The following is a 98,039-nucleotide window of genomic DNA, read 5'->3' on the forward strand; positions in this document are numbered from 1 at the left end:
TGAGGTAATCAGTGTGAGTATATTTGAGTATAATGAGGAGCGGCATCTGCAGCAGGAGAGAGAGGAGGCATGGATGAAGGGGAGAGAAGAAGGTAGAGAGGAAGGAAGAGAAGAGGGCAGAGAGGAAGGTAGAGAAGAAGAAAAAAAGCGAGTGAATACTCTGAATGGCTTCCTTGTGGCAGATAATCGTATGGAGGATTTGAAGCGTGCGATTACGGATGTGGAATATCAGGAGGAACTGATGAAGGAGTATGGGATAGAGTAAGTCGGGTATATAAATAATAAACTATAGATGATTTATTATTTTGGTTTATAGGGTATAAGAAGACCAGATATTAACAGTGTGAATCTATTAATATCTGGTCCTTTTATATTATTATATACATATGCTGATATTTCGTTTAACTTTCTATTTTATGTCACAAATATCATAGCACAGTCACTTTTTGATGTCAACGCTTAAGAACAAACGGTACAATCAAATTCCAAAAAAAGATTAAATTATTTATTTGGCGGAGGTGTTTTTCAATGGAAAAGAACTATGAATCAATGTATGTTAGGGAAAGTAACTGTCAACTATGGGAAGATCCTTGTCTGGAGGATTACCTTGCTTACTGGTTCTATCAGGTAGAGAAGAATTCGGTGAAGCCTTCAACGGCAGCAACTTTTTATGACCTGATATACAGGCACATTATCCCGGAATTGGGAAAATGTCGACTATCAGATCTGAACTTATTTCTTCTGCAGACATTTTTTAACCAACAATATGAGAATGGGCGGATTGACAAGACTGGAGGACTGGCATATCAGACAATCAGCAGTATGTATACGATACTGAATTCAGCCTTAACCTATGCGGAGAATAATGGGCTTCTTCAGAAGAATTGCTGCAGGGATGTCAGACTCCCTAAGAGAGAGTGGAAGAAAGTGCGGGTATTTACCAAGGAGGAACAGAAGAAGATTGAGTATGCGGCTGTACACTCCAAGAATCCAAATGGAATCGGAATTATTCTTTGTCTCTATACGGGGATTAGGATTGGCGAATTATGTGCCCTGCATATTGAAGATGTGGATATTGGCAATCGTGTACTCCATGTTCAGAGAACTTTGGAACGAATTAAGTGCCTGGAAAATACAGAGCGGAAGACAATGATCTATGAAGGGCGACCGAAATCACACTCCTCAATAAGGGATATTCCGCTTCCAAGATTTCTTGTATTGTCGCTCCAGCAATATATGGCTCAATATAAGTCAGAAGCAACATGCGAAGACTCCTTTATCAGCGGGAAATCCGGAAACCCCATTGAACCTAGAGTTTATCAGAAATATTTTCAGACGATTCTGAATAGCGCTGAGGTTGGGAATGCTAATTTCCATTGCCTCAGACATACATTTGCAACGCGTGCGCTGGAGGAAGGGGTAGATCCGAAGACGTTAAGTGAATTATTGGGGCATTCGAATGCTTCTATTACTATGAATATCTATGCACATTCGTTGTATGAGCATAAGTATGAGGCGATGGAACGGCTGGCGGCTGTGTACAAGGCGTAAAACAGAATAACCTTTATGTAAAATATATCGTTTAATAGAAAGTTAAACGATATATTTACTATTTACAAGGATGTGCAATTGTGGGTGAAAATATACCGACAATTTATTTTTGTCTGATCAGAAAATGAGGAAAAGCAGATGCATGTAATAAGTTCAAGGCAGTTAGAAGAGATAAAATTACAGGAAAAACAGGCTTTGAAGGTCATGCGGAGACAACTGCAGGAAACTCTGCCAGCGCTATTTCGTAGCAAAGACATTCAATTCTTGATATGTACAGAAAATTGGATAACAAACAATAGCAGAAGTACAAGAATAAGAAGTGAATATCCAGCCGATTTGCTGTTATATGAATTATTGGTGGCAATTTATCCTACAAGGCAAGGTCTGGTTTTGCGGCATAAAGAATTCGAGGAGATTTTGTGTGCTGCTGTTATATTTCAGAAATGGAAAATATCTTATAATGAGACTATTTGTGAACAGGACTGCCACTATAAAGAGAAATTGATGAGGCAGCTGGAAGAGTTGGCAGTAGAGCTGGAAAGTTCTGAATATATAGAAGATGAGGAGGAAAGCAAAAAAATAAAACAAAATATGCAATTTATTATCGAAAGAAGGCAATACGTATGAAAAAAAACAGGGCTCTTTGGGGGTGCGTCGGCATAGCTGTGGTGGTCCTGATTACAGGAATGCTTGTGGCAGGGGTAAGAAACAGTAAAAAAAGTGGTAAAGAGGAAAATGAGGCGCCGGTGCAGAATAGAATAGAAGATTTAGAAACAACAGAAGAGACCAACATGGATATCTTTAGTATTCCGGGTTATATAAATGGAGCCGATGCAGATGATGAGCAGATAATATGCGGTATTTCACTACCGTATAATATACAGGATACACCGATTGTTATAGAAGGAATTGGGCAATACAGTGGACCGTTTGTTGAGGATGGAAGTGATAAGCCGGTGGCAAATGCGCTGGCGGCAGTGATAAAGAATGATTCTGATACAGTGATAGAATTTGCAGAAATCAGATTTGCAGTAAATGACTCGGAAGAGGCGGTCTTTCAGATATCAACAATTCCTGCCGGGAAGGAAGTGGTTGTGTTAGAAGAAAATGGCAGAGAATATCATGAAGAAGACAGACTGGATTTAACAGATAAACTTTACGCCAAACAGGATTTCCTGTCCTTGATGGAGGATGAGGTTGAGATCACATCGGAGGATGGGAAATTGACTGTTAAGAACCTTACGCAGGAGCCGTTGGGTACAGTTTATGTGAGATATAAAGGGAAGATTAACAATCAGTATTACCTGGGTGGGATTACATATAGCTGCAAAGTGGAAAATGTAGATGCCGATGCATGTGTTGAGGCAGAGACAAAACATTTTACCGCGGAAGGCAGTCAGATTCTTATGGTAGAAGCAGTTCAGGAATAGAAGGAGGAAAAGTGATGAAACAGGTTAAGAAAATATTAGCGCTGACACTTGCTGTAATGATGCTCTTTGGTGCGGCGCCAATATCGCGGCAGGAGGTTCATGCGGCAGACATGGATGATAACGTGGAAACAGATATCACGGAAGATGCCGGAAATGAAACGGACGCTGCGGCGGGGAACAATGATGACGTAAATGGAATAATGAATGATGATGCCCGGGCGGCAGCACTGAGTGAGGAACAGAATGTGCCGATGCCGACATCAGTCGTGCAGAACAGTTATGACAAGGTTACTAGTGTAAGCGCAGACAGTGATTACGTTATTGTGTATAACGCAAGTAATAAATACTATGCGTTAGCCTGGAATGGCAGCAATTTTTATGCGATAGAAGGTAGTGTTAGTAATAATGCATTTACACCAAATGAGGTAATAGAGGAAGACAATATCTTATGGGATTATAGTACTAGAACAGGTTTTGCATTGGCAAGTAATTCCGATGTGAAAGTTGCAACGTCAAACGGTAGTTCTTTAACTGAAAGTGGAACGTATCCTTTTATGATAAATTTTGGCAAGTGGTTGGGGACTTATGTAAATGGTGAGATGTATTATTTGTCTTATAATGTTGATACTGGCTGGAAAGTAGGCACAAGTGGTTGGGGTGTTGGCAATTTTACCTTCTACCAGAAAGTAACGAAAGTAAATCTTACATTAAACTGGTACGTAGATGGAATTTTAGTATCTGGTCCAACTACAAGTTCAGTAACCGCAGGAAAACAGACAAGTATCAGCAAGCCTTCGGAAGTCTCTGGCATGAATTTCATCAAATATGAAATGAATGGTCAGGATTATACTTCGGAAAGCAGTAATATTACGATTAGCGAAGATACAATAATTAACTTTTACTACACAAATCCAAATCAGCCAGACGAGATCCTCTACCCGGATGATGTGACGTCAGGTGACGAGAAACCGCAGTATCCTGATCAGGGTGCAGTTAAGGTAAATAAGACAGCAACGAGTGATGATTTCAATGGAACAGGTGTTGCAAAGGTGGAGCTTGGTACAACAGGTGTGCCGATGAAGAAGGGCGTAGATGTTGTAATTGTTTTTGATGTATCAACCAGTATGGAGGATAGTGGGAAACTGGCAGATGCTCAAAAGGCAGCGTGTGATTTTGTAGACAAGGTGTTGGGTGATAACGCCGATGGAACACAGTCCAATAACCGTGTGGGTCTGGTAACATTTGCCGGATGGGAAGACGAGGACGAAGATGGAGTTAAAGATGGAAATAAAATAGAATATCCATTAAAAAATGCAAATGCAAAAGAAAGCATTAAGACCACGATTAACGGACTGACTACCTATAGTGGAACGGATTATGATTATGCTTTTTCTGGAGCGAGTACAGTATTAAGTCAGGCTGCTGAGGGAAGAGATACTTTTGTTGTATTTATGACAGATGGTGCTCCGTCAAACTATAATGGGGTAGAATGGACTAGCAATAATCCGGGCACGAACCTGACAAATGAGGCAAACAATAAGCTGTTGAACAACGCAGAAGCTGTAAAGGCTGCCGGCGCTGTAGTATATTCTATCGGATTTGATATGAATTCCTCGGGAGACAACAATGGATTCAGTGCAAGTCAGGCGCAGGCAATTTTGAAGAAAATCGCAACTGATGAAGACCATTATGTTCTGGCAGATGATAGCGTAGAATTGAATAAAGCATTTTCAGATATTGCAACTTCTATCAAAAAAGCCGGAACCAATGCGGTAGTAACCGATCAAATTGGCAACTTATTCGAATTACAGACGACACAGACACTACCAAACGATAAGCTAGATCTTACCTTTGCTCCGACTATTCAAGTTACATTGTATGATGTATACACAAGAGCAGAAGTTGGACAGACAATTAATGGCAAAGAGATTACATTAAATGATGTTGGTACAAGAAAAGGGACAAGTACTGTTGTAGAGACCGTTACCTTTAGCGCAGATGGAAAGAGTGCTACCTCTAACCTGAAATCAGGAAATATCATGGATGGAAGTGGGAATATCACAGCGGAAAAATTCACTTACAATGCTGCAACCAGGACATTTACATGGACGGTAGGTGATATTACAGAACAGGAAGCGACCATCAGCTATTACGTATATCTGAAAGGCTCAATGGAAGGCAGCCGCGGAGATGGACTCTATGATACAAACGAATATGCGAAACTGAACTATACAAACTACAAAGATAATCAGACAGAGCAGGAATTTACAAAGCCGAAGATGCCATGGGGCGCAGCGGTTGTTAATTATGAGTTCTATCTTGTAAATGAGGCAGGACAGCCGGTAAACAGCCGGGGAGATGTAATCCCATTCGAGAATCGTGTAAAGATCAGTGATGTAAAACAAGAGAAGTTTAACTGGAATAATGCAGCCAATGTAGAGGCAAAAGTAGAAGCGGCGAAATTCGTTCCGAGAGGCTACACTTTGCATATCGAAAATGCGTCTTATACGGCAAATGCAGTAAGTTCAGGGAATGGTTCACATACAATTACCGGTACAGTACCGGAAGGCGCTCAGCAGTCTACCATTATGTATCAGGCAGATGCGCAGTATACGAATTCTTATGTAGCTTTTGGTGTGTTGAACCGTACGACATTGATTCCGGATTCTGTTGTCCTGGATTATGGCAAGCCGGTTACTATTGATGTTATGGCAAATGACATGGTAATGGATGCGGTGCTGAATTCTGTAGCTGCCGGCAGTAAGAATATTGGTGTTGCTTTGGGCGATGGAAGTACAGAGACATTGGCTGAAGGATTTGGCAACAGTGTAGAATTAACGAACGGTACAGCACAGTTGGATGGAAATGGAAAAGTAAAATATACTCCATCAAAATATATGGACAGTATCGATAGATTCCTTTATGCAGCAAAGGTTACTACAGGATCTACTGTAGAAGGCGGTGCGGATATTAATTACTATCGGTATCAGACGGTAAGTGTGATTCCGGCAACAACCGTTTACTATGAAGATAATTTTGGGAATACAGAAGATAGTGATCAAACAAACGGTATTGTATTCAGTGGAAAGTGGACAACAGAAGGGACAGCATCTGCAACGGAACAGGACAATGGAACTGTAAGTTCAGACGGACATCCGTATGGAAATGACAGCAGTTATCAGAACGATAACCGGCTGAGTGCTGGTTCGGCCCATGTGATATCAGTGGGTAATGGGGAAACGGCTACCGCTTCCTTTACCTTCAAGGGAACAGGGTTTGATCTGATTAGCCGTACCGACACAAATTCCACGAAAATTGCAATAAAAACAGTGAATTCAAAGGGTATGACCGTACAGAATAAAGTTCTTGATCTGGAATATCAATCCGGAATACTTTATCAGATTCCGGTACACGAAGCACGTTTTGAAAAATATGATACTTATACAGTTACAATTACTGTAGCTCAGGCAACGACAGAAGCAGAAAAGAGTGCAACATTCTATTTGGATGCGATTCGTATTTACAATCCGATTGATCCGAGTGGAGAGGAGGCAAATGAGCATTATACAGCAGATAAGGAAGCGAATGCGGTGGTTACAGAGCTGAGAAAGCTGCTTCTTGATCAGTATAGTGAAGGTACATTAAGCGGTGCAATTTATGTAGATGGCCAGGATACAGCGAGTGTGGCGACTTACGAGAATATTGGACCGAATAATGAGATTTATCTTAAGAGAGGGCAGTCTATAGGGCTTGCAATTCAGACAAGTGGAGATCCGGCTTCTGTACAGTTGGGTGCAAAAGCAGTAGACGGTGAAGTGAAATTCAAAGTGGGAAGTGATACGAGTTCAGAGAGAGAACTGGTACTGAATACAGCTACGGATATGTATTATGATATTACCAATACATTGAATTTCGTTGTGGATAATGAAACAAATGCCAAAACAGCAAATCTTGCCATTACGAATACAAGCGGGGCAGATACTATTGTTTCGCTGACCAATTTGAAAGTTACTTATGCATCTGATGGTATTACTACAGCAATTATTACAGATGAGCAGGTTGTTGCGAACACATTTGCAGTTGCAAGATCAAGAATGGCAGTATTAGAAGATGATGATGAGCCAGAGACACCTCCGGCAGAAGATCCTGTGACTCCGACGGAAAAGCCGATTGAAAGATTTATTAAGAATTTACAGTCAGTAATTAAGAATATTTTTGGAAGATGGTTTTAAGCCGGAGGGGAAAGAAGGTGAATGAAGTGAAGAAAACTTATACCAAACCGCAGATAGTAATGGAAAGTTTCCTGGTATCTGAATTTGTTGCAGGCAATTGTGCGATTGACGTCGGATTCGGGGATACAGGTTCAAGCACAGCATGTGCTATAGATGATCCGCATTTTCCGGGTGAGAGACTGTTTAATGATTATGAGACCTGTTCACTTTTGTGGAATGATGGAGATGATAAGGGGTGTTATGACATACCAGATGGTGGAGTAGGATATTTTGGTTCATAAAAACAATAAGAATTAAGGGTAAAGCAAATGACCATATCGATTAGGTATGGTCATTCTTTATAGGTGAAAGAATGAAAATCATAGAGTTGGCAGGAATAAAAATTGGATTCAGAGCAGAATTTGGAATTTCCTGTGATGAGAAGATGAATATGTTTTCGGTTGAAAGCAAAGAAGAAGAATGTGACTTTGTTTTTGATGTAAAATGTGGTGATTTTCCGCAGGCTACAGATAAGAAGTTGGTTTACCAGGATCCAAAAGTGTGCGTTTATGAGGGGAAAAATGTTCGGTTAAGTTACTATCGTCATCCGGCACGGGAATGGGAATTTTGTGTAATGGAGAAAGAAAGACGTGTATGGATTTATGTGCTGCCAAGATACAAGAAATACGCAGAGAATATGTGGAATTTGATAAGTAAGATTGAGTTGTCTTCTCGGCTTTTGGAAAAACAGACATTGATACTTCATGCATCATTTATTATATATGAAGAAAGGGCGATTCTATTCACAGGACCATCGGGTATAGGAAAATCAACGCAGGCAGAATTGTGGGAAAAGAATATGAACAGCGAAATTATTAATGGCGACCGGGTACTTATGAGGAAAAAAGGAGAATATTTATATGCATTTGGTCTTCCTTTTTCAGGTTCTTCCGGAATATGTGCCAATAAAGAGGCTCCGATACGTGCAATTGTAATCCTGGGGCAGGGAGATACAAATTGTGTGTGCAGAATTGCAGTGGCGGAGGCAGTAAAATTCTTGTATAGTCAGGTGGCTGTGATTCGATGGAAGGAACGAGATGTTATGAAAACACTTGGATTATTGGAGGAATTAGTGATTCGGGTCCCTGTGCTAAAGTTTACGTGCAGGCCTGAAAAGGAAGCGGTGTATGCATTGAATGATTACTTTGAAAAGGAGGAAGAAAGAAGATGCGAATATTAGAACCTCGAATGCTTCAGTATCTACATCGTAAGGCTGGACGGGATAAGATTCCCCTGAGCGGAACGTTTGAATTATCACCCTGTTGTAATATGGATTGCAGAATGTGTTATGTGAGAAAGACCAGAGAAGAGGTAGAAGCGCAGGGTGGCGAAATACCGATGGAGTCCTGGCTTGAAATAGCGGAAGAATGCAGGAAGGCCGGAATGTTATTTTTGCTTTTGACTGGTGGAGAGCCTTTTCTATATAAGGGATTCCGGGAACTATATATGGAACTGAGTAAGATGGGGTTTTTAATCAGCATTAATACGAATGGAACAATGATTACAGAAGAAACAGTGAACTGGCTCAGACAAGTCCCACCGATAAGGGTTAATATGACACTTTATGGAGCGGAAAATGAAACATATCGTAGATTGTGCCGCAATCCTAACGGTTTCGATCAGACAGTGCATGCAGCAAAACTTCTAAAAGAGGCAGGGATATCAGTTAAATTTAATGCCAGCATGACGCCGTACAATATTGAGGATCTGGAAGGAATATATGAGATTGCGGAAGATTTGAATATATATGTGCAGGCAGCAGCTTATATGTTTCCGCCGATGAGGCGGGATGAAAGTTTGTCAGGGCAGGGGGACCGTTTCAGTCCTGAAGAGGCGGCCAGATATCAAGTTAAAATAGATAAATTACGTCTGACGATGGATGAGTTCAAGAAGCGGGCCGAAACTATGAAAGCAAATCATCTGGAGGATTTGGCAGAAGAAGAGGAATGGGAGCGGGATATGAGAGAACCGCTTGGATGCAGAGCGGGAAAGAGTGCCTTCTGGATTAACTGGAAAGGAGAAATGTCTGCCTGCGGTATTATGCCATATCCCATTACATATCCTTTTCGTGATGGATTTGTGGATGCATGGCAGATGTTGGTCGAAAAAACCAGAGAACTTTATATGCCGCCGGCATGTGTGAAGTGCAGAAGAAGAAAGGTATGTCATGTGTGTGGAGCATCCGCTTATACAGAAACGGGAACCTTTGGTAAAGTACCGCAATACGTGTGTGAAATGACTGAGCATTTAATACGTTTTACAGAAGAAGAACTTGCGGTGCAGATTCAGAGCAGTAGTGAGGGATTACAATTACAATAAATGTTATATTTGATAATGCCTGATTCTTGTATCTTACTTGTTTTTTTGCTATAGTAAAAAGGGTTATTCCGTAAACGTATCAATATTTTCAAAGGATAGAGTAAAAGAGGTACCATAGATGAAGAAGTTAAAAGTATTCAGTATACTACTATTGTTCCTGTCGACAGGCGCATTTATAGCATACCAGGCGTACACGCGCGTTGTCCAGGATAAGACACCGCCCGTTGTCACGTGTGACAGCGAGGAACTTACCGTCAGCGTAGGGGCAACGGATGAAGATCTGCTGAAAGGTGTGACGGCGAAGGACAAGCGTTCCGGGGATGTGAGTGATACGCTGGTGATCGAGAGCATGTCCGCATTCACGGATGAGGGAACGAGGGTCATTACATATGCAGCGGTTGATAAGAGCATGAATGTGGGAAGATGCGAACGGACGCTGGTGTATGAAGATTATCAGAAGCCGGTGTTCCATATGAGTGCGCCGCTCTGCTATAAAGTGGGTTCTGATATTAATATTATGGCAGGGATAACGGCAGACAGCGTGCTGGATGGTTCGCTTACATCTAATATTAAGTATTCGCTGGAGAATACGGTGAATACGATGACTGCCGGCAGTTATCCGGTAGAGTTCCGCGTGATGGACAGCGGCGGCAGCACCGTATATTTGAATACGCAGATTGAGATATATGACAGAACTTACGCGGGAATAGAAGTAACGTTGAGTGATTATCTGGTCTACGTGGCGAAGGGGCAGGGATTCGATCCGGCGGCATATTATGCAGGAGCAGACAGAGAAGGGGAACTTAGTATCGAATCCAATGTGAATACAGAAGAGGCAGGTACATATTATGTGGATTACATCGTGAATGGAATGGGAGCCAGCGGAAAGAGCCGTCTGGTTGTTGTGGTACAATAGGCGGTGTAAGAGGGATTAGAAAGGTTAGAGAGCATGGAGAAGGAATTGCAGAAAAAGCAGATGGAGGATGTCTATAATATTATCCACGATGTACTGAAGAACTGGTGGGTGATTCTGTGCATTGCGATATCGGCAGCATTTTTGACTTATATTGGTTCTTCCATCTTATATCATCCGACATATACTTCCAGTACTACGTTTGTAGTGTCCGCAAAAGGAAGCAGTACCGGAGCATATGCGAATCAGAGTAAGACGCAGAAACTGACGGATACATTCCAGTCGGTGATGGATAGTCAGATCCTGAAGAAGAAGGTGGCAGAGTCTCTGGAGATGGAGACATTCCCGGGTACGGTGGAGATCGCTGTTGTACCGGAGACGAATCTTCTGACGGTATCAGTGACCAGCGATTCTTCGGATATCTCGTTCAAATTGCTGGACAGTATGCTGGAGAATTATCAGGAAGTATCGAAGAACGTATTAGGAGAAGTGGTATTGGAAGTGTTCGAAGAGCCGAACTTCCCTTCTGCTCCGAATGAATCTTTTCATGGGAAAGACATGATGAAGAAGGGATTCCTGGCAGGTGCGCTGGTGATGGTGGTTCTGCTTGGCGTGATGTCTTATCTGAAAGATAGTGTAAAGAGCGAGGACGATGTGGAGGAGAAGTTGGATACGACGCTGTTCGGCGTACTGAGCCATGAGCCAACCTATCGGAATCTTAAGGCACGTATTAAGAGGCAGAAGAAGCGGATGCTGATTACAGAACTGGCGGTTAGTTTCGGATTCGTGGAGACGGTGAAGAAGATGCGTACGAAGCTTCTCTATAAGAGCGGCAAGGATGGATGCAAAGTACTTCTTGTTACCAGTACTGCTAAGAATGAAGGCAAGACAACCGTTGCGGCGAACCTTGCTCTGGCGATGGCGCAGAGAGGGAAGAATATCCTGCTGATCGAAGGAGACTTAAGGAAGACCGGGCTGGCAGAGTTCCTGGGAGTTGCGGTTCCTAAGGGCGCAGGGCTTGGAGAGAATCTCGCTTCGCAGGGTGATCTGGAGAACATGGTATTCCAGATGGAGGGAACAACATTGCACTTGCTGGTTAATAGCGTTGCACACCCGAGGTCTACGGAATTCCTGGCATCTAAGAAGTTCGAGGATTTCCTGAAAGCCATGAAGTCAAAGATGGACTTTGTTATTATAGATGGTCCGGCGGCAAAAGGACGCGCGGATGCGGAGGTGCTGGCACGCAAGGCAGATTGCTCGTTGCTGGTAGTGAAGCAGAATTTCTCCAAAGTTCCATATATTAATGACATGATTGATATGCTGAATAGTTATGGAAATGGCGTGGCAGGATGTGTCTTCAATGATGTATTCACTGGCGGTTCTGTAATAAGTTCAGGTTATGGCTATGGTTATGGCTACGGTTATGGTTACGGAAGATACCGGTATGGTAAATATTATGGCTACGGAAAGTATCAGTCTTACTATTATAACCGCAGGGATCGTGCAGAGAAGACAGAGAAGGCGGCAGCGGACAAGGCGGTAGCAGGCAAGACAGACAGGACTACTGTAGGTAAGGCGGTAGCAGAGAATAAAGAGGAGTAAAGCATGAGTGATCAGGAGAAAGTTGTCAAGGAAAAGGACCAGGAACAGGGTCTGATAGACATTACTGAATTAGTGGTCGATTACTTCAGGATATTTCGCAGGATGTGGGCATGGATTCTGATTCTGACGATATTGGGCGCGGCAGCCTTCTATGTCAGGGCCAGAATACAGTATACGCCGAGGTATACGGCTTCAGCAACATTTACCATTAATATCCAGAGAGAACAGCAGAACCTGGGGGAGACAGGGACGTCAACCTACTTCGATAATGCGACTGCGGAACAGATGGCGAAGACATTTCCCTATATATTGACAAGTGGCGTGCTGAAGCGGAAAGTTGCCAAAGATATGGGGGTAAATGCAGTTACAGGCAGTATTGAAGCGAAGGTTGCGGAGAATACCAACCTGCTCACGATCTCGGTAACGGATCGTGATGCCGGAATGGCATATGCGACACTTCAGGCGGTCGTAGAGAATTATCCTGAGATATCGGAAGTGATCGTAGGTAAGACGAATATGGAGATGCTGGATGAGACAGGGATTCCGCCTGAACCGGATAATCCGAAGGCATTCGCTCGCAACGCCGAGAAGGGGGCAGTGCTTGGATTCCTTCTGGGAGCCCTGTGGTCAGGAATACTGGTGATTACCCGAAGGACCATTCGCAAGGAGGAAGATGTTCATAGATGGATGCATACTAGATGTCTGGGTACCTTGCCTGAGATCAAGAAAAAGAGAAGGTCGAAGAATAATCGCTCTGAACAGACCAGGCTGGTACTGACAGAGCCTAAGATAGAAGAGGCGTTACAGGAGCCGCTTAGAATTATTCGAAATAAGATCGAGTATCACGCACATGAATATAACAGGAAGACATTCTTAGTCTCTAGTGCCCTTGCCGGAGAAGGCAAGAGTACCGTTGCGGTGAATCTGGCGCTGTCACTTGCACAGACGGGGCAGAAGGTAGTGCTGATTGACTGCGACTTAAGGCATCCTTCAGATCGGCAGATATTAGGGCTTGAATCCGGTGTGGGACTTGGAGAAGTCTTGGAACGCAAGGCGAAACTTCAGGATTGCCTGATGTGGTCGAAGACACTGGGGCTTGATAAGAACATGCAGTTCATGTTCCTTCCGGGAGGCGAATCCATGGATGATGGTTCTGAACTTCTTGGTTCAGAGCGTATGAAGGGAATTATACGGAAGATGGAAGAGTGGGCAGATTATGTCATTCTTGACAGTGCCCCTGCAGGACTGCTTACCGATGCGGTGGTACTTGCCCAGTATGCGGACGGAGCAATCTTTGTAGTGAGGAAGGATTTCGCCAGGGTGGATCATATCATGGATGGAATGGAGCACTTGGCGGAGAGCCGGATACAGATTGTGGGCGGAATATTGAATGGGGTGTAAGAACGATGAAGATAGTCAAGGAATTTATATTAAGAGAGATTGCCGGAGAGTATGTGCTGGTGCCGACAGGGGCGACCACGCAGGAGTTCAATGGATTGATTACATTAAGCGAGACTGCGAAGTTCATATGGGAGCATATGGAAGAGGCAGACAGTCTTGAGGAGATGATTCAGTTGCTGCTGGACAATTACGAGATCGATGAAGAGACGGCGAAGCGAGATGCAATTGAGTTCATCAGCCAACTTCTGAATGCCGGATTCGTAGAGTGCAGCAGGGAAGATCGGACGTGGTAAGGAAGATGGAGTCGAATGTGTATAGATTCGGTCATGTAGATATCAGACTTGTAATGCCTGAGGGCATGCCTAGACCGGAGAACCTGGCAAAGTTTCTTGCGGATGATACTGTGAACTTGTTTTGTGAAGGGAAAGAGGTTGGCGGCAGTCAGAAAGATAATATTACCGATGAGAAAGTTGAATTACAAGAAAGAAAACCGATGGTCTATACTTTGGAATATGCAGATCACATGACCGATATTATGGCGGAAGTCACTGGAAAACAGGTGGGAAATGGAATCATTGTCAGAGAGAATCTGCGTGTATTCCAGACAGAAGCCGGAGAATGCAGATGCATCTATTTCTTCGGAGCCGATATGCCATATGCGGTAAGCATGCAGAAAGGCGGAGCAGATTACCATGTATGGGTTGACAAGGGTGTGGAAGAGATGCTGGCATATGATACGGTATTTATAGCCATGCTTAGCCTGGAAAAGCATATGATACAGAATGGTGCCATGATTCTGCATTCTGCTTATATGTGTTATAAGGATTCTGCGGTTTTGTTCTCTGCGCCATCAGAGGTTGGAAAGTCCACCCAGGCATCTCTGTGGGAGAAGTACCGAGGAACCCGCACAATTAATGGAGACCGCTCATTACTGATCCGTGGGGAGAATGGCTGGTATGCGTATGGCTGGCCCGTGTGTGGGAGTTCGGAAGTTTGCAATAATGAGGCGTACCCGATCCGGGCAATCGTAATGCTGAAACAGGCGAAGATAAATCGTGCGTATCCAATCAAAGGATTTCAGGCTGTACGGGAGATTATGGAGCAGATTACGATCAATTCCTGGGACGGCGCTTTCCAGATGCGAGTTATGGATAATCTGGAACAATTAATTCAGGAAGTGCCAATCTATAGATTAGAGTGTGATATATCAGAACAGGCAGTAGAATGTCTGGAACAGTTGCTGACGGTGGGAGAGGAATAGAGAGGGATAGAGAGAATGAAAGTAGTAGATACCCGAGAATATGTATCGATGTTAAGGGAACTGACGGAGGAAGGAAAAGAAGTCAGTATGATAATTGCAGGTAACAGTATGTCTCCGTTCCTGATTCATGAGCGGGATTCCATCTGCTTCAAGAAACCAGACCGGAAACTTAAGAAAGGCGATATGGTATTCTATCAGCGCCCGAATGGTCAGTACATTATGCACCGTATATGCAGAGTTAAGCCGGAAGGGTATTATATTGTTGGTGATGCACAGCAGGAGATAGAGGGGCCTGTGTCGGAGGAACAGATATTCGCAGTGATAACCCGGGTCAACCGTAAAGGAAAATGGATCGGGCCTGGGGATTTCTGGTGGGAGTTCTTCGAGCATGTGTGGGTGAATATTGTGCCGATTCGCCGATTCGCAGTGCGATTGTATGGGTATGTGTATAGAAATAGAAAAAATGTGTAACAGTTCAGCCCGCGCCATTCGCAAAACGCATCTACGATGCTTCTCCGCTGCTACGCAGCTATTTTTGCTCATAAAATGGCGCTCCGCTCATAAGTCGGATCGTGTGTTCATTCATGCAAGCATGATTCACCCACAATCCGGCTTATGGCTGAACTGTTACAAAAATGTTGATAAAAATGTATAAAAGACTTGACTTTAGAAGAAAAAGAGGCTATTCTTAAACAGTAACCGATTGTGGATAACTTTTTGGAATTGTTCAAAAAGTGTGGATAGAATAAGGGAGTGAAAGGGCAATGAAAAGAGAGTATGTAAAGCCGGTAATGCAAGGAGAGGCATTTGTGGCGAATGAGTATGTAGCGGCTTGTTGGAAAATTAATTGTAATGTTGAGACAGGAATTGGTTTTATAGACCAAAATAATAATAATAAATATGACCGGTCAGATAAGAAAATTTGCCGAAGTAATCCGAGAAGTGGTTGTGGAGAATGGCATACAGGTGTGGCAGGTGTACCAGATGATGGACCGGAGCCGAATGCGATGTGGCAACCGACAGACGGGTGGGGAATTCCTATAGGATCAGCATATAAGGTATATTGGTGGTCTACGGGTTCAAGTGATCATGATCAGCATTTTTCAAAAGTTAGCGCTGCCCAATGGGAAACTAATCCAAATGCATCATAGATAACAATTATTTGAATAGGGATATTATAGAGCTGCGGTAACCTGGCGGCTCTATTTTATTATGTATCAACGGAGATAAGGAGCAACATATGGATTCAGAATATGGCTTTACAAGCCTGGAAGAAAGATTATGCATGAAAGCATCATATAAGGGAATATTGTTGACAGCAGCATTCGAATTAACGCCCGTCTGTAATATGAATTGCGAGATGTGTTATATACGTCTTAGCAAAAAAGAGCAGGAACAGGAACACAGATTACGGACTGTTGAAGAATGGCTGGAATTGGCTGAACAACTTAAAGCAGCAGGAACATTATTTATTCTGCTGACAGGTGGTGAGCCATTGCTGTATCCAGGATTCCCTGAGTTGTATCGTCAGCTTAAGAAGATGGGATTCATTCTGACAATTAACACGAATGGAACATTATGTACGGAAGAAATTGCCGATATGTTTGCAGCGGAACTGCCGCGAAGAATTAATGTCACTTTGTATGGTGCAAGCAATGAGACTTATGCGAAGGTAACCGGGAACTCACGCGGATATGAGCAGGTAATGCATGGATTGGAATTGTTAAAGAGCAGGAACATTCCAGTGAAGTTGAATTGTAGTATGATTCGGGAAAATATGGAAGATACTCCGGCGATTTTGGATATTTCAGAAGAATTAGAACTTCCGCTGGAGTATAACACTTATATGTTCCCTTGCTCGAGACGTCGTGGTCATGCGTTTTGTAAAGAGACAAGAGTAACGCCGGAAGATGCTGCTGCCTGGGAAGTGTACATTAAGAAAAGACAAAAAGGAGAGGGATTTGTAAAGGTTAGAGAGCATGTGATTGATTCTTATACCTTTGCAGATGATAAGGAACCGATAGGGAGAAGTATGAGATGCAGAGCAGGTAAGAGTTCATGCTGGATTGATTGGAAAGGACGGATGACTCCTTGTGTATTCTTAGAAGAACCTGCGGTAGATGTATTTACACATACGATTAAAGAAGCTTGGGAAACGGTGAAAAGCAATTGTGGACGAATATTGCTGCCTGAAGAATGTAATAACTGCAAGCATAGATTCAATTGTAATATTTGCGCGGCGTGTGCAAGATGGGAAAGTGGCGGTACGGACGTTAAGCCGGAGTATCTGTGTCAATATATGGATGAGGTTGTCCGGAATTTAAAAGAGGAATGTTTCTAAGAGATGAGTCAGTGATTATTCTGGCGTAGAATTGTTGCCATTGTGTAATATGAATTGTAAGATGTGTTATATTCGTTTAGACAAATCAGAGATGGAGAGGCAGGGGAGGATGAGAACGGCAGATGAATGGCTAAAAGTTGCCAAAGAGGCAGCGGACATGGGCTGTCTGTTCTTGCTCCTGACTGGCGGCGAGCCTTTGCTTCACCCGGAGTTCAAGCAGATATATAGAGGTCTGCAGGAACTGGGCATCTATCTGACGGTGAATACGAATGGTACGCTGATAGATGAAGAGATGGCGGACTTCTTCGCAAGCAATCTTCCACGGCGGCTTAACATTACGCTCTATGGTGCCGGGCGGGAAACATATCAGAGATTATGCCAGAATGGAGCGGCCTATGATCAGGTAATGAATGGTATACGGCTTTTAAAAGAGCGGAATGTGCCAATAAAGTTAAATGCCACCCTAACGCAATTCAGCATTGGTGATTTTCAGGCGATTATGGATGTTGCGGACGGGCTGGAACTGCCTATTGAGATTCCGTACTATTTATTCCCTCAGGCACGAAAGGCTAATCAGGCAGAACCTTTGGAATATCGGCTGATGCCGGAAGAAGCGGCGAGGCTTAGGCTGGATATTGTGAAGCATGGCTTTCGTGGGAGTCAGGAAGAGTATATCCGGGATTTGAAAGAGACAGTGACATCCATTGATTCTTTCGAGGAGCAGAATCTGCCGGAGCAGCCGAAGGGATTCTGGTGTGCTTCGGGGCGAAGCAGTTTCTGGGTGAACTGGAAGGGACAGATGACCAACTGTGGCATGCTGGAGATCCCGTATGTGGATGTTTTTGAATTGCCTTTTAAAGAGAACTGGGAGTGTCTTCTTGCTGAGACGGGATCAGTGCGTTTGTCGGAAGTATGCTATCGATGTAAATATCGAATCATCTGTTCGCCTTGTGCGGCATCAATGCTGTCAGAGACCGGTTCGTTTGGAGATGTACCTGTATATAAGTGTGAAGTGATGCATGCTTATGATGCGCTGCTTCGTGAAGAACTGAGACGATTGGAAACGGGAGAAGCCTAAAGATGAGAGGTCTGCCTTTGCAGGTATGTGTCCGTATAGTGGAAGGTTAATTTTTCTTTTTGTTGTGTCTTGACTTAATCCATAAAAAAGTTTATATTGAACAAGGAAACTCGTTGGCCAGGCATAATGTCTGGCTCTTTTTTCGATCAGATACTGTGAAAGGATTCATTAATGGAAGAAAATAAGAATAATGGAAAGAACCTGTCTTTCGAGTCCCTGGATATTCTCATATCTCGCTGGAAGGACGGAACATTCTCGGAGATTATAGATGATTGGAAATGGATATTCACGTATAGTGCCAGATACAAGGGGGCGATTGCGTTCTATGTGATTCTCGGTATTGTTAGTACTTCGCTGGGGCTGGTGAGCAGTGTTGCAAGTAAGTACCTGATTGATATTATTACCGGATATAAGACTTCGAAATTGGCAATCATGCTTATTATAATGGTAGGAAGTTCGTTGTTCAGCCTGCTGTTTAGCAGTATGATCAGCCGGATATCGACGAAACTTAGTATCTACATTAATAATGATATCCAGGCGGATATATTTGATAAGATTGTGGATGCGGACTGGATGGCGATTAACAAGTATTCGAATGGAGATGTCCTGAATCGGTTCAATGGGGATATTGGAACGGTTAGTGGGAATGCGATCAGCTGGCTGCCTACGATTATTATTGCTGTGTATAATTTTATCGCAACATTCCTTGTGATCCTGCACTATGACTGGATCATGGCTGTGATCGCGCTTGGCAGTGCGCCTTTTATGCTGCTGATGTCGCGGTTCATGATTAAGAAGCAGAGGGATTACAGTAAGAAGGTCCGGGAGATGAGTAGTAATCTTATGACCTTTGAGGTGGAGGCTTTCTATAATTTTGACACGATTAAGTCTTTTGGAATTGCGCCTTATTATAGTAAGAAGATGCGCTGGTGGCAGGGAAAGTTCAAGGATGTTAGCCTGAAATACAATATGTTCACGATTAAGACGAATATTCTGCTGTCAGTTATGGGGAATCTGGTGCAGTTTATTGCATTTGGCTATTGCCTGTTTCGGCTGTGGACCCATGATATTACTTATGGTACGATGACGCTATTCTTACAGCAGAGGAGCAATCTGTCGGGGGCATTTAATAACGTAGTGTCGATTATTCCGTCCTTCCTGAACAGTTCGGTATCAGCGCACCGTATCAGGGAACTGGTAGAACTTCCGAAGGAGGTTCATATTCCTGAGAGTAAAGAGTTGGATGCGCTGGCGGCAGATGGCTTCGAAGTCCGAATGAGAGATGTGGAATTCTCTTATGTTGAGGGGACGAAGGTGATTACGGGTTCTGCATTCAAAGCGTGTCCGGGTGAGATCGTGGCGTTGGTGGGACCGTCCGGAGAGGGCAAGACGACGATGATACGTCTGATCCTGGGGTTAATCCGTCCGGAAGAGGGACAGGCTGTTATGATCGGTTCCAATGGATATGAGGTTGCTATGAATGCAGAGACCAGGCATCTGTTCGCATATGTGCCACAGGGTAATACGATTCTGTCGGGGACGATTGCGGAGAATATGCGTATGGTGAAGGAAGATGCGACGGATGAGGAGATTGTAGAGGCGCTGAAGATATCTTGTGCATGGGATTTTGTGGAGAAATTGCCGGATACATTCAACAGCAATGTAGGAGAACGTGGACGAGGATTGTCGGAAGGGCAGGCGCAGCGTATTGCGATTGCCAGGGCAGTGCTTCGGGACGCGCCGGTTCTGCTTCTGGATGAGGCGACTTCGGCCCTGGATGTGACGACAGAACGGAGAGTGTTGAGAAATATTATCAGTCAGAAACCTAATAAGACATGTATTGTAACTACTCACCGGCCGAGTGTATTGAATATGTGCCAGAGAGTCTACCGGGTAATGGATACACGGATTACGGAACTGGATGAGGAAGAGGCTGGCAAGATGGCGATGGATTTCTAGCAGAACTGTGGGCGGCGTATTTGGCTATGCTTTTGGAAGTACTTATGGGAATTCCTGGCGGAGCGTGTACAGGTTGAGTGAAATATGATATAATAATATAATATTGTGTTGGCAGAGGATGATGAGATGATAGATATACATACCCATATACTTCCGGGTATTGATGATGGAGCAGAAGATATATATGATACGTTGGAGATGGCGAGTATGGCAGCGGATATCGGGGTGACGGCGATAGTTGCGACTCCCCACTGCAATCTTCCGGGTATATTTGACAATTATTTCGGGGATGCCTATATTAAGACATTCCAGACTGCGGTCCGTGCGATTCAGGAGGAAGGGATTCCCATCAGGCTGTGCCCGGGGGCGGAAGCCTTCGGGACTTATGATCTCCCGGAGTTGATTGTGGATGGGAAGATTATGCCACTGAATCAGAGCAGGTATATTCTGATGGAGTTCTCTTTTGATGAAGATCCGGACTTTGCAACAGACTTGTTAAGAAGAGTAAGGGCGGTGGGAGCGAAGCCGGTGGTAGCGCATGTCGAGAGATATGAGTTCGTTCAGGACAACCCTCAGATTGTATACCAGTGGAGGAAGAGAGGGTATGTCATTCAGGTGAATAAGGGTAGTTTCCTGGGAAGATTCGGTCGGAATGCACAGGAGACGGCGTATCGTCTGCTAAGACATAATCTGGTATCGGTAGTAGCCAGTGATGCGCACAGTCCGTTTCGCAGAACTCCGTATCTACTGGATGCTTATGAGGAATTGTGTGCGGAATATACGAAGAAGAATTGTGATGTGCTATTCCAGTATAATCCGGCCAGAATCTGCTGTAATAAACCAATATTGAAACTGGAGCCGATTCCGTTTTCCAGTTATGAGTAAAGGAGAAGTTTCATGAGAAGGCTTAGAAGAATCATATGTATTATATTCGTGCTGGCATGTGCCGGGTGTATCGGGTATGTTGTGAAGTCCAAGATGGTGGAGGATCATACGCCTCCGGTTATTACTTGCAAGGAGGACACGGTATCTGTCAGTGTAGAAGATGAAGAATCCGTACTGCTGGAAGGAGTGAAGGCAAAGGACAACCGGGATGGAGACATTACCAAGTCGATCCGTATTGCGTCGATGTCACATTTTATTAATGGCAAGCGTACAGTTACATATGTGGTGTTCGACAAGGCGAACCAGGTGGGAACGCTGGAACGTACGGTAGAGTATACGGATTATACGTCGCCGAAGATCCATATGACCCAGCCACTTAGGGTTGCTCTGACGGAGTTGGATGAGGCGGATCTGTCAGCGTCCTTAACCGCAGAGGATTGCCTGGATGGAGACTTGACGAGTCAGATCAGAACGATTATGGACAACAGTTTCTATGGTGTGCAGACGGGGACTTATCCTGTGACGCTGCAGGTCAGCAATAGTGCGGGTGATGTCCGTACGGTACCGGTGGAGATGACGATTGTAGATTCCTCAGATCGGCAGGAGCGTTATAAGGAGTATCCGCTGCTGTCGGAATATATTGTATATACATCTGTGAACCAGGCGATTGATCCGATGGCGTATCTCAAGGGGATTGAGAAGAATGGAACAGAGTATACTTATGAGAATGACGGAGAGATGCTGGCTGGCACGCAGGAAGCGATTGGAGTTGCTTCGAATGTGGATTATGCTACGCCGGGAGTCTATTCTGTAGAGTATACCTATACGGCAGAAGGTGCGCCTACGGCAGTTACGAAGTTATTTGTTGTAGTGGAGGGGGAGCAAGATGAGCAGGACGGAGAGTAACAGAAATGACGTGCCAGAGATGGTGAATACGGAGATCGAACTATTTACCCTGATTCATGATATCTTGATTAATTGGTGGTGTATACTTCTGGGAGCGATTGCTGCGGCTATGATTGCTTATGTAGTGGTGAATGTGCAGTATGTTCCGGAGTATACGACTATGACGACCTTTGTAGTTGGCTCGAAGGGAAGTAATAATACTTACAGTAACTTAAGTTCTGCCAATACCATGGCGCAGACATTCGAGAAGATATTGAAGAGCAGTGTCATGGAGAAGACGATCTGTGACAAACTGAAGGTAGATGAGATAGATGCGGATATTAGTACGGAGGTGCTGGAAGGCACGAATATGCTGGTCTTAAGTGTGACGGCAGATACGCCGAAGGAATCCATCGATATCATCCGTACCATCATGGACCATTATACGGAAGTATCACTGTATACGGTTGGAAATGCGGTGATGGATGTCCTGGAGGAGCCGAAGATTCCGTATGCGGCGGAGAATCCGTTGAATGTAAGGGAGTCTGTGAAGAAGGGTTTCCTGGGAGGTGCGGCAGTGTGCATAATCCTGTTCGGACTGTTATCCTATATGCGTAATTCAGTGAAGCAGGAGAAGGAGATTGAAAGGAAACTGGATGCCAGAAGTCTGGGGGCAATCAGTTATGAGTATAAATATAAGACGATCCGGCAATTGATCAGCCATAAGAAGTCGGCGATCCTTGTAGATAATCCGATTGCAAGTTTCCCGTTCGTAGAGAGTTATAAGAAACTGGCTGCGAAGGTGGAATATCAGATGGCGAAAGATGAGCGTAAGATATTGGTTATTACCAGTGTATCTGAGAATGAGGGAAAGTCTACGGTTGCGGCGAACCTGGCCATCAGCCTGTCGGAGCAAGGCAAGAGAGTTATCTTGATAGATGGTGATATCCGAAGACCTTCTCAGTTTCTGATCTTTGGTCTTGAATTGGAAGAGAAGAATGAGTTGGGAGAGTTCTTGAAGGGATCAGGAGTCTTGACGGATGTATTGGTGAAGGGGGAGCGGCAGCATCTGTTCTTCCTTGGCGGAAGGAATTGCTATTCTTCGTCCACGGAGATGCTTCAGACGGATAAACTGCCGAGGCTGATGAAAGCTTGCAGGAAATATTCGGATTATGTGATCATCGATACGCCCCCGGCAGGATTGCTGGGAGATGCGCAGGTATTTGCACAGAGCGCGGATGCAGTTCTTATGGTTGTAAGGCAGAATTATATGCTGGCTGAGGATATTAACGATATTATGGATGATTTCCGTGATAATCATGCGAAGATACTGGGAGTTGTATTGAACGGTGTTCAGACATTTTCCAATGTAGCAGACAGTTCGGTTGGCGGATATTATGGGAAATACGGGAAATATGGACGTTATGGCAATTATAGTAAGAATAAAGGAAGATAGGGCTTATGGACGATTATAAAGAGACATCTGGAAGAGAATCACAGGCAGAACCGGAATTAATCGATATTACGGAATTTTTGCTGGATTTTTATCATGGCGTGATAAAATTATGGTGGCTTGTTGTAGGCTTGGCGCTGATATTCGCGGTGAAGTCTTATTTCTCGGTTACAACGAATTATGTGGCGAATTATGTGGCATCGGCTACGGTATCAGTAACATCGGCTACGGGAAGTTCGGCCCAGGATATGGCACAGGTATTCCCGTATATTCTGACCAGCGGAGTGCTCGGTGATGTCGTGGCCGAGGATCTGGGGCTGGAGTCTGTGCCGGGCAGTATTGATGCTGAGGCGGATGAAGGGACGAACCTTCTGACGATATCTGTATCGGGGAATGATCCGCAGATGGCATATAATGTACTGACATCGGTGCTTGAGAATTACCCTAAGGTTGCTGAGTTCGTAGTAGGAGAGACGAAACTTACGGTTTTGGATGAGACGGGCATTCCATCGGATACGAAGCGCGTGGAAGTGATCCGGGGCTCCTATAAGAGGGGGGCATTAAAGGGAGCGGTCATAGGGTTCGCGATTATGATGGTCTATGCGCTGACTCGAAGGACTGTCAAGTCGAAGAAGGAGTTAAAGAAGCAGTTGAATCTGATGGATTGCGGAAGTGTTCCTTATATCCGTACGAAGAAGAGGAAGAAGGCGACTTTCAATAATTCGCTTAGTCTGCTGAATGACAGGATCTCCCAGGGATATGTGGAGGCAATCCGCAAGATCCGAATTAAAGTAATGAAGGAGATGGCTGAGAAGAAGTATAAGACGCTTCTGGTCACCAGTTCGATTCCGGGAGAAGGAAAGACGACCCTGGCAGCGAATCTCGCGATCTCGATCGCAAAGCAGGGCAAGAAAGTGATCCTGGTGGATTGCGATATGAGGAATCCTTCGGTTGCAGGTGTTATGAATGAACAGGAGAAGCATCCTGGATTAGGAGCAGTTCTTAAGAAGCAGGCAACTCTTAAGGATGCTTTGGTTCCGATTGAATTGTCATCGGGAGAACTTCAGGTTCTCTATGGCGGAGAGGATGATGGTGAGAATACGAAACTTCTCGGGACGAAGAGTATGCAGGCACTGATTCAGGTGCTGAAGAAGCAGGCGGATCTCGTGGTACTGGATACTGCGCCGTCCGGCCTTCTGGCGGATGCTCCTGTCCTGGCGAAATACGTGGATGCGGCAGTCTATGTGATTCGGTATGATTACACGAAGATGCGGCAGATACGTGAGGGAGTGCAGGCGCTTGCTATGAGTGGAATCCATATCATTGGATATGTATTTAACGGAGATAATTCGAGCCGCAGCAGAGGCTATGGATATGGCTACGGTTATGGTTATGGATATAAGCGTTATAGTAGTTATGGCAGTTATGGGCGTTATGGATCTTATGGGCATTATAAGAATGCCGAGAAAGGTTCTCAGGATAAGGATGGCAGAGTGATTAAAGATTAAGGAGGTACGGGCGATGAAGTTTTTTCGAAAGCACAAGAAGCGGAAAATTGTAGGAATTATCATATTGGCAATTATATTGTTGATTGTGGGCATCTATGGATCAATCATATGGAAACTTTATAGCAATAAAGTTGGCGTTGTGCCGGCGGATGAGGTGGATCCGAAGGCGAAGTCGGTTAAGATTGCAAAGGAGGATCCGAAGGATGACCAGGTGTTCAATGTCTTGCTGGTTGGTACGGATTCCAGGGATCCGAATTCAGATATGGGACGTTCTGACAGTATGATGATGGTCTCGTTTAATGAAAAAGACGGCAAATCTACGGCACTCTCATTTCTACGTGATTCACTGGTAGATATTGACGGGTATGGAAAGAGCAGGCTGGGACATACTTATGCTTATGGTGGTGTAGGGCTTACGATTAATACATTGAATAAGACATATGATCTGGATATTCAGAATTATGTTACGATTGACTTCGAGAATCTGGTTAGTATTATCGATGAGATCGGCGGAGTGAAGGTTTATATCAGCGAAGAGGAAGCGGAGTATTATCGCGAACATGGTATGCCGGATATTCAGTCGGGAGATGTAACGCTTACTGGTTCTCAGGCGCTTGCACATGCGAGAAACCGAACGCTTGGTAATGATTTCGAGAGAACGAGAAGACAGAGAAGTGTTATGTATGGCATCTATCGTAAAGTAATGGAAGAGAAGGATCCGACAACGATACTTCCGTTGATTAATTTCTGCCTAAATCACGTAAGCACAAATATGAGTGTGACAGAGATCTATGATATAGCGAAGAAAGTGTTGGCGGTGGATAACCTTAAGATGCAGCAGGCTGGTGTCCCTCAGGATGGAACGTATACAGATGTTAATTATGAAGGAATGGCGGTGCTGGAGATTGATTTTGAGGCGAACAAAAAGTATATTCAGGAATTATTGTATTAATGTGGGAACTGAAATGAGACGAAGGCTGGCAGTTCTTTTATTACTGGCATGCATAGGTGCTAGTATGGATATGACCGTATTCGCCGCTGAAGTGGAGAATACGAATGAGGAACTGACTGAGGAGGAGAAGGCACAGAAGGAACTGGATACGGTCTATCAGATGCCGGTTCAGTCTAATGAGATCGAAGGATGGCCTCAGGGACCGGGGACTTATGGCGAGGCGGCGATTGTGATGGATGTGGGATCGGGAGCGATTCTCTATGCGAAGAATATTGACGACCACCATTATCCGGCAAGTATTACGAAGGTTCTGACGGCGCTGGTGGCATTTGAGAATGGAAGCCTTACGGATCCGGTTACATTCTCCCATGATTGTGTGGCATTTATGCAGCCGGGAGATTCTTCTGTGGGCTTGAAAGAGGGGAATCAGATCACGCTGGAACAGGCTTTGTATGCGACGCTTCTTGCTTCGGCGAATGAGGCTGCGTATGCGGTTGGAGAGAATGTGGGCGTGAATGCAGGGCATGATTATAACTGGTTTATCGAGCGGATGAATACCCGGTGTAAGGAACTGGGTGGTGAGAATTCGAACTTCGTGAATACGAATGGACTGCATGATCCGGAGCATTATACCTGTGCCAGAGATATGGCGCTGATTGGGTGTGAGTTGTTCAAGCATCCGGAGTTCTTCCAGATTGTGCAGACGCTTGAGTATAAGATTCCGGCATCGGAGACTACGGAAGAGCATGTATTTCAGCAGAAGCACAAGATGCTGATTCCGGGGAATTCGAACTATTATGAGTATGCGATTGGCGGAAAGACGGGCTATACTTCTGATGCGCTGTCTACGCTGATTACTATGGCGGATAATGGCAGTATGCAGTTGGTATGTGTGGTGCTTCGTACCCACGGAGTGAATATCTATCCGGACACTAGGAATCTGCTGGAGTATGCGTTCGCTAATTTTAGCAGGGTGTCTGTGGCGGAGAATGAGAAGTCTGAGGATGTGGCGGAGATTCTTGGCGCAGGGATTGACACAGAGGCGGGTAGTAATAATGTGAACGAGGGATATGTTGTACTGCCTAATGGTGTGGCGTTCGAGGATCTGAAGATGGAACTTGTTCCTGATGGGGGAACAAGCAGTGGAGCAACACTTGAGTATCGCTATAAAGGAAACCTCGTGGGGACTGCGAGGGCGGTGCTGAGTCAGTCGTATATAGAGGAGCATTCGGCGCAGTTGAAGTCTGTTGTTGGTAAGGATGATGGCAAGTCGGAAGGTGCCGGAGGTAATGGCGAGGCTGAGGCGACAGGCTTGTTTGGCGGAAAGACGAAGGTGGAGAAAATTGTGATTGGCGTTGCGGGGCTTATACTCGTGGTGCTGGTGCTCATGTTTGTGAGAGCGATAATTGTAAGGAAACGGAAAAGGCGGAGATAAATAGGCAATCCGCCGAAAAATAAAAAGAATCATTGTGAAAAAAGTCCTTGACTACTCAGGGGCTTTTTTACTATAATAGAACCGCATATGAAAAAGATGCTGACGAAGACAGTAGAGTATATCAGAAAGGCGCAGCGAGCCGGGGATGGTGCAAGCCTGGTGCGAGTAAGGTACACTTGAATATCACTTCCGAGTTGCAGTTGTCGAAAGATGGAGTATAAGATCGAGTAGATGCTGACGGAGTTCCCCCGTTACAGGGAAGACATATGATAGTATGTTTAGGTGGTTTATAAACGTAAGCGTAGCTTTCGTCCTATTCTGGACGGAAGTTTTTTTTGTCCTAAAATGCACTGGGGACAGGGCAAATTCAAAAAGGGACAGGGCAAATTTAGTTTGGGACGGGGGAAATTGCAATTTCCCCCATCCCCAAAAACCGACGAAGGAGGTTTTCGTATGTATAAGAAGGTTTCCACAGATCTTAATTTTGTGGACAGAGAAAAAGCAACTGAGAAGTTCTGGGATGAGAACCATATCTTTGAGAAGAGTATGAAGGATCGCGAGGGCAGCGAGATGTATATGTTCTACGACGGACCGCCGACTGCCAATGGCAAGCCGCACATCGGTCACGTGCTGACTCGTGTTATCAAGGATATGATCCCAAGATACCGTACAATGAAGGGTTACGAAGTTCCAAGAAAGGCCGGATGGGATACCCACGGTCTGCCGGTTGAGTTGGAAGTTGAGAAGGCACTTGGATTAGATGGCAAGGATCAGATTGAGGAATATGGTCTGGAGCCTTTCATTGACAAATGTAAAGAGAGTGTATGGAAGTACAAAGGAATGTGGGAGGATTTCTCCGGCACAGTTGGATTCTGGGCTGATATGGAGAACCCATATGTAACCTATCACAATGACTTTATCGAGTCTGAGTGGTGGGCGCTTAAGAAGATCTGGGACAAGGGTCTTCTGTACAAGGGATTCAAGATTGTTCCTTACTGCCCGCGTTGTGGAACTCCGCTTTCCGCACAGGAAGTGGCACAGGGCTACAAGGATGTTAAGGAGCGTTCTGCAATCGTACGTTTCAAGGTGATTGGCGAGGATGCATATTTCCTGGCATGGACAACCACGCCTTGGACATTGCCGTCTAATATCGGTCTTTGCGTGAACCCGAAAGAGGAATATGCAAAGGTAAAGGCAGCAGACGGATATACCTATTATATGGCAACTGCGCTTCTGGATACCGTACTTGGCAAATTGGCTGATGCGGAAGCAGGAAAGCCGGCTTATGAGATCCTTGAGACTTATAAAGGACAGGATCTGGAATACAAAGAATATGAGCCATTATACCAGTGTGCAGCTGACTGCGCAGCGAAGCAGAATAAGAAAGCATTCTTCATCACATGCGATTCTTATGTAACACTGACAGATGGTACTGGTGTTGTTCATATTGCACCTGCATTTGGTGAGGATGATGCCAAGGTAGGCCGCAAATACGACATGCCGTTCGTTCAGTTGGTAGATGAGAAGGGGAACATGGGCGAGACAACGCCATTTGCCGGACTATTCGTTAAGAAGGCAGACCCGGAAGTACTGAAGGATCTGGAAGCGAGAGGACTCCTTTTCGAGGCTCCGAACTTCGAGCATAGTTATCCGCACTGTTGGCGATGCGACACACCGCTGATCTACTATGCACGCGAGTCATGGTTCATCAAGATGACCGATGTGAAAGATGATTTGATTGCAAATAATAATACGATCAACTGGATTCCTGAGAGTATCGGTAAGGGACGTTTCGGTGACTGGCTTGAGAATGTTCAGGACTGGGGCATCAGCCGTAACCGTTACTGGGGAACTCCGCTGAATATCTGGGAGTGTGAATGCGGACACCAGCATTCCATCGGAAGTATCGCAGAGTTGAAGGAGATGTCCGACAACTGTCCGGATGATATCGAACTGCACCGTCCGTATATTGACGAAGTGACGATTAAGTGTCCGATCTGCGGCAAGGAAATGCACCGTGTGCCAGAGGTTATCGACTGCTGGTTTGACAGCGGTTCTATGCCATTTGCACAGCACCACTATCCATTTGAGAATCAGGAATTATTCGAGAAGCAGTTCCCGGCAGATTTCATCTCCGAAGCTGTTGACCAGACCCGTGGATGGTTCTATTCACTGCTGGCGATCTCAACACTGATCTTCAACAAGGCGCCATATAAGAACGTTATCGTTCTTGGCCACGTTCAGGATGAGAATGGTCAGAAGATGAGTAAGTCTAAGGGAAATGCGGTCGACCCGTTTGATGCACTGGAGAAATACGGCGCTGATGCGATCAGATGGTATTTCTATGTGAATAGCGCACCATGGCTTCCGAATCGTTTCCATGGCAAGGCAGTTACCGAGGGACAGCGTAAATTCATGGGAACCCTGTGGAATACCTATGCATTCTTCGTACTGTATGCGAACATTGACGAATTCGATGCGACCAAGTATGCATTAGAATATGATAAATTATCCGTTATGGACAAATGGCTTCTGTCCAAACTGAATACTGTCATCAAAGCGGTAGATGATAACCTGGCAAACTATAGAATCCCAGAGGCGGCAAGGGCGCTTCAGGATTTCGTGGATGATATGAGTAACTGGTATGTAAGAAGAAGCCGTGAACGTTTCTGGGCAAAGGGAATGGAGCAGGATAAGATCAATGCTTACATGACACTTTACACAGCACTTGTAGAGATCAGCAAGACTGCAGCGCCTATGATTCCGTTTATGACAGAAGACATCTACCAGAATCTGGTAAGAAGCATCAATGCAGATGCTCCGGAGAGTATCCACTTATGCGACTTCCCAGTTGCAAATGATGCTTATATCGACGCGGAACTGGAGTCTAATATGGACAAAGTCCTGAAACTGGTTGTGATGGGACGTGCCTGCAGAAACACAGCAAACATCAAGAACCGTCAGCCAATCGGACAGATGTATGTAAAGGCTGATTTTGAATTGCCAGAGTTCTATCAGGAGATTGTAGAAGACGAATTGAACGTAAAAACTATGACATTTACACAAGAAGTTTGCGATTTTACGTCATATTCTTTCAAACCTCAACTAAAGACAGTCGGACCAAAATATGGTAAAATGTTAGGAGGCATTAAAGCAGCGCTTAGTGACATCGATGGAAATGCAGCAATGGATGAGTTAAATGCTACGGATGCCCTGAAGTTAGATATAAATGGACAGGAGATTACTCTGTTCCGTGAGGATCTGCTGATTGAAAGCGCACAGATGGAAGGCTATGTATCTGAGAATGATAACGGTATCACGGTTGTTCTGGATACGAACCTGTCAGAAGAACTTCTGGAGGAAGGTTTTGTACGTGAGATCATCAGCAAGGTACAGACCATGCGTAAGGAAGCAGGCTTCGAAGTGATGGATAAGATTGAGATCACTTATGAAGGAACGGAGAAAGCCGAGACAATATTTGCAGCAAATGCAGATACCATCGGAGATGAGACACTCGCACTTAAGGTTACCAAGACCGCACCGGCAGGATATGTGAAAGAGTGGAAGATCAACGGTGAGAAGGTAACACTAGGAGTAGAGAGAAAGTAGCCACGTTCAAGAATAAGGAGAGAAGGGAATTATGTATAATCCGAGATTTGCGAAAGAAGCATTTAAAAAAGAAGTAAAGCAGAATGTAAAGCATCTGTTCCGTAAGGAGATTGAAGAAGCATCACAGCAGGAACTGTATCAGGCAGTATCCTACGCTGTAAAAGAAGCAATCATTGATGACTGGATTGCAACACAGAAGCAGTATGAGAAGGATGATCCGAAGATCGTCTACTATATGTCCATGGAGTTCTTGATGGGTAGAGCACTTGGAAACAACCTGATCAACATGACTGCTTACACAGAAGTGAAAGAAGCACTGGACGAGATGGGAATCAACCTGAACTTGATCGAGGATCAGGAACCGGATCCGGCACTTGGTAATGGTGGTCTTGGTCGTCTGGCAGCTTGTTTCCTGGATTCACTGGCATCACTGGGATATGCTGCATACGGATGTGGTATCCGTTACCGCTACGGTATGTTCAAGCAGAAGATCCAGGATGGCTATCAGGTAGAGAAGCCGGATAACTGGCTGAAACATGGCAATCCATTCGAACTTAGAAGACCGGAATATGCAAAAGAAGTACGTTTTGGCGGTAATATTCGTGTTGAGTATGATAATGAGACAGGAGATATCCGTTTCAAACAGGAGAACTACGAATCCGTTATGGCAATTCCGTATGATTACCCGATCGTAGGATACAATAACCATGTGGTTAATACCTTGCGTATCTGGGATGCTGAGCCAATCGTAGACTTCCAGTTAGAGTCATTTGACCGTGGTGATTACCACAAAGCGGTTGAGCAGCAGAACCTTGCGAAGAATATCGTAGAAGTACTGTATCCTAATGATAACCACTACGCAGGAAAAGAATTAAGACTGAAACAGCAGTATTTCTTCGTATCTGCAAGTCTTCAGGCAGCAGTTGCAAAATATAAGAGAAAACATGACGATATCCATAAATTATATGAGAAGATGACTGTTCAGATGAACGATACGCATCCGACTGTAGCCGTAGCAGAGTTAATGCGTATTCTCTTAGACGAAGAAGGTCTTGGATGGGATGAAGCATGGGAGATCACAACAAAAGTATGTGCATACACCAACCATACCATCATGGCAGAGGCGCTTGAAAAATGGCCAATCGACCTGTTCTCAAGACTGCTTCCTCGTGTATACCAGATCATCCAGGAGATCGACCGCAGATTCATCGAGCAGGTACGTAAGATTTATCCGGGAGATGAGAACAAAGTTAAGAAGATGGCAATCTTAAGAGATGGACAGGTGAAGATGGCACATCTTGCAATCATAGCAGGCTACTCTGTAAATGGTGTTGCAAGGCTTCACACAGAGATTCTGAAGAATCAGGAATTAAGAGACTTCTATCAGATGATGCCTCAGAAGTTCAACAACAAGACCAATGGTATCACACAGAGACGTTTCCTGATGCACGGCAATCCGCTGCTAGCTGACTGGGTAACAGACAAACTTGGTACAAAAGACTGGATTACAGATCTGTCTCTGATGTCCGGACTTAAGAAATATGCTGATGATAAAGAAGCACAGAAAGAATTCATGGATATTAAGTTCCGGAACAAAGAGCGTCTGGCAAAATACATCCTTGAGCATAATGGAATCGAAGTTGACCCAAGATCTATCTTCGACGTACAGGTGAAGCGTCTGCATGAGTACAAGCGTCAGTTACTGAACATCCTGCATGTAATGTATCTGTACAACCAGATCAAAGAGCATCCGGAGAAGAACTTCTTCCCAAGAACATTTATCTTCGGTGCTAAGGCATCCGCAGGTTACATCCGTGCAAAAGAGATCATCAAACTGATTAACTCTGTTGCAGATGTAATTAACAATGACCGCAGCATCAATGGCAAACTGAAAGTTGTATTTATCGAAGATTACCGTGTATCTAATGCAGAGTGGATCTTTGCGGCAGCAGATGTCAGCGAGCAGATCTCTACCGCTTCTAAGGAAGCATCCGGTACAGGTAACATGAAGTTCATGCTGAACGGTGCGCCGACACTTGGTACTATGGACGGAGCGAACGTTGAGATCGTAGAAGAAGTGGGTATTGAGAATGCATTTATCTTCGGATTAAGTTCTGACGAAGTTATTAACTACGAGCAGAATGGAGGATACAATCCATGGGAGATCTACAACAACGATCAGGATGTACGCAGAGTCGTAGATCAGTTGGTAGACGGTACTTATGCAAATGGCAACACAGAGATGTACCGTGATCTGTACGATTCCTTATTGAATGCAAAGGGTGGCAACCGTGCAGATGTGTACTTTATTCTGAAAGATTTCCGCGCTTACGCAGACGCACAGGAGAAGGTAGAAGAGGCTTATCATGATAAAGACAGATGGGCGAAGATGGCACTTCTTAATACTGCTTGCTGCGGCAAGTTCTCTTCAGACAGAACGATCGAGGAATATGTAGAGGATATCTGGAAACTGGAGAAGATTAACGTTGAGGTAAAGGCAGAATAAGACGCAGAAGTATTGTGGAAATATTTTGCGAAAAGAAAATATTTTGCAGAGAGAAGAATAAAAAATACAACCCTTCCATACAGTGTATGGGAGGGTATTTTTATGCGGCAGAAGTTGAAGAAATTAGGATGTTATCTCATTATTATCATATTATTGCCTTATGTGGTTACCGTATTTTTAAATGGTCCAAGCATTACGACGTATTCTCATGTGGACGGGACGTATATGAAAGTGCGGATTGATGGTGGAAATGGTGGAAACACAGATGGAGATGGGACGCAAGACAGTGGCGGGGATGGTGGAAATGCGGACACAGACGCAGGAACCATCGTCGAGATGCCGATTGAGGAATACTGTATCGGGCTTCTGGCGAAAGAAATCCCGGCTTCTTATGAGAAGGAAACGCTGAAGGCGCAGGCGGTGCTGGTGCGTACAGATATCTATAAAAAGATTAAGGAGACGGGGAGCGATACCGTACTGGAAGGGGATTTCTGGACCAAGAAGCAGATGGAAGATGCCTGGGGGAGCAAATATTCAAAATATTATCATAAGTTGGAAGATGTCTGGAGTGAGACGGAGGGGCAGGTGCTTCTGTATGGAGAAGAACTGGCGATGACGCCATTCTTCCGGTTGAGCAATGGCTGTACGAGGGATGGAAAAGAAGTTCTTGGAAGTGAGGATTATCCTTATCTTAAGATTGTAGATTGTCCTCAGGATATTGAAGCCAAGAAACAGATCCAGACGATGACGGTTGATGATATGGATGCTGAAGTTACGGCGACGGATACGGCGGGATATGTCTTGAACGTCAGAATAGGGCAGGAGAATATCAGTGGTGAAGAGTTTCGTGATACATATGGACTTGCATCAAGTTGCTTTACATTGCAGCGTTATAATGGGAAGATGAGGATTACGACATGTGGAATCGGACATGGGTTGGGGATGAGCCAGTATACTGCTAATCAGATGGCAAAAGACGGCAAAACGTATGAGGATATCCTGCAATATTTCTTTGAGGGAACTGAGATGAAAGAAGTCGCAGAAATATTAGTTGACACGGAATAAGTCTATCACTATCTGGCAAAAATATAGTCAGAGGTGGTGATAAGATGAATCAAAGGCAAAAACCTTCACAAAAAAAGAAGGGCGCTACCGTTGCAGCAGTATTGTGCTTTGTGGCAGCAATCGCAATAGTTGGAACATATACATTCAATGACTACAAAAAGACACAACAGAAAGAACAGCTTGCGCGGGCCGAAGAGACGAATGAAACAGAAGATAAGAAGGTAGAGGAACCGGCAGAAGAGGCGAATAACCTGGTGGTAAGTAACCAGAATGAGTCCCCGGCAGAAGATGAGCAGAATCAGACGGACAACCAGACGGATGGGACGGCAGGTACAGCTGGCGCAGCCGGAGCCCAGAGCACAGCAGGAAACAGTGCTTCTATTAATTTTAGCGAAGACAGCAAACTGTTATGGCCGGTGAATGGCACGATTCTTATGAGTTATAGTATGGACAAGACCGTATATTTCTCAACTCTGGATCAGTATAAGTACAATCCGGCAGTAATTATTTCCGGAGCCGAAGGTGACCAGGTAATCTGTGGAACAACCGGAATTGTGAAGTCTATTGATGTAACTGCGGAGACCGGGACAACGGTCAATGTGGATATCGGAAATGGCTATGAGTTGTTCTATGGACAGTTAAAGGAAGTGCCTGTAAAGGTTGGAGATTATGTAGAGGCTAAGACCGTGCTCGGCTATGTGAGCCAGCCGACGAAGTACTATAGCGTTGAAGGATGCAATGTGTATTTTGAGATGCGTAAGGATGGACAGCCGGTAAATCCGGTGGAGTATCTCGAAGAGTAGTGGGGACGGGGAAAATTGCATTTTCCCCCGTCCCTGATTCATTTTGCCGTGTCCCTTTTTGGATTTGCCGTGTCCCCATTTGATAATTGTGGAAAAAATCCTATAATTAGTCTATAATTGAAATGATTATAGATGAGGTAAAGAGAGAGAATATGAACTATACATATATTGTAAAATGTAGAGACGGAAGTCTGTATACAGGATGGACGAATGATATAGAGAAACGTATAGAAGCCCATAATGCGGGGAAAGGTGCGAAGTATACCAAGTCGAGGCGACCAGTAACTTTGGTCTATTATGAGGAATTTGCAACGAAGCAGGAAGCCATGAAGCGTGAGTATGCGATCAAGCATATGAAGAGGAAAGAGAAGGAAAAGGTCATTGGGGACAGGGCAAATCCAAAAAGGGACACGGCAAATTAAATTGGGGACGGGGGAAAATTGCAATTTCCCCCGTCCCCAATGCGTAGTATTAAAGTATGAAAGCATACATCACTATAAAGTGGCAAGCGCTTCCGCCCATTACAAATAGGTGGAAAATCTCATGGCTGCCGAAGTATTTGTGTCTGCTGTTGAATAGTGGAAGTTTCAAAGCGTATATCACCCCACCCACTGTATAGATAATTCCACCTGCAAGAAGCCAGCCAAAGGCTGCCGGAGACATGGAATTAAGGATTTGGGTGAATGCAAGCACGCAGGTCCAGCCCATGCCGATGTAAAGTACGGATGATACCCATTTCGGACAATACACCCAGAACGCTTTGATCAGGATGCCGACAAGGGCGATTCCCCATACAATGCTTAAGAGAATGATTCCTGTCTTGCCGCCCAATACTAATAAGCAGATCGGAGTATAACTTCCGGCTATAAGTACACTGATCATCATATGATCGATTTTCTTTAATATTGTATTGATCTTATCAGATTTATCGAACGTGTGATAAGTGGTGCTGGCTGCGTATAATAATATTAAACTTGCTGTGTAGATTGCGATGGATATCACATATATATGGCTGGGTTCATGTGCTGCCTTTATTAGCAATGGAACCGCTGCAAATATCGCCATTAGCATTCCGATGAAATGTGTGATTGCACTTCCGGGGTCTTTAATGTGTTCTTCTATTGTTCGTGCCATATGAATACCTCCTAAAAATATATTGAAATTACAACATGTAGTTTTGAAAACTATGTTATCTATATGTGTATATTATACCCTATATTCCAAAAAAGCAAGCATTATATTAAAAATTAATAATTTAGAGAACTGGATTGGTCAAATATAAAATAACTGGCTGTTTCTGCGTAACCACTCTGGTGGTATTATATTTGACAGTTATATGATTGATCATTATAAATTATAGGTCAAGAATGAGTATAGAGGAAAGGTTAGGGTATAATAGGATGGGAATCAGTATGGCAAGAGCAGATGTAACAGGAACAGACAGAGTAAAGGCGATGGTTATCACCGCATTTTTTGCAGCGATTACATTTCTCGGAATTCAGTCATTTAGAATACCGCTTCCGGCAGCAGTTGGAACGCCGTTTGTACATTTTGGACACATATTTGTAGTAATGGGAGTGTTGATTCAGGGTGGAAAAAGAGGTGCTGTATCAGGAACTGTCGGATTGGTAATTTTTGATATTTTGAATGGATATATGCAGGATATTCCACAGGTATTTATTGAGACGATTGTCAAATGTCTGATTGTAGGCGCGATATTTGTCATTATGAAAAAGCGGGCGGATGGCAATAAGACGAAAGAATATACAAGTGCTGTCATCTGTGCAGTGATCTATGGGTGCCTGAATATTTTGATTGAACTGGTTATGGGGACGATTAAGATGATGATACTTGGAAGTGGTTTTGCGGCAGCCTTTATGGGATCAGTGGTATCCATTCCTGCAACAGCGATTAATGCGGTGTTCATGATTATTGCAATTGCGGTTTTATATAAGCCGGTGGAAAGCATTTATAAGAGAATATAAAGTTAAGAATGAAATGAAGAAAAGCCTCTGGAGTGGAAATACGACTTTCTACTTCGGAGGCTTTTAGAACGTTCTAGTCCCGATCCATTATTTTGCAATATATTATAGCGGCAAGTGTGCTGATTGCCGTTGCTATAATGCCGGCTCCCACAATTGCCGCAGGATTTACGCTGCCATACTGACTCCGATATGCAATGACATTGACAGGGATTATCTGCAAAGACGAGATGTTGATGATCAAAAAAGTACACATCTCATTACTTGCAATTCCTTTTTTACTTACTGGTCCTGGCATACGCCCCTTTCTTCTGTCATCTTCCAGCCGTCCAAGTTCTTCCATTGCTTTTAAACCTGCCGGAGTCGCCGCCCACCCAAGACCAAGAACATTAGCAATCATATTGGTCGTGATGTGTTGTTCCGCTGGATGACCAACTGGAAGGCTAGGAAATAAGAAACGAATCATTGGCTGGATCTTTTTAGAGGCGGCACTTATAATTCCTGCTTTTGTTGCGATTTCCATCAATCCGACCCATAACGACATGACTCCCATCATGGTGATACAGAGCGTAATGGCCTCTTTGGAGGAGTCGATGGCAGCGTTCGTAATATCCGGCATTCGTCCGGTAAAGGCAGCGAAGATGATGCCGAGCAATATCATGCCCGCCCACAGATAATTTAACATATGAGGAACCTCCATTTGGGATATTCGTATTCTATCTCCTATAATAAATATGTAGGTGAAGGGATAATTAGGACGCAAATAGAAAAAAGGGACAGGGAAAAGTTGCTATTGTGTATCTTCTAGTTTCCTCCACACGGTCATCATCATTGTAACAAAACATGCTATGCCACCCAGGAAATTTGAAATGGGCTCTGCTAAGAATACGCCATTTGTTCCGAGTCCGGCGATGGTCGGGAGCCACAGGGTCAGTGGAATGACGATAATAGCCTTGCGGAACAGGGAGAAGAAGACAGCGTGCCGGTATTTGCCAAGGGCAGTGAAGGTAGACTGTCCGGCGAATTGGAGTGCCATCATGAATATACCGAAGAAATATAGTCTCATGGCAGGTACACCTGCTTCCAGAAGTTCCGGATCACTGTTGAACAGGTGGATGAAGAAGCGTGGGAAGAAGAACAGGAGCGCCCACGCGGCTAAGGTAAATATGATAGAAAATATGGTGGTAAAACTGATCGCGGATTTGACCCGTTTATATTCTTTTGCGCCATAGTTGAAACTCATCACAGGTTGGGCACCGCTGGACATGCCGCTTACGGGCATGGTTATGATCTCGCGGACGGAATTAATTACAGTCATGATGCCGACGTACAGATCGCCTCCATAGCGCTGCAGCGTAGCATTGCAGATAATCTGTACGGAGCCATTGGTAATGGACATGATGAATCCTGCAAGACCTAAAGCAGTGATTTCTTTAATTAGAGATATTTGTAATCTCATACATTTCTTAGTTAACTTAATAATTGCTTTATCGCCGACTAAGAAGTGTAATACCCAGATAGAGGAGATGCACTGGGAGATAATTGTTGCCAGCGCAGCACCCTGGACTCCCATATGAAAGACGAAGATGAACAGTGGGTCCAGCAGGAGATTCAAGATCGCACCGATGGAGACTGTCAGCATTCCGGTAATGCCAAATCCCTGGGCATTGATGAAGTTATTCATGCCAAGGCTCGTCATGACGAATAATGTCCCCAGCAGGTAGATGCGAAGGTATGCATTGGCATAGGGATAAGTAATATCACTGGCGCCAAAGAGATAGAGCAGCGGATGCTTAAAGATATAACATATAACAGCCAGAACTGTGCCGGATAGTAAGAGCATGGCGAAGGAATTGCCCATGATTTTCTGAGCACGTTTTGTTTCCCCAGCACCTCGTGACATTGAGAAAAGCGGTGCCCCTCCCATTCCGAATAGATTAGCGAATGCGGTGATGATCGTAATGATCGGAAGTGCCAGCCCGATTCCGGTTAATGCCTGTGTTGAAGTGTGTGGAATATGACCGATATAAATGCGGTCTACCACGTTATATAAGACATTAATTAGTTGTGCTAATGTCATGGGGATAGCGAGCCGCAGTATGTTAGAGGATATGCTGCCCTGACTGAAATCCTGCGCTTCTTTGGCAGCATGGCTGGAAATAAGATTTTTAAAATGTTTTGATACCATTGTCATATAATCACCATTTCTTTTGCTTTTTATATATTTATTAGGGAATTTTGTCATATACATCTTAGAGGGTTATGATTCCTGCAACAATAAAATCATACAGACTATATAATGTAGTATATGCGTTCTGTGATTTATTTTCAATGAGACAAATGTATGGCAAATATATTTTTTTGCAGAAACGTGAGAGAGATTAATGTAAAAGAATAAAGTAAAATGTGTTTGCCAGTACAGAGACAGTATAAAGTATGATATACTGAAACTAAAATATATCGAAAGAAACATACAGAAAAGATATGACAGTAAAGGAGAGATAATATGAATCACAAACAGAATTATCAGTGGCAGAAAATGACGATGGGAACTTGCTATTATCCGGAGCATTGGAATAAAGAATTATGGCCGCAGGATCTGGATCGGATGCTGGAAGCAGGAATCACGGTGATTCGAATTGCAGAATTCGCGTGGAATAAAGTAGAACCGGAAGAAGGAGTATTTACTTTTGATTTCTTTGATGAGTTCCTGGATCTGTGCAGCAAGAAGGAGATGAAGGTTATATTCGGAACACCGACGGCAACGCCTCCTGCGTGGCTGACTGAGAAGTACCCAGAAGTGTTGAATGCAAGAAAGGACGGGGTGCTTTATCGGCATGGCGGAAGAAGGCACTACAACTATAATTCTCCGATTTATCAGAAGTTGAGTGCACGGATCGTGGAGAAGGAAGCAGAGCATTATGGCAAACATCCGGCAATCGTTGGATGGCAGATTGATAATGAACTGAACTGTGAGACTTGTGAATTCTATTCAGAGTCAGATTCGGAAGCATTCCGCGTATTTCTTCAGAAAAAATACGGGACACTTGAGAAATTGAATGAGGCATGGGGAACTATTTTCTGGAACCAGACTTATACAGACTGGGAGCAGATCTATGTGCCGCGGACGGTTCTGAATGAGGGAATTAATCCGCATCAGCACCTGGATTATTACAGATTCATTTCGGACAGCATGCTGAGATATTGCAAAATGCAGGCAGAGATTATTCGGAAATACAAAAAGCCGGAGGATTTCGTTACTACGAACGGAATGTTCTGGAATGTGGACAATCACCGTATGGAAAAAGACTGCCTGGATGTGTATACCTATGATTCTTATCCAAGTTTCGCATTCGGACTGGATAGGAATCTGGAGACGGCAGACGATCTGAATGACCGCAAATGGACCATGCACCTGAACGAAGTGCGCTCTATCTGTCCGCATTTCGGAATTATGGAGCAGCAGTCAGGAGCAAATGGATGGACAACCCGGATGGAGGGACCGGCGCCAAGACCGGGACAGTTAACGCTCTGGGCAATGCAGAGTGTGGCACAGGGAGCCGATTATATCTCATTCTTCCGCTGGAGAACCTGTACGGTAGGAACGGAGATCTACTGGCATGGAATTCTGGATTATGATAACAGGGATAACCGGAAGATTGCAGAGGTGCGAGATTTCTATAAGAAGTTGAAAACATTAGATCCAGTATGTGGTGCTAAGAATGTGGCGGCATTTGCACTGGTGAAAGACTATGATAATGAATGGGATATAGAGGTGGATGCATGGCATCAGAGAGTTTGGAAAGCAAGTGAAAAGGAGATCTTTGTTGCGTCCGAACTGAATCATACCCCTTATGATGTGATTTACCTGCAAGAAGACAGTGAGGTAGAAGACCTTGCCGCATATCCGGTGATATTCTATCCGCATCCGACTTTGATGAGCGAAGAACGGGCTGCTCTTCTAAAATCCTATGTGGATCGGGGAGGTGCTTTGATTATTGGATGCCGTGCCGGGTATAAAGATATGAATGGCAGATGTGTCATGCTGCCACAGCCGGGGCTTCTTCAGGAACTTACGGGATCGGATGTCAGAGATTTCACATTCACAAGTCCGGCAGAGGAGCCGGTTCTGGCTGATTTTGGAGGAGAACGGATAGAGATGCCTCTATTCAATGATATCATGGATACGTTGGAAGATACGAAAGTGCTGGCAGTATATGAGAATAGCTATTATGCCGGAAAGGCTGCGGTGACAGAGAAACAGACAGGAAAAGGACGGACAATCCATTTCGGCAGTACATTCTCCAGAGAGAATGTGAAGAAGTTATTGGAATATACGGGAATTCTTGAACCGTTCGGAGAATTCATAGAAGCCCCGGAGACGGTACAGGTGGTAATGAGAGAAAATGGCGGGAAGAGGTATCTGTTCGTGCTGAACTTCCAGGCAGAAGAGGTGGAATGTGTATTGAAGAAACCGGGGAAACTGATGTATACAGGGGAGACAGTAGAAGGAACATTGAGGCTTCCGGCATTTGGAACTGCGGTGTATGAGATGGTAGAAGAGTAGAATCATCAAAAAGGGACAGGGCAAATCCAAAAGGGGACACGGCAAATCGCATTGGGGACGGGGGAAATTGCAATTTCCTCCGTCCCCAATGCATATACATAGATAGGGGGTGTACTGTATGAATTTATTATTATATGTGACAGATTTTATCGTGCCTCTTGTGATCTTTGGAATTGTCAGTTACGGTATCCTAATGAAGGTCAACGTCTATGACACATTCATCAAAGGTGCGAAGAGTGGTTTCTTTACCGTAATCAAGATTATGCCAACCCTGGTTGGGCTGATGGTGGCGGTGGGAATACTGCGTGCATCGGGATTCCTGGATTTCCTGTCGGAGGTCATAGGGATGTTCACAGAATATATTGGCTTCCCGGGGGAACTGGTGCCGCTTACGGTGGTGAAGATGTTTTCATCGTCTGCTGCAACCGGGCTTTTATTGGACGTATTCAAGGAATATGGCACGGATTCTTACATAGGGCTGATTGCATCGATCAGCATGTCTTGTACGGAAACGATATTCTATACTATGAGCGTATATTATATGACGGCGAAGGTAACGAAGACGAGATATACGCTGGGAGGCGCGTTATTCGCTACATTTGCGGGCTTGGTGGCGAGCGTGATTCTGGCGGGGATGATGGTGTGATAAGATAAATTAATCCCAATGGGATAAAATAGAAGAACCGGTATAATACGTATTACACCGGTTCTGTTAAAAGTAAGATATTGATGTTATATTTATTTCTTCCCTTTGCTCTTATCGCGAGGATTCTTCCAGATATTAAGCGCAGCAATAATTCCGACAATATACAAGATGCTTATGAGAATGGTCGGATTATCCTTAAGCAGATAAGTAACCGCCACAATTGCTGCCAATGAGATTGTTAACTGGAATGCAGTCAGAAGTCTTTTTTCTTTCACTTCTTTTGCCTGCTGCAAGAATTCCAGTCTCTCTTGTTCTAATTTGAGATAGTCCATAAGATCCTCGTCTTTGATGCGGGACAGGATTAGCTGATCTCTGGAGTAACTGTTATCCTTAGAGCGGAAATGGAAGAAATGCCTCTTCGGTCCCTCATCTTCGTCAAAATCAAAGTCGTCACTGGAATCCTTGGTATAGGATGATCTTATGAAACTGGCAGACTTCTGTGTGCCAGAGGAGTTGTTCTGTGAAGTGTTACCGCCAAATCCGTTGTTATTGGACTGGCTTGCAGCGGACTGGTGTGTGTCGGATGACCCAGGAGCAGCGGCTGTATTCGGGGCGGGACTCTCAGTCACAGGTTCTGCTGTCGCGGGTTCTGCTGCCATAATCGGTGCGGCAGACTGGACTGGGGTATTAACTTCAGATGTTTCGGAAGCAGTCTTGGCTTGGTTTGCTTTATCAGCAACGTTATCTTCAACTTTATTTTCAGCCTCATCAGAGGCAGTTTTGTTCACGAGTGGGACGATTTTATTTTCGGTATTTTCTTCTTTTACAACGCTTAATTCTTCAGACACGAGTAATCCCTCCATAATCAATTTCTTCTATCATAGCAATTTTCGACATAAAATTCAAGAAATCCGACAAATTGTAATTCTTAATTTTATAGAAATACCCTTATAAAAGTGTTAAAATGAATCAGAATGACAAAAGAAAGGTTTTGATATGATGAATACGACTTCTGCAATGGAATCTGCTGATAAAAAATCTATATACAAGTTGCTAAGTAAACAGCTAAAGGGAGTAATCGGGCAAGTGCCTTACTTAATTTCTAATTTAGCCAATGCATCCGCACTTTTGAATGAAACTTTGACGGATATTAACTGGGTGGGATTCTATCTTATGGAAGATGGAAAACTTGTCCTTGGGCCATTTCAAGGGAAACTTGCATGCACTTGATGAGGATGACAGGGAAGGACTGGCTGAATTTGTGAAAATATTGGAGAAGCACATGGCAATCTGTTGATTAGAGATAGTGATGTTGCAAGAATAAGGGTAAACAAATATAAGGGCAAACAAATAGAGGAGAGTACATATGCAGCTACGCCAAGAGATCCCGGACACCTTCTGGAGCCTGTTCCGCTCCGTGAACCGGGAGATATACATAGAAGCACTTCTGTGCATTAACGAAGAATACCAATACAGTAATTATTTTCTCACCCGTGAAGTGTGCATCCAGGTTTTAAGCGACATGAATGCGAAGAAACGTTTTGAATTACAGTGGGAAGAGGGTGAGACCAGGATTGATATGCTGGAAACACCATCTTCACGCATCTTGAATTGGCTTCTGAAGACGGGGTGGCTGAAAAGAATCGAAGATTATAATACGCTGGTGACGAATATCGTCATCCCGGATTATGCGGCGGTATTCATCGAGGCATTCGAGAGGATCAATTCCGAAGACCTGGAAGAGACGGATATCTATATCCAGAATGTCTATGCAACGCTCTTCTCATTCCAGAATGACCCTCGGGCGAACCTAAGTATGCTGCGGACGGCGCTGGTGAATACGAGGCGGCTGAACAAAGCATTGCAGGACATGCTTCACAACATGGACAAGTTCTTCGGCAGGCTTCTGGATCAGGAGTTCTATGGGGATCTGCTAAAAGAGCATTTGGACGGATACGTAGAAGAGATTGTCCGCAAGAAGTACCATATACTGAAGACTTCGGATAATTTCTACATCTATAAGATGGATATTAAGAAATGCATCCGGGAAATGCGTGAGAACGAGGAGTGGATAGAGAAGGTAAGAAAGCGTTCGAAGATGATGGGAGATACGAAGGATGACGTACTGGATCTTCTGGACCTGATCGAGCGGGGATTCGATGACATTGAGCACCGCATTTCCAATATGGATAAGGAACATACCAAGTATGTACGGGCGACGGTGACAAGGCTTAACTATCTTCTTAGCGGTGAGACGGATACGAAAGGTCTGGTGGTACAGCTTTTGAACCGGATGTCTGCTGCGCCTTCCGGCGAAGAGCGGGAAGAGATTATCCGAGAAACCGGGGCGAAGATGAACCTCTCTTTATTGGAAATGTTATCGGAGAAATCATTATATAAAAGAAGAAAAGGGCGAAAGGATTTTATCAGTCAGATGGCAGCAGATGAGGCGATGGAGGATCTGGATAAGGAAGATGTGCTGCGCCTGAACCGGATTCAGATGCGGTACAGTAAGGAGCAGATCGAAGAGTTTATCGAGAACCGTATGGAAGATGAGATTATGGATGCGGCGAAGGTTGACATTACGGAGGAAGAGGATTTTGAGAAATTGATCCTGGCGTATGATTATAGTACGAGGAAGAATAGTAAATATATGGTGCTGGAGGAAGAGACGGAGATGGTTGAGAGAGCTGGATATAAGTATCCGGCGCTTAAGTTTGTGCGCAGGAGGGTATAAAATGGCAATGATAGATTATTTTGAACAACTAACCCAGGAGGAGCAGGAGGATGTCACAGAAGTAATTCAGACCTTATATCGTCAGACCTACCTCCTGGAACGCAGATTCGACAGACGTTCAGGGCGTATGCAGTATGTACCGGAGTATCGGACATGCAGCAAGCATATAGAATTCCTGCGGGCGTATTTTGCCGTGGCGGGGATTGCATTGAAGGAGAATGCCCACATGGGTGTGATCTATATCCAGGAGGAGATGTTGTGGGGTGAGAAACTGCCACGGCTTGCAACCATATATCTGCTCGTGTTGAAACTCATTTACGATGAGCAGATGGCGAATGTATCGTCGAGCAGCCATATTGTGACGACATTAGGAGCGGTGAATGGGAAGGCGGGGGAGTTCCGCGTGCTTACGAGTCTACCGTCACCGACGGAGATGCGGCGTACTATTGCGCTTCTTAAGAAATATCAGATGATTGAGCCGCTGGATGTATTGGAAGAATTGAATGAGCATACAAGGCTTGTCATCTATCCGTGTATTCATGCGGTATTGATGGGCGATGATATTAAGGAACTGTTAGAGACGTTCGGGGAGGAGGATCACATTGGAGATGAAGCAGCCATTCAAAGCACTCTCGAAGATATGCCTGAATAACTGGCATTATATAGATAGGAAGATATTGACACTGAATGAGGGGATTAATTTCTTCACAGGGCATTCCGGAAGCGGGAAGTCTACGGTGATTGATGCCATCCAGATCGTGCTGTATGCCAATACGGATGGGCGTGGCTTCTTTAATAAAGCGGCAGCAGATGATTCGGACCGGACGCTGATCGAGTATCTCCGTGGCATGGTGAATATCAGTGAGAATAATGAGTCTCAGTATCTGCGGAATCAGAATTTCTCCAGTACGATCGTGCTGGAATTGGAGCAGACGAACACGAAGGAGAAGCAATGCGTGGGCGTTGTGTTTGACGTGGAGACGGCGACCAATGAGATCAGCAGGCTGTTCTTCTGGCATACGGGCGGGTTATTGGAGAATTCTTATCGTACGAAAAGCAGGTGTCTGACTACCATGGAGATGCGCGAGTATCTGCAGAGGACGTTTTCGCCGGAGAGGTTCTACTGTGGACCGAGCAATGAGAGATTCCGCCGGCAGTTGTATGACATTTACCTGGGCGGGCTGGATATGGAGAAATTCCCGAGATTGTTCAAAAGAGCGATTCCATTTCGCATGAATATTAAGCTGGAAGATTTTGTGAAAGAATATATCTGCATGGAGCAGGACATCCATATTGAGGATTTGCAGGAAAGCGTGATGCAGTATGGGCGGATGCGCAATAAGATTGAGGAAACGCTGGAGGAGATTCGCCAACTTACGCAGATTCGGGAGATTTATCAGAGATATGACGAGAAGCGTAAGGAAGTGGAATTATGCTCCTATCAGATCGACCGTTTGGAAATGCTGCAGTTGGAGGCGAAGATTCAGGAGTGCCGGGATAAGATGAAGAACCGGCAGGAGGAGATTGCCGGACTGGAAGGGCAGAAGGCGCGGCTTGAAGAGGAGCAGTCTGCACTGCAGAAGGAATACGAGGAGATTATTCTTCGGATTGCTAATAGTGGGTATTCGAATCTGGAAGCGGAACTGGGAGCGCTGAATGAGACGCTGGAGAGACTTAGGAATAGCAAGGTCAGATGGCAGCAAACGGCGGAGCGCTTGGCGGAATGGAAGAATCAGGATGTGACACCGAATCAGACGATATGGGATATCGAGAAATTCGCGGACGGGGACATTTCCGAAGAGGAGATGGAACGTTTGATGGAGAGTTTCCGTGATATTCAAGAGGAACTGGAAGAGCAGAGGCAGGAGACGGATGCGGACCTTCGTAAAGTAAAGAAAGAAGAGAAAGAGGCGCGGGAGGAGTTAAAGGCGCTGAAGCAGGGAAAGAAGGCATATCCGCGGGAACTGGAAGAGGCGAGATATGAACTGCGGAACCGTCTGCATGAGCGATGCGGGAAGTTCGTGAATGTGCAGATTATGGCGGATCTTCTGGATGTGAAGGACGAGCGGTGGCAGAATGCGGTGGAAGGCTACATGGGCAATCATAAACTGCTGCTTGTGGTGGAGCCGGGGTATGCCAAGGCTGCGATGGATATCTATGAGGAGATGGATAAGAAGAAGTTCTTCCGGGCGGCGGTGGTGGATACGGAGAAGGTGTCAAAAGAGGCGCATCAGGTACGTCCGGGGTCACTGGCGGAAGAAGTGCGGGCGAAGGAGCCTTATGTGCAGGCATATATTGATTTCTTCTTGGGAAATGTGATGAAGTGTGAGACGATTGTAGAACTCCGTGAGTGCCGGATCGGAATTACGCCGGATTGCGTGATGTATCACAGTTATCGTTTGCAGCATATTAATCCGGAGAATTATACCAGACGTGCGTATATTGGCGAGATCAGTATGCGTCAGCGGGTGCGGCAGTTGGAGGAGCGATGCCAGAAATTGCAGGATGAGAGGATACCGCTTCAGGAGACGCTGGAGGATATCCGTAAGACGATGCAGCTGGAGATGTTGAATCAGCCGATTGGAGATTATCTTGGCTGGATGGCAGATGTGAAGGAGATGCCTGCGAAGGAGCGAAAGAAAGCGCAGATTACGGAGAAGATGCGTAAATTGAAGGAAGAATCCGTGGATGCGTGGGAACTTCAGAAGGGAGAACTTGCGCGGCAGCAGGATGAGAAAAAGAACCAGATTACGAAGGTACAGGAGGGAATCTGGGGGAATCGAAGAGAGATTGACAGGCTGAGTGAGGAAGTCTTGCAAGCGGAGAGTGCGTTGCTGGAGCAGAGGCGAAAACTTGGAGTGAAATTGAAAGTACAATTAGAAGATGGTGTTGCTCAGAATGCAAATGCTGGTGGAATGCCAAGGACAGATACGGCAGTTGAGTTGGTGGAGAATGACAGTGTAGAAAATCAGGATATGAATATGACTACATATGAGCAAGAATTCCAGAAGTATTTGTCTGGCAAGAAATCTACAAATTACGATTATCTTAAGCGTCAAAGGATCTCCGAACTCTCTCCGATGCGTGAAGAAGAAGAGCAGAATTATCAGAAGTTAGTGGAAGAGCGGAGCAGTTACATCCGCAGTTATCCGAACCGGACATTCTCTACTGCAATCCGTAGTAACGAACCTTATGAGCAATTATTAGAAAGTCTTCAGTGCGATGATCTGGAAGCATTCAAGGAATCTGCGAAAGAGCAGGCGCGTTCGGCGGTAGAGCATTTTAAAGATGACTTCATATTCAAGATCCGCAGTGCGATCCGTGAAGCGTACCAGCGCAGGGATGAGTTGAATCGGATTATCAGTGGATTGGATTTTGGTAAGGATAAGTATCAGTTTGTCATTACGAAGAATAAAGGGGCGGACGGAAGATATTATAAGATGTTCATGGATGATTCCTTGCAGATTCATCCTTCTCAGCTGACGGATTCAATGGAGAATCAGTTGAATATGTTTACGATGGAGCATGAGGATCAATATGGGGATCTGATGAATGAGTTGATTAATATCTTCATTCCGCCGGAGAATGCTACGAAGGAAGAACTGGAAGAGGCGAAAAAGAATATGGATAAGTATGCGGATTACCGGACTTATCTCTCCTTCGATATGCAGCAGATTGTAAAAGGCGAGAAGGATATGACCATTGGGCTTGGCAAGATGATTAAGAAGAACTCCGGCGGTGAGGGACAGAATCCGCTGTATGTAGCGCTGCTGGCAAGTTTCGCGCAGGTGTATCGGATCAATCAGTCGGCGAAGATGCAGAGGAATCCAACGATAAGGCTGGTGGTGTTGGATGAGGCATTTTCCAAGATGGATGCGGAGAAAGTGGCAAGTTGTATCTCGCTGATCAGGGGGCTTGGATTCCAGGCGATTATCAGCGCGACCAACGACAAGATACAGAATTATCTGGAGAATGTGGATAAGACGTTTGTCTATGCGAATCCAAATAAGAAGCATATCTCGATACAGGAATTCGAGAAGAAGGAATTTGTGGAACTGGTGGAGGAGTAGAAGTTAAAAAGGGACACGGCAAATCGAAAAAGGGACACGGCAAATCCAATTGGGGACGGGGGAAATTGCAATTTCCCCGTCCCCAATGCGTCACGTTAAAGTGCGAATGTCTCCAGATCATCCGGCACATACAGATTCCCATGATAGTACTGCTGTCCTTCTTCGGTATACAATTTCTTACGCTCGGCCAGATGCGTTTCTTCCGTATGATACAGAAGCAGATTCGGTACTCCAAGTTCTTCAGCCAGTTGGCAGGCTTCTTTAACCGTGCTGTGATGTTTCTCGTAAGGCTTGAACTTATCTGCCTCGCCAAACAGGCAGAATGCCTCATGGAGAAGCCAATCGCTGCCCTTCACATATTCATAATTCACTTCATTATATGGCTCGTCCCCAACGCAAGTGAACTTCTTGCCATTTTTCAATTGCATAGTGAACCCAAACTGTTTCGCTTTGGTAGAGGCGATATCAAAGAAAGTCACAGGACAGTCGAGAACTTCACGCTGGTCGCCGCTCTCAACAATGTCAAAACGAATCCTCTCCCCCATATGTTTGCAGACTTTCTGCTGAATTGTCATATTGGCGATTGCCTGGATCTTCTCAGATAATTCTTTGTGGCAGTAGATTCTGAGTTCCCCATCGTATTTCCCCTGATTCATTCTCTGTCCGATAATACGAATCAGCCAGATGATTCCAAGAACGTGATCTACGTGTTCATGAGTAACAAAGATGTCATGGATATCAGTGATTGCGATCCCTGTGTCTTTCAGTACTTTTAAAATTCTATTTCCGCCGCCTGCATCTATGAGAAAATGTCTTCCTTCATCAGAAATGGCAAAACATGTGTTGTAGCATTCGGATACAGCAGCATTTCCAGTTCCCAGTATTGTCAGTTTCATATTAAACCCTCCATTCTATTCATTTCCCCGTCCCCAAAAAAGGAACTGCTGCCCTATATGTGGGGAAGGCAGCAGTTCGGTCGTCTATATATGACGTAAACGAGAGGAGTTATACGTTATCGGCAATTTCTTTTGTAGCAATCAGGAACTTATCAATATCATCTCTTCCATGGCAGTGAAGAGGAGATACACGGATTGCTCCTTCAAGTCCAAGAGACTCTACGATTCTCTTAGAATATGGGCTTGTGTTCAAACGCTCGAATACGGTTATACCGTGCTCCAAGTATTTCTGGGACAGGTCAGAGAATTCGATACCTTTGATTCCCATAGCAACAATCAGATCCTTGTATGTAAGGTCTTCCATATCAACATATACTTCAGCCTTGTCGATATGTCTTAATCCCGGCACTTCATCAGTTCCTTCCAGTAAGCGGTAGAGAAGAGCTCTCTCCTGAAGGTGGATGCGGCGCATACCTTCTACATATAATTCACGCCTGTTCGTGCTTTCGATAAAGTGAGCACCGATCTCACATACATAATCAATAACAGCCATCATTGCTGCGAAATTTCCTGGTGTTGGAGTACCAAGCTGCCAGATGCTGTTGTCCTTGTGGGTCAGTTTGTGGTGAGGCAATGCTGATACACGATCAGATACATAGCAGAAACCACATCCACGTACGCCAAAGAACTTGTAAGGTGCGAAGTTAGATACATCTACGCCCCAATCTTCTACGTCGATTGCACAGTGTGGAGCATGCTGTACAGCATCACTTACAATATAGATCTCAGGATTGATCTCTTTTGCACGGCGTACAATCTCTTTGATATCCATGATGTTACCAGAGATGTTAGATGCGGCCATAATGCTTAACAGTACAGTATCTTTATCTACGTATTCCATGATTGTGTCAACATCAAGACCGCCGGTCTCTTTGTTAGCAGGTACAACACGGAACTCGCGTCCGGTTCTCTGGCAATAGTGCTCAACTGCATCGTGTGCAGATGGATGCTCCAGTGAAGATGTAACTGCATTTGTTCCCCAGCCAGCACCAAGCATAATAGTTCCTACAGCGTTGAACATTGTCTGAGAAGCGGATAGTTCTGAGATCAGGGAACCACTCTTAGCGCCGAATACTGTTTCCAGAATATCTTTTGTTCCGCCGGATACATAGTGGGAAAGTTCATAACCTCTTCCACGTACACGCTCCGGGCAATCTGGGAACTCTTCAACGGCAGCTTTGATTTCTACGGCTCTTTTTAATCTCAGAGATCCGCCGGAGTTCTCGAAGAAAAGTCTTTCGCCATGCTCTGGGTCTGCATCTGCGTAGCAGAATTGATCTTTCAGGCTTTTCTGGTATTCGTCAGAAAATAATACTCCATATTTTTCGTCGTTCATTTTTTCATCCTCCTTATTGGACGTTACGTTTTTTTGCTTGTAATAAGCATAGCACGAATATTTGGAATTGTGAAATGAATAATTTCGCTGTATAATATTAATAAATTTTATATTTAAACGGATGAAAATATGTGCATTTGTGTGTATGAGAGGAGGAAGCGTATGAACTTGTCAGAGATTGAAACATTTCTAATGATAGTAAAGACGAAGAATATTACGAAGACTGCTGAGAACCTGTTCTTGTCACAGCCGACAGTTAGTCACAGGCTGAAATCACTGGAGGAAGAACTGGGGATTGATCTGATTACAAGAAAGAAGGGGTATAAGCAGATCGAACTGACTTCACAGGGGGAGGAGTTTATTCCGATTGCAGAACGATGGATTTCCATTTGGCAGGAGATGCGGCTTCTCAAAGACAACAACGAGAGATTATATCTGACTATTGCCTGTACGGACACGCTGAACAGTGCAATCTTTTTTGACTTGTATCGGGATATGCTAAAACAGGAAGAACAGATGATGAATCTGAGAATTAAGACACATTATTCTTATGAAATATATGGATTGTTGGAGAATCATGAGATTGATCTGGGATTCGTTTATCATCATCTGCATTTTAAGAATATCGTGGCAGAACCTATATTAAAAGAGAAGATGTACATTATACAATCGGCGGATACTAAGATTAAGAAGCCAGTGATACATACGGATGAGTTAGACTTAAGCCGGGAGATCTTCTTAAGCTGGGAGGCGAATTACCAGATCTGGCATGACCAGTGGGTGAGCAAGGGAGAGAGGTCCCGTATGGAGGTGGATACATTCGAGCTGTTGTTCCATCTCCTGTCAGAGGAAGGAATGTGGGCGATCGCCCCGGTATCCGTGGTAGAGCGTATCAGTAGCCTGCGTCAGGTGTATGTGAGCAAGATCGGTAATGCGGTACAGCCGCCAGAGCGGATCACTTATATGATCAGGCACAAATACCCGAACGAAGGAAGGAGAAAAGCAACGCAGATATTCGAACGGGAGATCTGTCATTATCTAAGCGGAAAGGACTGGGGATATGTAGGAAATTACAGGCTGGCAGAATCTTAAACACGAAGAGGCGGTACAAAAGGGCCTGTAAAATAAGTTCCTCATCAAGAAAGGCCCGTTCCGGCAAAGGCCGGTTCGGGCGTTTCTTCGTATATTACATCAAATATTTCGATATATGAGAATGATTTCATTAAAAATAAGTGCACTTAATAAAGACTATGTGGATAACACATTATCTTTAAGCTGCTAACTGGAAGCGTTGTTTCTTATTATGATACTTATACAGATTAAAGCCACAAGAAATCAGTGTAAGCTCCAAAATAACATTTTTCTCGCCTCTTCGAAATAGCCTTTTGTAAGATCTATCCCATTTCAGAATACCGAATGCACCTTCTGCTTGAATACTTCTGTTCATTCTCAGAAGTGCTCCGTGTACGGATTCGAGGTTTGAAATTACCTCCTGATGAATCGAGGTCAACTCTTGATTCATACGGATTGTCCTGTTGCCTGATGTCTTCGGACAACATTCTTTTTTATATGGACATCCTTCACATGATTCACATTCATAGATTTCTTCTGTTCTACCATATTTATTCTTATACACATGACGGTTGTATTTGAAAATGAATTTCCTTCCGTTTGGGCATATGAGATTTCCTACTTCGTCTTGTTTAAAATTCACTGCACGGTATGGGTTTTCGTAATACTTTTTATCTGTTGTTTCCTTTTTGAACATAGTAAATTTCATATATTTTTCCATTCCATGCTCTTCGCAATAAAGATAATTATTGTAGGAACCATATCCTGCATCTGCAACTGGATACTTTGGATAATGTCCATAAGTTTTGTGAAATTTTTCCATCAAGGGAACAAAGCATTCCATATCAGATGCGTATGGTTTTACGTCAACTACTGCAATATATTCATCACAGATAGCTGCCTGAAGATTATATGCTGGAAGTAACTGATCATTTCCCATATAGTCTCGTTTTAATCTCATAAAAGTAGCATCATGATCTGTTTTAGAATAACTATTTCGTTCATCTCCACATATTTCTATATGACGTGCATAAGTTTTCAATCGTTCAAGATATCCCTGTAATTCTTGATACTGTTTTTGTTGAATGCTTTTTCTGTAACCACAACCGGAAACAAACGCGGATTCATTCAGATTTGTTCCCGTTTTGTACATTTCCAGCAGTTCAGAAACATAATCGATTGCATACTCCTCGCGCTTTTCAAGCTTCACACCTAAATATCCAAGAACCTCTTTGTTCATGGCATCAATCAGAAGCGATATCTTGTTAAAAACCTTTTCTCGATTCTTAGTACAGGATTTTTTCCATACCCAGGTATAGCGGTTTGCATTCGCCTCTATTTTAGTACCATCAATATAGGTATGTTCCAAGTCAACATGCTCTTTTTCGAAAATATATGTATTTACATCCATGAATATTTGTTCTATAGAATTCGTCAGTTCATTTCGGATGATATTTCCGAAGGTGGCAAAAGAAGGGGCCTTCATACCATCGAGAAGATACATGTATCGAATATCATTTCTACAGAGTTTTTCAATTTTTCGCAGAGAACAGATACCATGTTCCATAAATGCAAAGAGTATTACTTTGAGGAGTTTCTGTTCATCACATCTTGGGCGACCTGTTTTGTATCCTTTCTCTACAAAATATTTTGATAGATCGATGTGATTCATAACTTCGCAAAAAGTATATACCGGATCAGAGATATCAATTAATTTTTCTATTTCCAATGGTAATTTCAGCTGACGAATGGTATAATTACCATTGGTATTTTTGTTTAGTAGCATAAATTAATTATACCAAAAAATCGCTCAGGCCTCACGGTCTGGGCGATTTTTCTTTAGGAACTTATTTTACAGCCCCTTTTGTACCGCCGTGCCATTCGGGAAAAAAAGATATTAACGCCGTCTTAACGGAGAATTACTCTTCTTAATGCAAAATTTTAATCCTTTGTGCTGAAGGTTAACCTGATGTTAGATGGTATCCTGAGCAAATAGATAAGGAACCTGCCAAAATCTTTATGCGGTCTTAATATGAATGCGAAGACTTTTTTACCTTCTTTATCTTACCTGACGTATATTAAGATAAAATAAAGAGGTGTAAAGGAATTTTTTACATATGAACAAGCTTATACATAAAGACAGAGGTGTGCATAGGAAAAAGAAACTCACTTCCTTTCAAATCATCATCCTTGGATTCTCCAGCGTAATATTGATCGGTACGGTATTTTTGATGCTCCCGGCGGCTTCGGAAGAGGGAGTGGCGACTCCGTTTCTGGAGGCCTTATTTACCTCGACTTCTGCAGTCTGTGTGACGGGGCTGGTCATTCACGATACGGCGACGTACTGGTCGGATTTCGGACAGATAATATTGATGATGCTGATTCAGATTGGCGGCATGGGAGTGATCACTGTGGCGGCTTTATTCTCTATCCTTTCGGGACGTAAGATATCTCTAATGCAGCGCAGTACAATGCAGGAAGCAATCGCAGCGCCCAAGGTAGGCGGTATCGTGCGGCTGACAGGATTCATCATTCGTACAGCGTTATGCATCGAATTGCTCGGAGCAGCTCTGATGGCGCCTGTATTTATCGGTGACCATGGCGCCAGGGGAATCTGGATGTCGCTGTTCCATTCGGTGTCCGCATTCTGTAACGCAGGATTCGACTTGATGGGAATCCGGGAGCAGTTCTCTTCGTTGACGGACTATGCACAAGAACCGGTGGTCAATGTGGTAATCATGTTGTTGATCGTGATCGGTGGGATCGGATTCCTGACGTGGGACGATATACGGATGAACCGATGGCGTCTGCACCGGTACCGGATGCAGAGCAAGGTAATTTTAAGTATGACAGCTGCGCTGATCCTGGTTCCGGCTTTATTTTTCTATTTTTACGAATTCAGTGCCTGGGCGCCCGGAGAACGCATACTTGTGTCGCTGTTCCAGTCGGTCACGCCCCGTACTGCAGGATTTAATACGGTGGAGTTGAATGGGATGAGTGAGGCGGGGCTGTCGGTGATGATCGTGCTGATGCTGGTTGGCGGTTCGCCGGGATCTACGGCGGGCGGTATGAAGACGACGACGGTAGCGGTGTTGTTCGCTGCGGCGGTTTCCACATTCTCCAGAAAAGAGGATACACATCTGTTCGGACGGAGGGTAGATCTGGGGGTAGTAAAAAATGCGGCGACGATTCTGCTGATGTATGTCACTTTATTTTTTGCCGGCGGTCTGGTCATCAGCATTACAGAAGGACTTCCACTCATGGACTGCCTGTTTGAGGCGGCTTCCGCGATCGGTACGGTGGGACTTTCTCTGGGGATCACGCAGGAGATTGGGACCTTGTCCAGATGCATCCTGATCCTGCTGATGTTTTTCGGACGCGTGGGCGGCCTGACACTGGTGTTTGCAGCGGTGTCCGGGACGAATACGAATGTGGTAAGGATGCCGAGAGAGAAGATTACCGTAGGATAGACGATGGGAGACGATCGTTCGTATCAGATAGATTACAGCAGAACAGATCACAGAAGATTAAGGGAGGTAACGCGAGGATGAAATCTATATTACTTATCGGGCTGGGGCGTTTTGGAAAGCATGTAGCCTTGCAGCTGAATCAGTTAGGGCATCAGGTTATGGCGGTGGATCATGTAGAAGAACGGGTAGAGGAAGTATTGCCGTTTGTGACCAATGGGCAGATCGGCGACAGCACGAATGCGGATTTCCTGGAGTCTCTGGGAATCCGTAATTATGACGTGTGCATTGTGGCGATCGGAAATGATTTCCAGAGTTCGCTGGAGACCACATCTTTGTTAAAGGAACTGGGTGCAAGCCTTGTGGTGTCCAGAGCAGCTCGGGATGTGCAGGCGAAGTTCCTGCTGCGCAACGGCGCGGACGAGGTTGTCTACCCGGAGAAACAGATAGCGAAGTGGACCGCTATTCGGTATAGTGCCGACCATATTCTGGATTATATAGAACTGGACGACGAACATGCCATGTTCGAGATCCCGGTTCCTGCAGGATGGGCGGGACGTTCGGTGGGGCAGATTGATATACGGAAGAAATACCACATCAATATTATGGGAATTAAAAAAGGAGGAAAACTGGAACTGCCGGTATCTCCGGATACTATTCTGGAGGCGGGAGAGACCATGCTGGTACTTGGGAAGAACAAGGATCTGCATAAATACTTCCACATATAAGGCGGAATCTGGGAAAGCGGGGTGAGATGATGCAAGAGTTACTGTTACTTGCCGCGATGACTTTGATCATGATTTTTGGAGGAGTGGTTCTGAAGAATCTGGATGGATTCCTTGAGAGGAACCGAAAGGAACAGGAGGCCAGAGAGCAGAAATGCTGGCTGTGGATCGGCTGTTCCAATCCGCTTGCTGCGGAGAGTATTGCGGACGTTTTTGACAGATGTTCGGCAAAATATCCGGGGATGTCCGTTCATATCTTTAGTGGAACAGAGGAGGAACTGGAAAAAAGATTACATGCCGGACTGCTGGATGTTATTTTTTTATCGGAACATGCAAGCCTTTTCTTTGAGAATCCTTTCAATAACCGGCGGGTCCTGTTAGAGATGGCTCCTGTTCATACAAGATATGATGGAATCCCAGTAGAACCGATCGCAGGAGGAGATTTGCCGCAGAAGGCGTTCTGGTCGAAGAAGAATCCTGCGACTGCGTATCTGGTACAATGCCTGGAAGAGCAGACGCTGGCGGCAGAAACAAAAAATAGAAAGCACGGACAGAAGATGGTATAATAATGCGCGAACAGAGCATACTCTGATTGACTTATCGTGGGAGGAGAATCAATAGAAATGCCAAAACAATATGGAAAACTTAGAATATTTTTCGGATATGCCGACGGTGTGGGAAAGACCTGCGCCATGCTTCGGGCGGCGCGAACAGAGCAGGAAAGAGGCGCCGCCGTGGCAGTGGGGTATCTGGAATCTCACGGAAGGACGAAGACCGAGGCTCTTGCGGATGGTATTGAGAGGCTGCCGGTCAGAAGGATATCCGGCGAAGGAGGCTTCCGGGAGGAGTTGGATATTGACGCGGCGCTTAAGAGCGCCCCGGATCTGATTCTGCTTGATGAACTTGCTCATGCCAACGGACCGGGAAGCCGTCATGCAAAAAGATATCAGGATGCACAGGAATTGTTAAATGCGGGGATCGACGTATACACAACGATGAATGTCGCGGATCTCGAGAGTCTGAATGATACGATAGCCCCACTTGTTGGCGGCGCTGCCCGGGAACGGATTCCAGACTCCGTATTTGACCGGGCGGACCGGGTGGAATTGGTAGATTTGGAGCCGGACAGGCTGTTTCGCCGTATGGATCAGGAGAAAACGGATGCAGGCTTAACGGCGGAGCATCTTGCTGCGCTTAGAGGGATCGCTCAGCACCGATATGCGGATTGGGAGGAACTGCACCACTGTAAAGACGCTGCTTCGGGGCAGAATTTTTACCATACGGACGAACATATCTTAGTGTGCCTGTCGCCTTCGCCGTCAAACCCTAAGATCATCCGGGCGGCGGCAAGGATGGCGATGGCGTTTCGGGGGGACTTTACTGCATTGTATGTACAGACGCCGGAAGAAGAAGTTATAGATGGGGCGGATCAGAAGCGGCTGCGCGAGAATATACGTCTGGCAGAACAGCTTGGCGCCGCCGTAGAGACCAGTTACGGAGAAGATGTCCCTTATCAGATCGCCGAATTCGCAAGACTCTCCGGAGTGTCTAAGATCGTGATCGGACGAAGCAGTGCGGCGCGTAAGAGTATCTTCAGCAAGCCGTCCCTGACGGAGTGCCTGATTGCAGCGGCTCCGAATCTGGACGTCTATGTTATCCCGGACGCTTCATCGGCGGATCAGCGGCGAGAACAGAAAAGGGGATGGCTTGGAATGTTTTCCATGCCGGTAAAGGATATCGGGAAAACGATCCTTGTGTTGCTGGTGGCTACGCTGATTAGTTATCTGTTTTACGGGCTTGGGTTTACCGAGGCAAATATCATCAGCGTATACATATTCGGGGTACTGGTAGTATCGGTGGTTACAACGAGCAAGATCTGCGGTATGGTCTCGTCTTTGGTAAGTGTGTTAGTGTTTAACTTCTTCTTTACGGTACCGCGGTTTACCTTTCATTTCGATGATTCGTCCTATATCGTTACTTTTATGATCATGTTTATGATCGCGCTCCTGACGGGGTCGCTGGCAACTAAGTTAAAGGATAACGCGCGGCAATCCGCCAGATCTGCATTCCGGACGAAAATCCTGTTTGAGACGAACCAGATCCTTCAGAAGGAAGAGGATGAAGAGGCGGTGGTTAGCGCGACGGCAGAACAGATGATGAAACTTTTGCAAAAGGATCTCGTGATCTATCTTCCCAAAGGGGAGGGATTGTCCGAACCCAATGTATACCGAACAGTGGGGAGCGCTTGTGTGGATCTGACCGATGAGGATGAGAAAGCAGTTGCTATATGGGTATTCCGTAACAATAAGCGGGCGGGCGCTACGACGGATACCTTGTCGAATGCCAGATGTCTGTATCTGGCAATCAGAGCCAGCCAGAAGGTATACGGGGTCGTAGGAATCGCCATGGAAGGCGTGCCGCTGGAGGCGTTCGAGAACAGCGTGCTGCTCTCAATCCTGGGCGAGTGTGCGCTTGCAATCGAGAGTATTAAAAATGCGCGCGAAAAAGAGGCGGCAGAGATATTTGCGAAGAACGAACAGCTCCGTGCCAATCTGCTCCGGGCGATCTCTCACGATCTGCGTACGCCGCTGACATCGATTTCCGGCAATGCTAGCAATCTGATGACAAATTACGATAAACTGGAGGATGGGGCAAGACAGAGGATATTTACAGATATCTATGATGATTCGATGTGGCTGATCAATCTGGTGGAGAATCTGCTGGCGGTAACCAGGCTGGAGGGCGATCAGGTTAAGCTGAATCAGTCGGTGGAACTGATGGATGAAGTGATTGCAGAGGCGCTTCGCCACATTGGAAGGAGAAGTAAGGAACATCATATCCGTGTGATTGCTTCGCAGGAGTTGCTGCTTGCGAAGATTGACGTAAGGCTGGTCGTTCAACTTCTAATCAATTTGATCGACAATGCGGTCAAATATACGCCGGCAGGCTCTGATATTGTGATCTGCATAGAGCGGAAGGATGGGTGGATCGTAACGGAAGTCCGTGATAACGGGCCGGGAATTGCTAAGGAACAGAAGGCACATGTCTTTGAGATGTTCTACAGTGGGGCGAATAAAGTCGCGGACAGCAGGAGAAGCTTAGGACTTGGACTTTCACTGTGCAGAGCGATCGTTACCGCCCACGGTGGTACGATTACGGTAACTGATAATCAGCCGAAAGGAACTGTTTTTACATTTACATTACCAGCAGGGGAGGTTGAACTGCATGAATAAACCATTGATCTTAGTTGTAGAGGATGATCCGCCGGTGCGCAATCTGATTACGACTACATTAAAAACCAATGACTACCGTTATCTGTCTGCGCCGAACGGTGAGACGGCGCTCTTAGAAGCGTCTTCCCATAATCCAGACATCATTCTGATGGATCTGGGGCTTCCGGATATGGACGGCATAGAAGTAATCAAGAATGTACGGTCCTGGTCGAATCTGCCGATTATCGTGATCAGCGCCAGAAGCGAGGATACGGATAAGATCGAAGCCCTGGACGTGGGGGCGGATGACTACCTTACCAAGCCCTTCTCTGTGGAGGAACTGCTGGCAAGACTTCGCGTGACCCAGCGCAGGCTCTCTTATATGACTGCGGAGATGCTGGCGTCCAGTTCCGTATTCATCAACGGGAAACTGCGGATAGATTATGCCGGGGGCTGTGCCTACCTGGAGGGGCAGGAACTGCATCTGACACCTATTGAATACAAACTGTTGTGTCTGATGTCTAAGAATGTGGGAAAAGTTCTGACGCATACATTCATCACGCAGAATATCTGGGGACGAAGCTGGGATAACGATGTGGCATCCTTACGCGTATTTATGGCGACTCTGCGGAAGAAACTGGAGCTGGATGCTGATTCACCACAGTACATCCAGACGCATATCGGTGTTGGATACCGGATGATGAAGGTAGAATAGATAAAAGAATCAAAGACGAAAAGGGAGTGTATCAGCATGTAGCTTGATACGCTCCCTTTTCATGTGGGCAGTTGTTATAGTTTTGCTGAAAAAATAAAAAATTTTAATATATTATAGTTAAATAATTCATTTTTTTTAAAATACGCCTTGTGTTATACTGTAACTAATCAATAAAGGGAACGGCAATAATACAATATTTTATAGTAAAAATTACAAAAGGAAAGGAAGAATATCAGATGGAAGCAAAATTTCTGCTGGTAGGCGAGTCGGCTGTATCTATCCAGATGGGAGATGTGATCAGCCTGGAAGTGAATCAGAAAGTAAGAGGGTTAATGCAGAGTCTTCTCGATGACCCTGTAGACGGAATCAAAGAGATGGTTCCAACTTATGCCTCATTAATGGTTCACTACAGACCTGAGGTGATCAGGTACGAGGAATTGAAGAAAGAGATTAAGAAGCGCATGGAGAATGCGGGGCAGGCTAAGGAGCAGTCCAGTATTGTGAAGGAGATTCCGATCTGCTACGAAGGAGAATTGGCACCGGATCTGGAGGATTGTGCAAGATTCGAAGATATCTCTATCCAGGAATTCATCCGTATGCATTCGGAACATGAATACTATACATATATGCTTGGATTTGCACCTGGTCATGCGTATAAAGCAAGATTCGAGGAACCGTTCCATTTTAAGAGAAGAGAATCTCCAAGAGTAAAGATTCCGGGAAGAACGATTGTAGCCCAGACGAATCAGTCCAACTTAATTCCGTTCCCACAGCCATGTGGATGGAATATCGTAGGTACCACGCCGTGCGAGGTCTGTGACTATTCCAAGGAAGATCCGTTCCTGGTGCATGCAGGTGACTGGGTAAAATACATGCCGGTTACACGGAGTGAATATGATGCGATCCGCAGAGACGTGGAAAAAGGAACCTATCGTGTGAATACCTATACCCGCAAGGGCAATGAAAAGGCGGTGAAATAAATGGGAATTGTAGTAGAGAATCCGGGAATACTGACAACAGTGCAGGATGAGGGACGTTTTGGATACCAGCAGTTTGGTGTATCACCGGCAGGACCGATGGATACACAGTCCTTCTATCTGGCGAATATATTAGTTGGCAATAAGAGAAGCGAGGGCGTTCTGGAGATGACATTCCAGGGACCAACCTTAAGATTCGAGAAAGATATCATCGTTGCGATTACCGGAGGAGATCTTAAGGCAACACTTAACGGAGAACCGGCACCGATGTATCAGGCATTCCTGGTACATGCAGGAGATGTTCTTTCCTTTGGAATGATCAGCGGAAATGGACGTATCGGTTATCTTGCATTCGCAGGAGGTTTAGATATACCGCTTGTAATGGGAAGCAAATCGACCCTTATGAGAAATAATCTCGGTGGTGTTCACGGAAGAAAACTGGAAAAAGGTGATGTGATCGGATTCGCGAATCCGAAGACAGAACTGCCGAATATGGAACTGCGTAAGCTAGAGCCGGAAGTATTCCCGAAGAATGAGATTACATTAAGAGTTGTTACCGGTCCGCAGGATTCTGAATTTACCGAGAAAGAACTGAAGCGTTTCTTCTGGTATGGAGCAGAGATTACCAACGAGTTCGACCGTATGGGATGCAGACTGAAACGTGAAGAGCCTGTACAGCACAAAGGCGATGGAAACATTATTTCCGACGGAATCGCATTCGGATCTATCCAGGTACCGTCCAATGGACAGCCGATTATCATGCTGGCTGACCGTCAGAGTACCGGTGGATATACGAAGATTGGAACCGTTATTGCAGTAGACCTTCCGAAATTGGCACAGAGTGTTCCGGGATACAAGGTACGTTTCATCAGAGTTGGAATCGAACTGGCACAGAATCTGTATATTCGCAGACTGCAGCAGTTTAAGAGTCTTGAGAAGCAGTTAGGACAGAGATAGAAGTTAAGAAGCAGATAGTGAGGAACGTTGAAATGGAATATGAGAAGATTATAGAATTGATCCATGAAATAGAGCATTCCAGTATCACAGAGTTTCAGCTTCAAAAGGGAGAGTTCCAGATATCTCTGAAAAAGCAGGGATGTGCGGAGCCGACAACAGCGGATATACCGAAAACGGTACATAAGGAACTGGAAGCAGAGCCGAAGAAAGAAGCAGAGGAAGCCTCTATCAAAGAAGGAGTGATCATCAGATCACCTATGGTAGGAATCTTCCATGCATCTGCATCACAGGATAAGAAAGATATAGTTACAACAGGTCAGACAATTGAAGAGGGACAGGTGCTCGGAGCAATCGAGGCAATGAAGATGATGAATGACGTAGTGGCAGGATGTTCCGGAACGGTAACAGAAGTTCTCGTAGGCGATGGGGAACTGGTAGAGTATGGACAGCCATTATTCGTAATTGAGGGATAGGAATCATGTTTAGAAAAATATTGATTGCCAATCGTGGTGAGATTGCAGTGCGCATTATACGTGCCTGTAGAGAGATGGGAATCCATACGGTCGCAGTTTACTCGGAAGCAGATGCGCACGCAATGCACACCCGCCTTGCGGATGAGGCGGTATGCATCGGTCCGGCGGCTCCATTAAAAAGTTATCTGGATATGAACCAGATCTTGAGCGCGGCAATCGCCACGAAGGCAGAGGCGATACATCCGGGATTCGGATTCCTTTCGGAGAATGCGGAATTTGCAGAACGGTGTGCGAAGTATAACATCGCATTTATCGGACCGTCTGGTCAGTTGATTGATAAGATGGGGAATAAGTCCGAAGCCAAACGAACCATGAAAGAAGCGGGCGTTCCGGTAGTTCCTGGAACAGACAGCCCGGTATATGAAGCAGAGGATGCGCTTGAGAAGGCAAGACAGATCGGCTTTCCGGTTATGATTAAAGCATCTTCAGGCGGCGGAGGAAAGGGAATGCGCCTTGCTTATACTGAGGAGGAATTCTTGGCAGGATTTCGCTCGGCACAGCAGGAATCCATTAGTGCATTCGGAGATAATACCATGTATCTGGAACGTTATGTCCAGTCTCCACGCCATATAGAAGTACAGATTATGGCAGATAAGTATGGCAATGTAGTCCATCTTGGAGAGAGGGACTGTTCCATTCAGAGACGCCATCAGAAGATGATAGAAGAGTCACCATGTGCATTCATTTCACAGGAATTGAGAGAGAAGTTAGGTGAGACAGCAGTACGGGCAGCCAAGGCAGTCGGATATGAGAATGCCGGAACGATAGAGTTCCTGCTGGATCAGTCCGGAGAGTTCTTCTTTATGGAGATGAACACCCGTATCCAGGTAGAGCATCCGATCAGCGAACTGGTATCGGGGGTAGACCTGATCAGGGAGCAGATCCGTGCAGCAGCAGGCTTGCCGCTGAGCGTAAAACAGGAAGATATTATCTTACGGGGACATGCGATCGAGTGCAGAATCAATGCGGAAGATCCGGTGCATAATTTCATGCCTTGTCCGGGAACTGTGAAGAAGATGCACCTTCCGGGAGGAAATGGTATCCGTATGGATACGGCGATCTACCCGGGATATACGATACCGCCTTATTACGATTCTATGATCGTAAAGGTAATCGCATATGACAGCGACAGACAGGGCGCGATCAGGAAGATGATCAGCACGCTGGGGGAATTGGAGATTGAAGGTGTGAAGACGAACCTGAATTTCCAATATGATATATTGAATCAGGAGGATTTCCGAAGCGGAATGTTCAATACTGATTTTATCGAGAGTCATTATGAACTGTAAAATATAGCGATATATTTTATAAAAATACACAAAAATGGAGGAGTTAGAAACATGAAGATTGTAGTATTGGATGGTTACACATTGAACCCTGGCGACATCAGCTGGGAAGGAATGGAAGCATTCGGAGAAGTAACAGTATATGACCGTACACAGCCGGAAGATATTGTTGCACGCATCGGAGATGCAGAGGTGGTATACACCAACAAGACACCATTAACAAGAGAGACATTTGACGCATGCCCGAACATCAAGTTTGTAGGTGTTCTGGCAACAGGATACAACATTGTGGATATCGAGGCGGCTAAGGAAAAAGGAATCCCGGTATCCAATATCCCTACATACGGAACAGCAGCAGTATCCCAGTATGCAATTGCTTTACTTCTGGAACTGTGCCACCACATCGGAGAGCACTCTGACTGTGTAAAGAAGGGTGACTGGACCAATAATCCGGACTGGTGCTTCTGGAACTACCCATTGGTAGAACTTGCTGGAAAGACGATGGGTATCATCGGATTCGGACGTATCGGACAGGATACAGGTAAGATCGCACAGGCTCTTGGAATGAAGGTATTAGCATTTGATGCATACCATAATCCGGCTCTGGAGACAGAGACTTGCCGCTATGCAGAACTTGATGAACTGCTGGCTGAGTCAGATGTAATCTCACTTCACTGCCCGTTATTCCCATCTACAGAGGGAATCATCAATAAAGACACAATTGCAAAGATGAAGACAGGCGTTATGATCATCAACGATTCCAGAGGTCCATTGATCGTAGAGGAAGACTTAAGAGATGCTCTTAACAGCGGCAAAGTAGCAGGAGCAGCAGTAGACGTAGTATCTACAGAGCCTATCCAGATGGATAACCCGCTTCTTCAGGCTAAGAACATGATCATCACTCCACATATTGCATGGGCTCCGAAGGAATCTCGTCAGAGACTGATGGACATTGCAGTAGCGAACCTGAAAGCATATGTTGACGGGGAGCCGCAGAACGTTGTAAATAAATAAGTTCTGCAATCAGATACGGTAAGAAAGACATTTTCATATACAAAACGAAAGGAGAAAAAGAAATGTATAGTGTTGATCTTAACAGTGACATGGGAGAAAGTTTCGGCGCGTATAAACTTGGCGGCGACGAGAATATTATCCAGTATGTTACAACAGCAAATGTTGCATGCGGATGGCATGCAGGAGATCCAATGGTAATGGATAAGGTAGTGCGTATGGCAAAAGAGCGCGGTGTAGTAGTAGGCGCACATCCAGGATATCCGGATCTGATGGGATTCGGACGCAGAAAGATGGTTCTGTCATTCCAGGAAGTAAAGAACTATGTAAGATACCAGATCGGAGCATTGGCTGCATTTACACAGAGTTATGGAATGAAACTGAATCACGTAGCACCACACGGAGCAATGGGTAACCAGTGCCAGTATGATGAAGAGATCTCTACTGCAATCGTAGAAGCAATCGCAGAGTTCGACAAAGACCTGATCGTTTACTACTGTGCAGGAGCGGTTCTTGGTGATATCGCAGAGAGCAAGGGACTTCGTACAGCATCTGAGATCTTCGCAGACAGAGCATACATGGATGACCTGTCTTTGGTGCCAAGAAAGATGGAAGGATCAATGATCACAGATGAGGATATTGCAATCCAGCGTTGTGTAAAGATGATCAAAGAAGGAAAGGTAACTTCTATTAACGGTAAAGAACTTGACATCAAGGGTGATACACTCTGTGTACACGGAGATGGACCGAAAGCCTTAGCATTTGTCCAGAGAATCAGGGAGACATTTGCACAGGAAGGTATTGAGATTAAGCATCTGTAAGAATACATTTAAAGATGAAGGAGTGAAAGAAAGATGGGTAAAGAAAACAAAAAACAGGCATCAATTGTTAGAAAGATGATGATTGCTCTTATAGGTGGTCTGGTGGTTGGAATCGGCTTCCTGTTACTAAGAGAGAATGTATTATCTGAGTCTGCATGGAATTGGGTGAACTGGCTTCTGTTCGTAGATATCACTACTGAAGCTAGCGGTATTGGTCTTTTCTATATTGCAGGACAGATCTTCATGAGAGGGCTGCAGATGGCAATCGTACCGCTGGTACTGGTATCCTTAAGCCTTGCGATGTGTAGTATCTCTAACTCTACAAAACTTGGACGTATTGCAGGACGTTCTTTGCTGGGATTCTTCGGATTCTACGTATGTGGTGCGGCGTTAGCATGTGTGATTGCATCCGCAGTTAAGAATCTTGGATTTTTCAACGTTACACTTCCAAGTGATGGTGTAGCAGAAGCAGCAACAATTGATGCATTCAATCCGTTGGCGGTTGTTGTAAATGCATTTACCTCTAATATCGTATCTGCATGCAGCACGAACAATAGTATCCTTGCAGTTGTAGTTATTGCTATTATCCTTGGTCTCTGCCTGAATCAGATGGGAGAGAAAGGAAAGCCTCTGAAAGACGTATTAGAGACATTAAGTGATATTATCAATATGTGGCTTACATTCCTGATCAACAAGATCGGACCAGTTGCGATCTTCTGTCTGATCTCCAGAACATTCGCTATCTATGGTGTAGAGTATCTGGCGCCTGTGGCAGCATATGTTGTAGCAGCAATGCTGACGCTGTTCTTGCTGGTTGTAACCCTGTACCCACTTGGAATCTGGCTTACAACAAGATTGAATCCATTGCAGTTCTTAAAGAAGATTGCGAAAGTCGGAGTATTTGGTTTTTCAACCAACTCTTCAGCAGCATGTCTTCCACTGAATACAAGAACTTGTATCGATGAACTTGGATGCAGCGAAGAGATTACTAGTTTCGTACTTCCTACCGGTATGACTATCAACATGAACGGAACGACAGTTATGCATATGTTTGCAGTTACTTTTATCGCAACGGCAGCCGGACTGGATGTAACACCAGCCAACATGGCAGTTATGGCATTCTTGTCAATCTGTGCGGCAGCAGGAACACCGGCGATCCCGATTGCAGGAACGACCATGATCTTCACAGTATTATCTGGTATGGGGTGGACAACAGAATTGTGCCTGATTGGTTACTCTTTGGTAGTTGCTATTAACCGTCCGGTTGAGATGGCTTTGCTTCCACTGAACGTTATTGGTGACGCAGCAGTTAACGTAATCGTTAATGCAAAAGAGAAAGCACTTGATCTTAAGAAATACAACTCATAGACGGTTTGGGACGTAGTAAAGTGCAGTTTTACTACGTCCTAAACTGAAAAAAGTGGTGTACCTAATTAGCAAATGTGGTGTACCGCCATAGAAGCAACGGATTTGTTTCAAGTCTGTTGCTTAAAAAATACCTATTTCGTGTCAAATTTTTAACAACTTGGAGGATTATTATGGAAACACTAATGACCGTGCTGGAAAAAGTCCAGTCATTTATCTGGGGACCGCCGACATTGATATTGCTTATGGGAACTGGATTATATTTTACTTACAGATTAAAAGGGCTTCAACTTCTGAAATTCCCGAAAGCAATGAGAAGTATCTTTGAAAAAGAAGAGGGTGCCGGGGATGTGTCCGCATTTGCTACACTGTGTACGACGCTGGCGGCTGATATCGGAACCGGAAGTATCGTGGGTGTGGCAACAGCACTTAGAATTGGTGGACCGGGAGCAATGTTCTGGATGTGGGTATCCGCAATATTGGGAATGACAACGAAATATGCAGAGGCGCTTCTGGCAGTAAAATACCGTATCACCGATGAGAATGGACAGATTGCCGGAGGACCGATGTACTATATCCAGAATGGAATGGGTGAGAAGTTTAAATGGCTTGCGAAACTTTTTGCTTTCTTTGGAATCGTAACTGCACTGTTGGGCTGTGGTACATTCCCACAGGTGAATGCAATTACGGAATCTGTCAGTGATTCCTTTGGAATACCAGTAATCGTTATTGGTGTGATCGTAACAATTTTAACAGCAGTTGTTACACTTGGCGGTATTCAGTCTATCTCTAAAGTAGCACAGTTTGTAGTACCGTTTATGGCAATCTTTTTTATCGGCGGATCTTTTGTGATACTGGCTGTAAATTATCAGGCAATTCCGGGAGCATTTGGCGAGATCTTCCGTTGTGCGTTCTCTAAGGAATCTGCACTTGGCGGTGCTGCAGGTACCGGAGTTATCACTTTCATGACGGCGATGAGAACCGGTGTTGCAAGAGGTGTCTATACAAACGAGGCGGGACTTGGAAGTTCTCCAATTGTTGCAGCAGCGGCTAAGACGAATTCTTGTGTAAAGCAGGGATTGATCTCTATGACGAGTGTATTCTTCACCACACTTGTAACCTGCTCTATGACGGGACTGGTAATCATTTCCAGCGGGCTTCTGGATAATAGTTCGCTTAGCGGAAGCGTGCTGGTAACCAAGGCGTATAATATGGGGCTTCCATTTGATATAGGTATGTATATGGTTGCAATCGGTATTATCTTTTTCTCGTTTACAACAATTCTTGGATGGAATTACTATGGTGAAAGATGTATGCTGTATCTGACTGGAAGTACGAAGAGTATTAAGGGATTCAAGGTTGTGTATATTCTTGCGATTGCAGTTGCACCGTTCCTGACACTGGAGCCGATCTGGCTGTTGGCAGATATTACGAATGCGCTGATGATTATCCCGAACTTGATTGCTCTGATTGGACTGCGTAAAGTAGTTGTGGATGAGACGGAGAAGTATTTTGATCGGGAAGAAAGAACGAAGATATATGCGTCAAAAACAGTGACGCAGTAGTGGATGGGGACGTAGTAAAATGCAGTTTTACTACGTCCCAAACTGGTAAATGTGGTGTACCTAATTGACAAATGTGTTGTACCCAAACAGACTCTAAAAGAAAGGGAGAAAGTTGAGATGGATTTCTTTACACAGATGATACATTTGCAGTTTACATTGTTCTTGCTGATACTTATAGGAATATTCCTGAAAAGAAAGGGGATTATCTCTGATGCGGGGCAGAAGACGTTGTCAGATCTGACAGTGAACATTATACTTCCCTGTAATATCATAGAGTCATTTTTAGGGGAGATCGATATCTCTGGAGAGTTCTTCAAGAATTGCGTGGGTGCCTTTATAGTTTCTTTAGCAATTCAGATATTTAGTATTCTGGTTGGTAAGTTCTTCTTTTGGAAGTTTGATTCCGGGAAAAAAAACATATTTACTTATGGACTGATTGTGTCGAATTCTAGTTTTATCGGGCTTCCGATTATTAACAGCCTATATGGCAGCTTAGGAGTTCTGTATACATCCATCTTCCAGATTCCGGTCCGGGTAACCATGTGGTCTTCTGGTCTTGCGTTGTTCACGGATGTGGATAGGAAAGAGGCGTATAAGAAACTGGTGAAGCATCCATGTATTATTGCTATTGTGATTGGTATTGTGTTGATGGTATGTCCATTTGAATTGCCAGTGTTTGTGGATAATACGATGGCAAGTATCAGCAAATGTATGGTACCGATCTCAATGCTGGCGATTGGATCGATGCTGGCGAATTCGAAAGTGAAACAGTTGCTAGATCCATCAGTATTGTATTATTGCCTGATCCGTCTGGTGGTATATCCGCTGTTGACACTGGCTGCTCTGCGAGGCTTACAGGTTGACCGGATGTTGGCGGATGTGACGGTACTCCTGACGGGAATGCCGATGGCAGGGACGACCGCTATACTGGCAGATAAATACGGGCGCAATTCCGAGTTCGCCTCTCAGACGATATTCGTGTCTACGTTGCTGTCAATTGTTACGCTGCCGCTTTTGTCCCTGCTGCTGTAATTAGGGACAGGGTAAATCGAATTAGGGACAGGGCAAATCCAAAAAGGGACACGGCAAATCGAGTTGGGGACGGGGGAAATTTCAATTTCCCCCGTCCCCAACTAACTGCTCCCGCAAGAGTGTAAACGGTGCAGGTCCCATATCCAGCACTTCTTTATGGAATCTCTCCTGAGTAAATTCTTCCCCCCATTCTTCCATCGCATCTTTCTTCAATTCCAGAAACTCCACGTATCCAATATAATACTTCAGATAATTCGCCGGATCTCCAATGATCAGATCATAGATATCCTCAATCGTATTCGTATCCGTAATGCCATAACTACGGAAGAACGATACCGTATCCACTAATGTCCACCCCTCATAATGAATTCCCATATCCGCAAGCGCATACAGACCAAGGATTACAGAGGTGTTTTTTTGCATAAGTGTCGCCTGTTCCTTCGGAATGGGGGCGTAATAATAACTCATCATCTCACTGTATGTCGCCCACCCTTCTGTATAGCCTCCATAATTCAGAATATTGCGGATCGGATTTGGATTCTGGCTTGCGTAGTAAGTAGTCTGATACAGATGACCGGGATATCCCTCATGTGCCAGCGTCGTGAAAAGCGAGAGGTCATCTGGCAGATGTCCCTGGTTAATGTAGATGACATTATTCGTGGTATTATCAATGGCAGGAATCATATAAAATGCAGGACTTAAGTATTCTTCCATAGATTCCTGGACGTATTTAATCTGCGTGTTGACTTCCGGAGAAGCCGGAAAGTTATTTCCTAATTTTGACTCCAGAGTCGTAAGTATAGAAGCCGGATCGGGATCCTCCAGGATAGCCCCCTGAGTCTTGAACATATCAGAGGAAACGGCGACTTCTTCTGAACTGGTCAATACCTGCTGCATTGCAGTAAGGTCGGATATCATCTGTTGCTGCGTTAACTGTTGAAGTTCCGGAATGGTTCTGGAAGACCCAGTCTCGCTTGCGACGATGAGTTCATAGTATTCCTTCCCGTTTGGGAGATAGCAGAGCCCGTTGTTATTCTTTCCAGTCGTCCGAAGTGAGACCAGGCATTCTTTTAATTCCGCATAAGATGGGAAAATATAATCGGCAATGCACCTGGAGTTCGCCTCTATGTAAGTATTCTTCTCGTCCATGGTCAGATCAAGTGAATTCAGCCGTTCTTCAAAGGAGGAGTAGAGATAATTGTTCTCTCCCATATCGATAAATGCCTGGCATTCTTCGATGATATCATCTGCGGAATAAGAAGCCATGAACAGCCCTTGTTCGGATTTTACCCGTTCAAATTCCATGATGGATTGGAAATATTGGGGCAGTTTGGACAGTAGTTCCAGATAGGTGTCTACGTCCGACCGAGTGTAGAACTGGTATTCCGACAGAAGAACCGGTAGTTGTGCCTGGGTGCCGGTAAGCGGTGCCAATGGTTCTTCATATAGGGCATAAGGTGCTTCTTTTAGTGCCGTAGTCAGAGAATCCTCCAAAATGTCATAGGTAAGACGGTTCTCATCCGACAGATGGCGGCGGTCGAAGGATTGGAGAAGGGCGAGCGCATTTTCGGATGAAGCACAGATGGCATTCGTATCCGTGGTACATGCACCGAAGGTTACAGGAGCATTATCGATCCCATAGGCGGAAGGGTCTTTGAGTGTGTAGTGAAGCGAGATGGTGCTTCCGGCTACCTCCTGACAGAAAAGATTCCTTGTATAATCTTCAAATTGCTGATCTTCATTGGTATTCACCTGTCGGAAGACAATGACCGACAGGAAAAGAATCAGCAGAAAGCAGGAAGCGATAATGGCAGAACGTTTTTTTGACATAGTTGACCTTTAGATTTTTTTATATGTATATGCAGAAAATCCGAATGTCATGCGCTTACCCTTGACAATCCAAGCCTGTCTATGTTACGATTTTTAGCGGAAATGAATGAAAGTGAAACGCGATGACGAAGAGAGTAGGTCTTTCAAGATTCTACAGAGAAGTCCCGAACCGCAGTCTGCAGGTTAAGGTGCTATATGGCAGCGGCAGACAGATATATGAAAAGCGGTTATGCTGAGAGGGATGAATGGAGACTGGCTGAACATGGCTTCTGAGCAGCGCACCGAGCATGAAGCCGGAATGATCACTTTTGGTGATGAATCGGTTGTGTAAGGCTGCGATGGGTTCGCCCGTTATAGCGAGAGAGTGCTAATTGGCACTTGCTAAGGCTTCTGTCCGTGAGGGCAGAGTGAAGTAGAAGTGGTAACACGGTAATTACCCGTCTTCTTATGATAGGAGGCGGGATTTTTTTCTCTATGAAAACACCAGCCATGCGCCAGGGTTCATAGAAACTCGAAAGAGTATACTCATTCGAGCATCCCGTCATACATGCCTTCGGCTGGCGGGCGCTGACCGATAAGGTGTAGTTATATGAGAGCAAATCATCAAAATCAAGAAAAAGGAGAGAGAAGTATGTGTAATAAGTGTGATAAGCCAAAATATTATATGACAACTGCCATTGCCTACACATCCGGTAAGCCGCATATCGGCAATACCTATGAGATTGTCCTGGCAGACGCGATTGCAAGATATAAGAGGAGCCAGGGATACGACGTATTCTTCCAGACCGGAACAGATGAGCATGGTCAGAAGATTGAACTGAAAGCCCAGGAGGCTGGAATTACGCCTAAGGAGTTCGTAGACAACGTTGCCGGCGAGATTCAGAGAATCTGGGATATGATGAATACTTCCTATGACAAATTCATCCGTACAACGGATGCAGATCATGAGAAGCAGGTACAGAAGATCTTTAAGAAATTATATGAACAGGGGGATATTTACAAAGGATCATATGAGGGACTGTACTGTACTCCGTGCGAGTCTTTCTGGACCGAATCCCAGTTAGTAGATGGCAAATGTCCTGATTGTGGACGTGAAGTGAAGCCTGCGAAAGAAGAAGCATATTTCTTCAGAATGAGCAAATATGCAGACCGTCTGATTGAGCATATTAACACCCATCCGGAGTTCATTCAGCCGGTATCCCGTAAGAATGAGATGATGAACAACTTCCTGCTTCCGGGATTACAGGATCTGTGTGTGTCCAGAACTTCATTTACATGGGGAATCCCGGTAGAATTCGATCCAAAGCATGTCACATACGTGTGGCTGGATGCGCTTACTAATTATATCACCGGAATCGGATATGACTGTGACGGCGAGAGCACAGAGCAGTTCAAGAAGAACTGGCCGGCTGACCTGCATTTGATCGGAAAAGACATCATCCGTTTCCATACGATTTACTGGCCGATCTTCCTGATGGCACTGGATCTGCCGCTGCCGAAACAGATCTTCGGACATCCATGGCTTCTGCAGGGTGACGGCAAGATGAGCAAGTCCAAGGGAAATGTACTGTATGCAGATGAACTGGTGGATTTCTTTGGCGTAGATGCAGTACGTTACTTCGTACTTCACGAGATGCCATTTGAAAATGACGGTGTAATCTCTTGGGAACTGATGGTAGAGCGTATGAACTCTGACCTTGCAAATACGCTTGGTAACCTGGTGAACAGAACCATCTCCATGACAAATAAATATTTCGGTGGAGTGGTAACCGATAAAGGTGTTGCAGATACCGATGAAGAGAGGGCAGTGGATGCTGACCTGAAAGCGGTTGTAGAGAAGACACCGAAGACAGTGGATGCGAAGATGGATGATCTGCGTGTGGCTGATGCAATCACAGAGATCTTCAACCTCTTCAAACGCTGTAACAAATACATCGATGAGACGATGCCATGGGCATTGGCAAAAGACGAAGCGAAGAAAGACCGTCTGGAGACAGTGCTTTACAACCTGATCGCAAGCATCAAAGCCGGAGCAAAACTTCTGGAATCCTTCATGCCAGAGACGTCCGAGAGAATATTTGCCCAGTTAGGCGATGGCAAAGTAACTGAAAAGCCGGAGATACTTTTCGCAAGACTGGATATTAATGAAGTCCTGAAAAAAGTAGAAGAACTTCACCCGCCAGTTGCTGAGGAAGAGGCAGCAGATGAAGGTTCTGCTGAGGAAACGGTCATAGATATCGAAGCAAAGCCGGAGATTACTTTCGAAGATTTCGGAAAGATGCAGTTCCAGGTTGGTGAGATTATTGCCTGCGAAGAGGTGAAGAAGTCCAAAAAACTTCTCTGCTCCCAGGTAAAGATCGGCAGCCAGGTAAAACAGATTGTCTCCGGAATCAAGGCACACTATACGGCAGAAGAGATGGTTGGCAAGAAGGTAATGGTGCTTGTTAATCTGAAACCTGCGCGCCTTGCAGGTGTTCTGTCAGAAGGAATGCTTCTGTGTGCGGAAGATGCAGACGGCAATCTGGCACTCATGACACCGGAGAAAGCAATGCCGGCAGGCGCAGAGATCTGTTAAGCTACGCTTTGGGGACGGGGGAAATTGCAATTTCCCCCGTCCCCAATTGAGATAAGGGTGTCCCTTTTTGGATTTGCCCTGTCCCTAATTAAAATAGCCCTGTCCCTAATGGGAGAAGGGGAGAAAAGAGAGGTATATTAATATGGAAAAAATCAGAATTGGTATTGTGGGATATGGAAATATCGGAAGAGGTGTTGAGCGTGCGATCGCTCGTAACGACGACATGGAATTAAAGGCAGTATTCACCAGAAGAGATCCGGCTGCCGTGCAGATTGCGACCGAAGGTGTTGCTGTAAAACACATGGATGATATGATGTCTATGAAGGATGAGATCGACGTTATGGTGCTTTGCGGTGGTTCTGCTACGGATCTTCCGGTTATGGGACCGCAGATTGCTGCGAATTTTAACACGATTGACAGTTTTGATACACATGCAAGAATCCCGGAATATTTTGCAAATGTAGACAAGGCGGCAAAAGAAGGCGGCAACATCGGAATCATCTCCGTAGGCTGGGATCCCGGAATGTTTTCGTTGAACCGTTTGTATGCAGAGTCGATCCTGCCGCAGGGAAGCACTTATACATTCTGGGGCAAAGGTGTCAGCCAAGGACATTCTGACGCTATCCGCCGGGTAGAAGGCGTGAAGAATGGTATTCAGTATACGGTCCCGATTGAAGAAGCGGTAGAACGAGTAAGAAGCGGAAACGAGCCGGAACTTACAACGAGAGAGAAGCATCTGCGTGAATGTTATGTGGTTCCGGAGGAAGGTGCAGATCTTCAGGCGATCGAGACAACGATCAAGACAATGCCGAATTATTTTGACGATTATGATACAACGGTAACATTTATTACAGAAGAAGAATTAAAAGCCAACCACAGCAAGATGCCTCACGGTGGATTCGTAATCCGCAGCGGCGAGACGGGAACAGAAGGAAATAAACATATTATTGAATATTCTTTAAAATTGGATTCCAATCCGGAATTTACGGCGTGTGTATTAGTCTGCTATGCAAGAGCAGCTTATCGCCTGGCTAAGGCAGGAGAAAGCGGGGCAAGAACCGTATTCGATATCGCACCTGCATTACTGTCTCAGAAGAGCCCGGAACAGTTACGTGCGGGGTTATTATAGAGATGAATGAAATGATATTCGATACACACGCGCATTACGACGATAAACAATTTGATGCTGACAGGGAGGAACTTCTGAGTGAACTTCCGAAACTTGGTGTAGGTACGATCGTTAATGTAGGCGCATCTTTTGAAGGATGCAAAAGAGTTATGGAATTAGCGGCAAGATATCCATATGTCTATGCAGCGGTCGGTGTTCATCCGGATGAAGTAGGGGCATTGAATGAAGAGACATTTGCGATGCTTGAAAGTTGGTGCCATGAAGAGAAGGTAGTCGCAGTCGGTGAGATCGGACTTGACTATTACTGGGATGAGGAGCCGCGGGAAGTGCAGAAGGAGTGGTTTGTCAGGCAGTTGGATCTTGCGCGCAGAGTAAACCTTCCGGTTAATATTCACAGCCGTGACGCATCTGAAGATACATTCCAGATTATGGATGAATATGCAAAAGGGCTTGGAGGCATTATTCACTGTTATTCCGGTTCAAAGGAGATGGCAGCAGAATATGTCAAAAGGGGCTTTCATATCGGAGTAGGAGGCGTTGTAACTTTCAAGAATGGAAAGAAACTCAAGCAAGTAGTGGAAGCGATTCCATTGGAGTCAATTGTACTTGAAACGGATTGTCCATATCTTGCACCAGAGCCGTATCGAGGCAAGCGAAATAATTCTTCATATATTCGCTATGTGGCAGATGAGATTGCAAGATTGAAAGGAATTACGTCTGATGAGGTTATAAGACAGACAGAAATCAATGCAAGAAAGGTGTATGGACTGGAATAGTCCATACACCTTTCTTGCATTAAGCGATATGCCGGTACGGAAAAGGTCTTCTTCGCAGGCTCAATCCGGAAGACTGATCTCCGTCACAATCTGTCCCGATTCGTCACAAAGTATGGTGTCGTACGGTGTCTGTAATTGATAATGCAGCATGGTACGGTAAAGTTCCAGTTCAAAATAAGGATTAGGATGTCTGCCGTTTAACTTCTGATGTGATTCGATAATCTCTTTTGCCAGTGTCTCTTCATGAATGGGAAGCAGGCTGTGGACGACAATAGCCATCCTGGTCTCAGTCAGGTCGGGGGAGGACATAATTGTAGAATGGAGTATCTCGTAAGGCTTGTGCTCCTCCCATAAAAAGAGTGCCAGGAGTAGGATCCCGAGAATGGCGGGAAGATATCTTGCTGGTTTGGGACTTTCATGTTTGGAATGTAGCATAGTTTGGATGCACCTCTTTCAATCTGTTTTTTTAGGGAAATGCCTGTGAAGGTATGGGCAGTTGCCTGGTTCCATAATGCAACCATGCACTGTATTTTATTACAGTGTAAGTTAATATATCTATTTTTTCAACAAAAATATGGGTATACTTAACCATAAAGAAATGGCATGGTGTTGAGTATGAGTAAGATTGTGATTGATTTGGAGAGAGTTCTGGCAGAAAAACAAGTCAGTAAGACTCAGTTGTGTTATATCTGCAGGCTGCAGCGTACGCAGTTGAACAATTACTGCAAGAACAAAGTTTCCCGCGTGGATCTGAACACGCTGGCGAAGATCTGTGATTGCCTGAAGTGTGATGTGAGCGATATTTTAAAACTGGAAAATGAAGATGAAGTATAGCAGCCGCTGCACCTGTGGAAGGGAGCGGTTGTTTTCTTTTGGTAGAAATAGAAAGTGTTAAAAAATAATTAATAAAATTTTTCAAACTTTCTCTTCCCTTTCACATGACTTTGGTGTATGATAGTACATGACGCTATATATTGTACAAAAACGCGAGGGAGTATCAATATTTGGTAGGCGGAGGCGAGGAGAGAAAGATGAGTATAGACGTAAGAACGAATGTAATTAAGAGAAATGGAGAAGAGGTAATCTTCGATCTGTCAAAGATTGTGAATGCGATCAAGGCTGCAAACCAGGGAGTAGACAAAATCCATCAGATGAATGAGTATCAGATCATTGCGGTTGCAGATAATATTGCACATAAGGTGCAGGAGACTACCCATGCAGTGCATGTGGAGGATATCCAAGATATGGTTGAGACCGGCATCATGGAGATGCGTGGTTACGAGGTGGCGCAGAAGTATGTGCGTTACCGTTATAAGAGAGAACTGACACGTAAGTCTAACACTACGGACAACGGAATTCTCTCATTGATTGAGAATATTAACGAGGAAGTGAACCAGGAGAATTCCAATAAGAATCCGGTGATCAACTCTACCCAGAGAGACTATATGGCGGGAGAAGTCAGCAAGGATCTGTCCAAGCGTGTGCTGCTTCCTGAAGAGATTGTAACAGCACACGAAGAGGGAATCATTCATTTCCATGATTCAGATTATTTTGCACAGAAGGAGCATAACTGCGATCTGATTAACCTAGAGGATATGTTGCAGAATGGAACGGTAATCAGTGAGACGTTAATCGAGAAGCCGCACAGTTTCTTTACGGCTTGTAACGTAACGACACAGATCGTTGCTCAGGTTGCAAGTAACCAGTATGGCGGACAGTCATTTACATTGGCACACCTGGCACCGTTTGTAGATATCAGCCGTCAGAAGATTCGGGGCAATGTAATTGCAGAGCGTAAGGAATGCGGCGAGAGTCTGGATGAGGAGATTGTATCCAGAGTGACGGAACGCAGACTGAGAGATGAAGTAAAGAGCGGAATCCAGACCATTCAGTATCAGTTGATCACATTAATGACTTGTAATGGACAGGCGCCTTTTGTAACTATGTTCATGTATCTGGATGAGGTAGAAGAAGGACAGTTAAGGGATGACCTTGCAATGATCATTGAAGAGGTTCTGGTACAGAGAATGCAGGGCGTGAAGAATGAAAAAGGCGTATGGATCACACCGGCATTCCCGAAACTGATCTATGTACTGGATGAAGATAACATTACGGAGGATTCCAAGTACTGGTATCTGACACATCTGGCTGCAAAATGTACGGCAAAACGTATGGTGCCGGATTATATTTCCGCAAAGATGATGAGAGAATTGAAGCAGGGAGAGGTCTATCCGTGTATGGGATGCCGTTCATTCCTGACCGTAGAAGATACTCAGATGAAGGAAGATGGACACCACAAGTTCTATGGAAGATTCAATCAGGGTGTAGTGACCATCAACCTAGTAGATGTAGCATGTTCTTCCGAGGGCGATATGGATCGGTTCTGGGAGATCTTGGATGAACGTCTGGAATTGTGCCATCGCGGACTCAGATGCAGACATGAGCGCCTTCTTGGAACGGTTTCTGATGTAGCTCCGATCCTGTGGCAGTATGGTGCGCTGGCACGTCTGAAAAAGGGTGAGAAGATTGATGAACTGTTGTACAATGGCTATTCAACAATTTCTCTTGGATACGCAGGATTGTACGAGATGTGTATGCGTATGCTTGGCAAGTCCCATACTGATCCGGAGGCAAGACCATTCGCGCTTAAGGTTATGCAGAGACTGAATGACAAGTGTAAAGAGTGGAGAGAGGCGGAGAATATCAGTTATTCTGTATATGGAACTCCGATGGAGTCTACCACGTATAAATTCGCAAAATGCTTACAGAAGAGATTCGGAATTATCGAAGGTGTTACGGATAAGAACTATATTACGAACAGTTATCATGTGCATGTGTCAGAGAAGATTGACGCGTTCAAGAAATTAGAGTTCGAATCGGAGTTCCAGAAACTGTCACCTGGCGGTGCGATCAGTTATATTGAAGTGCCGAATATGCAGAATAATATACCGGCAGTATTGTCTGTAATGCAGTTCATTTATAATCATATTATGTATGCGGAATTGAATACAAAGAGTGATTATTGTGAATGTTGTGGATATGACGGAGAGATCCTGATTAAAGAGGATGATTGTGGTAAACTGGTATGGGAATGCCCGAACTGTGGCAACCAGAATCAGGATAAGATGTTTGTAGCCCGCAGAACTTGTGGATATATCGGAACCCAGTTCTGGAATCAGGGACGTACTCAGGAGATCAAGGACAGGGTGCTGCACCTGTAAGAAATATAAGAAAACGATTTGGCAGCAGGCTTTGGCAAAGGAGCAGCCTATGTATTATGGAAATATAAAAGAATGTGATATCGCAGATGGCCCGGGTGTCCGGGTCAGTCTGTTTGTATCGGGATGCAGGCATCACTGTAAAGGGTGCTTTAATTCGGAGACGTGGGATTTCAGGTATGGACAGCCATATACGGAGGAGACGGAAGCGGAGATTATAAGGCTTCTGGCACCGGCATATATCCAGGGGTTCACCTTGCTTGGCGGGGAACCTTTTGAGCCGGAGAATCAAAAGGAACTGGTGGGGCTTCTTCGGAAGATCCGTGATACGTATCCGAATAAGGATATCTGGTGCTATACGGGATATCTGTATGATGTAGATCTGCCGGAGGGGGGAAAGGTTCATACGGAAGTGACGGATGAGATGCTCTCTTATATCAATGTGCTTGTGGATGGAGCCTTCGTGGAGGCACTTAAGGATGTGACGCTGGTATTCCGGGGAAGCAGTAATCAGAGGATTATTGAATTAAGGAAATAAAGAATGAAGATGAGAAAACCTTGGGGGAAACCTGAGGTTTTTTAATATGCCAAAGGCATACCAATAGAAGTAATTGCCGACTTTATGGAGCTTCCCGTGGAAGAGGTAAAGCGCATTGCCGAAACATGTACATAAAATCATAGCGCATAAAATCATATGGAACTATTGTTGACATATGCCAATAATGGGAATATAATGTTTATATTGACATATGCTAATTAAGCCCTGCACTAACAACAGCGGCCACATGGGTTGTATCTATATGTAGTTGTATCTACATGGCACGCTGTTTCGTGGGAATGAAGGAGTCTATCTATGCCAAGAACAGGAAAGAAAAAACGAGTCCAGAAGATACCGCGTAACTGTTGCTTTATCTCTCCGGGAATCAACAAAGAATATGGAATCATCATGAAGGTGGAAGAATATGAGTGCATCCGCCTGATTGATTACATGTCCTATACTCAGGAAGAGTGTGCCAGACAGATGGAGGTCAGCCGTGCAACGGTGCAGATGCTCTATGCAGAGGCAAGAAAAAAACTGGCGAGGTTCCTTGTAGAGGGAATCCGGCTTCAGATTGAAGGCGGCGACTATACGGTTGTAAAAGGCGATGGCATGATTTCGGGCAGAGATAGTGCGGATGCAGGATGTCAACAGGAAGAACAAGGTATGGCAAAGGAGAGGAATAATATGAGAATTGCAGTAACGTATGAGAATGGACAGGTATTTCAGCATTTTGGACACACGGAGCAGTTCAAGGTGTACGATGTTGAGGATGGCAAAGTGGTAAAAAGTGAGATCGTGGATACCAACGGACAGGGTCATGGAGCACTGGCTGGCTTCTTATTCAATGGCAATGTGGACGTTCTGATCTGCGGCGGTATCGGCGGCGGAGCAAGGAATGCGTTGGCAGAGGCAGGTATCAAGTTATTCCCGGGAGCACAGGGAGATGCAGATGCACAGGTAGAGTCCTATCTTGCCGGAACTTTGAATTATGATCCGGATACCGTATGCAGCCATCATGAGCATCATCACGGAGACTGCGGCGGTCATGAGCATGGCGGATGCGGTCATCACTGTGGATAAAGATGGAAGGCATGCATAAATAAAAATAAATCTATAAAAATCTATGAAATCCTCCTATAATATATGCAAGAGTACAGAATGCTTCTTCGTATGTTATAGGAGGATTTTTATGAAAGGGAATAATTGGATCGCTTGACAATCCTTAAAGATTCAGAAAAAAATAAGGCTGAATAAATCAGCCGGGTTATGACAGAGAGGGCAGTCCTGCCGCCGCTCTCCATCAATCAAAGTATAACATATCAGAGATGTAGATGTAAACTGTCCACAGCGGACAAGTATACATGCTAGTTAATTTCTGCCTCTATGACCAGATCTTCTTCCCGTGCGGCGATAGAAGCGCCGGGTACGGAGAAGGACGGCATTCCGTCTGAGCCCCAGAAGACTTTTCCGACATAAGCATTCCTTCCGGCGTCATAAAGTGGCTGGTAATCGCCTTCGCCAAGATAGCGTTCCTCCTGGCGTCCGTGATATATGATCAGGTCTTCGCTGTCATCGGTGGATTTGGTGAAACTGTTGTGTCCGAGTCCGTAGTAGCCGGTTGCAGGGCTGCTCTGGAAGATCGGATAAGGGAGTTTCGTCCAGGAGTCTGCATTCAGGAGATCGGATGACTCATCTGCATACAGAAGTCCTACACAGTATAATGCATCAGTCCCGCTTGCGGAGAAAGTAAGGAAGACCTTGCCGCCGTGCTTGATTACGGCCGGTCCTTCATTGACCGGGAAGCCGTGCAGTTCCCAGTTGTACTCCGGCGTGGTCAGTTTGACAGAAGGCGTACAGATGGTCCATGGGTTGGACAGTCTGGCAATAAAGATATCTGAGATATTGTTGGTCTTCTGCGCCCACAGGAAGTAATCTTCCCCGTTGTGGTGGAAATGTGTATGATCCAGAGAAAAATCGGTGAATGCAATATCACCTTCTATCGTAGTCTTTATCGGTCCCTTTTCTATCCACGCATCTTTCATCGGATCCTGTCCGGTACAGGCAAGGCAGTGTGGACGGATTCTCCAGGAGGATTCATCAGAGATGGTGGTGGTATAGTAGACGAACCATCCTCCCTGGATGTAATGAATCTCCGGTGCCCACAGATGAGGGCTCATTGTGCCATTGTTGATTGGCTTGCGTTCATAGATGATCTTTTCTTCGTATCTGCCGGAATTATCTGTCAGATCTTCCAGGGTATCTGCACATCTGAGAATCAGATAGAGATACTGGTATTTCCCATCCAGATTATGACCGGCATCCGTGTGGGATGCCATGAAGTAATATTTCCCGTCTGTGTGTTTATGGATATAAGGATCAGCACGGTGGCTGATAAGCGGGGCTGCGTAATCAGGTGTCCGGATTTTTCCTGTAGTTCCGTCCCAAGTTACAGGTCTTTCCTCTGTCATTCCGTTAGTGTAAGCCACGGTGATTCGTTCCGGCAGGGAAACGTCCTGGCATTGCATACATTCTGTTCCGGCAGGGACGAATACACGTTCAACAGCAGCCATATATACTGGTTCTGGTGCCCCATATCTGGATTGGAGATTCTTTAGAGTGGATATGGATATTTCGCTTCCGCTGGTATCATGACATTGGAGTTCTGGCGTAAGAGGCAGATCCTCCTGTGGAAGAAGAATAGAATTCCCTCCATTTAAAGCAAACCAATCTAAACGATTGTAACTATATTCAAGATAATAGCAATTGTCACTTGGGAGTTCCCAGGTTACGGTGTGGGAACGGATATACGCAATGCTTTTTGGACATAAAAAATCAGCCATAGGAAGCTGGCGCATTAATTTTGATTCCATAGTAACTCCTCTGGCATTTATTATTTAGAAATTTAAAGAGCGATTTCATCGTAACATACAATTACAATAATGGCAAGATAAATGTTAACAAAATATTCGTAAGATGTTAACAGCAAGATGTTGACAAGAGGGAAAAAGATATCTTAAGATTAGTATTAGTTGTTATGTTAGAAGTTATAGGAAGAAACAGCGTTTTTTCAGTGATAAAAATGTGTGGAGGGCATATGGCTACAATAAAAGAGATTGCCAGAGAATGCAATGTCTCCGTTGCAACGGTGTCGAATATCTTGAATCATAAGCCGGGAGCAAGTGATGAGACTAGAAAGATGGTAATGAAGAAGATCAAGGAATTGAATTATACGCCGAATTCGATCGCGAGGAATCTGAAGACTAAGAATTCGAGGAGTATTGGGGTCATAGTAGAGGATATGACCATATTCAGTATTCCGGATATTGTCGATGGGATTACAGAACACTGTGAAGAGAATAGTTATCAGATCCTTCTGATTAATCTGCGTTTATTTAAGAAATATCAGGATACTTACTATCACAGAGATGATTATTATGGTATGGTAAGGGATGAGATATGGAAGCTGATTGCGAAGCAAGTGGAAGGAATTATCTACGTGGCAGCCCATGAGAGAACTCTTCGGTGTATTCCGGAAGATCTGCCGATTCCGGCAGTGATGGCATATGGATATACGGAGAGCCGGAAGGTTCCGTCGGTTGTGGTGAATGATGAGGATGGAGCATATCAGATTACCAGGCATGTGATTGAGAAGGGGCATAAGAAGATTGGCGTGATAACAGGCAAGAGTGACAGTCCCCATGCACAGGAGCGACTTGTGGGATACCAGCGGGCGATGTATGAGAATGGACTTCTCTATAACCCATCGGTCATATGCACCGGGGATTGGACCAGAATCAGCGGGTATGAATGCACGGATCGGCTTCTTGAGCAGCAGGTAACGGCTATCTTCTGTATGAATGACCTGATGGCAGGCGGTGTCTATGATAGGTTAGAAGAATTGGAACTTAAGCCTGGTGAAGACATATCGGTAGTTGGATATGATAACAGAGAATTATCTGGCTATTATAAGCCGCCGCTTTCAACCATTATGCTTCCTCTTCATGATATCGGATATGAGGCGAGCGAGATTATCTTAGAGATGCTTAAGGGAGATTACGCGGAGAATAAGGACGCCATCCATAGGGTAAATTGCTATCCGCTGATACGAAAATCGGTCAAAAAAATAGAAAATTAAAAGAAAATCAGCACTTTAGGATCATAAAAAAGGTCCCAAAGTGCTGATTTTTCGTTGGTTTTGTGAAAGTTGCACAATATTAAACGTTTAATTTATACTTGCAATTGTGCAAGTAAAGTGTTATAACAGAATTAAAGAAAGAAAAAGCCAAAATAAGGCAAAAACAAGGCAGAAAATAAAAATATTTTAGAAAGGGAAAAGCATTTTATTTAGGAAAAAGAGCGCGAAAAAGATTAAACGATTAACAAAAAATGAGTGGTAAGGAATAAGATTATGATAAAACAACCATTAAAAACAGTCCCATTACGTCATATCAACATTCATGATAAATTCTGGGACCAATATATTCGATTGGTGAAAGAGGTGTTGATACCTTATCAGTGGGATATATTGAATGACCGCTTAGACGGGGTCGAAACAAGCCATTGCATACAGAATTTTAAGATAGCAGCCGGAGAGGCTTCCGGGAATTTTGAAGGTGCGGTATTTCAGGATACGGATGTGGCAAAATGGCTTGAAGCCGTTTCATATGTACTTGGAACATCTTTTGATCAGGATTTAGAGCGCCTTGCTGATGAAACGATTAATCTAATCGGAAGAGCGCAATGCGAGGATGGATATATTAACACCTACTTTACGATCAATGATCCGTCGCTTCGCTGGACGAATCTAAAAGAAGGTCATGAATTATATACGGCAGGTCATATGATTGAGGCAGCAGTTGCTTATTATGAGGCGACTGGCAAGAAAGAATTTCTTGAAATTATGGAGAGATTTGCAGATCTGATTTGTCAGGTATTTGGACCGGAAGAGGGCAAATGCCATGGATATCCGGGGCATCAGGAGATTGAACTTGCATTAATCCGTCTGTATCATGCAACTGGTAAGAGAAAGTATGTAGAACTTGCGAAATATTTTATAGATCGGCGTGGGGTAGGAGACAATTATTTTCTTCAGGAAGAAAAGAGATCGGAGTACAAACAGATATTCCCAGAGTTCGCAGAATATGATACGAAATATTCTCAGTCCCATCTTCCGGTGAGAGAGCAGACAACGGCAGAGGGGCATGCGGTGCGAGCGGTGTATATGTATTGCGCGATGGCAGATCTGGCACAACTTTATGAAGATGAAGAGTTGTTGAGTGCCTGCAAGACATTATGGGATGACATGGTAAAACGCCGTATGTACATTACGGGAAGTATAGGAGCGTCAGGGATTTTGGAGCGTTTTACTACGGATTATGATCTTCCGAATAATTGTAACTATTCTGAGACGTGTGCATCGATTGGGCTTGCGCTTTTTGGCAAGCGTATGGCTCAGATTACAAAGGATGCCTCATATATAGATGTAGTTGAACGGGCACTTTATAATACGGTGCTGTCCGGAATCGCCATGGATGGAAAGAGTTTCTTCTATGTGAATCCGCTGGAAGTATGGCCGGATAATTGTATGGAACGTACGTCAAAAGAACACGTGAAAGCGGTAAGGCAGACTTGGTTTGGCGTGGCGTGCTGTCCGCCGAATATTGCAAGAACACTGGCATCCATGGGACAGTATATGTATTTTACGGATGAAGATACGTTGTATGTGAATCTTTATATTACGAATACTGCCTCTGTAGAAGTATCCGGTGGGCAGGTTAAAGTTGAAGTGGGAAGTGACCTGACGAATTCCGGACATGTTGTGATTAATGTGACAAAAGATGCGAGTGCAGATAGTTATCATCTGGCACTGAGAATTCCGGATTATGTAAAAGAATACAAGATTCTGGGAGACAGCGGAGAGATAAGCGGCTGTAGAATGGAAAAAGGTTATCTCTATATTGATAATCTGCAAGAGGAAGAGACAAAGTTTGTGATTGATTTTGAAGTTCCGGCGCGGTTTGTGAGAGCGAATCCGAAAGTAAGAGAGGATGCAGGAAAGATTGCGCTTGTGAAAGGTCCGCTTGTATATTGCCTGGAAGAAGTTGATAACGGAGAGAATCTCCCTGCTATATTCGTAGATGCAAACCAGGAACTGGAAGAGAGATTCGAGGAAGATTTGCTTGGAGGCATTACAACTATTACACTTACGGGAAAACGCCTCACGGATGAGGAGTGGCAGGACGATGCGCTTTACGGAGAACGCAAAAACTGTTTCCAGGAGGTAGAATTAAAGGCAGTGCCTTATCATCGGTGGAACAACCGGGGAGAGGGCGAGATGCTGGTATGGATGAAGGAATTATTGTAAAACAAAACCATACTGCGATATAAGGAATCTTACAGGGCATAAGCCCTGAAAGAATAAAAAAATCAAAAAAAGGAGGACACAAAATGAAAAAGAGAGTGTTAGCAATGCTTCTCTGTGTAGCAATGACAGCATCTATGCTGCTTGGCTGTAGCGCAGGAAGTGAAGGCGGAGATTCTGATGAAGAATCTGGAAGCGGTTCTGCAGGAGGAACCAAGGAGATGGAAGTTGAAGGCGATTATACAGAGTTAGAAGTATGGACCTTCATTGAACTTCATCAGGAGTTCTACACAGACATGGCTGAGAAATGGAATGAGGAGCATCCGGACAAACAGGTAAAACTGGTACTCAGCAACATGCAGTATGACGATATGCACAACAAACTGTCTCTTGCACTGGAGTCAGGCGAAGGCGCACCAGACGTTGTTGATATCGAACTTGGTAAGTTCCCGGCATTTACAAATGGTAAGATCGGACTTATGGATCTGACAGATGCAATTGAGCCATACAAAGATAACATCATCGAATCCAGACTTTCTATCTATGGAAAAGACGGAGCATATTACGGATTCCCAACTCACGTTGGAGCAACTGTTGCATTCTACAACACAGAAGAACTTGAGGCAGCAGGTGTTGACTACACAACCATCACAACATGGGATGATTTCAAAGAAGCAGGCGTTAAGTATCATGAAGCAACAGGCAAATACTTTGCATGTGTAGAGACAACTGCACAGTGGATGCTCAACCTGATGCTTACACAAAAAGGTGGAGATTACCTGGATGCTGATGGCAACATCGATATCACCAATGACACCATGGTAGAAGTTCTTGAGTACATCAAGGGTATGCAGGAAACTGGTGCATTCGAGACTGTTCCTGGAGGACAGCCGGATAATGAAGAGGCTTATCCTTCTTACAACAGCGGAGACTATGCAGTACAGATTATGCCTTTCTGGCAGACATCTAGATTCACAAGCTACATGACAGACCTGTCTGGTAAGATCGCAATCGCTCCGACTCCGGTATGGAATGAAGGCGACCCGATCAAATCTATCGGTGGCGGCGGTACAGGTACTGCTGTAGTTGCAGATAGTGAGAATGCAGATCTTGCAGCAGAAGTATTTGCATACATCAAACTGTCTGAGGAAGCGAACGAAGAAGTATGGAATGTATTAGGATTTGACCCTGTTAATACAGAAGTATGGACAGATACAGAACTGACACAGAATCCGGATAACAAGTTCGTACAGTTCTTCAATACATATCCGTTCGATACATTATTGGAAATCCAGGATGGTATCTACGCACTTGAGTCACTGACAAGTGAGAAATTCCCATCTATCAACAATGAGTTCTGTAACGTAACGCTGAACAACATCTTCGAGGAAGGCATGGATGTAAAAGAAGCGCTCGAGCAGTCACAGGAAACATTGAAGAATGAATTCGGTGAATAATTAAGAAGTAAATGTATCGATTGTAAACTTTTGGGGCTGTGTGCGTATATGTGGCGCCGCGGCCCCATTTTATCAGTATGCAGAGAGTGTGTCGTTTATGGCGCGCTGGCTGCATTGGGAAAGAGGATGAAAGTATGAAGAAACTTTTTTATTCTCAGAAAATAGCTCCTTATGTATTTGTCCTTCCATTCGTTCTGACCGTTGTCTTTTTCTGGTTATTCCCGATAGGCAATGGTGTTCTTCTGAGTTTTCAGGATGTATTAAAAGATGAATGGGTTGGCCTGGACAACTATAAAAGACTGTTGTCTGACAAGATATTTTTAAAAGCAGTGTACAATAGTGCGAGATATATGATTGGTACACTGATCCTGTTAATACCGCTTCCGATGTTGTTTGCTACGCTTTTGAACAGCAAACTGATGAAGAAGCCGGGATTGTTCAAATCAATTTATTTCATACCGGCATTAACATCTGTTGTTGTTGCTGGTACGATCTTCCGTTTGATGTTCGGCGAGATGGATACGTCTTTGGCAAACCAGGTGATTGGCGCGTTTGGACTTAGTCCTATCAAGTGGCTGAAAAATGAGTGGGCAAGTTATGGCGTATTATTGCTTCTAGCATGCTGGCGCTGGATGGGTGTTAATATTCTGTATTTCCTTGCAGGAATCCAGAGTATATCCGCAGATCTCTATGAGGCTGCTTCCATCGATGGTGCCAATAAATGGCAGCAGTTTACGAAGATTACGTTCCCGCTTGTGAAACCGACGACGGTGTATGTGCTGACAATTAGTATCTATGCAGGTCTTTCCATGTTCAACGAAAGTTACATGTTGTGGAAGGGCAATAACTCTCCGCAGAACATGGGACTTACAATTGTAGGTTACCTGTACCGGCAAGGAATTGAGAAGCGTGCAATGGGTTATGCGTGCGCGGTAGGTCTCGTGCTGCTGATCATCGTTATGATTGTCAATCTGATACAGCTTAAGGCGACCGGAACATTCGATAAGGAGGAGAGATAGTATGAAGAGTCAAAAAAATAAAAACAGACTTGCCACAGTAATGCTGATTGTGCTATTTGCAATTCTGGCAATTCTGACTATCATACCAATATACACAATCTTCCTTGCGAGTTTTAAACCGGGCGGAGACTTGCTTCAGTATGGTCTGAACCTTGGAATCGACTGGAGTCGGATGAGTCTTGATAATTATGTGCTCCTCTTTACCGGACAGCATGATTATTGGAGATGGTTCGCGAACAGTATTGTCCTGACAGTGGTTACTGTGGTAGCAACACTGCTTGTGAGTGCGTTCGTAGGATATGGATTTTCCGCATATGAGTTCAAGGGTAAGAATGCCCTGTTCTTAATCGTATTGATTATCCTGTCTATTCCTTTGGAGGTAGTTATGCTTCCATTATATAAGCAGATGACCACATGGGGACTGATGGATAGTTATATTGCAATTGTGCTTCCTTTCGTGGCACACGCTTCGACGATATTCTTCTTCCGCCAGTACCTGCAGGGGCTTCCGAAGTCGCTTCTGGAGGCAGGAAGAATCGATGGCGCGACAGAGTATGGAATCTTCTTCCGGCTGATCATGCCAATTATGAAACCTGCATTTGCAGCCATGGCAATCCTGAACGGTATGAATGCATGGAATAACTATCTGTGGCCGTTGCTGGTAATCCGTTCTTCAAGCAAATACACATTGACCCTTGGATTGAATACGTTGATTAATCCGTATGGAGACAACTACAGTTTGCTGGTAGTGGGAGCATTCTTCTCTATCATACCAATCTTTATACTGTTTATCTGTTTCCAGCAGTATTTTATTGAAGGTATGACAGCAGGTGCGGTAAAAGAATAAATATAATTAGGAGGTAATACATGAGTAAGACAGCAAAGATGATTATTGACAAGGATTTTAAAGTCTCACAGGTGGATGACAGGATCTACGGCTCCTTTATTGAGCATCTGGGACGCGCCGTATATGACGGATTATATCAGCCGGGCAATCCGATGTCTGATGAAGATGGTTTTCGTAAGGATGTCATTGAGATGGTAAAGGAACTGGATGTCCCGATTATCCGTTATCCGGGGGGAAATTTTGTGTCAAATTTCTTCTGGGAAGACAGTGTGGGACCAGTTGAAAATCGTCCGAACCGACTGGAACTTGCATGGAGAAGCCTGGAAAAGAATGAGGTGGGCTTAAATGAGTTCTCTAAGTGGACGGATAAGGTGAATTCCGAGATGATGATGGCGGTAAACCTTGGAACAAGAGGAATTGCTGATGCGTGTAACCTCCTTGAGTACTGTAACCATCCGGGCGGAACAAAATACAGTGATATGCGTATTGCCCACGGATACAAAGAACCGCACAATGTAAAAGTGTGGTGCCTGGGTAATGAGATGGACGGACCGTGGCAGCTGGGACGTAAGACGATGAACGAGTACGGACGTCTGGCGGAGGAGACCGCGAAGGCAATGAAACTGATCGATCCGACGATTGAACTGGTATCCTGTGGAAGTTCTGCTCTGGATATGCCGACTTTCCCGAAGTGGGAGTCTGCAACACTGGAGTGTACCTATGACTATGTGGATTACGTGTCCATGCATCAGTATTATGGCAACAGAGACAATGACAGCCTGGATTTCCTGGCTTGTTCTGATGATATGGATGAGTTCATCCGCACGGTCATTGCAACCTGTGACTACGTAAAGGCGAAAAAGAGAGGCCGCAAGAATATCAACATCAGTTTCGATGAGTGGAATGTGTGGTTCCATTCTAACGCGGCGGATGATGATATTACCACGAACCATCCGTGGCAGGTGGCTCCGCCAATGCTGGAGGATATTTATACTTTCGAGGATGCACTGCTGGTAGGATTGATGCTGATCACGCTTCTTAGACATGCAGACCGCGTGAAGATTGCCTGCCTGGCACAACTTGTGAACGTCATTGCACCGATCATGACGGAAGCAGGTGGAGGCGGCGCATGGAAGCAGACCATCTTCTATCCATTTATGCATGCTTCAAAATACGGAAGAGGCGTTGTCCTTTGGCCGATGCTTTCTACTCCGAAGCATGATACATCCAAGCATGAGAATGTTACGGATGTGGAGAGTGTTGCCGTATATAATGAAGAAAAAGAGGAACTGACTATATTTGCAGTAAACCGTACGCTGGATGAGGATATTCAGCTTACAACAGACGTTCGCGGTATGGAAGGGTATAAGATCCTGGAGCATATCGTGCTGGAAGAGTCTGATCTCAAACTTGTGAATAGCGTAGGTGAGCAAAGAGTCGTTCCGAAATCTGTGAACCGTTCTTCTATGGATAGCGGAATTATGACGAGTATGCTTCATAAGGCATCATGGAATGTAATCCGTCTGGGCAGATAAACCGGCGGTTGTAAATAGCGTAGATAGTGGCAACCAGTGTGTCTGGTGGGTACATAATCTGGCAGGCACATAATCTGATAGGCACATAACGAGAAAGAAGTTGGTGGATATGAAATTTTTTGTAATTGACAGCCCGATCATGAGATTCCTGGGAAGGGTTGGAGATATTCTGATATTGAATCTGATCTTCGTGGTGACATCGCTGCCGATCATAACAATAGGAACGGCGCTGAGTGCTTCATACACAGTGGCGATGAAACTGGTGCGAGGGGAAGATCCATCCGTTATAAAAGAGTACCTGCGGGCGTATAGGCGGAATTTCAAACCGGCAACAATCAGTTGGCTGATTATGGCGGCGGTTGGGGCACTTATATTTCTGGATTTTCGTCTTATCGGGGTATTTCATGGTATATCATATACGGTGATGCGCCTTCTGCTTGCGATGGTGCTGGGAGTATGGATGCTGATATTCTTATATCTCTTCCCGTACATTGCGAGGTTCGAGAATACGGTGTTTCATTCCATCAAGAATGCATTGTTTTTGAGTGCTGCCCATATACCGTCAACGATTATGATGTTAGGGATCGACATAGGGGTGTTGGTGATTACGCTGTTCACATCTAAGACCTTTGTGATCGGAACGATCGTCTGGGCGTTTGCGGGATTCGCGGCACTGGCATATGTGCGCTCGTTTCTGCTATGCAGGATATTCGCGAAATATGAATAAAATAAGAATCAAGTAAATAAGAATCGGGGAATAGGATTAGCGTTATGATATGGCTAATCCTATTCTTATGTTTCCATAGCATTCGGAGAGAACTGCCAGCGGCAAGTTCTGCAGGTTGTCGGGAGCAGATGCTGTCAGTCTTTCTTTCTATATTTGGAAGGAGTCATTCCATAGCGTTCCTGGAAGATTCTGTAGAAATATCCTTTGTTGTGATATCCTACGATGTCGGCAATCTCGTCCACGCGTTTGCTGGTGGTGGTCAGCAGCTGTTCGGCTTTCTCCAGACGGATCTGCTGAACATAGGCAGAATAAGTAAGCCCAGTCTTGCTCTTGATCAGACGGTTAAAATAATCTTCCTGATAATGGAAATTATTGACCAGATCCTGGATCGTAATATCGGCGTAATTGCGTTTGATGTATTCGGCGATCTCTTCGAAGATGATCCAGTTCATGGTCTTTCTCTGCTCTTTTGACAGGGAGAATTCATATTTCGTGCTTATAATTCGGAAAATGCGAAGAAGAAGCCCCTTGCAGATGTAGCGGGACCCGACTTCGTTATTGCATAATTCTTTTAATAACAGATATAAGTAATTCTCTAATTCTTCTGGGGCATCAGCGCCCGGGCGGAAATGAAGGTACTGTTGAAGGTCTTTCTGCTTCAGCAAAGCGGACTGCAAGAAGGAGATAATCTTTTGCGTGGTGATATTCTCATCCATAATCTCGGAAAACATGTCATTAGCAATTCCGAGGAACAAGACGGTGGAAGGCTGTTCAAGTAAGTAATCCTGATGAAGGCAGTTCTTGTCAATCAGACATAGATCACCTTTGATGAATACAATATCCTTGCCGAGAATTTTCTGACGGAATTCTCCCTCCACTACGTAAGCAAGTTCTATGTAATCATGCGTGTGAAGCTGTGTCTTTTCTCCAGGAGAAAAATGATATTGATAACAGAATGGTTTCGGGGCAGGGGACATAGTGGCACGTAGGTTATGTCCTGATTCCGTATTCCAGCATAATGCGAAGATGCGGTACTGCTGGAGCAAAGGATACGTCTTTACTTCCTGGACGGATTTGGAATATTCGGGGCAGATAAGGCGTGGACCTAGTTTGTGGCTTTCGGGTAGCAGATTGCAGTCGGGGCCGGTAATCTGCCGGCATAATTGGGATAGAGTCAATGGGGTACCTCCATATGATATTGATGTAAGGGATTAGGCAAGAATCTCAAGGACCTTTTCTGTGGAGATATTGCATATGGCAGCAATCTCTTCGGGGGTTTTGCCGTCTAAATGTAACTTGAAAATCTGACGGGTTCGCTGTTCACCCTGCTGTATACCTTGTTGTCTCTTTGATGTTTTTGGGATCGGTTTTTAAAATCGCAGCGATAAAGCCATTCCTTACTTTTGGAATATACATCAATTCCGAAAAACAGAAGTCTACAGTGGGTAGCATTATAAAGTTGTCGGTGTTACTCATATATGTCTCCTTTCTGGTTACGTATACATGGCATGTATCAGAAAGAAAACAAATGAATGATTTATTTCATTATAACATACCTGTAACTGCAAGTGTTATTCAGATTCCTGGGAAATTCATTCTGAGAAGTAATTGAGAAGTAATACTGAAAAATCTGAAATAAAATAGATTTCAATGAAAGAACTGATGCTTTGCGAATGCATTTTGCATCTATTAAAAGAATAGCATGGAATTGCAAATCGGACAAGATGGCAACATATCCAAAAAATTGAACAAAAATCAGCAAAAACAAGCATAGGTCGGATTAGGTAACTTTTTTATGCAACCGGCAGAATTAAGAACTTGCGATGTAAGACCATATTTGCCTATAATAAAAGCACATAGATAGATCAAGTGCGTATCAAACATTAATTCAAGAAAGCGAGGAAATGAATATGTTAAAAACGAAGAATTATCAGTTCTGGTTCTGTACCGGATCACAGGATTTATACGGGGATGAGTGTCTGGCACATGTCGCAGAGCATTCTCAGAAGATTGTAGAGGCGCTGAATGCTTCCGGCAACCTTCCATATGAGGTGGTATGGAAACCAACCCTGATCACCAATGAATTAATCAGAAAGACATTAAATGAAGCGAACATGGATGAGAACTGTGCAGGTGTTATCACATGGATGCACACATTCTCCCCATCCAAGTCCTGGATTCTTGGACTTCAGGAGTATAGAAAACCACTGCTTCACTTACATACACAGTTCAATCGTGAGATTCCATATGATACCATCGATATGGATTTCATGAATGAGAACCAGGCAGCACACGGCGACAGAGAGTATGGTCACATCTTTACCCGTCTTGGCATGGAACGCAAGGTTGTAATGGGATACTGGGCTGATGAAGATGTTCAGAAGAAGATTGGTTCCTGGATGCGTACCGCAGTCGGTGTAATCGAGAGCAGCCACGTGCGTGTAATGCGTATCGCTGATAATATGAGAAATGTTGCCGTAACAGAAGGCGATAAGGTAGAGGCTCAGATCAAATTCGGCTGGGAAGTAGATGCTTATCCGGTAAATGAGATCGTAGAAGCAGTAGATGCAGTATCTAAGGGAGACATTGATACCTTAGTGGAAGAATATTATGATAAATACGAGATCCTTCTGGAAGGTAGGGATGAGAAGGAATTCAGAGAGCATGTAGCAGTACAGGCTGGAATCGAGATTGGTTTCGAGAGATTCTTAGAAGAGAAGAATTATCAGGCAATCGTTACACACTTTGGCGATCTTGGCGGACTGAAGCAGTTACCAGGACTTGCAATCCAGAGACTGATGGAAAAAGGCTATGGTTTCGGCGCAGAAGGTGACTGGAAGACAGCTGCTATGGTACGTATCATGAAGATCATGACAGAGGGAATGAAGGATGCTAAGGGAACTTCTTTCATGGAAGACTATACTTACAACTTAGTACCAGGTAAAGAAGGAATCCTTCAGGCGCACATGCTGGAAGTATGCCCGACGATCGCGGACGGCAAGATCAGTATCAAGGAGCAGCCGCTTTCTATGGGAAATAGAGAAGATCCTGCAAGACTTGTATTTACTTCCAAAGAGGGTCCGGCAGTGGCTACATCCCTGATTGATCTGGGAGACCGATTCCGTCTGATCATCAATGACGTTAACTGCAAGAAGGTAGAGAAACCAATGCCGAAACTTCCGGTTGCAACAGCATTCTGGACACCGGAGCCGAACCTTAAGACAGGTGCGGAAGCGTGGATTCTTGCGGGCGGCGCACATCATACAGCATTCTCTTATGACCTGACCAGCGAGCAGATGGGTGACTGGGCAGCATGCATGGGAATCGAGGCTGTTTATATTGATAAGGATACAACCATCCGTCAGTTCAAGAATGAACTGCTGTGGAACAGTGTAGCATATCGTAAATAAGATTTTATAAGAATGCCAGGCGGGGTCGCCTGGCATAAGGAGAATAGATATGAATAATATTAGAGAAATGATTGAAAATGGCAAGACATCTCTTGGAATTGAATTCGGTTCTACCAGGATTAAGGCGGTTCTGATCGATGAGTCACATGCACCGATCGCATCCGGAGATCATGAGTGGGAGAACCGTCTGGATAATGGCATCTGGACTTATACACTGGATGATATCTGGAATGGTCTTCGTGACAGTTATACCAAACTGGCAGCAGACGTTAAGGCAAAATACGATGTTACGCTTACAAAAGTTGGTGCGATCGGATTCAGCGCAATGATGCACGGATATATGGCATTTGATAAGGAGAACAATCTTCTCGTGCCGTTCCGTACCTGGAGAAATGGCACCACAGGTCCGGCGGCAGAGGCTCTGACAGAATTATTCCAGTACAACATTCCGCTTAGATGGAGCATTGCACATCTGTACCAGGCAATCCTGAATGGAGAAGATCATGTGAAGGATGTGGCGTATTTTACAACGCTGGCAGGATATATCCACTGGCAATTAACGGGAGAGAAGGTACTTGGCGTTGGAGATGCGTCCGGTATGTTCCCGATTGATGTAGAGGCGAAAGATTTTGACACAGGCATGATCCAGAAGTTCGATGAACTGGTGGCTGACAAGGGTTATCCGTGGAAATTAAAAGAGATTATGCCGAAGGTTATGGTGGCTGGAGAGAATGCCGGATGCTTGACAGAAGAGGGCGCACGTCTTCTGGATGAGAGCGGCAATCTTGAGGCTGGAATTCCGGTATGCCCGCCGGAGGGTGATGCAGGAACCGGTATGGCTGCAACCAATAGTGTGGCAAAACGTACAGGCAACGTATCTGCCGGAACCAGTGTATTTGCCATGATCGTATTAGAGAATGAACTGAAGAAGGTATATCCGGAGATCGATCTTGTAACCACGCCGGATGGCAGTCTGGTTGCTATGGTGCATGCGAATAATTGTACTTCCGATCTGAATGCATGGGTTGGAATCTTCCGTGAATTCGCAGAGAGTTTTGGAATCGAAGTAGATATGAATCAGTTGTTCGGAACTCTGTATAATAAGGCGCTTCTCGGCGATGCTGACTGCGGTGGCCTTCTGGCTTATGGTTACCTGTCCGGTGAGAATATTACGGGAGTGGCAGAAGGAAGGCCGTTGTTCGTAAGATCTCCAAAGAGTAATTTCAATCTGGCAAACTTCATGCGTGTGAATCTGTGTACGGCACTTGGCGCAATTAAAGTTGGTATGGATCTTCTGCTGAAGGAAGAGAACGTTGCAATCGATTCTATCTTAGGACACGGCGGATTATTCAAGACCAAAGGTGTAGGACAGAAACTCCTTGCGGCAGCAATCAATGCCCCGGTATCCGTAATGGAGACGGCAGGAGAAGGCGGTCCATGGGGCATGGCACTTCTGGCTTCTTATATGGTAAATAAAGAAGAAGGCGAGAGTCTGGAAGATTACCTGTCAAAGAAAGTATTTGCAGGAAATGAAGGCAGCAAGATGGACCCGGATCCGAAGGATGTGGAAGGCTTCGAAGTATTTATTGAGAGATATAAGAAAGGCATTGCAATCGAGCAGGCAGCTTTAGAGAATCTGGTTTAAGAATAAAAGGAGCAGAGTGAATCATGTTAGAAGAATTGAAGAAAGAAGTGTATGAGGCGAATATGCTTCTGCCAAAATACGGGCTGGTAACATTTACCTGGGGTAACGTAAGCGGTATCGACAGAGAAAGCGGACTGTTTGTAATCAAGCCAAGCGGTGTAGAATACGATAAGTTGAAACCGGAAGATATGGTAGTTGTAGATTTGAAAGGGAATAAAGTAGAAGGAAGATACAATCCTTCCTCTGATACAGCAACACATGTGGTCCTGTATAATCGTTTCCCGGAAGTTGGCGGTATCGTACATACCCACTCTTCATGGGCAACCAGTTGGGCACAGGCCGGAAGAGGAATCCCGTGTTATGGAACAACCCATGCAGATTATCTGTACGGGGAAGTGCCTTGCGTAAGGAATCTTACAAAAGAAGAGATCGAAGAAGCGTATGAGAAGAATACAGGCGTCTTGATTGCAGATGAGTTCGAGGCCCGGAAACTGGATTATATTGCAACGCCAGCTGTATTGTGTAAGAATCATGGACCGTTTACATGGGGCAAGGATGCACATGAGGCGGTACATAATGCAGTCGTATTAGAGGAGGTTGCCAAGATGGCAGCGCGCTGCGAGATGATCAATCCGCAGAACCAGCCGGCACCGCAGGAATTGCAGGATAAGCATTATTATAGAAAACATGGCGCGAATGCGTATTACGGTC

Annotated in this window: 78 protein-coding genes and 1 pseudogene; 68 read left to right on the plus strand and 11 right to left on the minus strand. The window is 44.7% G+C overall.

Features of this window, described 5'->3' with window-relative positions:
- The 29 genes and pseudogenes from ACQRBN_RS05555 to ACQRBN_RS05695 form a co-directional block, all read left to right on the plus strand.
- A pseudogene (locus tag ACQRBN_RS05555) lies at positions 1-265 on the plus strand (hypothetical protein); the annotation flags it as partial.
- Between the two features lie 263 nt (positions 266-528).
- Complete coding sequence (locus tag ACQRBN_RS05560) at positions 529-1,551, plus strand: tyrosine-type recombinase/integrase (protein WP_427737986.1); 1,023 nt, start codon at positions 529-531, stop codon at positions 1,549-1,551.
- Between the two features lie 138 nt (positions 1,552-1,689).
- Positions 1,690-2,178, plus strand: a complete 489-nt coding sequence (locus tag ACQRBN_RS05565) for a hypothetical protein (RefSeq protein WP_427737987.1) — start codon at positions 1,690-1,692, stop codon at positions 2,176-2,178.
- A complete protein-coding gene (locus tag ACQRBN_RS05570) occupies positions 2,175-2,981 on the plus strand; it encodes a hypothetical protein (protein WP_427737988.1) in 807 nt (268 codons plus the stop codon). The genes ACQRBN_RS05565 and ACQRBN_RS05570 overlap by 4 nt, the downstream gene beginning before the upstream one ends.
- Positions 2,982-2,995: 14 nt before the next feature.
- Positions 2,996-7,213, plus strand: a complete 4,218-nt coding sequence (locus tag ACQRBN_RS05575; RefSeq protein WP_427737989.1) for a vWA domain-containing protein — start codon at positions 2,996-2,998, stop codon at positions 7,211-7,213.
- 17 nt (positions 7,214-7,230) lie between these two features.
- Entirely contained in the window at positions 7,231-7,494 is a 264-nt protein-coding gene (locus ACQRBN_RS05580) for a hypothetical protein (RefSeq protein ID WP_427737990.1), read from the plus strand.
- Positions 7,495-7,565: 71 nt separating this feature from the next.
- A complete protein-coding gene (locus ACQRBN_RS05585) occupies positions 7,566-8,432 on the plus strand; it encodes a hypothetical protein (protein ID WP_427737991.1) in 867 nt (288 codons plus the stop codon).
- The gene (locus ACQRBN_RS05590; protein WP_427737992.1) at positions 8,420-9,571 is read left to right on the plus strand and encodes a radical SAM/SPASM domain-containing protein; all 1,152 of its coding nucleotides are present in this window, start codon (positions 8,420-8,422) and stop codon (positions 9,569-9,571) included. Before ACQRBN_RS05585 ends, ACQRBN_RS05590 begins: the two co-directional genes overlap by 13 nt.
- Before the next feature lie 118 nt (positions 9,572-9,689).
- Entirely contained in the window at positions 9,690-10,487 is a 798-nt protein-coding gene (locus tag ACQRBN_RS05595; RefSeq protein WP_427737993.1) for an HYR domain-containing protein, read from the plus strand.
- A 33-nt stretch (positions 10,488-10,520) separates the two neighbouring features.
- Positions 10,521-12,086, plus strand: coding sequence for a polysaccharide biosynthesis tyrosine autokinase (locus ACQRBN_RS05600; protein WP_427737995.1), 1,566 nt, complete (start codon positions 10,521-10,523; stop codon positions 12,084-12,086).
- A 3-nt stretch (positions 12,087-12,089) separates the two neighbouring features.
- Positions 12,090-13,487 carry a polysaccharide biosynthesis tyrosine autokinase gene (locus ACQRBN_RS05605; RefSeq protein WP_427737996.1) on the plus strand — a complete coding sequence of 466 codons (1,398 nt, stop codon included), beginning with the start codon at positions 12,090-12,092 and terminating at the stop codon, positions 13,485-13,487.
- Between the two features lie 5 nt (positions 13,488-13,492).
- Entirely contained in the window at positions 13,493-13,780 is a 288-nt protein-coding gene (locus ACQRBN_RS05610; protein ID WP_427737997.1) for a PqqD family protein, read from the plus strand.
- A complete protein-coding gene (locus ACQRBN_RS05615; RefSeq protein ID WP_427737998.1) occupies positions 13,774-14,748 on the plus strand; it encodes a hypothetical protein in 975 nt (324 codons plus the stop codon). Before ACQRBN_RS05610 ends, ACQRBN_RS05615 begins: the two co-directional genes overlap by 7 nt.
- 15 nt (positions 14,749-14,763) lie before the next feature.
- Positions 14,764-15,219 (plus strand): S24/S26 family peptidase, encoded by a 456-nt coding sequence (locus ACQRBN_RS05620; RefSeq protein WP_427737999.1) that lies wholly within the window; start codon positions 14,764-14,766, stop codon positions 15,217-15,219.
- A gap of 293 nt (positions 15,220-15,512) precedes the next feature.
- Entirely contained in the window at positions 15,513-15,899 is a 387-nt protein-coding gene (locus ACQRBN_RS05625; RefSeq protein ID WP_427738000.1) for a hypothetical protein, read from the plus strand.
- An 89-nt stretch (positions 15,900-15,988) separates the two neighbouring features.
- Entirely contained in the window at positions 15,989-17,089 is a 1,101-nt protein-coding gene (locus ACQRBN_RS05630) for a radical SAM/SPASM domain-containing protein (protein ID WP_427738001.1), read from the plus strand.
- A 40-nt stretch (positions 17,090-17,129) separates the two neighbouring features.
- Positions 17,130-18,167, plus strand: a complete 1,038-nt coding sequence (locus ACQRBN_RS05635) for a radical SAM/SPASM domain-containing protein (protein ID WP_427738062.1) — start codon at positions 17,130-17,132, stop codon at positions 18,165-18,167.
- 171 nt (positions 18,168-18,338) lie between these two features.
- Entirely contained in the window at positions 18,339-20,126 is a 1,788-nt protein-coding gene (locus ACQRBN_RS05640) for an ABC transporter ATP-binding protein (protein WP_427738002.1), read from the plus strand.
- 126 nt (positions 20,127-20,252) lie between these two features.
- Positions 20,253-21,011: a tyrosine-protein phosphatase gene (locus tag ACQRBN_RS05645; protein ID WP_427738003.1), complete on the plus strand. Its 759-nt coding sequence runs from the start codon at positions 20,253-20,255 to the stop codon at positions 21,009-21,011.
- 12 nt (positions 21,012-21,023) lie between these two features.
- Positions 21,024-21,917, plus strand: coding sequence for an HYR domain-containing protein (locus tag ACQRBN_RS05650; protein ID WP_427738004.1), 894 nt, complete (start codon positions 21,024-21,026; stop codon positions 21,915-21,917).
- Complete coding sequence (locus tag ACQRBN_RS05655; RefSeq protein ID WP_427738005.1) at positions 21,898-23,352, plus strand: polysaccharide biosynthesis tyrosine autokinase; 1,455 nt, start codon at positions 21,898-21,900, stop codon at positions 23,350-23,352. Before ACQRBN_RS05650 ends, ACQRBN_RS05655 begins: the two co-directional genes overlap by 20 nt.
- Before the next feature lie 5 nt (positions 23,353-23,357).
- A complete protein-coding gene (locus tag ACQRBN_RS05660; RefSeq protein WP_427738006.1) occupies positions 23,358-24,857 on the plus strand; it encodes a polysaccharide biosynthesis tyrosine autokinase in 1,500 nt (499 codons plus the stop codon).
- 13 nt (positions 24,858-24,870) lie between these two features.
- Positions 24,871-25,809, plus strand: coding sequence for an LCP family protein (locus tag ACQRBN_RS05665; protein ID WP_427738007.1), 939 nt, complete (start codon positions 24,871-24,873; stop codon positions 25,807-25,809).
- On the plus strand, positions 25,769-27,244 hold the full coding sequence (locus tag ACQRBN_RS05670) for a D-alanyl-D-alanine carboxypeptidase family protein (protein ID WP_427738009.1): 1,476 nt from the start codon (positions 25,769-25,771) through the stop codon (positions 27,242-27,244). Before ACQRBN_RS05665 ends, ACQRBN_RS05670 begins: the two co-directional genes overlap by 41 nt.
- Before the next feature lie 453 nt (positions 27,245-27,697).
- Positions 27,698-30,853 (plus strand): isoleucine--tRNA ligase, encoded by a 3,156-nt coding sequence (gene ileS, locus ACQRBN_RS05675; protein WP_427738010.1) that lies wholly within the window; start codon positions 27,698-27,700, stop codon positions 30,851-30,853.
- 31 nt (positions 30,854-30,884) lie between these two features.
- Positions 30,885-33,359, plus strand: a complete 2,475-nt coding sequence (locus ACQRBN_RS05680) for a glycogen/starch/alpha-glucan phosphorylase (protein WP_427738011.1) — start codon at positions 30,885-30,887, stop codon at positions 33,357-33,359.
- A 102-nt stretch (positions 33,360-33,461) separates the two neighbouring features.
- Entirely contained in the window at positions 33,462-34,424 is a 963-nt protein-coding gene (locus ACQRBN_RS05685; protein WP_427738012.1) for a SpoIID/LytB domain-containing protein, read from the plus strand.
- Between the two features lie 44 nt (positions 34,425-34,468).
- On the plus strand, positions 34,469-35,227 hold the full coding sequence (locus ACQRBN_RS05690) for a murein hydrolase activator EnvC family protein (protein WP_427738013.1): 759 nt from the start codon (positions 34,469-34,471) through the stop codon (positions 35,225-35,227).
- Positions 35,228-35,379: 152 nt separating this feature from the next.
- Positions 35,380-35,649 (plus strand): GIY-YIG nuclease family protein, encoded by a 270-nt coding sequence (locus tag ACQRBN_RS05695; RefSeq protein WP_427738014.1) that lies wholly within the window; start codon positions 35,380-35,382, stop codon positions 35,647-35,649.
- 49 nt (positions 35,650-35,698) lie between these two features.
- Here the strand turns inward: ACQRBN_RS05695 and trhA are convergent, their stop codons facing one another.
- On the minus strand, positions 35,699-36,361 hold the full coding sequence (gene trhA / locus ACQRBN_RS05700; protein WP_427738015.1) for a PAQR family membrane homeostasis protein TrhA: 663 nt from the start codon (positions 36,359-36,361) through the stop codon (positions 35,699-35,701).
- Positions 36,362-36,639: 278 nt separating this feature from the next.
- Between trhA and ACQRBN_RS05705 the strand changes: the two genes are divergently transcribed.
- Positions 36,640-37,212 carry an ECF transporter S component gene (locus ACQRBN_RS05705; protein ID WP_427738016.1) on the plus strand — a complete coding sequence of 191 codons (573 nt, stop codon included), beginning with the start codon at positions 36,640-36,642 and terminating at the stop codon, positions 37,210-37,212.
- 73 nt (positions 37,213-37,285) lie between these two features.
- Here the strand turns inward: ACQRBN_RS05705 and ACQRBN_RS05710 are convergent, their stop codons facing one another.
- Together ACQRBN_RS05710 and ACQRBN_RS05715 are read right to left on the minus strand one after the other, a co-directional pair.
- On the minus strand, positions 37,286-37,894 hold the full coding sequence (locus ACQRBN_RS05710; protein WP_427738017.1) for a nucleoside recognition protein: 609 nt from the start codon (positions 37,892-37,894) through the stop codon (positions 37,286-37,288).
- Positions 37,895-37,999: 105 nt separating this feature from the next.
- Positions 38,000-39,397 (minus strand): MATE family efflux transporter, encoded by a 1,398-nt coding sequence (locus ACQRBN_RS05715; RefSeq protein ID WP_427738064.1) that lies wholly within the window; start codon positions 39,395-39,397, stop codon positions 38,000-38,002.
- Positions 39,398-39,715: 318 nt separating this feature from the next.
- Here ACQRBN_RS05715 and ACQRBN_RS05720 point away from each other — a divergent pair, with 318 nt between their 5' ends.
- Both ACQRBN_RS05720 and ACQRBN_RS05725 read left to right on the plus strand, forming a co-directional pair.
- Positions 39,716-41,776: a beta-galactosidase gene (locus ACQRBN_RS05720; protein ID WP_427738018.1), complete on the plus strand. Its 2,061-nt coding sequence runs from the start codon at positions 39,716-39,718 to the stop codon at positions 41,774-41,776.
- A gap of 118 nt (positions 41,777-41,894) precedes the next feature.
- Positions 41,895-42,422: a spore maturation protein gene (locus ACQRBN_RS05725; protein WP_427738019.1), complete on the plus strand. Its 528-nt coding sequence runs from the start codon at positions 41,895-41,897 to the stop codon at positions 42,420-42,422.
- A gap of 92 nt (positions 42,423-42,514) precedes the next feature.
- On the opposite strand, the gene ACQRBN_RS05730 is transcribed toward ACQRBN_RS05725, so the two are convergent.
- Entirely contained in the window at positions 42,515-43,270 is a 756-nt protein-coding gene (locus tag ACQRBN_RS05730; RefSeq protein ID WP_427738020.1) for a hypothetical protein, read from the minus strand.
- A 148-nt stretch (positions 43,271-43,418) separates the two neighbouring features.
- Between ACQRBN_RS05730 and ACQRBN_RS05735 the strand changes: the two genes are divergently transcribed.
- The 4 genes from ACQRBN_RS05735 (at position 43,419) to ACQRBN_RS05750 (ending at position 49,229) form a co-directional block, all read left to right on the plus strand.
- Positions 43,419-43,652, plus strand: coding sequence for a GAF domain-containing protein (locus ACQRBN_RS05735; protein ID WP_427738021.1), 234 nt, complete (start codon positions 43,419-43,421; stop codon positions 43,650-43,652).
- Positions 43,653-43,788: 136 nt separating this feature from the next.
- Complete coding sequence (locus ACQRBN_RS05740) at positions 43,789-45,159, plus strand: Wadjet anti-phage system protein JetA family protein (protein WP_427738022.1); 1,371 nt, start codon at positions 43,789-43,791, stop codon at positions 45,157-45,159.
- Positions 45,160-45,166: 7 nt separating this feature from the next.
- Positions 45,167-45,811 (plus strand): DUF4194 domain-containing protein, encoded by a 645-nt coding sequence (locus tag ACQRBN_RS05745; protein ID WP_427738065.1) that lies wholly within the window; start codon positions 45,167-45,169, stop codon positions 45,809-45,811.
- The gene (locus ACQRBN_RS05750; protein ID WP_427738023.1) at positions 45,762-49,229 is read left to right on the plus strand and encodes an ATP-binding protein; all 3,468 of its coding nucleotides are present in this window, start codon (positions 45,762-45,764) and stop codon (positions 49,227-49,229) included. The genes ACQRBN_RS05745 and ACQRBN_RS05750 overlap by 50 nt, the downstream gene beginning before the upstream one ends.
- Positions 49,230-49,324: 95 nt before the next feature.
- Here ACQRBN_RS05750 and ACQRBN_RS05755 read toward each other — a convergent pair whose 3' ends face one another.
- Entirely contained in the window at positions 49,325-50,125 is an 801-nt protein-coding gene (locus ACQRBN_RS05755) for an MBL fold metallo-hydrolase (RefSeq protein ID WP_427738024.1), read from the minus strand.
- Positions 50,126-50,234: 109 nt separating this feature from the next.
- Entirely contained in the window at positions 50,235-51,521 is a 1,287-nt protein-coding gene (locus tag ACQRBN_RS05760) for an aminotransferase class V-fold PLP-dependent enzyme (RefSeq protein ID WP_427738025.1), read from the minus strand.
- A 162-nt stretch (positions 51,522-51,683) separates the two neighbouring features.
- Between ACQRBN_RS05760 and ACQRBN_RS05765 the strand changes: the two genes are divergently transcribed.
- Positions 51,684-52,613 (plus strand): LysR family transcriptional regulator, encoded by a 930-nt coding sequence (locus ACQRBN_RS05765; protein ID WP_427738026.1) that lies wholly within the window; start codon positions 51,684-51,686, stop codon positions 52,611-52,613.
- Positions 52,614-52,791: 178 nt separating this feature from the next.
- Here the strand turns inward: ACQRBN_RS05765 and ACQRBN_RS05770 are convergent, their stop codons facing one another.
- Positions 52,792-54,378: a transposase gene (locus tag ACQRBN_RS05770; protein WP_427738027.1), complete on the minus strand. Its 1,587-nt coding sequence runs from the start codon at positions 54,376-54,378 to the stop codon at positions 52,792-52,794.
- 331 nt (positions 54,379-54,709) lie between these two features.
- Between ACQRBN_RS05770 and ACQRBN_RS05775 the strand changes: the two genes are divergently transcribed.
- The 14 genes from ACQRBN_RS05775 to ACQRBN_RS05840 all read left to right on the plus strand — a co-directional run bounded on the left by ACQRBN_RS05775 (position 54,710) and on the right by ACQRBN_RS05840 (position 70,258).
- A complete protein-coding gene (locus tag ACQRBN_RS05775; RefSeq protein WP_427738028.1) occupies positions 54,710-56,062 on the plus strand; it encodes a TrkH family potassium uptake protein in 1,353 nt (450 codons plus the stop codon).
- Positions 56,063-56,139: 77 nt separating this feature from the next.
- Complete coding sequence (locus tag ACQRBN_RS05780; RefSeq protein ID WP_427738029.1) at positions 56,140-56,787, plus strand: potassium channel family protein; 648 nt, start codon at positions 56,140-56,142, stop codon at positions 56,785-56,787.
- Positions 56,788-56,813: 26 nt separating this feature from the next.
- Complete coding sequence (locus tag ACQRBN_RS05785; protein WP_427738030.1) at positions 56,814-57,350, plus strand: hypothetical protein; 537 nt, start codon at positions 56,814-56,816, stop codon at positions 57,348-57,350.
- A gap of 57 nt (positions 57,351-57,407) precedes the next feature.
- The gene (locus ACQRBN_RS05790) at positions 57,408-60,017 is read left to right on the plus strand and encodes a DUF4118 domain-containing protein (RefSeq protein WP_427738031.1); all 2,610 of its coding nucleotides are present in this window, start codon (positions 57,408-57,410) and stop codon (positions 60,015-60,017) included.
- Complete coding sequence (locus ACQRBN_RS05795; RefSeq protein ID WP_427738032.1) at positions 60,010-60,711, plus strand: response regulator; 702 nt, start codon at positions 60,010-60,012, stop codon at positions 60,709-60,711. The genes ACQRBN_RS05790 and ACQRBN_RS05795 overlap by 8 nt, the downstream gene beginning before the upstream one ends.
- A 236-nt stretch (positions 60,712-60,947) precedes the next feature.
- Positions 60,948-61,691, plus strand: coding sequence for a 5-oxoprolinase subunit B family protein (locus ACQRBN_RS05800; RefSeq protein WP_427738033.1), 744 nt, complete (start codon positions 60,948-60,950; stop codon positions 61,689-61,691).
- Positions 61,692-62,645, plus strand: a complete 954-nt coding sequence (locus ACQRBN_RS05805; protein WP_427738034.1) for a biotin-dependent carboxyltransferase family protein — start codon at positions 61,692-61,694, stop codon at positions 62,643-62,645.
- A 17-nt stretch (positions 62,646-62,662) separates the two neighbouring features.
- The gene (gene accB, locus ACQRBN_RS05810; protein WP_427738035.1) at positions 62,663-63,118 is read left to right on the plus strand and encodes an acetyl-CoA carboxylase biotin carboxyl carrier protein; all 456 of its coding nucleotides are present in this window, start codon (positions 62,663-62,665) and stop codon (positions 63,116-63,118) included.
- A 5-nt stretch (positions 63,119-63,123) separates the two neighbouring features.
- Complete coding sequence (locus ACQRBN_RS05815; protein ID WP_427738036.1) at positions 63,124-64,467, plus strand: acetyl-CoA carboxylase biotin carboxylase subunit; 1,344 nt, start codon at positions 63,124-63,126, stop codon at positions 64,465-64,467.
- Between the two features lie 51 nt (positions 64,468-64,518).
- On the plus strand, positions 64,519-65,478 hold the full coding sequence (locus ACQRBN_RS05820) for a D-2-hydroxyacid dehydrogenase (RefSeq protein ID WP_427738037.1): 960 nt from the start codon (positions 64,519-64,521) through the stop codon (positions 65,476-65,478).
- Between the two features lie 62 nt (positions 65,479-65,540).
- Positions 65,541-66,296 (plus strand): LamB/YcsF family protein, encoded by a 756-nt coding sequence (locus ACQRBN_RS05825; RefSeq protein WP_427738038.1) that lies wholly within the window; start codon positions 65,541-65,543, stop codon positions 66,294-66,296.
- A 33-nt stretch (positions 66,297-66,329) separates the two neighbouring features.
- Entirely contained in the window at positions 66,330-67,664 is a 1,335-nt protein-coding gene (locus tag ACQRBN_RS05830) for a dicarboxylate/amino acid:cation symporter (protein WP_427738039.1), read from the plus strand.
- A 170-nt stretch (positions 67,665-67,834) separates the two neighbouring features.
- Positions 67,835-69,226: an alanine/glycine:cation symporter family protein gene (locus ACQRBN_RS05835; RefSeq protein WP_427738040.1), complete on the plus strand. Its 1,392-nt coding sequence runs from the start codon at positions 67,835-67,837 to the stop codon at positions 69,224-69,226.
- A gap of 117 nt (positions 69,227-69,343) precedes the next feature.
- Positions 69,344-70,258, plus strand: coding sequence for an AEC family transporter (locus ACQRBN_RS05840; protein WP_427738041.1), 915 nt, complete (start codon positions 69,344-69,346; stop codon positions 70,256-70,258).
- An 81-nt stretch (positions 70,259-70,339) separates the two neighbouring features.
- Here ACQRBN_RS05840 and ACQRBN_RS05845 read toward each other — a convergent pair whose 3' ends face one another.
- Positions 70,340-72,088 carry a DUF885 domain-containing protein gene (locus ACQRBN_RS05845; protein WP_427738042.1) on the minus strand — a complete coding sequence of 583 codons (1,749 nt, stop codon included), beginning with the start codon at positions 72,086-72,088 and terminating at the stop codon, positions 70,340-70,342.
- A 631-nt stretch (positions 72,089-72,719) separates the two neighbouring features.
- On the opposite strand from ACQRBN_RS05845, the gene metG reads away from it, so the two are divergent.
- The 3 genes from metG (at position 72,720) to ACQRBN_RS05860 (ending at position 76,568) form a co-directional block, all read left to right on the plus strand.
- The gene (gene metG / locus ACQRBN_RS05850) at positions 72,720-74,663 is read left to right on the plus strand and encodes a methionine--tRNA ligase (protein ID WP_427738043.1); all 1,944 of its coding nucleotides are present in this window, start codon (positions 72,720-72,722) and stop codon (positions 74,661-74,663) included.
- Positions 74,664-74,805: 142 nt separating this feature from the next.
- A complete protein-coding gene (locus ACQRBN_RS05855; RefSeq protein WP_427738044.1) occupies positions 74,806-75,792 on the plus strand; it encodes a diaminopimelate dehydrogenase in 987 nt (328 codons plus the stop codon).
- Between the two features lie 11 nt (positions 75,793-75,803).
- Positions 75,804-76,568: a TatD family hydrolase gene (locus tag ACQRBN_RS05860; RefSeq protein WP_427738066.1), complete on the plus strand. Its 765-nt coding sequence runs from the start codon at positions 75,804-75,806 to the stop codon at positions 76,566-76,568.
- Between the two features lie 60 nt (positions 76,569-76,628).
- Here ACQRBN_RS05860 and ACQRBN_RS05865 read toward each other — a convergent pair whose 3' ends face one another.
- A complete protein-coding gene (locus ACQRBN_RS05865; protein WP_427738045.1) occupies positions 76,629-76,847 on the minus strand; it encodes a hypothetical protein in 219 nt (72 codons plus the stop codon).
- 336 nt (positions 76,848-77,183) lie between these two features.
- On the opposite strand from ACQRBN_RS05865, the gene ACQRBN_RS05870 reads away from it, so the two are divergent.
- The 4 genes from ACQRBN_RS05870 to ACQRBN_RS05885 all read left to right on the plus strand — a co-directional run bounded on the left by ACQRBN_RS05870 (position 77,184) and on the right by ACQRBN_RS05885 (position 81,407).
- Positions 77,184-77,402: a helix-turn-helix domain-containing protein gene (locus ACQRBN_RS05870; protein WP_427738046.1), complete on the plus strand. Its 219-nt coding sequence runs from the start codon at positions 77,184-77,186 to the stop codon at positions 77,400-77,402.
- A 197-nt stretch (positions 77,403-77,599) separates the two neighbouring features.
- Positions 77,600-79,789 carry an anaerobic ribonucleoside-triphosphate reductase gene (nrdD, locus tag ACQRBN_RS05875; protein WP_427738047.1) on the plus strand — a complete coding sequence of 730 codons (2,190 nt, stop codon included), beginning with the start codon at positions 77,600-77,602 and terminating at the stop codon, positions 79,787-79,789.
- Positions 79,790-79,838: 49 nt separating this feature from the next.
- The gene (gene nrdG, locus ACQRBN_RS05880; RefSeq protein ID WP_427738048.1) at positions 79,839-80,324 is read left to right on the plus strand and encodes an anaerobic ribonucleoside-triphosphate reductase activating protein; all 486 of its coding nucleotides are present in this window, start codon (positions 79,839-79,841) and stop codon (positions 80,322-80,324) included.
- A 315-nt stretch (positions 80,325-80,639) separates the two neighbouring features.
- A complete protein-coding gene (locus ACQRBN_RS05885; protein WP_427738049.1) occupies positions 80,640-81,407 on the plus strand; it encodes a NifB/NifX family molybdenum-iron cluster-binding protein in 768 nt (255 codons plus the stop codon).
- Positions 81,408-81,691: 284 nt separating this feature from the next.
- Here the strand turns inward: ACQRBN_RS05885 and ACQRBN_RS05890 are convergent, their stop codons facing one another.
- Positions 81,692-83,197: a family 43 glycosylhydrolase gene (locus ACQRBN_RS05890; protein WP_427738050.1), complete on the minus strand. Its 1,506-nt coding sequence runs from the start codon at positions 83,195-83,197 to the stop codon at positions 81,692-81,694.
- A 224-nt stretch (positions 83,198-83,421) separates the two neighbouring features.
- On the opposite strand from ACQRBN_RS05890, the gene ACQRBN_RS05895 reads away from it, so the two are divergent.
- The 7 genes from ACQRBN_RS05895 (at position 83,422) to ACQRBN_RS05925 (ending at position 92,273) form a co-directional block, all read left to right on the plus strand.
- Entirely contained in the window at positions 83,422-84,462 is a 1,041-nt protein-coding gene (locus ACQRBN_RS05895) for a LacI family DNA-binding transcriptional regulator (RefSeq protein ID WP_427738051.1), read from the plus strand.
- 273 nt (positions 84,463-84,735) lie between these two features.
- Complete coding sequence (locus ACQRBN_RS05900; protein ID WP_427738052.1) at positions 84,736-86,691, plus strand: glycoside hydrolase family 127 protein; 1,956 nt, start codon at positions 84,736-84,738, stop codon at positions 86,689-86,691.
- Positions 86,692-86,774: 83 nt separating this feature from the next.
- Positions 86,775-88,145 carry an ABC transporter substrate-binding protein gene (locus ACQRBN_RS05905; protein ID WP_427738053.1) on the plus strand — a complete coding sequence of 457 codons (1,371 nt, stop codon included), beginning with the start codon at positions 86,775-86,777 and terminating at the stop codon, positions 88,143-88,145.
- A gap of 134 nt (positions 88,146-88,279) precedes the next feature.
- Positions 88,280-89,164, plus strand: coding sequence for a carbohydrate ABC transporter permease (locus tag ACQRBN_RS05910; protein ID WP_427738054.1), 885 nt, complete (start codon positions 88,280-88,282; stop codon positions 89,162-89,164).
- A gap of 1 nt (position 89,165) precedes the next feature.
- Positions 89,166-90,011: a carbohydrate ABC transporter permease gene (locus ACQRBN_RS05915; protein ID WP_427738055.1), complete on the plus strand. Its 846-nt coding sequence runs from the start codon at positions 89,166-89,168 to the stop codon at positions 90,009-90,011.
- Between the two features lie 20 nt (positions 90,012-90,031).
- Positions 90,032-91,546 (plus strand): alpha-N-arabinofuranosidase, encoded by a 1,515-nt coding sequence (locus ACQRBN_RS05920; protein WP_427738056.1) that lies wholly within the window; start codon positions 90,032-90,034, stop codon positions 91,544-91,546.
- A gap of 109 nt (positions 91,547-91,655) precedes the next feature.
- Positions 91,656-92,273, plus strand: coding sequence for a YesL family protein (locus ACQRBN_RS05925; protein WP_427738057.1), 618 nt, complete (start codon positions 91,656-91,658; stop codon positions 92,271-92,273).
- A 134-nt stretch (positions 92,274-92,407) separates the two neighbouring features.
- On the opposite strand, the gene ACQRBN_RS05930 is transcribed toward ACQRBN_RS05925, so the two are convergent.
- Positions 92,408-93,319, minus strand: a complete 912-nt coding sequence (locus tag ACQRBN_RS05930) for an AraC family transcriptional regulator (RefSeq protein WP_427738059.1) — start codon at positions 93,317-93,319, stop codon at positions 92,408-92,410.
- An 864-nt stretch (positions 93,320-94,183) separates the two neighbouring features.
- Between ACQRBN_RS05930 and araA the strand changes: the two genes are divergently transcribed.
- The 3 genes from araA to ACQRBN_RS05945 all read left to right on the plus strand — a co-directional run.
- Positions 94,184-95,683, plus strand: coding sequence for an L-arabinose isomerase (gene araA, locus ACQRBN_RS05935; protein ID WP_427738067.1), 1,500 nt, complete (start codon positions 94,184-94,186; stop codon positions 95,681-95,683).
- Between the two features lie 49 nt (positions 95,684-95,732).
- Positions 95,733-97,328, plus strand: coding sequence for a xylulokinase (locus ACQRBN_RS05940; protein WP_427738060.1), 1,596 nt, complete (start codon positions 95,733-95,735; stop codon positions 97,326-97,328).
- A gap of 23 nt (positions 97,329-97,351) precedes the next feature.
- Positions 97,352-98,039: L-ribulose-5-phosphate 4-epimerase (locus ACQRBN_RS05945; RefSeq protein WP_427738061.1), on the plus strand; the 688-nt coding region annotated here is incomplete at its 3' end.

Origin of the sequence: Bariatricus sp. SGI.154 (assembly GCF_050313795.1) — a bacterium.
In the GTDB taxonomy this organism is placed as follows: domain Bacteria; phylum Bacillota; class Clostridia; order Lachnospirales; family Lachnospiraceae; genus CAMBRQ01.

Bases quoted from the DNA above. Each gene is read 5' to 3' on its own strand.
- ACQRBN_RS05560 (WP_427737986.1), top strand. From the start codon at position 529: ATGGAAAAGAACTATGAATCAATGTATGTTAGGGAAAGTAACTGTCAA.
- ACQRBN_RS05565 (WP_427737987.1), top strand. From the start codon at position 1,690: ATGCATGTAATAAGTTCAAGGCAGTTAGAAGAGATAAAATTACAGGAA.
- ACQRBN_RS05570 (WP_427737988.1), top strand. From the start codon at position 2,175: ATGAAAAAAAACAGGGCTCTTTGGGGGTGCGTCGGCATAGCTGTGGTG.
- ACQRBN_RS05575 (WP_427737989.1), top strand. From the start codon at position 2,996: ATGAAACAGGTTAAGAAAATATTAGCGCTGACACTTGCTGTAATGATG.
- ACQRBN_RS05585 (WP_427737991.1), top strand. From the start codon at position 7,566: ATGAAAATCATAGAGTTGGCAGGAATAAAAATTGGATTCAGAGCAGAA.
- ACQRBN_RS05590 (WP_427737992.1), top strand. From the start codon at position 8,420: ATGCGAATATTAGAACCTCGAATGCTTCAGTATCTACATCGTAAGGCT.
- ACQRBN_RS05595 (WP_427737993.1), top strand. From the start codon at position 9,690: ATGAAGAAGTTAAAAGTATTCAGTATACTACTATTGTTCCTGTCGACA.
- ACQRBN_RS05600 (WP_427737995.1), top strand. From the start codon at position 10,521: ATGGAGAAGGAATTGCAGAAAAAGCAGATGGAGGATGTCTATAATATT.
- ACQRBN_RS05605 (WP_427737996.1), top strand. From the start codon at position 12,090: ATGAGTGATCAGGAGAAAGTTGTCAAGGAAAAGGACCAGGAACAGGGT.
- ACQRBN_RS05610 (WP_427737997.1), top strand. From the start codon at position 13,493: ATGAAGATAGTCAAGGAATTTATATTAAGAGAGATTGCCGGAGAGTAT.
- ACQRBN_RS05620 (WP_427737999.1), top strand. From the start codon at position 14,764: ATGAAAGTAGTAGATACCCGAGAATATGTATCGATGTTAAGGGAACTG.
- ACQRBN_RS05625 (WP_427738000.1), top strand. From the start codon at position 15,513: ATGAAAAGAGAGTATGTAAAGCCGGTAATGCAAGGAGAGGCATTTGTG.
- ACQRBN_RS05630 (WP_427738001.1), top strand. From the start codon at position 15,989: ATGGATTCAGAATATGGCTTTACAAGCCTGGAAGAAAGATTATGCATG.
- ACQRBN_RS05640 (WP_427738002.1), top strand. From the start codon at position 18,339: ATGGAAGAAAATAAGAATAATGGAAAGAACCTGTCTTTCGAGTCCCTG.
- ACQRBN_RS05645 (WP_427738003.1), top strand. From the start codon at position 20,253: ATGATAGATATACATACCCATATACTTCCGGGTATTGATGATGGAGCA.
- ACQRBN_RS05650 (WP_427738004.1), top strand. From the start codon at position 21,024: ATGAGAAGGCTTAGAAGAATCATATGTATTATATTCGTGCTGGCATGT.
- ACQRBN_RS05655 (WP_427738005.1), top strand. From the start codon at position 21,898: ATGAGCAGGACGGAGAGTAACAGAAATGACGTGCCAGAGATGGTGAAT.
- ACQRBN_RS05660 (WP_427738006.1), top strand. From the start codon at position 23,358: ATGGACGATTATAAAGAGACATCTGGAAGAGAATCACAGGCAGAACCG.
- ACQRBN_RS05665 (WP_427738007.1), top strand. From the start codon at position 24,871: ATGAAGTTTTTTCGAAAGCACAAGAAGCGGAAAATTGTAGGAATTATC.
- ileS (WP_427738010.1), top strand. From the start codon at position 27,698: ATGTATAAGAAGGTTTCCACAGATCTTAATTTTGTGGACAGAGAAAAA.
- ACQRBN_RS05680 (WP_427738011.1), top strand. From the start codon at position 30,885: ATGTATAATCCGAGATTTGCGAAAGAAGCATTTAAAAAAGAAGTAAAG.
- ACQRBN_RS05685 (WP_427738012.1), top strand. From the start codon at position 33,462: ATGCGGCAGAAGTTGAAGAAATTAGGATGTTATCTCATTATTATCATA.
- ACQRBN_RS05690 (WP_427738013.1), top strand. From the start codon at position 34,469: ATGAATCAAAGGCAAAAACCTTCACAAAAAAAGAAGGGCGCTACCGTT.
- ACQRBN_RS05695 (WP_427738014.1), top strand. From the start codon at position 35,380: ATGAACTATACATATATTGTAAAATGTAGAGACGGAAGTCTGTATACA.
- trhA (WP_427738015.1), bottom strand. From the start codon at position 36,361: ATGGCACGAACAATAGAAGAACACATTAAAGACCCCGGAAGTGCAATC.
- ACQRBN_RS05705 (WP_427738016.1), top strand. From the start codon at position 36,640: ATGGCAAGAGCAGATGTAACAGGAACAGACAGAGTAAAGGCGATGGTT.
- ACQRBN_RS05710 (WP_427738017.1), bottom strand. From the start codon at position 37,894: ATGTTAAATTATCTGTGGGCGGGCATGATATTGCTCGGCATCATCTTC.
- ACQRBN_RS05715 (WP_427738064.1), bottom strand. From the start codon at position 39,397: ATGGTATCAAAACATTTTAAAAATCTTATTTCCAGCCATGCTGCCAAA.
- ACQRBN_RS05720 (WP_427738018.1), top strand. From the start codon at position 39,716: ATGAATCACAAACAGAATTATCAGTGGCAGAAAATGACGATGGGAACT.
- ACQRBN_RS05725 (WP_427738019.1), top strand. From the start codon at position 41,895: ATGAATTTATTATTATATGTGACAGATTTTATCGTGCCTCTTGTGATC.
- ACQRBN_RS05735 (WP_427738021.1), top strand. From the start codon at position 43,419: ATGATGAATACGACTTCTGCAATGGAATCTGCTGATAAAAAATCTATA.
- ACQRBN_RS05740 (WP_427738022.1), top strand. From the start codon at position 43,789: ATGCAGCTACGCCAAGAGATCCCGGACACCTTCTGGAGCCTGTTCCGC.
- ACQRBN_RS05745 (WP_427738065.1), top strand. From the start codon at position 45,167: ATGATAGATTATTTTGAACAACTAACCCAGGAGGAGCAGGAGGATGTC.
- ACQRBN_RS05755 (WP_427738024.1), bottom strand. From the start codon at position 50,125: ATGAAACTGACAATACTGGGAACTGGAAATGCTGCTGTATCCGAATGC.
- ACQRBN_RS05760 (WP_427738025.1), bottom strand. From the start codon at position 51,521: ATGAACGACGAAAAATATGGAGTATTATTTTCTGACGAATACCAGAAA.
- ACQRBN_RS05765 (WP_427738026.1), top strand. From the start codon at position 51,684: ATGAACTTGTCAGAGATTGAAACATTTCTAATGATAGTAAAGACGAAG.
- ACQRBN_RS05770 (WP_427738027.1), bottom strand. From the start codon at position 54,378: ATGCTACTAAACAAAAATACCAATGGTAATTATACCATTCGTCAGCTG.
- ACQRBN_RS05775 (WP_427738028.1), top strand. From the start codon at position 54,710: ATGAACAAGCTTATACATAAAGACAGAGGTGTGCATAGGAAAAAGAAA.
- ACQRBN_RS05780 (WP_427738029.1), top strand. From the start codon at position 56,140: ATGAAATCTATATTACTTATCGGGCTGGGGCGTTTTGGAAAGCATGTA.
- ACQRBN_RS05785 (WP_427738030.1), top strand. From the start codon at position 56,814: ATGATGCAAGAGTTACTGTTACTTGCCGCGATGACTTTGATCATGATT.
- ACQRBN_RS05790 (WP_427738031.1), top strand. From the start codon at position 57,408: ATGCCAAAACAATATGGAAAACTTAGAATATTTTTCGGATATGCCGAC.
- ACQRBN_RS05795 (WP_427738032.1), top strand. From the start codon at position 60,010: ATGAATAAACCATTGATCTTAGTTGTAGAGGATGATCCGCCGGTGCGC.
- ACQRBN_RS05800 (WP_427738033.1), top strand. From the start codon at position 60,948: ATGGAAGCAAAATTTCTGCTGGTAGGCGAGTCGGCTGTATCTATCCAG.
- ACQRBN_RS05805 (WP_427738034.1), top strand. From the start codon at position 61,692: ATGGGAATTGTAGTAGAGAATCCGGGAATACTGACAACAGTGCAGGAT.
- ACQRBN_RS05815 (WP_427738036.1), top strand. From the start codon at position 63,124: ATGTTTAGAAAAATATTGATTGCCAATCGTGGTGAGATTGCAGTGCGC.
- ACQRBN_RS05820 (WP_427738037.1), top strand. From the start codon at position 64,519: ATGAAGATTGTAGTATTGGATGGTTACACATTGAACCCTGGCGACATC.
- ACQRBN_RS05825 (WP_427738038.1), top strand. From the start codon at position 65,541: ATGTATAGTGTTGATCTTAACAGTGACATGGGAGAAAGTTTCGGCGCG.
- ACQRBN_RS05830 (WP_427738039.1), top strand. From the start codon at position 66,330: ATGGGTAAAGAAAACAAAAAACAGGCATCAATTGTTAGAAAGATGATG.
- ACQRBN_RS05835 (WP_427738040.1), top strand. From the start codon at position 67,835: ATGGAAACACTAATGACCGTGCTGGAAAAAGTCCAGTCATTTATCTGG.
- ACQRBN_RS05840 (WP_427738041.1), top strand. From the start codon at position 69,344: ATGGATTTCTTTACACAGATGATACATTTGCAGTTTACATTGTTCTTG.
- ACQRBN_RS05845 (WP_427738042.1), bottom strand. From the start codon at position 72,088: ATGTCAAAAAAACGTTCTGCCATTATCGCTTCCTGCTTTCTGCTGATT.
- metG (WP_427738043.1), top strand. From the start codon at position 72,720: ATGTGTAATAAGTGTGATAAGCCAAAATATTATATGACAACTGCCATT.
- ACQRBN_RS05855 (WP_427738044.1), top strand. From the start codon at position 74,806: ATGGAAAAAATCAGAATTGGTATTGTGGGATATGGAAATATCGGAAGA.
- ACQRBN_RS05860 (WP_427738066.1), top strand. From the start codon at position 75,804: ATGATATTCGATACACACGCGCATTACGACGATAAACAATTTGATGCT.
- ACQRBN_RS05865 (WP_427738045.1), bottom strand. From the start codon at position 76,847: ATGGCTATTGTCGTCCACAGCCTGCTTCCCATTCATGAAGAGACACTG.
- ACQRBN_RS05870 (WP_427738046.1), top strand. From the start codon at position 77,184: ATGAGTAAGATTGTGATTGATTTGGAGAGAGTTCTGGCAGAAAAACAA.
- nrdD (WP_427738047.1), top strand. From the start codon at position 77,600: ATGAGTATAGACGTAAGAACGAATGTAATTAAGAGAAATGGAGAAGAG.
- nrdG (WP_427738048.1), top strand. From the start codon at position 79,839: ATGTATTATGGAAATATAAAAGAATGTGATATCGCAGATGGCCCGGGT.
- ACQRBN_RS05885 (WP_427738049.1), top strand. From the start codon at position 80,640: ATGCCAAGAACAGGAAAGAAAAAACGAGTCCAGAAGATACCGCGTAAC.
- ACQRBN_RS05890 (WP_427738050.1), bottom strand. From the start codon at position 83,197: ATGGAATCAAAATTAATGCGCCAGCTTCCTATGGCTGATTTTTTATGT.
- ACQRBN_RS05895 (WP_427738051.1), top strand. From the start codon at position 83,422: ATGGCTACAATAAAAGAGATTGCCAGAGAATGCAATGTCTCCGTTGCA.
- ACQRBN_RS05900 (WP_427738052.1), top strand. From the start codon at position 84,736: ATGATAAAACAACCATTAAAAACAGTCCCATTACGTCATATCAACATT.
- ACQRBN_RS05905 (WP_427738053.1), top strand. From the start codon at position 86,775: ATGAAAAAGAGAGTGTTAGCAATGCTTCTCTGTGTAGCAATGACAGCA.
- ACQRBN_RS05910 (WP_427738054.1), top strand. From the start codon at position 88,280: ATGAAGAAACTTTTTTATTCTCAGAAAATAGCTCCTTATGTATTTGTC.
- ACQRBN_RS05915 (WP_427738055.1), top strand. From the start codon at position 89,166: ATGAAGAGTCAAAAAAATAAAAACAGACTTGCCACAGTAATGCTGATT.
- ACQRBN_RS05920 (WP_427738056.1), top strand. From the start codon at position 90,032: ATGAGTAAGACAGCAAAGATGATTATTGACAAGGATTTTAAAGTCTCA.
- ACQRBN_RS05925 (WP_427738057.1), top strand. From the start codon at position 91,656: ATGAAATTTTTTGTAATTGACAGCCCGATCATGAGATTCCTGGGAAGG.
- araA (WP_427738067.1), top strand. From the start codon at position 94,184: ATGTTAAAAACGAAGAATTATCAGTTCTGGTTCTGTACCGGATCACAG.
- ACQRBN_RS05940 (WP_427738060.1), top strand. From the start codon at position 95,733: ATGAATAATATTAGAGAAATGATTGAAAATGGCAAGACATCTCTTGGA.